The sequence below is a fragment of the Nocardia sp. NPDC056541 genome (assembly GCF_042794235.1).
Taxonomy (GTDB): Bacteria; Actinomycetota; Actinomycetes; order Mycobacteriales; family Mycobacteriaceae; genus Nocardia.
In genome coordinates this window covers 57,672-172,743 of sequence record NZ_JBHTUD010000001.1, presented here as the reverse complement: position 1 = coordinate 172,743, position 115,072 = coordinate 57,672, and the positions used below count along the sequence as shown (strand labels likewise).

The following is a 115,072-nucleotide window of genomic DNA, read 5'->3' as shown; positions in this document are numbered from 1 at the left end:
GGCCTCGGACTGGATCTTGATGACCGAGATCTGGTGAGTGAGCGAGTCGTGCAGTTCCCGTGCGATATGCAACCGCTCCTCGTCCGCGCGGCGTCGTGCGGTCTCCTCGCGGGTGCGTTCGGCTTCTTCGGCGCGCCGCTCGGCTTGGCGCAACGCCTCGCCGGCCGCGCCGGCAGCGACCAGCCAGGCCAGTTGCAGCGCATCGCGTGCATGGGTGAATGCCTCGCCCACAGCCCAGTCGGGGTGGGCGAGCAGCATTGCGAAAGGCAGCGTGAGCACGAGCAGTATCGAACCCGCCACCGCGACCAGCCGCTGCCCGGCCCGGACTGTGGCGTACACCGCGACCAGGAACCCGATCGCGGGGACATCGAAACCGGTGGCCTGATAACCCAACACAGCCGAACCCGACATCGCCAGAACGGCGACAGGAGCCTGGCGGGCCATCGCGAGCGAGAGCCCGGCGATCGTCAACAGCGCATAGCCCAGCACGTCGAGATCGGCAGGGTCACGGTGTGCACTCAGCCCGGTGCCCAGCAGCACGGCCGTGACCGCGACGGCGACCGCCCCGTCCGCGATGTCGATCCGCGCCCTGCTCATGGGTGCACCCTAGCCGCAATCGCATGGCAGCAAATCCGGCGGACAGACGATAAATCGTCTACTACGAACGCAGTAATTCCGCAGCGGCTACGGCAGCTGCGGCAGTCGGCTGCCGCACCGATGGCAGCGCGAATTGTCCACGCCTGCACGATGATCGGCGATGCGATAGGCGGACATGATGAAGCGGAATCGAGCCACCGAACGTTTGAAGGAGCACCCGATGTCCGCCCGCCATCTCCCTGCCGTCGTTGCAACAGCGCTGTTCGCAAGTATCGCGGTTGCTGCACCAGCCACAGCTTCGATCCACCACAGTGCCGCCACCACCGGACTGACCTCCGGTCGACTCGGACCCACCTCGACTGCGCTGCTAGGACTGATCGCCGTGGTATTCGGCGTCCGTGTGTTGGCTCGGGTCGGCCGAAACGGTCCCGGCAACATCCGGAACCAGGCAGTGCTGACGCTGGTCTCAGGGCTGATCAGCCTGGCTCTGGGAAGCTGGTTCGCGGCCACCGCCGAGGGCGGCCCAGGTACCGGCAACGGGATAGTCGGGGCCTGGGCCGCCATGGTGTTCGGATTGGTCGCGCTGGTCCTCGGCGCGCTGGCACTGAACCGATATCGCAGTGTCGACCGCATCGGCTGAGCTCGCGCAGTTCGAGTATTCGACTGCTATCGAGGTCGCTGGGCATCAGCGTGCGGCGGGCGAGGGAGACGAGCGCCTCGAGGACCACGACCGCGAGGCCCAGATCATCGATGCTGTTCTGGCGCCGTGGGCCTGTGCTCGGCGGGTTGGAACAACTCGATCAGATTGCCGGCGGGGTCGGCGAGCAGGATCTGGCTTCCGCCGGGACCGGTGACGGTCTCGGTGCGGAATTCGACGCCGTCGTTCCTGAGGCGGGTGATCTCGGCGTCGAGGTCTTCGACGACGAGGTGGATGCGATTGGCGCCGGGAGTGGCGATGTCGGCGGGGGTGACACGCGCACCGGAACTTGCCGGTCCGGACAGCAAGAGGCGCAATGATCCTCGGATGACGTCGGCGAAGGCGGGTGCGGCGTTGATGTGCACGGTGAAACCGAGATGACCGGTATAGAACGCGATGGCGGCTTCTACGTCATCGACGAGATAGCGGACGCCGACGAATTCGGTGGCTGAGGTCATGGCGCGCTTCCTTTCGAGGGGGTGTCGAGGGTTCCTCCAGTCAGTGGCGCTCTTCGAGCCCGACAGCTTCTCGTAGCCGATCCGCGGCCGCCCGGAGTTCGGGATCAGTGGACGCGGAGGATTCCAGGAGCGCGGCCAATGCCTCGGCGATGACATTGAGTTTCTCTTGCGCGGCCTCGCTCGCGCGGCGGCCGGCGTTTTCGAGCAGCACCACCAACAGCAGCGTGAAAACGCTCGCAACGGTGTGAATGGCAACCTGCCACGTTTTGAGGTCCGTCCACCACGGCAAGCTGATCAGCCACGCCGTGACGATTCCAGCGCAGATGAAGAAGAACGGAGCCTGACTCACGCGCAGTTCCGCCTGTTCGACGAACCGGTCGAAGGGCGAACGGCGGTCACCCCCGCCACGGCTGCGCGCGGCTTCGCTGCGGCGCTCCATCATCGAATTCTAGTCGCATCTACCCCCTGTCGCAGCCGGACTGATATCGCGGTCGGACATTCCTTTATCTGTTCACTTGGACAGATAAAGGGCGTAGTGTTCTGATAGGTGAACGGCAGCACCGTGGCAATGCATATGAGCGACGGGATCGTCGATGCGCCGACGTCGCTGATCTTCGCGGGGATCGCGGCGGTGGGGCTCGGGCTCGCGAGCTGGCGGGCGCGCGCCGAACTCGACGAGCGCGCGGCGCCGATGGCCGGGCTGGTGGCCGCGTTCATCTTCGCGGTCCAGATGGTGAACTTTCCGATCCTGCCCGGTGTGAGTGGGCACCTGCTGGGTGGGGCGCTGGCCGCGATTCTGGTCGGGCCCTACCTCGGGGCGTTGTGCGTGGCGGTGGTGCTGGTCGTGCAGGCGCTGCTGTTCGCCGACGGCGGGCTGACCGCACTCGGCACCAACATCACGAACATGGCCCTGATCGGTGTCGGCGCGGGATACCTCGTCGCTCGGGCCGGGACAGCGTTGCTGCGGCGGCGCAGCGACACGGGGGTGGGTGTCGTGGCATTCGCCGCCGCGTTCATCGGAACCCTGTGTGCCGCGATGGGTTTCGTCGTCGAGTACGCAATCGGCGGGGCCGCGGGTTCCACGGTCGGGGCGGTCGCAGGGTACATGTTCTTCACCCACGCGTTGATCGGGATCGGTGAAGGCATCATCACCGCGATCACCGTGGTGGCGGTGGTGAGCGCACGACCGGATCTGGTCTATGTTCTGCGTGCCGCTGGGCCGGTGTCCACGTCGGCGTCTCCCGTTCGTCTGCGGGTGTCCTTCACCGGTTTCCTGTGGGTGTTCGCCGCGGCCGCGGTGCTCGTCGCCGGCGGGCTGTCCTATGCCGCGAGTTCACAGCCCGACGGGCTCGACGCCACCACCCGACGCGGGTGCACCACGGTCGAGGTGAACGGGGCCGAGGAACTGCACGGTGAGTGCATCGCGCGCAGCGCCGAGGAACACCGGTTCGCCGGTTCTCCGCTGGCGGACTACGCGATCGACGGCAACAGTGATCTGGCCGGTCCGGCGGGCGTGGTCGGCGTCGGGGTCGCCTTCGCCGTGCTGTTCGCGGTGGTCCGGATCGGCCGAAGCGGATCGCGTTCTGGGGGTCGGCGCGATGACGTCGCGGCGCGGTCGGATGCGGAGCCGGAGTAGGTGAGCGCCGCGGTCCACCGGCTGTATCTGGCGGGGAATTCACCGGCGCATCGGGCGCCGACCGAGGTCAAGATCGTGTGCGCGGTGGTTGCGGTGTTCGCGGTCGTGGCGACACCACGAGAGTTGTTGTGGCCGTTCGGCTGTTATGCCTTGGGCTTGGTGGCGCTGTGGCGGTGGTGGGGAATCGGGTTGCGCTGGATCGGGCCGCGTCTGCTCATCGAGTTGCCGTTCGTCGTGTTGGCGGTCCTGCTGCCTTTCGCCGCCGGGGAACCCCGCACCGACATCTTCGGGCTGTCGCTGTCGGTGACCGGCCTCTACGCAGCGTGGGGCATCATCGCGAAAGGCACTATCGGCGTGGGCATCTCACTGACCTTGGCCGCGACGACGAGCGTGCGCTCCTTGCCCGAAGGGCTGACGCGGCTGCACGTGCCCGGCACGATCGTCATGATCGTGGTCCTGATGCTGCGCTATGTCGACGTGCTGGTCGCCGAGGCGGCGCGGATGCGGCTGGCCCGCATCTCCCGCGGCGACGACCCACACACCCTGCGCCAAGCCGGTGCGACCGCACGCGGCGCGGGCACCCTGTTCCTGCGATCCTACGAACGCGGCGAACGGGTCCACCTGGCCATGCTGTCGCGCGGATTCGACGGCACCGTGCCCGATGTCGGCACCCCGCCCGCCACCGGCAGGCAGTGGCTGCTCGGCTGCCTGCCCGCGGCCGCCGCGATCGCTGTCTGCGCGGGTGCTTGGATGGTGCGGTGACCGAACCGACGGCGCCGGCGGTGCGTGTGGTCGAGCTGACCTTCGCCTATCCCGACGGGACCGGCGCACTGAACGGGGTGAATCTGCAGATCGCGCCGGGGGAGCGGGTGGCCGTCCTCGGGCCCAACGGCGCGGGCAAATCCACCTTGATGCTGCACCTGAACGGGGTGCTCACCGCCACATCGGGGCAGGTGCACATCGGCGGTATGCGGCTGGACCGCAACAGTGTTCGCGCCATCCGGCAGCGGGTCGGGGTCGTGTTCCAGGACCCCGACGACCAACTGTTCATGCCGACCGTGGAACAGGATGTCGCGTTCGGTCCCGCCAACTTCGGTGTCCGCGGCGAAGCCCTCGCCGAACACGTCCGCGAGGCGCTCGCCGCGGTAGGGATGACCGACAGGGCCGGGCGTTCACCGGCGCACCTGTCGCTCGGGGAACGCCGCCGCGCCGCGCTGGCCACGGTGCTGTCGTGCCGACCGGAGGTCCTCGTTCTCGACGAACCGGCCGCCAACCTCGATCCGGTGGCACGTCGCGAGCTGGCCGAGATCCTGCTGTCGCTGCCCACCACCATGCTCGTGGTGACCCACGATCTGCCCTACGCGCAACGGATCTGCGAGCGGGTCGTCATCCTCGACGCCGGTGAAGTCGTCGCCGACGGCCCCACCGCCGACATCCTCGGCGATGCCGCGCTGCTCGCCGAACACCGACTCAGCTGAGCGTTCATCCGTCGGCCGGCCATCGCGTCGGAGGGTTGCCCAGGAGTAACCTGAGCGGTGGGTTCCTCCCTCGACGAACCGAGACTGCGATGCACGAAATGGCGATCACCCAGAGTGTCATCGACGCCGTGTGCGAACACGCGGCGGGAGCACGGGTGCACAGCGTGCTGCTGGAAGTGGGCGTGCTGTGCGCGGTCGTTCCGGAGGCGATGCAGTTCTGCTTCGAGCTCGCCGCCGAGGAAACCCTGGCCGAGGGCGCGAGCCTCGAGATCGACGTGGTGCCCGGCCGGGCGGGCTGTCGAAGCTGTGGCGCCGAGTTCACCGTGCTCGAGCCGATCGCCCTGTGCGAGTGCGGCAGCGCCGATGTCGAGATCAGAGCCGGGCACGAACTCCGAATCCGCTCGATGGAAGTGAGCCGAGAATGTGCGCAACCTGTGGATGTGGCGACGACGACGCCGCGGTGATCACCCTCCCGCACGAGCACGAGCACGAGCACGAGCACGGCCACGAGCACGAGCCGCACCGGCACAGTCATGGTCACGGCGATGATCACGTGCATCTGCCGGTCACCGAGACCATCACCCTCGAGCAAAAGGTTCTGGCCAAGAACGACCTGTTGGCCCAGCGAAACCGGGACTGGCTCGCCGCCCGCGACATCTTGGCGCTGAACATGACCAGCTCACCCGGCGCGGGCAAGACCACCCTGCTCGAGCGCACGATCCGCGAGTCCACCGAGATACCGATCGCGGTGATCGAGGGTGACCAGGCGACCCTGCTCGACGCCGAGCGGATCGGGGCGACGGGCTGTCGGGTCGTGCAGATCAACACCGGCGCGGGCTGTCATCTCGACGCCGACATGACCTACCGCGCGCTCGAGTCCCTCGATCCCGCCCCCGGCACCCTGCTGTTCATCGAGAACGTCGGCAACCTGGTGTGCCCGGCCCTGTTCGACCTCGGTGAACGCGGCAAAGTCGTGGTGATCTCGGTGACCGAGGGCACCGACAAGCCGCTGAAGTATCCGCACATGTTCGCCGCGGCGTCTCTGGTCCTCGTCAACAAGATCGATCTGCTGCCCTATGTGGACTTCGACCTGGACAAATGCCGGGAATACGCGGCGTCGATCAACCCGCACGCGCAGATCCTGCCCCTCTCGGTGACCAGCGGTTCCGGCATGGCGCAGTGGTACGACTGGCTCCGGCGGCAGCGGTCAGCAACTATTGAGGATCACTCACCAGCGACATAGACTTGCGTGATCAGGATCACACCGCAGGTTCCCGCGAGCCTGCGATGCCCCGCTTCAGAAAGTGGCGCAGCCCATGCCTACCCAGGAAGCAATCAAAGCAGAACAGGCCCTGATTCACGTGCTGTGGATCAACGCCGGCCTCAGTTGTGACGGTGATTCGGTCGCGCTGACCGCCGCGACGCAGCCCAGTATCGAGGAGATCGCGCTCGGCGCTCTTCCCGGGCTCCCGCAGATCGCGGTGCACTGGCCGCTGATCGATTTCGAATGCGGTCCCACCGGCGGCGCCGACGATTTCCTCGAATGGTTCTTCAAAGCCGACCGGGGTGAACTCGAACCGTTCGTGCTCGTGGTGGAAGGCTCCATCCCGAACGAACAGCTCCACGAGGAGGGCTACTGGTGCGGCTTCGGCAACGATCCCGCCACCGGACAGCCGATGACGACCAGTGAATGGCTCGATCGGCTGGCCCCGAAGGCCACCGCGGTGGTCGCGGTCGGCACCTGTGCCACCTACGGCGGCATCCACGCCATGGCGGGTAACCCCACCGGCGCGATGGGTGTGCCCGACTACCTCGGCTGGGACTGGAAATCCAAGGCCGGGATCCCGATCGTGTGCGTGCCCGGTTGCCCGGTCCATCCGGACAACATGTCCGAAACGCTGACCTACCTGCTCTACATGGCCACCGGACAGGCCCCGATGATTCCCCTCGACGAGGCGCTGCGCCCGAAATGGTTGTTCGGCGCCACCGTCCACGAAGGCTGTGATCGAGCGGGTTACTACGAGGAAGGCGACTTCGCCGACGAGTACGGCTCCCCGAAATGCATTGTGAAACTGGGATGTTGGGGCCCGGTGGTCAAATGCAACGTCCCCAAGCGGGGCTGGATCAACGGCGTCGGTGGCTGCCCGAATGTGGGCGGCATCTGCATCGGCTGCACCATGCCGGGATTCCCGGACAAATTCATGCCGTTCATGGACGAGCCGCCCGGCGGCAAGATCTCCTCGACGGCATCAGGGCTGTACGGGTCGGTGATCCGCAGTCTGCGCCATATCACCGGACGCACGGTGGACAAGGAGCCGCGATGGCGGCACAAGGGCGAGAAGCTGGAATCCGGCGCCACCCGCACCTGGTAGGAGGCGATTGGAATGACTGCCATCATCCCCGAGCCGTCACACAAGCGGATCGATCCCGACAGCCTGGTCGAAATGGCCTGGGACCCGATCACCCGCATCGTCGGCAGCCTGGGAATCTATACCAAGATCGATTTCGAGAACCGTGAAGTGGTCGAGTGTCACAGCACCTCGTCCATCTTCCGCGGCTACTCGATCTTCATGCGGGGCAAGGATCCCCGCGACGCGCATTTCATCACCAGCCGCATCTGCGGGATCTGCGGCGACAATCACGCCACCTGCTCGTGCTACACCCAGAACATGGCCTACGGGGTGAAACCGCCGCACCTGGGCGAGTGGATCGTCAATCTCGGTGAGGCCGCCGAATACATGTTCGACCACAACATCTTTCAAGAGAATCTGGTCGGTGTGGATTTCTGCGAGAAGATGGTCGCCGAGACCAACCCCGGCGTCCTCGCGCAGGCCGAGACCACGCTCGCGCCGCATTCGGACGCGCACGGCTATCGCACCATCGCCGACATCATGCGCGCGCTCAATCCGTTCACCGGCGAGTTCTACCGCGAGGCGCTGCACGTCAGCCGCTACACCCGTGAGATGTTCTGCCTGATGGAGGGCAGGCACGTGCACCCGTCGACGCTGTATCCCGGCGGTGTGGGAACCGTCGCGACGATCCAGCTGATGACCGATTACATGACGCGCCTGATGCGCTACGTCGAATTCATGAAGAAGGTCGTGCCGATGCACGACGATCTCTTCGACTTCTTCTACGAGGCGCTGCCGGGCTACGAACAGGTCGGATTGCGGCGCACCCTGCTGGGTTGCTGGGGCTCGTTCCAGGACCCCGAGGTGTGCAATTTCGAGTACAAGGACATGGAGGAGTGGGGTCGGCGGATGTTCGTCACCCCCGGCGTGGTCGTCGACGGGAAACTGGTCACGACGTCCCTGGTCGACATCAATCTCGGCATCCGAATCCTTTTGGGCAGTTCGTATTACGACGACTGGAACGACCAGGAGATGTTCGTGAAGACCGACCCGCTCGGCAATCCGGTCGACCGGCGTCACCCCTGGAACCAGCACACCAACCCCAAGCCGCAGAAGCGCGACATGGACGACAAGTACAGCTGGGTGATGTCGCCGCGCTGGTTCGACGGCACCGACCATCTGGCCCTCGACACCGGCGGCGGCCCGCTGGCCCGGCTGTGGTCGACGGCGCTGGCCGGGCTCGTCGACATCGGCTACGTGAAGTCGACCGGACACAGTGTGCAGATCAACCTGCCCAAGACCGCGTTGAAGGGCCCGGTCAGCTTCGAATGGAAGATCCCCGCGTTCGGCAGCAACACCATCGAACGCAACCGCGCCCGCACCTACTTCCAGGCCTACGCCGCGGCCAGTGCGCTGCACTTCGCGGAGCAGGCGCTCGTGGAGATCCGGGCGGGACGGACCAAGACGTGGGAGCACTTCGAGGTACCGGACGAGAGCATCGGCTGTGGGTTCACCGAGGCGGTGCGCGGGGTCCTGTCCCATCACATGGTGATCAGGGACGGCAAGATCGCGAACTACCACCCGTATCCGCCGACGCCGTGGAATGCCAACCCCCGCGACAGTTTCGGCACGCCGGGACCCTACGAGGACGCGGTGCAGGGCCAGCCGATCTTCGAGGCGAACGACCGCGAGCACTTCAAGGGCATCGACATCATGCGCACCGTGCGCAGCTTCGATCCCTGCCTGCCGTGTGGTGTGCACATGTACCTCGGCAACGGCAAGTCGCTGGAGAAACTCCACTCGCCGACCCAGACACTCACCGGGGAGTAACGGTGATGCCGGATCGTCCGGGGGAGCACGACGAGGCGGCGTTCGACCCAGACCGGTGGCGCGGCGCAGGCGACCGGATCGAGACCCTGCTGGACGCGAGTTCGGCGGGTGGCGTCGTCGCTCGCGAGCGCGCCGAGCAGCTGGTGCGTGAGGTCGCCGACCTCTACGGTGCCGGGCTGGCACGCGTGCTCGAACTGGTCGATGGTGACGTTCGTGAGCAGCTCGTCGCCGACGATCTGGTCGCGAGTCTGCTGCTGGTGCACGGCCTGCATCCGCACGACGTCGACACTCGCGTCCGCGCTGCTCTCGACAGCGTGCGCCCCTACCTGGGCTCCCATGGTGGTGACGTGGAACTGCTCGGCGTGGCCGACGGCGTTGTCCGGCTCGAACTGTCGGGAAGTTGTCGCACCTGCCCCTCGTCGTCGGTGACCCTGGAACTGGCGGTAGAGGACGCGGTACGTGCCGCCGCGCCGGAAATCGCATCGATCGAAGTGGCTGCTGCGCAACCGGAATCGGCGGATGCCTTGATCTCCGCCGATTCGTTGTTCGCCCGGGTGCACGCCGACGCCCACCCGGTCGAGGCGCAGCACGGGAGCTGGATAGCGGTTCCGGAGCTGGGGGAACTCGGTGCGGGCGAGGTCGGCGGCTTCGTCATCGGCGGGCAGACCGTGCTCGCCTGCCGGGTCGGTGATGATCTGTTCGTCTACCGCGATCACTGCCCCGCCTGCGACCACTCGCTCGCCGGCGCGGCACTGCATCGTCGGATGGGTTTCCCGGTCGGTGACGCCGTACTGCGCTGCCCGACCTGCCGGGCGCACTACGACGCCGTCCACGCCGGTGCCAGAGTCGACGGCGAAGGACACCTGGAACCACTGCCCGTGCTCGTACGCGCCGGGGAGCTCTCGGTGGCCGTGCCCGTGGGGGTGGCCGGATGAGTTCTGGGCTGGGAGTGCTGCGCCGCCTCACCGTCGACCGCAAACCCGCCGTCCCGGCGGGCGAGCGGTGTGAGATGTGCGCCGAGGCCATCGCCGAAGAGCATCAGCACGTGGTGAATGTCGAAGGGCGCCAACTGTTGTGCGTGTGCCGGGGCTGCTACCTGCTGTTCACCGACCAGAACGCGGTCCTGCGGTACCGCGCGGTGCCCGACCGCTACCTGCGCTTCCCGACCTTCACCATCGGCCACGGTGAATGGGACGCACTCGAGATCCCGGTGGGCCTGGCGTTCTTCTTCGAGAACTCGGCGCTGGGCCGCACCGTCGCGTTCTATCCGGGACCGGCGGGCGCCACCGAATCCGAGCTGCCCCTCGACCAGTGGCGCACCCTGCTCGACCGGCACCCCGAGATCGATGTCGCGGTCCCCGACGTCGAAGCACTGATGATCCGGGTCCCCGAGCGCGGCACCGCCGAGGCGGCTTGCCTGCTGCTGCCCATCGACACCTGCTACGAATTCGTCGGCCGGATGCGGATGCTGTGGCGCGGATTCGACGGCGGTCAGGATGTGCACCGGTATCTCGACGAGTTCTTCGCCACGGTCTCGGCGCGTGCGCGACCAGGTGGTGCGTGATGTGCCCGGCCTACTCGACGACTTTCGCGGTGCTCGACATCGCGCCGGAGCCCTACGCCGCCACACCGACGCTGTCGGCCCGGATCGGCATCGCGGCGCTCGGTGAGGAACCGGTGCACGCCATCGCCCTGCGCGCACAGGTGCGGATCGAACCGCACCGCCGTAGCTATACCGACGAGGAGAGCGCGGGCCTGGTCGACCTGTTCGGCCCACGCGAACGCTGGCGCGACACCCAGCGCTCCTTCCTCTGGATGCACTGCGCCACCATGGTTCCCGGCTTCCACGGCGGCGCCCAAGTGGACCTGCCGATGCCGTGCACCTACGACTTCGAGGTGAGCGGCGCCAAATACCTGCACGCCCTACGGGAGGGAACAGTGCCGCTGATCTTCCTGTTCAGCGGCACTGTCTTCATCCGGGGCGCCACGGGTTTCGCGGTGCAGCAGATTCCCTGGGACCGGGAGGACAAGTTCGCGATGCCGGTCTCGGTCTGGGACGACCTGATGGCCACGAACTTCCCGAACTCGGGCTGGGTGCGGTTGCACCGCGAGACTCTCGACGCCCTCGCCGCGTACAAATCCAGCCACGGGATGCTCGGCTTCGACGACGCGGTACTGCGCCTGCTCGACACCGCCGAGGAGGACCCATGAGCATCGAGCTGACCAGGTCGCAGGCCAGGGCTCGCGCGGTCGCCGACGCGGTGCTCTACGAGGGCTACCTGCTGTACCCCTACCGGGCGAACTCGCGAAAGAACCAGTCGCGCTGGCAGTTCGGTGTCCTCGGCCCCACCGGGGCGGCCGCGGCCGGACTCGGCGAGGAACCGCAACTGTCGGCGCAATGTCTGCTCGACGCGGGGGAGTCCGCCTCGGTCACGCTGACCGTACGGTTCCTGCAGTTGCAGCGCCGGACCGTCGAGGATGCCGGGCACACACCGGTCGCCGAGCTCGTCGCCGAAGGCCGATCGTGGATCAGCTGGGACGAGGCGGTCGAGTGCGAACAGGTGATCGGTCCGCTGCCGCTGACCGATTCGACTGCGCGGCTGACGATTCCGGCCGGCACCGACCACGAGGCGATCCCCGGCCCCGACGGTGCACCGGCCGGACGACTGGTCCGACACCGCGCGCACCTCGACGGGGAAGTCGAGTTGACCGTGGACCGTGACGAGCGCTTTCTGCGCCTGAGTGTCACCCTCCGCAACACCGGCACCCCCGCGACCGACCAGCACGACGCCATCGCCCGCTCCCTGATCGGCGCGCACGTCATCGCCGAAACCGAAGGCGCCCGGTTCGTTTCCCTGCTCGAACCGCCGCCCGACGCCGAAGCGGCCGTCGCCCGATGCTCGCAGCACCGGTGTTTCCCGGTGCTGGCCGGGCCACCCGGTGACCACAGCATCGTGCTGATCTCGCCCATCATTCTCTACGACCACCCCGAGATCGCCGAGCAGAGCGAGGGGCCACTGTTCGACTCCACCGAGATCGACGAGATCCTCACCTTGCGCGTGATGACCATGACCGACGAGGAGAAGGCCCAGGCCCGCGCGACCGACGAGCGGGCGGCGCAGATCATCGACCGCTGCGACGCGATGACACCGGAGACATTGCAGCAGCTGCACGGTGTCCTGCGGAACCCGCACGCCGAGCAGGCCGCGCTGATCCCTGAGGTACCCGACGGTGTCGACTGGTGGGACCCGTTGGCCGACAACGCTGTTCGCCCCGATGTCGACGCGATCATGGTCGGCGCGGTCCGGGTCCGCAGCGGGACAAGGGTGCGTTTGCATCCGTCTCGGCGCGCCGATGCCCACGACCTGTTCTACGACGGGCGCACCGCCAAGGTCGTCTCGGTGCACGCCGATGTCGACGGGCAATCCCACGTCGGTGTGGTCATCGAGGACGACCCCGCCGCCGACCTGCACGAATGGTACGGCCGGTACCTGTATTTCGCCCCGGAGGAGATCGAACCACTCGACAGCCCACGAGAATGAGAGAAGAGGTCGATCATGACGACGATAGGAATGTTCGCGGTGGCGGTGGCCGCCGTGGTGGCTGTGGCCGCCGCGGTGCTCGGCGTGCGTTCGATACCGGATGTCCAGCGCTATCTGAAGATCCGCCGGATGTGAGATGACGGCGCGAGTGCTCGTGGCGGGGATCGGCAACATCTTCCTCGGCGACGACGGTTTCGGACCCGAAGTGGTGCGGCGACTACCGCCGCACGGCGAGACCGTGCGCGTGGTCGACTACGGCATCCGTGGCATGCACCTGGCCTACGACCTGCTCGATCCGTGGGACGCGCTGGTGCTCGTCGACGCCGTCCCCGACCGCGGCGCACCCGGTACTCTCGCGGTCTTCCACGCCGAACCCGACCCAGCGGGCGCGGCGCAGCTCGACGCGCACGCCATGAACCCCGACGCCGTGTTCGCGAGCGTTCGCGCGCTGGGCGGAACCCTGCCACCGACCGTCGTCGTCGGCTGCCAGGTCGACTCGGTAGAGGAAGGCATCGGCCTGTCCGGCCCGGTAGGTGCCGCGGTCGATCCTGCCGTCGAGGCGGTCGCAGCGGTTCTCGCGCGATTGGTCGCCGATCCGACCGCGATGGTCGCCGACTCGCACGGGCCCGTCGCGCCGTCGAACCGATCGGAGGGGTGAACCATGTGCCTCGGCATCCCCGGACAGGTCGTGGAGATCCTCGACGGATACCACGGGCAACTCGCCCTGGTCACGGTCTCCGGCGAGAACCGCAAGGTGAACATCGGTCTGCTGGAAGAGGATCCGGTGCATCCCGGGGACTGGGTGATCATCCACATGGGTCTGGCGGTCGAGAAGACCGACCAGGCCGGCGCCGCCACCGCACTGGCCGGGCTGAATCTGCTCGGACGAGGCGAACAATTATGACCGCCGACCGGCAACGTCGGCGCCTCGTGGTTCGCGGGGTGGTGCAGGGCGTCGGTTTCCGGCCCTTCGTCTACACGACCGCCGCGGAACTGTCCCTGTCCGGGGCGGTGGCCAACGACAGCTCCGGGGTGATCATCGAGATCGAAGGCGGCCGCGCCGATCTGGACGAGTTCGCGCGACGCCTGCGCGAGCGCCCACCGCCGTTGGCCGTCGTCGAATCGGTCGACCAGACCACCGTCGAGTTGCGCGGCGGCACCGGATTCCGTATCGCCGACACCACCCGCGACGGTGGCGGCCGCACCCTGGCTTCACCCGATGTCGCGATCTGCGCGGACTGCGCCACCGAATTGGCCGATCCCACCGACCGGCGCTATCGCCACCCCTTCATCAACTGCACCAACTGCGGACCCCGATTCACCATCATCGCCGAACTGCCCTACGACCGGTCCCGCACGTCGATGGCCGACTTTCCGATGTGCGCCCACTGCGCCGCCGAATACACCGACCCCGCCGACCGCCGCTTCCACGCCCAGCCCATCGCGTGCCCGGACTGCGGCCCGCGTCTGTCCTACCTCGGTCCTTCCGGCTCATCGGCCGAGGGGCCGCTGGACTCGGCGCGAAACCTGTTGCGCGAGGGCGGGATTCTCGCGGTCAAAGGCATCGGCGGTTACCACCTCGCCTGCGATGCCACGAACGAGCGCGCCGTGGCCACCTTGCGGGGCCGAAAGCGGCGAGGCGACAAGCCTTTCGCCGTCATGGTTCCCGACCTCGGCACCGCGCGCACGATCGCGGAGGTCGACGACACCGCCGCGTTACTGCTCACGGGCCCCCAACGCCCGATCGTCCTGCTCGCCCGCAGGGCCCCCGTCCGCATCCCCGCCGAAGCGGCATCCGATGCCGACCCGCACGACATGCTCGATCGCGACACCATCGAACTGGCCCCTTCGGTCGCGCCCCGCAACCCCGACCTGGGCGTCCTGCTCGCCTATACACCGCTGCACCTGCTGCTGTTCGGCTTGTCGGGCGACCGGCCCGTCCCGCGGGTGCTCGTGATGACCTCCGGCAATCTCGGTGGCGAACCGATCTGTTTCGACGACGAGGACGCCCGCACCCGCCTGGCCGCCCTCGCTGACGGCTGGCTGTCGCACGACCGCCGCATCCTGACGCCCTGTGACGATTCGGTCGTGCGCGTGGTCGACGGTGTCGAGCTGCCGCTGCGCCGCTCCCGCGGGTATGCGCCGCTCCCGCTGACCCTGCCGGTCCCGGTGCCGCCGACGCTGGCTGTCGGCGCGGACCTCAAGAACACCTGCGCGGTCGGCGAGGGCCGCTACGCCTGGCTCAGCCAGCACATCGGCGACATGGACGACCTGGCCACCCTGCGCGCCTTCGGCTTCGCCGCCGAGCACCTCGCGGAACTGACCGGGGTGTCGCCCACCCAGCTCGTCACCGACGCGCACCCGCGCTACCGCTCCACCACCTGGGCGCGCACCCACGCCGAAGGCCGTCCGGTCCACACCGTCCAGCACCACCACGCGCACATCGCCGCGGTCATGGGCGAACACGGACTCGGCGCCTCGGACACGGTCACCGGGATCGCGTTCGACGGCACCGGATTCGGACCCGACGGCGCCATCTGGGGTGGTGAAGTCCTGGCCGCCGGCTACAAGGGCTACCGACGGCTCGCGCACCTGAAATACGTGCCGCTCGCGGGTGGGGACGTCAGCGTGCACCGGCCCTACCGGATGGCGCTTGCACATCTGTGGTCGGCCGGACTGGACTGGTCGGACACGATCGCCTCGGTCGCCGCCTGTCCCGCCGACGAACGCGCGGTGCTGGCACACCAGTTCGGCTCCGGCTTCGGGTGTACCCCGACGTCGAGCATGGGACGGCTCTTCGACGCCGTGTCCTCGCTGGCCGGGGTTCGCCACGCCGTCGACTACGAAGCCCAGGCCGCGATCGAACTGGAGGCCCTCGCGCGCGCCGCGGATCCCGGCTCGCGCACCTACCGGTTCGGCCTCGATCACACCGCGGACCCGGCGGTGATCGACCCGGCCCCGGTCGTGGCGGCAGTGGTCACCGACGCCGTTCACGGCGTCCCGGCCGCCGTGATCGCCGCGCGCTTCCATCACGCCGTGGCGGCGCTGGTCCTGGACCTGGCTCTGGATTTCGCACCCCACCCGACGACCGTCGCGCTCTCGGGTGGGGTGTTCCAGAACGCGTTGCTGCTCTCGGCAGCACGCACCGCGCTGCGCGACAACGGATTCCACGTCATCACCCATCGCCGACTGCCGCCCAACGACGGTGGTCTCGCGTTCGGACAACTACTCGCCGCCGGTGCGGGTTGAGCGAAAGGAGAGCAGCGATGTGCCTGGCAGTCCCGGGAAAGGTGCTCAGCCTGCACGAACGCGACGGCACCATGATGTCGGTCGTCGACTTCGGCGGCGTGCACAAAGACGTGTGCCTGGAATACATTCCGGACGCGGCGATCGGCGACTACGTAGTGGTCCATGTCGGTTTCGCCATCCAGCGCCTCGACGAGGAATCGGCATTGCGCACACTGGCCGAATTCGAGCACCTCGGTGTGCTCAACGAGGAGTTCGGCGACGGGTTCGCCCTCGCCGCCAGACAATCCGGGCTCCCCGATCCCACGGCAGAACCGGCAGCGACCGACTCCGGCGCCGGCGACGACACGGAGGTGACGTCATGAAGTATCTCGACGAATTCAGTGATCCCGACCTGGCGAAGAAGTTGCTCGATCAGATCCGCGGGGCCACCTCCCAGCGGTGGGCCATCATGGAAGTCTGCGGCGGACAGACTCATTCGATCATCCGCCACGGCATCGACCAACTGCTGCCCGACGAGATCGAGATGATCCACGGCCCCGGCTGCCCCGTGTGCGTCACCCCGCTCGAGGTGATCGACAAGGCGCTCGAGATCGCCGCGCAGCCCGGGGTGATCTTCTGCTCCTTCGGCGACATGCTCCGGGTGCCGGGAAGCGAACGCGATCTGTTCCGGGTCAAGAGCGAAGGCGGTGATGTGCGAGTGGTGTACTCGCCACTGGACGCGCTCACCATCGCCAGGCAGAACCCGGATCGGCAGGTGGTGTTCTTCGGCATCGGCTTCGAAACCACCGCACCGGCCAACGCGATGACCGTCTATCAGGCCAAACGGCTGGGCATCGAGAACTTCTCGCTGTTGGTCTCGCACGTGCTCGTTCCGCCCGCCATCGCCGCGATCATGGAATCGCCGAAGTGCCGGGTCCAGGGCTTCCTGGCCGCCGGACATGTCTGCAGTGTCATGGGCACCGAGGAGTACCCGCCGCTGGCCGACAAATACGGAGTGCCGATGGTGGTCACCGGCTTCGAGCCCCTCGACATCCTGGAAGGTATCCGGCGCACCGTGACCCAGCTCGAGGACGGCAGACACCAGCTCGAGAACGCCTATCCCCGTGCGGTCCGCGCCGAAGGCAATCCGGCTGCGAAGACGATGCTCACCGACGTCTTCGAAGTCACCGACCGCGCCTGGCGCGGCATCGGGGTGATCCCCGACAGCGGCTGGCGGCTCTCGGAACGCTACCGCGCCTACGACGCCGAGCACCGGTTCGCGGTCACCGACCTGCACACCGCCGAGTCCTCGATCTGCCGCTCCGGCGAGGTCCTCCAGGGACTGATCAAGCCGCACGAATGCGCCGCTTTCGGCAAACAATGCACCCCACGAAACCCCTTGGGAGCCACGATGGTCTCCTCCGAAGGTGCCTGCGCGGCCTACTACCTGTACCGACGCCTCGACCTGCCCGCGGAGGTGGCTCATGCGTGAGGACAACGCGGCGACCGGCCTCGACATGGACAGCTGGGTGTGCCCGATGCCGCTGCGCGACTCACCGACCATCGTGATGGGCCACGGTGGCGGGGGAGCGATGTCGGGCGAGCTGATCGAGCACCTGTTCCTGCCCGCGTTCGGCTCCGCCGCCGAAGCGGGCATGGGTGATTCGGCGGTGCTCACCCTCGACGGCGTGCGCTTGGCGTTCTCGACCGACTCCTTCGTCGTCAAACCGCTGGCCTTCCCCGGCGGGTCGATCGGGGACCTGGCCGTCAACGGCACCGTCAACGATCTGTCCATGGCAGGCGCGCGGCCGATGGTGCTGTCCACGGCGTTCATCCTCGAAGAAGGCACCGCACTCGCCGAGATCGCCAGGGTCGCCGAGGCTGTCGGTACTGCCGCGCTCGCGGCCGGGGTCAAGCTGGTCACCGGCGACACCAAGGTCGTCGACTCCGGCCACGGCGACGGCATCTTCATCAACACCGCGGGCATCGGCATCATCGACGCCGGCGTCGACATCCGCCCGCAGCGCGCCCGTCCCGGTGACGTCGTGATCGTCAGCGGTGACATCGGGGTGCACGGCGTCGCCGTGATGAGCTGCCGGGAGGGCCTCGAATTCGGCACCACCGTCTGTAGCGACACCGCCCCGCTCAACGGCCTGGTCGCCGCGATGCTGGCCACCGGCGCCGATGTGCACGTGCTGCGTGACCCGACCCGCGGCGGGGTCGCGGCGACGCTCAACGAGATCGCGGGTGTCGCGAAAGTCGGTGTGGCACTGGATGAACGGAAGTTGCCCGTCCCGGACGCGGTCCGGGACGCGTGTGGGCTGCTCGGGCTCGATCCGATGTATGTCGCCAACGAGGGCAAGCTGGTCGCCTTCGTCTCCTCCGAGGATGCCGACCGGGTGCTCGCGGCGATGCGCGCGCATCCGCTGGGTGCTCGTGCCGAAGCCATCGGTGTGTGCGTCGAGGACCATCCGGGCATGGTGGTCGCCCGCACCGCCCTCGGCGGTACCCGGGTGGTGGATCTGCCTGCCGGAGAACAACTGCCGCGGATCTGCTGACAGGAGGCGCGATCATCGACGGGACCGAGATGTTCGCCCGCTACGCCTACGCGCCCAACCGGCTCGGCTACTGCGGTCCCGCCGACGCGCGGGCGCTGCACAACGGCTCGGCCGCCGATATCCGCGCGCTGGCCCGCCAGTTCTCCGGAGCCTGGCCCTACCTGCGGGCGATGTCGAGACTGACCGGCATCGCCGATCCGCTCGACGCGCGCCTCGTCGAGTCCTATTGGCTCGGTGGCGGGATCGGCGCCGACCTCGACGCCGGCGCGTTCACCACCGAACTGCTCGCGATCATCGCGCCGATGGCCGGACACTACTGGTCGTATCTGAACACCGATCTCGCCGAGGAAGCCGCCGCCAACCACGGATTCCACGTGTTCGGCGTGTATCCGTGGACCCGCCTGCTGGGACGTGGCGCCGACGAGCACCCGATCCGCATCCTGGACAGTTGCCGTATCACCTGGGGCACCGTGGTGGCTCGCGAAGGCGGGGCTGCTTCCGTCCGCTGTCGGCGGTTGGTCTCGGACGGTCCGCTGCTGCGGTTGTCCGGTCCAGCGCTATGGCGCGCCGAGGTCGACGACGATCACCTCGCGACGGAGGTGGCCGTCGGTGACCAAGTCGCCGTGCATTGGGGGCGCGTGTGTGGCCGCCTCGATTCCGATCAGACGCGGGCACTGGCCACCAGTACCGCGCGGCAGCTGCGGGTGACCAATCGCCGGTTGGCCGACACCGCGCGTGCCGCTCTGCGATAGAGAGCATCGACGGGTCGAATCGCATGCGGTGGCTACCGAGCTCGGGATCAGCCGAACGACCAGCTACCGAGGATCCCTCGTCCGCCTCGGCGAGAGCTTCCTGTACGGCAGTTGGTTCGGTTGCGCTCTGGATTTCCGATATCGCCTCAGTTACGTTGCCGCATCGTTGCGACGACGGCGTTCGTCCTGGACGGTGTGTGGGGCGGCGGACCCGTAGGGTCGGTCTCGCCGAGATCGTCTGGAGCCGAGGAGGCTGGTGGGTATGCCCAAGTACTTATGGCGAGTCAGCTATCTCCAAGAGGGGGCACAAGGTCTATTGGCACAGGGCGGTAGTGCGCGCCGTGCGGCCATCACGGAGATGGTGGAGAGCGTGGGTGGTCGGGTGGAAGCTTGTTATTTCGCGTTCGGCGAGGACGACTTGTTCGTCATCGGTGATGTCCCGGACGATGTCTCAGCCGCAGCGCTCGCGATTCGAACTGCGGCCGCTGGTGCCGCCGTGTCGCACACAGTGGGTCTGCTCAGCCCCGAGCAGATCGACGAAGCGATAGCTAGGGACGTTACCTACCGGCCGCCGACGTAAGTTCCGCCGCGTGACGATCACGTTCTGCTCAGCACGACCACGATGCTCCGGGTGGTAGCGGGAAGCATGATCTGAGCGCGACGTGCCGACCAGCCTTGTGCGCGTCGATGCCGACCAAGCGGGCGCGCCCGCGTAGCAGTCCCACTGCGCGAGACTTCGAAGCTGCGTGGCTCAGTCCGCTGTTAGCGTGCGAGAGATGAAACGTGTTACTGCATCGCTCGTCGTCGGTGTCGCGGCCGCGCTCCTAGCGCCATTGCCCGCCGCGGACGCCGACACCGGTTCGTCGTCTTTGTCCGGCGGCGGTTCGTCCTCGTTGTCAGGCAATCAGTCCGAATTGCCGCCGTACGCGCAGTGGATCGGCGAGATCACCCCCGTCGTGGCCGAGGCGAAGACCTACCTCGCCGGTCGGCTGCCCGGCGCGATACGGCCCGCGATCGTCTTCGACATCGACAATACGACGCTGGAAACCTCCTACAACACCGGCCTGATCATCCCGGCGATCCAGCCGGTGCTCGGCCTGGCGACCTGGGCGAAACAGAACGGCGCCGCGATCATCTTCGTCACCGGCAGGCCTGCCCTGGTCAACGCTTACTCGCAGGCGAACCTGACCTCGGTCGGCTACCCGGTCGACGCGCTGTACGGCAGCGCGCCGACCACACTGTCGGCGGGCAATTCCGGCTTGGCCGAGTACAAGACCGCGAGCCGGGCCGACATCGAGAGCAAGGGGTACACGATCGTCGCCAATTTCGGCAACAGCCCCTCAGACCTGTCCGGCGGGCATGCCGAGCGCACCTTCAAGTTCCCGGACTACAACGGCGCACTGAACTGATCCGCCTGGGTAGTCGTAAAAGCCACAAGTGGCGCGCTCGATGGGCCGTCAGGTGCGATCCCAAATCGGAAGGACCAATGTTCTCACTCACCAGCCCTTCGTCCGAGCGCGCCTCACAGCGCTTCACCCGGCTTGCACTCGGCGGTGTCATGTCGGTTGCCGGCGTCTCGCACCTGACATTCGCGCGCAGTGATTTCCAAGCGCAGGTGCCCGACTGGTTCCCCCTCGACGCCGACCTGACGGTGCTCGGCTCCGGTGTGGCCGAGATCGGATTCGGCCTCGCGCTGTTGGGCCTGCCACGCAAGCGGCGAATAACCGGGATCGCACTTGCCGCGTTCTTTATCGCCGTCTTCCCGGGCAATATCGCCCAATACGTCGAGGGCACCACCGCGTTCGGCCTCGACACGGACGCCAAACGCCTGCTCCGCTTGTTCGGTCAGCCCGCGCTGATCGCCGCGGCGCTGTGGGCGGCCGGACTGCCGGAGCGCGCCGAGCTCAACCAGAAGTGACGGGCGCCGGACGTGGACATGATCGCCAAACGCGCAGCAGGCGGATACGGCGCGGGCGGGCCGCGGGTCGCTTTCCGGCCGTGTGCAGACCTCGAATCGCGACGCATGCAACACCAGCCCCGAATCGGCAGGTTCGTGCACGAGACCACTGCCGAGTCGGCGGTGAGGTGGGGGAAGTGGTGAAGAACGAGGCCAATGCGACCTTGCCGGTGTAGAAGGCGGTGTCCTGCCCGGTTTCGATTGTGGTGTGGACGGTTTCAGCGGCGACAATGAGGCGCCACGGCGTCGACGTGCCCGGCCGAGTCCGTGTGCTCGCGATCCGGCACGACACCGCAGACATCAACGTCGGCACGGCGGGCTGTCGCGGTGTCGTCCACGACCGGCGCCGCTGGGTGGGCTGCGTCAGCACACGCTGAATCGAGCGGTGCAGCATCGATCCCGGAAATCGTGGACGTGCCCCTACCTGCGGTGGGAAGCTCGAAGGAGCCGGATCCCGACCCGAGGGAGCAGCGACATGGTGGACCGGACAAACGCGGCGCAGCGACCGGAGAGCATCCGGAACGTAGCGTTGGTCGGCAGCAGTGGGGCGGGCAAGACGACGCTGGTGGAGGCGCTGGCGTTGGCGACCGGGACGGTGAACCGCGCAGGCCGCGTGGAGGACGGAACATCACTGTCGGACTACGACGAGGTCGAACGGCGACAGCACAGATCTGTGCAGGTGTCAGTGGTCCCGGTGACGTGGGGCGAGGTGAAGGTCAATCTGATCGATACTCCGGGATGCCCGGATTTTGTCGGCGAACTACGGGCCGGGTTGCGGGCGGCGGACGCGGCCCTCTTCCTGGTGTCGGCGGCCGACGGAGTGCAGGGTGTAGCGGGGCCTACGCGGGAACTGTGGGCCGAATGCGCGCGGGTGGGGATGCCGCGGGCGATCGTGATGACACATCTGGACACGGCGCGGGCGGAGTACGCGGAACTGGTGCAGACCTGTCAGGCACTGCTGAGCGGGGGAGCGAGCGACACAGTCCTTCCCCTGCACCTGCCGGTCTACGGGCAGAAGACTCCCGATGGGCACCGGCCCGCGATCGGACTGCTGGAACTGCTCGAGCGACGTGTTGCCGACTATCGCAGCGGGAAACGGGTGCGCACCGAACCTTCCGCGGAACAACTCGCGGTGATCGACCCGGCCCGCGATCGGTTGATCGAGGCGATCATCGCCGAGAGCGAAGACGAAAAGCTCATGGACCTCTACCTCGACGGCGAACCCGTCGAAGTCGACACCCTGATCGGCGACCTGGAACGAGCCGTGGCGCGCGGAAGCTTCCATCCGGTGCTGTTCGCGGCACCAGCAGCTGAGGAAGCGGAGCAGGGCTTGGGCGTGCTCGAACTGCTGGAACTGATCACAGCAGGGTTCCCGACACCGATCGAACACCCGCTGTCGGCCGCGCCGCGCGGCGACGGCACCGCGCCCATCGCATTGGACTGCGATCCGGCGGCCGAACTCGCCGCGGAGGTCATCCGGACCTCGTCGGACCCGTACGTGGGACGGGTATCGCTGGTGCGGGTGTTCTCCGGCACGCTGCACAGCGAGGACACCGTCCGCGTCTGCGGACCCGAGCACGATGCCGACGACCGGGTCGGCGGGGTCACCGCGCCGTTGGGGAAGCAACAGCAGACACTGACCGAGGCCGTCGCCGGCGATATCGCATTCGTGAGCAAACTCGGCCACGCGGAAACCGGCGACACCCTCTCCGGCACCGGGAAACCCCTGCTGATCGAGCCGTGGCAGCTGCCGGAACCGTTACTGCCTGTGGCTGTTCGGGCGCAGGGCAGGGCCGATGAGGACAAGCTCTCGCAGGGTCTGACCCGGCTCGTTGCCGAGGATCCGACCCTGCGGCTGGAAAACAACGAACACACCCATCAGCTGGTGCTGTGGTGTCTGGGGGAATCCCACCGGGACGTCGCTCTGGAACGGTTGCGCGGGCGGTTCGGGGTGCGAGTGGAAGTGGAACCGTATCGGGTGGCGTTACGGGAGACGCTCGCCGCGGAAGCCGAGGGGCACGGCAAATTGGTCAAGCAGTCCGGCGGGCACGGGCAGTACGCGGTGTGCCGCATCCAGGTGGAACCGCTGCCTGCGGGGGCGGGATTCGAGTTCGTCGACCGGGTGGTCGGTGGGGTAGTGCCGCGGCAGTTCATCGGGTCGGTGGAGAAAGGGGCACGGGCGCAGGCCGCGCGCGGGGTCACTCCCGGATATCCGCTGGTGGATGTGCGAGTGACACTGGTGGACGGGAAAGCACACTCGGTGGACTCCTCCGACGCCGCCTTCCAGACCTCGGGTGCGCTCGCCCTTCGTGACGCGGCGAACGCGTCCGGGACCCTGCTGCTCGAACCGGTTGCCGCGGTGCGGGTCACGGTCCCCGACGACCAGCTGGGCGCCGTCCTCGGCGACCTGTCCACCCGGCGCGGACGCATTCTCGGCACCGAGCAGGCCGATACCGGCTTCACCCATATCCGGGCCGAGGTACCCGAACTCGAACTGAGCCGGTATGTCATCGACCTGCGATCGCTCACCCACGGGGCGGGGTCGTTCGCCCGCGGGTATTTGCGGCACGAGCCGATGCCGACCGGGGTCGCCGAAAGGGCACGCAAGGAAATCGCCGAGGCGTCGGCCTGAATCGCCGGGGCGATCGTGCAGAGCGGGTGTCCTCGACGGGCGCCGCCGATTGCTAGATGCTCTCGAGTTCGGGCGATTTCGCTGGAGCCCTGAGTGCACAGGTCAGACGAGAAGAACCACCGAGCTCGGTCGGGGTTTCATCGCCGGTATCGACCTGGCGCAACGTGTGCGGCATGGTGCGGGCGGCATCAGCGATGATGTGGGCGTCACGGGCAACCCCCCGAAATCAGGGGGTTTCGATCCATGTCTAAATACTTGTGTTTCACACTAGGCTCGCTCGCATGCTCGTGAAACGCTTTACTGCCCTTGCCATCGCGGTCGCCGCGTTCGGCGCCGCCTCCACCGGACTCGCCGTCGCCGTGCCCGAAACACCGACGCAGCCCACCATCAGCCACACCGCCGCAGCCGAACCGGTCGTCCTGCAGACCGGCTCGGCCGTAATCGATCTACTCGCGTACATCGCGGCGGGCTGCATCGGCAGCTGGAGCCCGGCCCCGCCCGCGCACTGCGTCTGACATCGACCAGGCGGGCCCGTCGGACGATCCGCGGGCCCGTTCCACACTGAACGCGCGCCCATGCCGACTATGTAATGTCGGCTAGGGCCTGCTCGAGCTGAGTCCTATGGTCTGGGGATGGCCCTCGATGCTCGGTACCAAGCAGTTCCTTACGAACCGCTGCTCGAACGCGCGATGCGTGATCGTGAGGCCGCCGAGAACGCGATCCAGTTTTTCAGCAGCTTGGCTACGGCCTGAGGTCGTGACGAAAGATCAACGGCACGACATGATCTCGAAAGCCTGCATCGGTGGAACGTCTGCACTTGCCGAGTTGAGCGTGGTGTGACGGGCGGGAGGTGCGGTGCGCCGGATCGAGGCTTGGGCAAGATCTGGCCTGCGGAGCTGATCGCATCGGTGAACAGCGATTTCGTGGTGTGCTGGGGGATGGCGATGCCCGTGAAGGGATCTTCGCATACTTTGATATGCGCACCGTCGACTATATGACGGGGCGATCCTGATACCGAGCGCAAGATGGGAGAACGTATGACTGTCGAGTTCCCGCATCTCGACCTGTCCGCGGACGAGGTACTGACCACGACCCGGTCGGTGCGCAAACGTCTCGACCTGGATCGGCCGGTGCCGCTGGAGGTGGTCACCGACGCATTGGAGGTAGCGCTCCAGGCGCCGTCGGGCAGTAACCTGCAAGGCTGGCATTGGATCGTGCTGACCGATCCCGAGCCCAAGAAGATCGTGGCCGAGTACTACCGCAAGTCCTACACCGCCTACGCTGCGGCGGGCGCGGCCGTGCGGCAGGCGAAGCCGCCGAAGGACGCCGATACCGCGGAGAAGGTGGCTTCGAGTGCGACCTATCTGGCGGAGGTGATGGAGCAGGTACCGGTGCTGGTGATCGGTGCGATCCACGTTCCGGGTGGGCAGATGCCGGAGGGGAACCAGGCCGGTCTGTGGGGTTCGCTGCTCCCCGCCGCCTGGAGCTTCGCGCTCGCACTGCGTGAGCGCGGCCTCGGGTCTGCGTGGACCTCACTGCATCTGGAGTACGAACGAGAGGTCGCCGAGGCGCTGGGAGTTCCCCCGAGTATTCGGCAGGGCGTGCTCTTGCCTGTTGCCTACACGAAGGGCACCGACTTCAAGCTCGCCAAACGCGCCCCGCTCGACACGGTACTGCACGTCAACAAATGGTAGTGCTGAGCCGATTCGCCCGCAGCTTCGTCTACGCCGGCGGTCGAGAAGCTCTACTCGGCAGCGGCGGGTAGATAGGTCTGTCTTTCTGGACTGCGCAACACGTTCACTCTTGCGGTCTCGGTCCGCTGTTCTGACACTGTTCGGTGGCGTTGACCTCGACGCTGTTGACTCCGGTGGCGGGGCCGACCCAGGCTCAAAACCCGTAGGCTCGATCGGTCCACGCCCCCTCGACCTCTGCGACGCCGTGCTGTGGTCGGGTCAGTGCGTCACGGCGTCGGCGGAGCGGTCACCGAAGGGATGTCGCCAGGTGCGGCGTGCGCTCGCACTACGCGGTGTCTTCGCCAGCACGGTCCCCTTCTCCTTCGGTTCGGCCGAAGGACGGAAGGTCCGCCCGCTCGTGCCGGTGCGACGGGCGAGCCGAAGATCGGCCTTGGTCTGACGCAGGCGCTGCGACGAACGGTGCGCGCCGGCGGTGAGCAGGACCAGGCCGAGCATGCCGAGGGCTCCGAGCACGACCGCGCACAGGAACAACGTGCCCGACGTTGCGGTGATGTGGTAGCCGAGCAGGCTGAAGTCGTCGCTGAGCGTGTGGGCGGGTCCGCTGTTGCTCAGCACGCCCGCCGTGCCGATCACCACCGCGGCGATGAGCAGGACCAGGCCGAGGAAAACAATCATGAGAGTCTCCGAATCCGGTTACACCGGTATACGTGTGGTGCCGCCCGCCCGCCGGCCGCGTGCGAGTCGAGCCGATGAGCGGACCGACGATCGTGATCCACGGTGCACAGCGACCCGGCGTCACCGCCCTTCACCCCGTGGAATACCCCGATCCGAGCGGGCGACGCAGCTGCCGGGGCGCGATCGTCGAGATGTCACCGCTGGCGAGTGGAAGGCCGGTCGCCGAAAGCCTCACCGCGGCTCCGCGATTCGGGGTGGTACCGGCAGGGTGCGGTCGGCGAACCGCCGCAGCACAAGTACCGCGAAGAGCCCGTTCGGCTCGAGCCCCTCGCAGCTGATGCTCAGCTTCGCCGCGCGGCACGGCGACGACCCGCGCACGTTGCTGCTCACAGCGCCGGGCTGGGTGAAGACCGATCTGGGCGGCCCCAGTGCACGCCTGAACATCGACGAGTCCATGCCACGCCATGGGTGCGGGCTCGGATAGCGCCCCCGCCACCGATACTGTCGCTCAGTACCTGCTGGCCACCGTCGCTGTGCCGACTTGGTGGCGAACGTGGATCAACCCGACAGTACTGCTGCTGGGCATCGGTCTCGCGTACGCGTCGACGATGTTCGCCGTGCGCTGACATGGGCGGGTCTCGCCGCCCGTCACGCTCGAGGAAACGCTCTCGAACTGCAGCCCACCGAACTACCGGGGCCGACCACAGCGCACCGCAGTCGGCCCAACGTCCGGGTTATGCGCGCGTGCGGATCGGTTCGCCGAGCGCGTCGGCAAGGATGGTCGGGTTGTTCTGGAACAGCGGGCCCAGGCCGAGTCTGGTCAGCACGCGCGCGACCTGGTCGCTGTCCCAGCGGGCTGGTTCGGCGTGGTCCAGGTGTAGGTAGTAGCGCCACACGTCGTAGTCCTCGATCACGATGTCGATCATCGGTGGGGTGTGAGCGCAGTCCAGGCGCGGAACCTGCTGTCGCGGAAGCAACATCACCAGTGCCATCCCAAAGACGAGACACTGTTCGCCGGTCACCTCGGTGATCCAGTTCTTGGTGGCCAGGCTCGCTGCGCGGGCCTGCTCGGCCGGGTTGTGGCCGGTGTCGTTGCCGTACAGGTCTGCGACACGACCGTCGTCCATGAGCCACGGCCCGTTCGGTGGCACCACCAGCACTCCGTCCTGGCGTCGGCGAAAGCCCTTGATCTCGGTGGCGATACAACGTTGCGGTGTCCAGACCAGAGCGTCGACCTGACGGGAGCGGTGGCCGCGGCCGGGGACCTCGACGTTGAGCACCGCGACACCGGGCTGGTTCGGGCTGGCCTGGACCCAGTTGGCGAAACGCAGCGCGGCACCGGACAGATCCCGGCGCCTGTTGTTGACCAGCAGCAGCATGCCTCTGCACCCCCGTTCGGTTCCCGTCGGCGAGCCACTCCCGCCCGGCTACGTGGAACCTGTCGCACCAACAGTATCGGCTGAGAACGGCTGCGCTGGTGGCGATTTCGGCTACGGTGAAGCCGCAGGAGTCGAGCATCCGGGCGCCGCGAGTCGGTGGCGGTGCACGACCCCGGCTCGCTTCGTCGCTCTCGGTGAGGCGGTGGACATGCTGCGCATCGTGGAGGAGTACGACAAGGGCTACTACGCGCACTTGCGCCGATCGAGCGCAGCGACCAGGTCGGGAACCTGTGGCTCGATCTCGGCGCTGACCAACGCCAAAGATTCTCGGAGTTCGCCGCCCAGTTCGATCCGGCGACACTCGGCGCCGAGCCTGCTCGCACTGCCGGCGAGCTGTTACTGCCGGAACCCCGTATGTCTCCGGTCCAGGGAGGGATCGGGCAGGTCGACGATCTCGAGAACCTCCGGGCCGCCGAAGCGGCTGAACTGCGCTGCGCGCATGACGCACTCCTTCCTCGGAAGAAGTAGCGGATCCGTCGATACCGCGTGTGTGGGCACCCCTGTCCGGACCAATACACGTTTCGACTCCATCACCTCAACCCGCGTCATTCTCGGCCGGCGAGGCGACGCATCCGATCGTTGAGGTACCGCTGTTCAGGGACGCTGGTGGCGAGTTGAGCGGCCCTCCGATAGCTTTCGACGGCGCCGGTCCGGTCGCCGATCATTTCCAGTAGGTGTGCGCGTACCGCGTGGGTTCGGTGATGACGCCGCATCGACGGGTTGTCGAGCAGGGGAGCGATCAGGTCCAATCCCTGCTTCGGGCCAAAAACCATGCTGATGGCGATGGCCCGGTTGAGCGTCACCACCGGGCTGGGTCCCACTCGGTCGAGCATGTCGTAAAGGATGCTGATCTGCCGCCAGTCCGTGCTCTCCCACGTGGGCGACTCCGCGTGCACGGCAGCGATCGCCGCCTGCAACTGGAACCGGCCGACGTGGCCGCGGGGCAGGACCCGCTCCAGGATTGCGACACCTTCCGCAATCAGGTCCCGGTCCCACCGGGAACGATTCTGTTCCGCCAACGGGATCAGGTTGCCGTTCTCGGAGCGGGTCTCCGCTCGCGAGTGGGTGAGCAGCATCAGCGCCAGAGCGCCCGCAACCTCGTCGTGATCCGGTATCGCACAATGCAATTGACGGGTCAGCCGGATTGCTTCACCGGTCAGACTCCAATCCACCAGTGCGCCACCGGCAGAACGGGTGTGACCCTCGGTGAACAGCAGGTGGCACACATCGAGTACCGACGTGACGCGCGAGGGCAAGTCCTGTTCGCTCGGGAGCTCGAACACAGCACCGGCCGACCTCAGGATCGACCGAGCCCGGGTGAGACGTTGCGTCATGGTTCGGTGCGGAACCAGGTAAGCGGCAGCGATCTCGCGGGTTCCCAGTCCACAGATGGCGTGCAGAGTCAACGCAACCTGCGAGGAGCGGCTGAGACTCGGGTGACAGCACAGAACGAACATCTGCAGCATGTCGTCGCAGTCGCCGGCAGTCGCCTGATCCGCCGACGGCGCGATGTACGCGCCGCCGGGCTGTGCGACGGCCACCGCCTCTTCGCGCCCAGCCCGTGCGCGGTCGGCCCGCAACCGATCGATCAATCGCCGCGACGCCACGGTGATGAGCCAGCCGCGTGGATTGGCAGGCACCCCGTCGCGACACCACTGCACCGCCGCCGCCTCGGCTGCTTCCTGGGCGGCGTCCTCGCAGTCTGCGAAGTCACGATGCCTGCGCAGCAGGGCAGCGAGGACGTGCGGCGACTCGTGCCGCCACACGTCCTCCACCACCGGGTCACTCACTGGTCGTCGCCGCCCGGCCACATCGTCGGCCGCAGTTCGACGGTTTCGCCAGGGCCGGCGAATTGCGCGGCGATCTCCTCGGCGCGGGTGCGGTCTTCCACATCTATGAGGAAGAACCCCGCCAGGTGCTCTTTGGCCTCCGAATACGGCCCATCGGTTACCAGCGGTTTGCTGTCACTCCACCGATACAGCCGCGATGATTCGGGCGCCCCGAGGGCTTCGCCCGTCAGCAACTCGCCCTTCTCCTGCATCTCGCCGAGCAGCTTCTCGAAATCGGAGTTCATTTGACCCCGCTGCTCCTGCGACATCGTCTGGTACTCGGGCAGGTAGTCACCCGTCGGATGTCCCCAGGGCTGCGGATTGGAGTGAATCAGGATCACGTATTTCATCACGACTCCTTCGCGATCGCGGATGCGCCCGGATGACCCATCCTTACCTGAACGTCGGAGTCCACGCCCTGATATCGACATCCCAGTTGCGTTCGCCTACCCGCCGTGCGAGGGCGAGGTTCTGCGGCGCGGGCGGAGTACGTCTTGCTGGTCCACTGCCGCCCTCCTCGCCCCATGTCCGTGGTTGCTTGATGCCCGGAGTTGATCCCGAGCGCTGGGGGTGACCGGATCGGCGGGCCTGAAGACCGCTGGCCCTGCCCGGCGAAACGACCTACTGCTATGTGGTCGCCGAGGATGGTGCCAGGTACCGGATTCCGCGTCGAGCAGCGCACGTAGTTCAATTGCAGGTGGTGGGCCTGGCGATGATGAGCGGGCATTCGGCGCTGTGCAGTACCGCCTGGGAGACCGAGCCCAGAGTCATGCCGGCGAATCCGCGACGGCCGTGGCTGCCGACGACGACGAGTTGTGCGGCTGCGGAGGCGGTGAGGATCGCTTCGGCGGGCAGCTCCTCTGCGACGACGCGCTCGACCGACACCTCGGGGTACTTCTCGGCGTAGCCGGCCAGGCATTCCGACAACACCGCTTCGGCCTCGGTCTGCATGGTCGTGCGCGCTTCGTAGCGGTAGAACTCCGACCAGGTATGGACTGCCACCAAACCCGCACCGCGTTGTGCGGCCTCATCGAACGCGATCGCGATCGCGTCGGCGCTGCAGGGCGAACCGTCGACACCGACCACCACCGCGCCGGTGTCGGCTACCGTTTCCGGAATCACCGCGACGGGGCATTCGGCGTGGCAGGCGAGTGATGTGCTGACCGAGCCGAGCAGGGTGCGACGCACTGCGCCGAGCCCACGGCTCCCGACGACCACCAGCCGCGCCGATCTGCTGCGCTCGCGCAGCACGGAAACCGGGGAACCGGACACCGCGCCAGTGGAAATGACGGTCTGGGCGATGAGGGGGACCTTCGCGGCCGTTGCCGCAGCCGCGGCGACGATGGATTCGCCGTGGGTGCGCAGCTGTTCCGCATCGTAGAGTGGCCCGACGAGGCCCGGTCCGTAGTCGACCGGGACATCGATGGCGTAGACGAGCTGCAGCGGGGCGCGGTGCCGCGCGGCGTACTCGGCAGCCCAGCGCAGGGCGATGCGGGACTGCTGCGATCCGTCGACGCCGACGACGACCGGCCGGTTCGGATGTCCAGGAGTGAACATGATGTGGGCCTTTCTGTTTCCTCCACTGTGAGCCGGGCTTTCGCAGCGCAGCAGGGTCAGATGTCCCGTGCGGAGAGGCACTAGGTCGTCGGCGAGAACACCCCGATCGGGGACCTGCGGGGGCGAACGACCCTGGGCGGGTGACGGTGTTGCGAGCAGGGTGGAGACAGAACCGTTCACCCACTCAGCAAGGCAGGTTTGCGATGAAGACCGAGAGCCCTCTCACCGTCGATGTCCGCGAGCCCGCGTCGGTGAGCACGTTGCTGGCCGGCTACCTGCACACTCAGCGCGAGACGATCCTGGATGGTCAGATCACGGTCGAGGCGCACGACGATCCGGATTCGGTCCCCGCCATGGTGATCGCGGCGCGGCGGGCCCGTAGCGTCCTGAGCGCACACCGGCGAACCGTTCATGCCGAGCCGGAGGTGCGCAGACTGATCGAGGAACTGCGCTGGTTCGGTATCAGCGTTGGCGCGGCCCACGAGCTGCGGACACAGTCGGCGCGATTGCACGCCGCCGTTGATGTGCTGCGTCCGCGCTATGTCCGCGGACCGGTGCGCGCCAGGATCAGCGAGTACTTCGGGGAACGAACCAGACTCGCCTGGATGGCCGCCTGTGACCTGCTCGGATCGGCCCGGTTTCCCGCGATGATCGAGGACCTGATGGCCGAGGAACGATTGCTGTGCGGCGGCGTTGTCGCGGGGATCGACGATGTCGACAACACCGTGGTGCTCGGCGCGTTGCTCGATCGGGTCAGGTCGCGCATGCGTGCGGTCGACTCGGCGGGGGAGGAAGACGCCCGCGACGCGGCGATCCACGCATTGCGCAAAGCGATTCGGCGCACCCGCTACTACCTCGAGAGCGTGCGCAATCTCGCGCCGGCGCGCACCGCGCAGGCGTGCGGGGGCATGACCGCGATACAAGATCTGCTCGGCGAGCACCAGGACGCGGTGGTGGCCAAACACCACCTGATCCAGATCGCCAGGGAAGCTGAGAACGCCGACGAACCGACATTCACCTACGGGTTGCTGTTGCAGCGCGAAATCGACCGGACCGAGCAATGCTCGGCGGACTTGCCGTCGGCCTACTGGCGATCACTGCGTGATGCCCGGGTGATGGCGGACGTGCACGCGTAGAAATCAGTCCAGCGGTGCCGTCCAGCGCATGGTGGTTCCACCTTGGGGCCTCGGTGTGATGGTGAAGGTCCCGCCCATCTCCGCGGCGCGGGCCGCCAGATTGGCCAGGCCACTGCGGCGGCCGATCTCGGGGTCGATACCGGTCCCGTCATCGGTGACCTCGATCGACACCTCGTCGCGCACGGTGAGCTCCACCGCCACCGTGCTCGCCTTCGCGTGCCGCACGACATTGCTCACCGCCTCGCGCAGGACGGCTTCGACATGATCGGACAGCGGTGGCTCGAGCACGGTGACCGGCCCGGCCAGCCGGACCGTGGTGCGCAGGCCGATCTCGTCGGTCATATCGGTGATGATGTCGTGCAGGCGTTTGCGATAGGTCGAGGAGTCGGTGGTGGTGTTGCTCTGCAGGTCGAAGATCGAGAAGCGGATGTCCTGCACGATCGCCTGAATGTCGTCGATGGTCTCGTCGAGACGCCCGCGCACCTCGGTCGACCTCGCTCGCTGCATCGTGCCCTGCAGTGACAGGCCGACCGCGAAGAGGCGCTGGATGACGTGGTCGTGCAGGCCGCGGGCGATGCGGTCGCGGTCGGCATAGACGTCGAGTTCGCGCATCCGACGCTGGGTGTCGGCCAGCTGCAACGCGACCGCGGCCTGGTCGGCGTAGGTAGTCATCAGCGCCTGGTCGATCGCGCTGAGCTGCGCCGCACCGGCGGGAAACACCGAGGTCAGGACGCCGGTGACCGAGCCGTTCGCACGCAGGGGCAAGGTGAGGACCGGCCCGAAATCGTCGACCGAGTCGAAGATCGGGGTCTGGGTGGGGGAGGCGGCGGCGACGGTGCGCCCGGACCGGAACGCCTCGGCCGAGTGCGAATCCTCGAGTGGGATGTGCTTGCCGATCAGGCTGCCGGCATCGATCCCGGCGGCGGCGACCACGACCAGTTCGGTGATCTCATCGGGGGGAACATCCGGGTCTTCGGGCAGCGCGAGAAATGTGCAGGCCGAATCGGTGAGGGCGCGTCCGCGTTCGGCGACCAGGCCGAGCACGTCGGCGGACGGGCTGCCCGCCAGTAGTTCGGTCGCCACATCGCGGATGGCTTCGAGCCACTGCTGGCGGACGCGCGATTGTTCGTAGAGCCGGGCGTTCTCGATCGCGATGCCCGCGGCGGCGGCGAGCGCCTGCACCACCACCTCATCGTCTTCGGTGAATTCTTGACCGCCCGCCTTCTCGGTCAGATACAGATTGCCGAACACCTCGTCGCGCACCTTCACCGGCACGCCGAGGAACGTCCGCATAGGTGGGTGGTTGGCGGGGAAGCCGACCGAGGACGGGTGGTCGGAAAGATTGGACAGCCGAATGGGTTTCGGGTCGGCGATGAGCAGACCGAGGACGCCGTGCCCGCGGGGCAGGTCGCCGATCAGCACCCGGGTGCGATCGTCGATGCCCTCGTAGACGAACTCGGCGAGCTGATTGCTGTTCTTCTCGGTTTCCCGCACGCCCAGTGCGCCGTAGCCGGCGTCGACGAGTTCGATCGCGGTGTGCACGATGGTGCGCAGGGTGTTGTCCAGGTCGAGCCCCGCGGTGATCACGAGCATGGCTTCCATCAGCCGGTCCATCCGGTCGCGCACATCGACGATCTGGGCGATCCGGTCCTGGACTTCGGCGAGCAGTTCACGCAACCGCAGCTGGGACAGGGTCTCGGTCACCGGCGCCCGGCCACTGGCCCCTGACGTGTTGTCCATAGGGCGCATTCTTCCACGCCGGGGGTGGGTGGCGACGGCTGTTACCTGCGCTGTTCCCGATTCAGGTCGGCCGCCATGACCGCGGCCTGGGTCCGGCGCTCGACACCCAGTTTGGTCAGCAACCGGGACACATAATTCTTGACGGTTTTCTCGGCGAGGAACATGCGCGCGGCGATCTGCCGGTTCGTCAGACCCTCGCCCAGCAGCGACAGCAGCGTGCGTTCCTGTTCGGTCAGGGTCGCCAGCGGGCCGGTCTTCTCCTCCGCTTCCGAGCGCAGCTTGGCCATCAGGGCAGCCGCGGCCCGATTGTCGAGCAAGGACTTGCCTTCGCCGACCTCGCGCACGGCGCTGATCAGTTCCAGGCTTCTGATGTCCTTGACGACATAGCCGCTCGCACCGGCCAGAATGGCGTCGAGCATGGCCTGTTCGTCGGTGAACGAGGTCAGGATCAGGCAGCGCAGCTCGGGTTCGGTCGAGAGCAGTTCACGGCACAGTTCGATGCCGTTGCCGTCGGGTAATCGGACGTCGAGCACGACCACGTCGGGGCGCAGTGCCGGGATGCGGGCGAGGGCTTGCGAGCAGGATCCGGCCTCGCCGATCACCTCGAGATCGGGTTCGAGGGCGATCAGGTCGCCCACGCCGCGCCGGACGATCTCGTGGTCGTCGACCAGGAACACCGTGATCATCGCTGACTCGCTCTCGCCTCGGTCGGGCTGTTGTCTCCCATCTTCGCGCATCGTCGTCGCTCGGTTCAGCGTCGAATCGCGGAGCGGTGGGTGAGCGGTGGGGCGCCGAGGGTGGCGATCGTGACGGCCAGGACCACACACAGCGGCTGCAGCCAGCTGAATTCCCGCAAGATCAACAGCTGCAACAGGATCCAGCCGATCAGCGCGCAGGCGGCGATCATCGCCGTCTGCGCGGTGCGCTTGTCCTCGCGGGCGGCATCGAGGGTGACGACCGTCATCGGCAGACCGACCACGAGTGCCAGCAGCACCCCGGCCAGGATCGGGCTCTGCCACGGCAACCGGTCCTCGGCTGTCGGTCCGAGCGTCAGCGCCCCAGTGATCAGGGCGAGCGCCCCTGCGAGCGCCCACGTGGCCAGGAAGCCGGTGATCAGGCACAGGACGGACCGACGGGGGTCGAATCGTCGCAGGTAGGTGGACATGGGTAAAGCCTCGCGCGTTCGGGCCGGTCACCGGCAGGGCCGAAGGTCACGCGGAACAGGGACCCGGGTCCCGATCCGGTGACGTTCAGCTGTCTCGGCACCGGGTTCGGCGCACAATGCTGGGACGGTGTGGACACGTGTGCTGCCGGGTCTTCGGCAATTCCAGGGTTATCGACGGGCGTGGCTGCGTTCGGACGTGGTCGCGGGCGTGACGGTCGCCGCGTACCTGATCCCGCAGGTCATGGCCTATGCCACGGTCGCCGGACTGCCGCCGGTGGTGGGGCTGTGGGCGGCGGTGGCCCCCCTGGCGGTGTACGCGCTGCTGGCGACCTCACGACAGCTGTCGGTCGGACCCGAGTCGACCACCGCACTCCTCACCGCGGTGACCTTGGCACCGCTGGCCGCGGGCGACCCGGAACGGTATGCGGCGCTCGCCGCGGCGCTGGCGCTGCTGGTCGGGCTGATGTGCCTGCTGGGAGCACTGATGCGACTCGGGGTGCTCGCGGACCTGCTCTCGCATCCGGTGCTGGTCGGGTATCTGGCGGGGACCGCCGGGCTGATGATCGTCGGCCAGCTGGGGCAGGTCACGGGTGTGCCGGTCACCGGGACGTCGGTCACCGCGCAATTGCGCTCGTTCGTCGCCGAAATCGACCAGTGGCATCCCGCGACCGCCGCGGTGGCGGGTTCGGTGCTGGTCCTGCTCCTGGTGATGGCGAAATGGGCACCGCGCGCACCGGTCCCGCTGATCGCGGTACTGGCCGCGACCGTCGCGGTGGCGGTGATCTCGCCGCAGCGGCTCGGGATCAGCGTGATCGGCGCGGTTCCCGCCGGTCTGCCGACGCCGGCGTTTCCGGGTGTCGGTGTCGATGAGGTGTCCGCGTTGCTGCTGCCCGCCGTCGGCATCGCGGTGGTCGCCTTCTCCGACAACGCGCTGACCGGGCGGGCGTTCGCGGCGCGCCACGGCACCCATGTGCAGGCCGATACCGAGCTGGCGGCCCTGGGGGTGACGAATGTGGCCACCGCGCTGACCAACGGATTTCCGGTGAGCTGCAGCGGGAGCCGCACCACCATCGCCGACCTGCTCGGTGCGCGCACGCAGCTCTACGCGCTCGTGACTCTCGCCTCGGTGCTGGTCGTACTGTTCGGCGCGGGCGGCGTGCTGGCCGGATTCCCCTATGCCGCGCTGGGCGCGCTGGTCGTCTACGCGGCGCTTCGGCTGATCGATGTGGCCGAGTTCCGCCGGATCGCCCGCTTCCGGCGCAGCGAACTGGTGCTCGCGCTGGGAACCGTGCTCGCCGTGCTGGTGCTCGGTGTGCTCTACGGCGTTCTCGTCGCGATCGCCCTGTCGGTGTTCGACCTGCTACGCCGCCTCGCCCGCGCGCACGACGCGGTGCTCGGATTCGTTCCCGGTCTCGCGGGCATGCACGACGTGGACGACTACCCCGACGCGAAACCCGTTGCGGGACTGGTGGTCTACCGCTACGACGCGCCACTGTGCTTCGCCAACGCCGAGGATTTCCGGAAGCGGGCGCTCGCCGCCGTCGGGTGGTGGCGCGAGCGAAGCGGGGAACCGGTGCGCTGGTTCGTGCTCAGCGCCGAGGCCAATGTCGAAGTAGATCTCACCGCGCTCGACGCGGTCGAACAGGTGCGTGCCGAGCTGGTCTCGCGCGGGATCGTCTTCGCGATGGCGCGGGTCAAACAGGATCTACGCGAGGAGCTCGATGCGAGCGGGCTCACCGGACGCATCGGTCCCGATCGGCTGTTCCCCACGCTGGCAACCGCGGTGGCGGCGTTCCGATCCGATCCGGGGCCGATCGGCCCGGTCGCGCGATGACCTTGTCCCCTGATACGGCGGGCCGGACCCGACGATGCTCGATGTCGAGAGCGCGATCGTCACGCGATCGCGATGACGAGAGGAGCGATGATGAGCGACGAGCACCAAGCCGAACACCGGCCCAGGCCGGTGCTGGCGGCGGTCGACGGTTCCGCGAGCTCGTATCAGGCCGCCGCGTGGGCGGCAGCCGAAGCCGCCCTGCACCACCTGCCACTGCACATTCTCACCTCGGGCGCGGTCCAGACCGGGTTCGGGCCCGGGATGTCACTGGGTGAGGCGGACCTGGAGTGGCTGCGCGTCGACGCCGAGCGGGTCGTCGGGGAGGCCGAACGCGTCGCCCGCGCCGCGGTGCCCGACGAGGACCTCGCGATCACCACCGAGGTGAGTTTCGAGCTGGCGGCGCCGCTGCTGATCGAGCGCTCGACCTCGGCGCAGATCCTGGTGGTCGGCAGTCGCGGGCTCGGCGCGTTTCAGCGCGGTCTGCTCGGCTCGGTCAGCCGCGCCGTGGCCCAGCACGCGCATTGCCCGGTGGCGGTGATCCACGGCATGGCCGGGATCGATCCGGTGTCGGCGGCGCAGCCGGTACTGGTCGGCGTCGACGGCAGCGCCAACAGTGTGCCCGCGGTGGAACTCGCCTTCGACGAGGCGTCGCGGCGCAAGGTGGAGCTGGTCGCGTTGCACGCGTTCAGCGATTCCAGCGCGCTGGATCTGCCCGCGTTCGGGTGGGAAATGGGCAGGCAATCGGCTGAGGCCGATCTCGCCGAGGCACTGGCGGGTTACGCAGAGCAGTATCCCGACGTGCCGGTCCGCCGCATCGTGGTCGCGAACCGGCCGGTGCGCTCGCTGCTCGACGAGTCGGCTTCGGCGCAGTTGCTGGTGGTCGGCAGCCACGGTCGAGGTGGCTTCTCCAGCATGCTGCTCGGGTCGACGAGCAACGCGCTCCTGCATTCGGTGGAGATCCCGACGATCGTGGTCCGCAGCAGGCTGTGACCAGCGAACGGCTCGGCGAAATACTAAGGCGGCCAACGGAATCCGGTGGCCGCTTTCGCCTGTGTCGTCGTGGTCTGGTCATTGCACCGTGAGAATCTCGGCGAGTGACCTCCGCGGAGTGGGAGGTGGTTGCTGGTCGTCGGGAGCGGTCCCGATCCGTATGACGACCTGCGGAATGCCGGGATGGCCGATCAGGCTGCTCAGTAGCCGCCGTCCCGCGGTGAGCTCGGTGATGTGGGTGAGCGCGCAGCTCGACATCCCCGACGCGGTGCATTCGAGCAGCACCGCCGACAGCGCCTCCCCGGTGTGCAGCCACGTCGGCGGTGTCTCCTCCGTCGCTGTCAGCACGACCAGGCGGGCGTGATCGCGCAGTTCGCCGCGTCTGGCCGAGGGGCCCGGCTTCGGAAAGGCCCGGGCGACACCCACTCTGGCCTGCTCGGAGGCCGAGACCAGCGCCGAGGGCGGCACCCCCTCCGGTGTGCTGGGATGACCCGACCACCAGTGGAGTTCGCCCTGATAATCCATGTCGTAGCGGCGCAGGGCCGCGGACTGCTCGGAGGCGACCGACAGGCGCTCGCGGGCGTCCTCGTCGAGGACATCGAGGGTGACCTCGTGCGGCGAGACCAGATCGTCGAGGGCCAGCCGGACCGATCCCCACCCGATGGGTTCGGCCATCGGCAGCCGGTCGGTGTAGCGGCGGGTGATCGCGTCGGCGCGGCGGAAGACGCCCATCGGCGGGTCCGGCCACGGCTGGAACTCGAGGGTTGCCAGCAGCTCCGGCCGGGTCGGGTCGGGCAGCCGCAGGGTGTCGGTGCGCCAGCCCTTCGCGGCGAACGCGGTCCGCACGTGGTGCAGTGCCGCACCGCAGCTGATCACCGCTTGACGCGCATGCGGATCGGCGGCGGTGAGCTGACGGTCGTGGTCACGGAACAGGTGCAGCCGGGTGCCGTCGAACACCCACCGCCACGGCTGGGTGTTGTGGACCGACGGTGCGCGGCACCCGAGGCGGATCGCCGCTCGGATCATGGGATGGTCGGGGACTGCGGTGGCTCGTTCATCGCTCATACCAGCAAGTCTCGTCCTTGCCAGGTATTTGCCGAGACGGTCTTTGCGCCCGTTCGATGGGGACCTAATGCCCTCATCGCCCGGGTCGGTCGTGGTGCACGACCATGACGGGGCACTCGGCGTGCTGCACCAGCCAGTTGCTGGTCGAACCGAGCAGCAGACCACGGAACCCGCCCCGCCCTCGGCTGCCGACGACCAGGAGCTGCGCGGTTCGCGACCATTCGGCCAGCCGTTCGCGCGGTCCGTACACCTCGACCTCACGGCGCACGACGACATCGGGGAATCGCTCGGTCCAACCGGCGAGCCGTTCGGCCAGCAGTGCCGCTTCGGCGGTCTCGAAGTCGGCGATCGGCACCGATAGGTAACTGGCACCACCGAATTCGCCGCCCGAGAGATCACTCCAGCCGTGCACGGCGACCAGTTCCGCTCCGCGCAGCGACGCTTCGGCGAACGCGGCGCCGATGGCGGGCTCGCCGACATGACTGCCGTCGACACCGACCACAACCGGTCCGGTCCGGCTGTCCGGGTCGGGGCCGCGCACGATGACGACCGCGCCCTGCGCGTGGGAAGTCACCGCGAGCAGCGTCGACCCCAGGTGGGCGATCGAGCCCGCCCACGGCGCGACCCCGAGGACGACCAGATGCGCGTGCGCCGACGCCGCGATGAGCGTCCGGGCCGGATTGCCGTTGGCGAGCTCGGTGGTGACGGTGATCGCCGGGGCGATGGCGTGCGCCTGCTCGCGAGCCTCGGTCAGTACGCGTTCGGCGGCGAGCCGGATGTCTTGCATCGTGGCGTAGATGAACGCGTCGTAGGCGCTGCGCGGGGTGCGGTCGGCGATCGGCGCGGTGCAGTGCACGATGTGCAGCGCGCGTTCGCGGGCGGCGGCAGTGCGGGCTGCCCAGCGCACGGCGGCGGCGGATCCGTCCGATCCGTCGATTCCGACGACCACCGCGGCGGACGACACCAGGTGCGGGTTCTCGCTGTACTGAGTCATGGTCGGCCTTTCTGGCTGGTGGGCTGATCGCAGGCCGACGCTACGGACTCGGCGCGTGCGCCCGCGGTGTCCACGCCGGTGCGGTGTGCTGAAATCGACCGGGAAAACCGGGTGCGCCGGTCAGGCGGGCAGCACGAGTGCGGCCCGGTGCGTACCGAGCCAGGCGCCGGCGAGGTTCACGTCGAGGACGTGGCGGAACTGTGCCGGTGATTCCGACTCCACACCGCCGAAGTCGAGAATGCCCGCGTTGTTCACCAGCACCGCCAACGGCCCGAACGTCGCTTCGGCGTCGTCGAGCACGCGCCGCCACTGGTTCTCATCGGTGACGTCGAGATGGCGGAACACCGCCTGGGAGCCGAGTTCGGCCGCGGTGGACCTGCCGTCCCGGTCGAGTATGTCAGCGACGAACACCCCGGCGCCGGACTTGACGAGGGTGTGCGCGACGGCCGCGCCGATACCGCGCGCCGCACCGGTGACGACGACGCTGCGTCCATGCAGATCGAACACGATGATCGAACCTTTCCTGTGGGGGTACGGCTCCTTCTCAGCCTGCTCGCCCCGGCCACGCCCAGGAAGTGCTGCATGGCAGGCCGACGGGTGACCTGAAGTCCTTCCGAACGGGGTCGTCGTGCCCTTATCCGTGCCTCGCGCTGCTGCGATCGTGGGGAGGACGGATCGTTTCGACGAAGGACGGACACCCATGGAACGCGGACTGCCTGACGACGACACCGTGAAGGCGGCGCTGGTGCTGTCCGGGCGCGCCCCGTCCGTGCACAATGTGCAGCCCTGGCGCTGGCGCGTCGCCGACCACAGCATCCACCTCTATCTCGACACCGGCCGCGCGCTGCCCGCGACCGATCCCGACTACCGCGACATCGTGATCAGCTGCGGTGCGGCCCTGCATCACCTGTCGGTGGCGCTGACGGCGATGGGCTGGGCGCCGGTGATCCGCCGGATCCCCGACCCCGCCGCGCCCGATCACCTGGCGGCCTTGACCCTGGTACCGCACCGGCCCACCGCGCTCGACATCGAGCTGAGCAAGGCCATCACCGTCCGGCGGACCGACCGGCGCCATTTCACCTCGTGGCCGGTACCGCCCGGCTACCTCGGTCTGTTCACCGAGAGGGCCGCGGTACTGGGTGCGGTGGTACGCCGGATCGGCGACCGGGAACGGGTGAAGGCCGCTGCCCGGCAGGCGGACAGAATTCACGCCGCCGACGAGTCCTATCGGTTCGAACTCGCGATGTGGTCGGGCAGGCACAGCAGCGCCGACGGCGTCCCCGCCCGCAATGTGCCGCCCGGCGGGCCTGCCGATGACTTCCCGCCCCGGGCGTACGCCGCCGCCGAATTCACCGATCCGGCAGGCGGACCCGATCACGCCGAGTTGCTGGTGATCGGGACCGGTGCCGACGATCGGTTGTCGCGGTTGCGCGCGGGGGAGGCGATCAGCAGCGTGTTGCTGACGGCGACCGGAATCGGACTCGCTACCTGCCTGCTCACCGAACCGCTCGAGGTCGCCACCGAGCGCGCGGAGATCCGCAACGACCTGCTGTCCGACACCATCTATCCGCAGGCGTTCCTGCGCGTCGGATGGGCGCCGGACAGCGCCGACCTCCCTCCCGAAACGCCACGGCGACGGATCGAGGACCTGATGATCGGAGAGGACGAGGTATCCGATGACCAGCAGCTCCAGCCCTGACATCGACACTGTCCGTACCGTTTTCGGCCACGCCTCGCGCGCGCCGTCGCTGCACAACAGTCAACCGTGGCGCTGGCGGTGGGACGGCACCACCGCGGCGCTGTCCGTCGACCCCGAGCGGCTGCTCCCCGCGACCGACATGTTCAACCGCGAAGGCGTGCTCGGGGCCGGGGTGATGCTGAATCACGCCGAAGTCGCGTGGGGTGCGGCGGGGTGGCAGACCCGGGTGACCACGTTCCCTGACCCGGCCGTCCGCAGCCACCTCGCCTCGCTCGAACCCGTGTGCCCGCACGACCCCACCGAACCGGAACAACTACTCGGCGACGCGATCGAACGGCGCTATAGCGACCGGATGCCGATGTCGGAGCCGTCGGGTTGGCAGACCACGTCCCAGATTCTGGAGTTCATCGCCGGCCGATCCGGCACGACCACAACCTTTCTCGACCCGGCCGCGTCGGCCGCACTGCACCAGATCTCGGCGATGACCGCCGGATTCCGTCGCTACGACCCCAAGTACCAAGCAGAGCTGAGCTGGTGGACCGCGGGCCCCGACGCGGGCCGAGCCGGCCTGCCCGCCGCCGTGCTGCCGACCACCCTCGACCGATCCCGCATACCGATCGGGCGCGAATTCCCGGCCGGGACAGCGGGTCCGGCCGGAGACGGCAATGACGAGGCGATGGTCGCGGTGCTGTCCACCACCGGAGATGCGGCGACCGACCTGCTCGACTGTGGACGTGCGCTCTCGGCCGTGCTGCTCGAGTGCACGGCGCAGGGCCTCTCGACCTGCGCCATCTCCCACGTCGTGGAACTTCCGTCGGCCAGAGCCAAGGTGGCCGAACTTGTCGGACAGCGTTACCCACAGGTGCTGGTGCGAATCGGCTGTGCGCGCACGGAACCGCCACCGCGTACCCCTCGCCGGCCCCTCGACAGTTTTCTCGAGAACAGCCTCGCCGACGACACCTCAGACGCCCGCCGACCAGGCTGACCAGTTCCGATGACGGGAATAGGGCCTGATTCGAAGGGACTTTATCCTCTATTTGCCCGTCGATTGCGGATGGTGGGATCGGGGCCCGTGAAACGCTCTGCCCCAAGGATGTGAGGTTCTCAGGTGACAACTGAAGTTCTCCGATATCGCCCCCGAACTCTCATGGCGACGAGCGAGCTGTATGTCATCGCCCGGCTCGACTTCGGTGACGCCGCGGCCGATCTCTACAGCAGCGAGGTCTATTGCGACCACGCCGACGACGGCGCGATCTCCGCCCGCACCACCGCGAGCTGGTCGCGGTCCCTGCCCCTCGCGCCGAACATGCCGACCGACCTGGATGGACTCGACCGAACGCTGGCCACGGCCGGCTACTACCGCACCGGCGACTGGCGCGTGCGGGTCACGGCCAGCGGCGCCGTGCGCTACTTCGCCGACGCCACCTCCGGACATCGAGGAGCAGATGACCGGCATCTTGATCACCCGCAGCCCCGGCTCGATTTCGGCAGGCCGGTGCGGTAGAACTGCACGCCCGTGATCAGCGCTCGCACCAGCCCGGCATCGCGAGCGGTCGCTGAAGTAGCGGTACACCGTGCCGATGCTGACGCCGGCCGCCACCGCGATCCGGTTGGTCGAGGTCTCGGTGATCCCGCGCTCCCCGAACAGCTCCGGCGCGGCGTCGAGAATCTGGTTCCGGGTCGCCTTGGCTCGATCCTGCGTGGGCTGACGGCGAGGACGAGGAGGCACGCGGTACTCCTTACCGTTCACGACACTCCAGCCGCAGCACAGCGTATGTGACGGGCCGCAGGGCAGAGTCGTTCGGCAGTCGGTGATGGACCATCTGCTCTTACCGTCCCCGACCGCCCGGCGTGAGGATTGATGTAGGTCCCCGCCGCGGTGACCGGCCCACCCAATCGTCTACTTCGAGGTCGATCTGATGACTGAGCTGCATCCTCTGGATTCGGGGTTCATGGAGTTGGAGGACACCGACCGGCACATCAGCCTCGGCATCGGTGCCGTCGCGATTATGGCGGGACCGGTGCCGACCCGCGCGGAGTTCGACGCCATCCTCACCGACGCGCTCGACCGCAACGAACGTCTCCGGCAGCGAGTCCGCACTTCGCCGCTGGAGCTGAAGGCCGCGGTGTGGGAGGACGACCCCGATTTCGCACTGGCTCACCACCGCCGGTGGACGGCCCTGCCTCAACCGTGTGACGAACCGATGCTGCGCGAGCTCGTCGCCACCGAACTGGCGGAGCGGTTCGACCGCGATCATCCGCTGTGGCAATGCGTGGTCATCGAGCATGTGGCCGGCGGACGCTGGGCCTTGCTGCTCAAAGCCCACCACAGCATGGTCGACGGCGTTTCGGGGATCGCGTTGTTCGAACGGCTCTGTGATCCGCCGCCGGGTGGTGACCGGAAACCTGTGACGGCACAGCGCAGTTCGCGAACCGGCCGCGTGGCCGGCACTCTCCGGTTGCCGTTGACGGTGCCTCGGCTCGCCTTCTCGATGGTGCGCGGTCTGGTCCCGGTCGTCACCGCGGCGCTCACCCCGACGGCATCGTCGTCGCTGAACGGTCCCATCGGCAGGCAGCGGCGATTCGCGGTCGCCAGGGCGTCGCTGACCGAAGCTCGCGAGATCGGCGGGGTCTTCGGCGTCACGGTCAACGATGTGGTGCTGGCCGCCATCGCGTCGGCCTATCGGGCGGTGCTGTCCCGGCGCGGTGAGGAGCCGACGGCCGGAAAGTTGCGGGTGCTGGTTCCGGTGTCCGTCCGGCCGCCCGGCGACGAAGACATCGCCGACAACCGTGTCTCGGTGATGATCCCCTTCCTGCCGATCGAGCTCACCGATCCCGTCGAACGGCTCGCCACCGTGCACGAACGCGTCGCTCGGCACCGCGCGAAAGGCGAGGCCGAGGCGGAGAAATCGGTGCTGGCGATGGCTGAATGGCTACCCCACGCGGTCGTGGCACGAGCTTTCCAGCTGGCCGGGCACTTCCCGCAGCGCAGCGTCGCCGCCCTGGCGACCAATGTCGTCGGCCCGCGCCGGGTGCTGTCGTTGCGGGGACGCGAGGTGCTGGAAATCCTGCCCTGCATCCCCATCGCGATGCGCCTGCGCACAACGATCGCCATCCTCAGCTATCACGATCAGCTCGTCTTCGGGATCACCGGCGACTACGACACCACCCCCGATATCGACGCGATCAGCGCGGGCATCGAGCAGGCGATAGCCGAATTGCTGGCCCGGGCAAGGGAGTGATCGCGATGACGTCGTCGACATTCCGGACCGACGCGGTGTTCTCGCGCGTGGCGCGCTGGTGGCGGTGCCGCCCGTGGAACACCAACTCGCTGATGCGATGGCCGGATCGGCTGGGCGCCGCGGTGCGGTTGCTCGCCGTCGTCGTCGTGCTGGCCGCGGTGCCGGTGGCCGGTGCGGTCGGCAGCGTCGCCTACTCCGACGACGCCGCGCGGATCCGCGTCGAGCACGCGCAAACGACTGCCGTCGAGGCACTGGTGCTGGACCGGCCCGAATACACTTCACTACATATCCGGCAGGCCGAGGTGACCTGGACCGGTGCCTCAGGGCCGGTCGTGGCCACCGTGCCGGTCAGTCGCACGGTCGACAAGGGTGATCGAATCTCGGTGTGGCTGAACCGATCCGGCGACCCGGTGGACGCACCGAGGCCACCGATCGCCGCGGTCATGAACGCGATCGGTGTCACCGTGCTGATCATGGCCGGTGCCGGGCTGGCTGCGTGGTGCTCGATCACCTGCGCGGAATGGTTCGCGACCCGGCGTCATTTCGCGGCTTTGGACCGCCAGATGCCGCAACTGGACCGGTGAACGAGCACCCTTGCGGCACAGTCGATCCCAGAGCTCAGCGGGCGCTTCAACCTGCGTGCGAACGCACCGCCACGCTCGGCGAGCGCCCAGGGATTCCCGGACTCGACCACCGGCCTTCGCTCAGGGCGACGACGTGGTCAGCGGCCATGATCGTGTGCAGACGATGCGTCGCGACGATAACGGTCCGCTGACCGGCATATGTTCGATCATGGCGGCGGCTTGTTGTTGAACTTCCACGAACCGTAGCTCGACAAGCAGAGGGTGGTCTCCTTGTGAGTGTTGAGGTAGGACGTTGTGTGGCGCGGGCAGCTGTCGTCACTGTGGTAGCCAGGGTTGATCTGAAGGACCCTGTCGACCAAGTCGTCATCCGGCTGCGAATCGCACGGCACAACCTTGTAACTCTCCTCGTAGGCACCGGATTCGCGGAAGACGCAGTCCCCGACTTTCGCGTTCTCGATGGCGTCAGCAGGATAGCTGGTAGGAGCGCAGGCCACGGTCATCACTGTCAGTGCGATCCCCATGACACCCCAGAGCCGTGTCATCAATGTGTGAATTCCCCTCATCACTCGGCAAGGATGGAATCGTATGTCGCGCATCGCCAGCCTGGTCCACGATCGGATCGACCAGCGCACGAACAAGCGCACTGCGGCGAACCCGAAGGCCCACTGACTGTTCCCGGGCCCGCGCGCAGGCCAACCGCTCCGGCCCGGAACGTTCGGCCGGCAATCTTCCATCGGCCGGCGTCCCTGCCATCCCGGCCGCGTCTCGGCCCTGCGGCAATTCCTCCTGCAAGCACCGGCACCGGGCGTCGCCGACACTCTCGGACTCCACTACACCACCCCGCTCACCGCCACCGCGAACACGCCGTCGACTCCTGGAAGGCGCCACGGACCGAACACCGATGGAAAGCGCTGGTGGACTCGAGCTATGCGCTGCGCGCTGTGGGTGCGTCGAGCTAGCCGTTCAGCTCGAGACGAGCGTCCTGCCCTACCTGGATCGAGCGCGCAGACCGGGCCACCGCGAAGGCCTCGTGGCGACGGTGTAGGCCAAACAGGTCGTACGCGGGCTTATCGCAGACCTCGGTGGGATCGAGACTGCCCGGGCCGCCCGTCTGGTCATCACCACGGGTAAGCAGAAGAGCCGCCACCCCTCACCGGCCACGGTTCTGCGGATCCCGCGAGACCGCGACCAGAAGGCCGCGGTGGCCGCCGGATCCGAGGCGGGCGGCGCGGGCTGACTGCCGCGATCCTGGGTGAGCCGCCGGCCGGTCGACGCTACGGGCGAAACAGGTCGGTGGGCCGATCGTGCTGCCGGACGATCAGACCGGAGATCGCGACTGCGGCGGTTCGGCGCACGACATCGATGAAGTTCACCCGCATCGCCGCCAGCGCGGGATCGGAAGCGTAAGCGGCGGTCATCGCGTCGGAAGGGTGACTGCACGGCCAGGCGGCCATGGCCATCAGCAGAGTCGTCTCGATCAGCGTGCCCGCCCCGGTATCGCCAAGCTCGGGCACCTGCCTGCAGATCAGGGCTCGGAGCGCGCTCAGCGATCGCTGGGCGGCATGTTTGTGGCCGATGGCCAGGTCGGTGGAGATGTTGCGTTCGAGAACGGCGCCCTGGGCGCTGAGCAGATCGCACAGCACCGGCCGGGCGGCCAGCGACGTGGCGAGCAGCGTGGCGAGCTCGTCGCCACGCTCGGTCACCGACCCGGTACCCGAACCCACCGTGCGATCGAGTTCGCCGATCCACTCCTGTAATTCGGTGTCGAGCAGTTCGAGCAGGATGGCTTCGCGGGACTCGAAGTAGCGCAGCACGTTGACCTTGGCCAGGCAGGTGCGGCGGCTCAGTTCGTTGAGGCTGAGCTTGGCCACCGGTGTCTCGCGCAGCATCGCGGCCGCGGTGTCCAGGATCTGGCGCCGGCGCTGGGTGCGCTGTTCGTCGGTGCGGGCTCGCTGGAAAGTCACCACCCAAGACTAAAGTACCGCCGGTTCGTTGACAACAAACCGGTGGTACTTTACCGTGGGCCCCACACAAGATACCGGCAGTACTTAAAGGAGTTCACGATGTATCAGGTCCCCGACCAGCACGGAAAGCTCGCCGTCGTCACCGGCGCGAACAGCGGCACCGGCAAAGAAGCCGCCAAACGTCTCGCCGGAGCCGGTGCCGAGGTCATCCTGGCGGTGCGCACTCCCGCCAAGGGCCATCAGGCCGCCGCCGAGATCCGGGCCGCTCACCCCGATGCCCAAGTCCAGGTTCACCGGCTGGACCTGGCCGACCTGTCGTCGGTGCGGTCGTTCACCGCCGCGCTGAGCGCCGACGGCCGCCCCCTGGATCTGCTGCTCAACAACGCCGGGGTGATGAACGTGCCCCAGCGCACCGAAACCGCGGACGGCTTCGAGCTCCAGCTGGGCAGCAACTTCCTCGGTCCGTTCGCCGTGACCACCGGCCTGCTGCCGCTGCTGCTCGACGCACCCGCACCCCGGGTCGCCACGATGAGCAGCGGAACCGCCAACCGCGCGAAGATCGATTTCGAGGACTTGCAGTCGGTGCGCGACTACAGCCCGACCCGCGCCTATGCCCAGTCCAAGCTGGCGGACATGCTGATGATGGTGCACCTGGCCGAACTCGCCGAACAACGCGGCTGGAACCTGGTCTCGGCCGGCGCGCACCCCGGCTACACCCGCACCAACCTGATGACCTCCGGTCCCACCCTCAACGGCGGCCGCCCCGGCCTGCTCGAGACGATCGCCTACAAGATCGTGCCCTCCCAGGCCCCGGAACAGGGCGCCGAGCCGCTGCTCTACGCCGCGACGAGCCCCGACGCGGTCTCCGGCGGCTACTACGGACCCCGATGGGCGATGGTCGGCCCGACCAAGCCCGTCGCGCTGCCGCGACCCGGCCGCGACCGAGCGACCGCTGCCCGGCTGTGGGCCGAAGCCGAAAATCTCACCGGTGCGGCGATTCCCGGCCCTCGCTGACATCCACGCACGATCCCGACACACTCGAGGAGTCAGAACATGAAAGTGGCGATCTTCGGCGCGAGCGGCCTGATCGGCGACGGGTTCCTCCAGGAAAGCCTGCGCGCCCACGACGTCACCGAGGTCCTCACGATCGGGCGCACCCCATCGGGGCTCACACACCCGAAACTGCGCCACCTCACCCACAGCGACTTCACCGACTTCACCGGCCTCGGCAACGAACTCGCCGACATCGACGCCTGCTTCTGGGCCCTGGGCGTCTCCGCGAGCCTGGTCGACGCCGCAGAGTACGAACGAATCACCTACGGCTACACCAGCATCGCAGCCCAGTACATCGCTGCCACCCGCCCCGAGGCCACCTTCGTCTACGTCTCCGGCGGTGGGACCGACAGCACAGAACAGGGCCGGAGCCGGTGGGCCCGGGTCAAAGGCCGCACCGAGAACCTGATCATCACGACCTTCCCCAAGGGATACGCTCTACGGCCAGGATTCGTCCTGCCCGCACACCACAAGCGCTCCAACACCACGGCCTACCGCTGGGGCGCGACCGCCATCACCCCGCTGATCCCGTTGCTACGGCGACTCGGGCCGGCACCGGCCCTGATCACCGACACCGGACAGCTCGGCCGAACCGCGCTCCACCTCGCCCGCCACGGCTGGCCCGACCACGTCCTGGAAAACCGGGCCATCACCGCAGCCGCAGCACCACACCCATGACCGGACCGTTCAGCACCTGCTCACCGAAGGAATCCGGGACAGCTGAACACGACTTCGAGCACCATTGAAACGACTTCGAACATCGACAGTCGACGCCACTTATCGCTCGGGTCACACCGCCAATGCCACTGTCGCGCTGGGTGTTCGGAAACGGTCGTTTTCCGAACACCGCCAGGCGTCGTTCAGAGCACAGTCCTACCTAGCAGCACGCCGTAATTTGTCGGGCGTCCGGCGAGTGGAGCGGCGAATCAGTCGGCGCGTTCACGCCTGCCCGACCTCGAATCGGCTGATCGGGCCGTCCTGGGTGGTGAAGCGCCAGGCAGTGCGCATCGCTCCCCAGCGGTCGTTGGTGTAGTCGGCGACGAATTCGGCCGGGCTGGCGACCGATTCGACCTGCATCCGGCCGTTGGTGGAGAAGACCTCCGAATCCGTCCACTGGGTGAGGTCCCGGTCGTTGCCGTCGTCGCTCATCGTTGCGTCGGCGGTCAACAGCCCGAAGCAGGCGTACGAGTGTCGGCGCTTTCGAACTGAGAGGCATGACACAACCTCGAATTCCCTTTTCCGGCAGCATCAAATAGGCGAGTGGTCCGCTCGACTCCACGGTCGGCGAGGCCGTGGAGCTACCAGGCGCAAAACGGCCATGCCAGTTGCCACGGCGTTTCCGGCCAACGACTCGCGGGACTGCCGCTTCGGCTGATTGGCTGCGCTATGCCGGGGTATGCCGCGATCGGACGAGCGCACCGGATGCTCGTCAGCACATTCGGACGATGGGAGCAGGCCATGCTCGGTCTAGGTATTCTCGGATGGATCATCATCGGCGGACTCGCCGGATGGATCGCCAGCAAGATCATGAAAACCGATGCCCAGCAAGGAATCCTGCTCAACATCGTCGTCGGTGTCATCGGCGGTCTGCTCGGGGGATTCCTGCTCGAACTGCTCGGGGTGGACGTCGAAGGTGGCGGACTGTGGTTCAGCTTCTTCACCTGCATCGCCGGCGCGGTCGTTCTGTTGTTCCTCGTCAAGCTGGTCACCGGCCGCCGTGGAGCCTCGCGATAGCCCTGCCCGGCTCCGATATCGGACGCGCGGCCCGAAGCCTTTGGCTTCGGGCCGTTTTCGGATGTCGTGGGGCGCGCATTCGACCTGAACGATCGGCGTCGCGGTCTCGAGGCGCACGCGGTGGCGGGAGGGTCAGTGGCTAGAACGCGCCCAGCTCAGGGTCGCGACACTCCGGGCTGATCAACCAACCGTTCGGGTGTGGGCACTCAGGCCGGGCAAGACCAGCATGAGCCAGCGTTCGCGCGCGGCGGGGGACCGGTCGATCGGAGCAGTGGAGAACAGCAGGTAGATGTCGGCGACGGTGACATCGGGGTGGACATTGCCGTCGACTTGCCCGGCGCGGATGAGCGTGGCCAGTGCGGCGCCGGCGCGCTGTTCGTCGGTCTGTACCCGGAGATCGGCGCCGAGGGTCTGTGCCGCTGCTTTGGCAGCGTGATTGATGGCCGAGACCTCCACGACCCGTCGCAAGAACGCCGTGATCTCGTGCGTGGCGTCCGCGCCGCCCGCGACACGATCGCGCGCCGCTTCGGCGTCATCGGCGACCTGGGCCACATATTCGGCCACGATGGCGGTGACCAGGTCTGCCTTGGTCGGGAAATGACGGTAGAGGGTGCCGACGGCAACCCCGGCCGCAGTCGCGATCTCGTTCATCCCCACGTCGGGTCCGTGCGTGGTGATCTGTTCACGGGCGGCGGACACGATCTTGCCGCGGTTGCGGATCGCGTCGGCGCGCTGCGGTCTGGCCTCGGTCATGAACTTCTCCCACAGGGTCCTTGCGTGAAGATGAATACTCGTTCACGATAGAACATGAATTGTTGTTCACCTTACCGACAGGAGACGACATGACCGACAAGATCGCCCTCGTCACCGGAGCCTCCTCCGGTATCGGCGAAGCTACTGCCCGCAAACTCGCCACCCTCGGCTACACCGTCTACGGCGCCGCCCGCCGCACCGACCGGCTACAGAAACTGGCCGCCGACGGGATCCGCCCGCTGGCCATGGACGTCACCGACGACGCCTCCGTGCGCGCCGGTATCGAACTCGTCGTGGCCGAGACCGGGCGCATCGACGTGCTGGTCAACAACGCCGGATACGGCTCCTACGGTGCGGTCGAGGACGTGCCACTCGACGAGGCCCGCTACCAGTTCGAGGTCAACGTCTTCGGCGCCGCGCGCCTGGCCCAGTTGGCCCTGCCGCACATGCGTGAACAGCGCAGCGGCACCATCGTCAACATCACCTCCATGGGTGGCAAGATCTACACCCCGCTCGGCGGCTGGTACCACGGCACCAAATTCGCTCTCGAAGGGCTCAGCGACTGCCTGCGGCTCGAGGCCAAGCCCTTCGGCGTCGACGTGGTCGTCATCGAACCCGGCGGTATCCGTACCGAGTGGGGCGGCATCGCCGCCGACCACTTGCGCAAGGTCTCCGGCGACGGCCCCTACTCGGCCCAGGCTGAAGCGGTGGCCGCCTCATTGGGCCCGCAGGCCACCGTCGCCCGCCTTGGTTCCCCGCCGGAGGTGATCGCGGACGCGATCGGCAAGGCCGTCACCGCCCGCCGACCCAAGACCCGCTACCAGGTCGGGTTCGGTTCCCGACCACTGATCTTCCTGAAATGGTTGCTGCCCGACCGTGCCTTCGACGCACTTATCAAGCGCGCCACCGGTATCCGACACTGAATGCGAGCCGTCGCGCCGACGGGTATCGACTAGGAATCGGCGGCTGTGTGGCTGTTCGTATCGGGGCGGGTGGTTTCACCCGCGAGTCCGTGATAGACGATCTCCCGCACGGTTCGGGTGAGCCGTTCGAAGGCCTCGGGAGCGGGGTCGCGGAGTTGGTACATCGCCGCAGCGAGCAGCATGCCGTTGACCGCGCGGGCAGCGGCTTCGACATCGAGATCGGCGCGGAAGTAACCCGCGTCGACGCCGTGCGGCAAGTAGGCGCTCTGGAGCAGGGCGGCGGTGTCGTAGAAATCCAGGACACGTTCGGCCATCTCGTCGTCGATGGCTGCCGCTTGTAACAGCAGGAACCGCGCCGCGCGACTCTTCCCAGCAGTCAGCCGTTCTGCGTGGGCGTTCAGCCACGGCACCGACGGGGATGCCGCGGGGCCCCGCACAGGCGAGTTCGAACCCGATCCTGGCTGAGTAGTGGGAAGAATGCGAGGTGGACGGTGGGAACCGCAACCGGCGAACTGCACGAACAAGATCGCTGCACCGATTCGGCCTCGAAGCGACCTGTCTTTCGACGAGGGCCAGCCAGGTTCTCGACCGAATTCGAATTCGAAGCCGGCTACCCGGATCTCGGCGTGCGTGATGGGCAAGGTTGCCGGGTAGGTTGTCGGTGGGGGTGGTTCAGGGTGGGGATCGTTATGTCGGTCGATGATGTCGCGCGATCGCGGTATCCGTTGTTGGCGGTGCCGCATTTCGGGTGGTTTTGATTCGCCGAGTGTGTCGATCAGTGACAGGCGGGCGGTCGGATGAGTCAGTACTACGAGATGGACGGGACCACACTGTGGAATCCCTCGAACGGCGTTTCGCGGCTGTTCTTGAACCATGTGGGATTCTTCGAGGAGGAACTCGGTGTTCCCTCGGGGATCGGCCCGATGGAATCGGACGTGTGTGAGGTCACTCCTGTTGTACTGGAGGTGTTTTTGGCGACCGTCCTAGCCTGGCGTGGCCGTACCGACCACGCTGTTGTGCAGGCGCTGTCTGACGGCTTTCTCGCCACATTGTTGATCATATCCGAGCGGGCCGGCATCACCACGTCTTGGGATGCTCTGGGCGCCTGTGGAACGGGTGGAATGCATGACGTGCAGGTACGTTCGAGCCCACTGGCCAGCCACGGCGGCGGGTTCGAATGGAGCGTCACTGTTCTTGAGCGTGCACGTCAGCTCGACAGCTTCATGGGCAGCTAGCGCGTCTGGCCGCACGGTAGTCGGCAGAAGCGGATGTTCGTGACCGTGCGATAAGCGGCATGAGGGGGCGTTTGGCAGCGCACACGGCTCGACGAGTTCGCCCGGCTGGCCGGCGAAGGCGTCCTGGCCGTATCGGTCGCCCGCACCTACACTCTCGACCAGTTCCACAAGACTGCCAAGCTCAGCCAGTCCCGTCGGTCCGGCGGCAAGCTCACGCTCGTCCTGTGACCGCCTTGCCTCCTGGCCAGGCAATCCCTCCGCCGCGATCGCGGCGACAGATTGCCGTCGTGCTCCAGATCTCCACATCGGCAGCATCGCACGGACGGTTGCTCCCCACCGGCAACGCTCGGCCCGACCACTGTCGCCTTCACCGCGGTGTGAGCGGACGTTCCTTCCGATGACGTCCTGACACCGGAGCGGTTGCACGCCAGGACTAATCGCCCCATGATTCCCCCCGCCGAGTCGCCGTCACCGACCACACGAACCCGAACCGCATTACTCACCCATTCCGTCGCGGTCGCGTCTCACCGTAGTGGCCGGGTCCTATCCGGCCAGGCCCCGGAGCAGACCTTCCAGGTCGCGCTCGCCCGCGCGGGTCTGGGCGCCGTTCGCCATTCCGCCGCGGATCAATCGCTCGGCCGCGGGACGAGCGAACGTGCCCGCCCAGGCGAGGTGCTCGCGCAGCAGGCCCTCGCCGAGGTCCTCGGGGGCGACGGCACGCTTGGCCGCCGCGATCACCCCCTCGGGCAGGGCCGCGATGTTGCGGGCGAGGCGGTCGACGAGGTCGTCGAGCTCATCGGCGGGAACAGCCCGGTTGACCCAGCCGTAGCGCTGTGCGTTCTCGGCGTCGAACAGCTCGGCACCCAGCACCGCCTCCAGCGCGCGGTGCCGCCCAACTCGGGCGGCCAGGTACTGGGTGCCACCACCACCAGGGACGATGCCCATGAGCGCTTCGATCTGACCGATCCCTGCGCGACCGATCGCCGCGAACGACATATCCGCGGCCGCAACGAATTCCGCTCCGCCGCCGCGCGCGATCCCGGCGAGTTTGACAATGGTCACCTGGGGTTGGTGCCGGAGCAATTCACCGAGGGCTTGGAAGACGTTGACGCCGTCAGGCAAATCGGCCGCGATTTCCGCGAAAGCGTTGGGTGTGTCGACCAGCGACATGTCGACGTGCGCGATGAAGAACTCCGGGTCGGCGCTGTCGAACACGATCACCCGAATCGAATCGTCGTCCCGGACTGCGGCCAGCAGGTTCCGCAGGTCGCTCATCAGGGCTACGTTCAGCACGTTGACCGGCGGGTTGTCGAGCGTGACGTAGGCGATGCCTGCCGCACGGCGCACTCGCAGGGTCGTGTAGGTGTCATGGTTCATGGAGATCTCCGATTCGTACCCGATAGGCATCTAGGTTCCTGATGCATACTTACCCTGCGGCGACGGGAGACCGGCGTCAATAACGCACTTTCAGCATCGTAAGGATTGCGGAGGATACCGATATGACCAGCTCCGACCCCGGGGTCGTCTTCCGATCCGACTGCCCGAGCCGCCCGATCCTCGATCAGATCGCCGACAAGTGGTCGATGATGGTGATGGCGATCCTTGACGAGCCCCGTCGGTTCAACGAGATCAAGCGCCGCCTCGACGGTGTGACCCAGCGGGTCCTGACCCAGACCCTGCGGCGGCTGGAACGCAACGGGATGATCGTTCGCCGCGTGCTGGCGACGTCCCCGGTCGGGGTCGAGTACTCGCGCACCCCGCTCGGCGAATCCCTGCGGGAACCGTTCGACCGGCTGTACGCCTGGACGGTGGCCAATGCCGACGAAATCCAAGCGCGCCAAATCGATTACGACCGAAGGGAACCCGCGCAGTACCTGTGATAAGAAACCATCCGAAATTCGAAAGACCTGGTGCGCGTTACGTTTTAGTCACCGCACGGCAGTGCCGATGTGGTCGAACATCACCGGACGGCAAAGTTGCGACTGACAGGCTCAGCCGAAGGGTATGCAGCGGCTGCTGAACACATACCTGGTCCGGCGACCGTGGGCCTGGTCTCAGGTCCACGAGCACGGTAACGGGGTCGGCGGATTCGACCTCGATGTCGGTGTCGGGCATGGCCGCCAGGCCGACGGCATCGACTGCTCACATCGCGTAAACGGCAGGCCCGCTGAGGATCGGGACCCGGTGTCGGGTCGGCGTGCCCAAGAACGGATAGGCCGACGCAACCTCGCTATCGCCGTCGAGGCGAACAACATCGGACTCGTGCAACCGTCGCGTCGCCGCGGCGAGTGAAATATCGTGCCCGGCAAGAACTTCTGCTGGTTCTGGCACCGTGGGTGGGCGTCCTCGTTCGGTGAATCCTCGAGGGGTAGAGCTGACACGCCAGACTGGGCACTGATCCGGCCGTCGCGAAGGGGTCGCGGCCGTCGATCAGCAGGGTCGGTGAGTCGGTCATCCCGGCCGATACGGCGTGTTCGGCGTCGCGCACGATGTGGTGCACGATCCCGACTTCGACCGGCCACTGCTCAGCAATGCGGTTCTCGAGCACCGGCACATTCGGGCAGTCGGGGACCTGGACGGTGTCGATGATCTGCGTGATCTGCTGGCGTGCGTTCTCTCCGTCCACGACCCGGCGCGTCTGGATGCGGTCGCTACACAGCTCAACGGGCGACCACGCAAAACGCTCGGCTGGGAAACCCCAGCCGAGCGTTTGCATAAACTGCTCGCGGCCTGAACAACTGACCATGTGTTGCGACGACCCCTAGAAATCGCCGATCGACCTGCGGTCGAATTGGGGCAACCTGGCAGATCGGGGCTGGGATGGCGCAAACCCGTCGCCGTTCTGCTGCTCGAACACCGAGGTTGCGGCAGCGTCACCCGCTACACCACCTAGTGCTCCGCTGTCGCGGCAGTGAGCGCGCCGTTGGGCGATGTCGACCATGATGGGCTGACAGCTCAACGGATCTACCCGCAGGCTTCGGACCGCGGGCACTCCGTACGCCATTAGGTGAACAGAAAATCCGTCACCGGATGGGCGGTGCCCGCCACACGCCGCTCGCGATACTGCCCGACCAACCCGTCGAGCCGCTCCAGGTGCGCACGCGTTGCGGCCTGCCACTCGAGTAGGTAGTACCCGCATTTCAAGGGAGTGGTCGAGGTCGTTGTGCAGGCTCACCTGCCATGCTCCCGCACCGGCTTGCGGTGGCTGGTTCGCCCTGAACCCGGGTCCGAAACGGCGACTTGGATGTGGTTTCTCGATCGGGAAGCCGCGTTCCCGGTGTTGCTCGGGGATGCCTCGAAAGTGAATACAGAATCCATGATGTTGCCTGTCGGGAGCGCCTCCGGTGGTGGCGCTCGCGCCGATATGTGGCGAGCCCGCAGCTACCGTGGAGGCTATGCCAACTGCTGTGCACCCCGCAGATCTCGTCATCACCCGGGCCACGCCGGACGAGTGGGCCACCGTCGTCGAGTGGGCCGCGGCCGAAGGATGGAATCCGGGGGAGGCTGATCGCGGCGCGTTCTTCGCCCAGGATCCGCACGGATTCTTCCTCGGGCGGGTCGACGGGGAACCCGCCACGGCGATCTCGGTGGTGAACTACGGCGACACCTATGCCTTCCTCGGCTTCTACCTGGTCCGACCCGATCTGCGCGGACGTGGCTTCGGGATTGCCACGTGGCGAAAGGGGCTCACCCACGCGGGTGCCCGTGTGGTCGGGCTCGACGGGGTCGTGGACCAGCAGAACAACTATCGCCGCAGCGGATTCGAACTCGCCTATCGTAGTGCGCGTTTCGGCGGTGTCGCGACCATGCCCGCACCGGACGGGACCGTTCGCGTCCTGCTGCCCGATGAGGTGGGTGATGTGCTCGCCTACGATGCGCGTTGCGTTCCCGCGGCCCGGCCGATGTTTCTGGCGCGTTGGCTGACCGAGCCGACGCACCGCACCTTCCTGCGGATCGTCGACGCGACCCTCACTGGATTCTGTACTGTCCGCCCCGCCCGCGACGGTTGGCGGGTCGGCCCGCTGTTCGCCGACACGGTCGACGACGCGCGCCAATTGCTCGCTGCGTGCGCGCGAGCCTCGGACGGCGCGTCACTGGCGGTTGATGTGCCACTGGGTAACGAACCGGCGGTGCTACTGGCCGAGACGGCAGGCCTCACACCCACGTTCGAGACCGCGCGCATGTACACCGGTGGCGTCCGAAACCATCTCCAGGACAGAGTTTTCGGTGTCACTTCCCTCGAACTCGGGTGAGGCCACAGGACACATCCTGATCTACGCGAGGCCGTCCGCGCGCCTGTGTGGCGCGCCGCAACGGCGATTTCTAGGGGTCGTCGCAACACGTGGTCAGTTGTTCAGGCCGCGAGTAGTTTATGCAAACGCTCGGCTGGGGTTTCCCAGTCGTGCGTTTTGTGTGGTCGCCCGTTGAGCTGGCGCCTCCAAGCACGCGGTCATCGGGTTCACTGAGTCGGTACGTGACGAACTCACGAGCACCGGTGTGACCGTGACCGCGGTCCTGCCGTCGGTCGTGCGCACCGATCTGGTCGCCGGTGTGCAGCTCGACGGGGTGCTGCCAACCGTACGCCCGAACGCGTCGCCGAAGCCATGGTCGCGTCTTGTCGCCACGGGCGCACCCTGGTCGCGGTGCTGGGTTGGATGCGCGTCTACGAATTGGCCGCCGCGGTCCTGCCCGACCGGGTTACGGCGGTCGTGCGCGGTCACTTCACCCGCGACCGGGTGCTGCACAGCCTCGGCCTCGGCGCCCGTGCCGACTACGACGCCCGCGTACGCCGCGACGCCGACACCGCTCTCTGACCTGACAAGGAAGTCAGCAATGACGCTGCGACACACACTCTTCGGCGCGCTGAGCACCGCCCTGACCGTCTGCCCTGGCCTGCTAACCGTGCTCCCCGCGCGAGCGGGGATGAGCCCGTCGACCGGACGTTCAGCGGCTGCCTCCACAGAAACCCCACAGTTTTGACCGGAATCAATGGGAATTCATGCGATTCGTTGAGAAGAGTCGTTTCTCGGAAACCCTTGGTACTGAGCACTATTGGGAACTGATGAGTAGGTTCTGGACAACTGGAACCCGTGCCAGGTGGTCGCAGGTTCAAATCCTGTGGGTCTGGTAGGCCAGCACTTCTGTCTGGGTCCGGGCTGTTGTCCAGTTCTGCAACGCTGCTGATCGCCATCAGTTCGAACCTGCTGGTGTGAGGTCGGCGATGCCTCGCGCGGGTGGGCGACGAAGATCTGTGCGGTTGCGGGCAGTGCATCGGCGCCCGGAAGCGGGGGACTTGTCGGCTGGAGCCCGAGCGGTCCGGTCGTTGTCGGCGGTCGGCTGGTCGGGCGTCTCGCTCAACCGAGATCCGGGCGGCCTCTCGCTGATACATTTTTCAGACGAAGAAGGCCCCGATCAAATGATCGAGGCCTTCTTTGCGTGTCCGGAGGGCGATTCGACCACTACGCACACCAACTATCCCAGCAGACGTCGTTGGTGGTGGGCTGACGCATGCGGTGGGGAGGCCTTAGACGGTTGGTTCCCATGACGGTGGCCGTGCCGATACGCTGTGAACGCCAACCATTAGCTTGTATCAAGCCTGTGCGCGGCCGATTACCCAATCACGAACGCCCCGCACTCGTCACCGCCGATTTCAGCCGGTCAATGCGCCGCGCATTCCCTGAATCGTCGTTACCGAGCGTCCAAGTCGTCATGCCTTGGTAGCCGGCGGCACAAGCCGCTGGTTGTAGCGGTACATGGATGTCGCGGCAGCCAAGGGTTGGGACGGGCGCACTAGCTTGAAGGAGTCGTGGCATTCGGCACGCTCGATGTCGGCACAGGGAGACCGCCCGGCCTTGGTAGCGAAGGTCGGTCTGGTTTTCGTACGGTCTTCAGTGGCGTGCGGCGCCGATGATCAGCCCGCCGAGCAGGGCGCGCGCCAGCTCTGCCGCTCGCGCGCGACTGAGGGTGAGATCGGCGGATTCGGCGATCGTGAGCGACATTTCGGTGAGGGCGCCGTAGAAGGCGCTGGCAAGCAGTTCGGGCGGGTGCGGGTGGATATGGCCGGCATCGAGCAGGCGTTGGGCGCCTTCGATGACGAGCCCGATGAGGTGGCGCTGGTCGACTTCACGCCAGCGTCGCCAGCCCAGCGCGATGGGGCCCTGCAGCAGCACGATGTGGCGATACGCGGGTTCGGTGCAGATATCGAGGAAGGTTTCCATCGCGCGCTCGATGCGTTCCACTGGATCGGTCGAGGAGTCCAATGCGGCTCGGATACGTTGTGCCGCTTGTTGTTCCAGGTCATCGACGACCGCCTCGAACAGCCCCTTCTTGCCATCGAAGTGGTGATAGAGCGCGCCGCGGGTGAGGCCGGCGGCCCGCACCAGCTCCTCTGCCGACAGATCGGTGTACTCCCGTTCGGCGAACAGGCGAGCCCCGGTCTCGAGCAGCGTCTGCCGAGTGTTCTCGACGTGCTTGTCACGCAAAGACTCCATGCGCTATGTTTAGCACATACAGTGTGTATGTCAGATTCGCTGTGAATCGAGGATGTGGCCAGTATGGACAAGTCGGTGGACGTCGTGATCGTCGGCGCCGGAGCTGCGGGCTTGGTCGCCGCCCGTGACCTGGTGGGCAGTGGATCTGAGGTGCTGGTGCTTGAGGCGCGGGACCGGGTGGGTGGCCGTCTGCTCAACGCCGAGCTGCCCGGTGGCTCGCCGATCGAGGTCGGTGGGCAGTGGGTCGGTCCGACCCAGCATCACGTGATGGCGCTGATCGGGGAGCTGGGCCTGCGGACCTACCCCACCCACACCGTCGGGCGTCACATCGCCGAGCTGGGTCGATCCCGTTCCGAGTACACCGGCCGTATCCCGCGGGTGAACCCGCTGGCGCTTCTCGACATCGCCCAGACGCAGCTGCGGCTGGACCGGTTGGCGCGCAAGGTCGCCCGCGCCGCGCCGTGGGGGTATGAGCTGGCAGAGTCCCTGGACGCGCAGACCTTCGACACCTGGCTGCGTAACCACGCCCACACCGCCGACGGGCGAGCCTTCTTCCGATTGATCACCGAGGCCGTGTTCTCCGCGGGCCCGGAGGACATGTCGGCGCTGTGGGCGAACTTCTACATCGGCGCCGCGGGCGGACTCGACGCGCTGATCAACGTCGCCCAGGGCGCCCAGCAGGACCGGATCGTGGGCGGTACCCAGACCATCGCGCTGGCCATGGCCCAGGAACTCGGGGACCGGATCGTCCTCAACAGTCCGGTGACCGAAATCGATTGGGACGACACCGGAGTGCGAGTCCGCGCCGACGGCGTGACGGTGCGTGCGCGCCGTGCCGTGATCGCGGTGCCGCCGCCACTGGCCGCCCGGATCCGGTTCGCCCCGGGTCTGCCCGGTGATCGGGACCAGCTCGTGCAGCGGATGCCGATGGGCCGGGTGATCAAGGTCAATGTCGCCTACGACGAGCCGTTCTGGCGGGCCGAGGGCTGGTCCGGCCAGGCCAACAGCGACCGGCGAGCCCTGGGCACCGTCTTCGACAACACCCCCTTCGGCGGTGGCCTCGGCGTTCTCGTCGGATTCCTCGAGGGCCGCCACGCCGACACCAGCGCCCGGCTGGCCTCGGCCGACCGCCGCGCGCTGGTGCTCGAGGATCTGGCCGGGTACTTCGGCCCGCGGGCGCGTAAACCCATCGACTACATCGAAAAGGACTGGGCCGAAGAGGAATACAGCCGCGGCTGCTACGGCGCGTTCACCACGCCCGGCACGCTGACCCGCTTCGGACCCGCACTGCGCCGCCCGATCGGCCCGCTGCACTGGGCAGGCACCGAAACCGCCACGCGCTGGCCCGGTTACATCGACGGTGCCACCGAGTCCGGCCACCGCGTCGCCGAAGAGATCCGCAGCGCCTGACCGTCGCTGCGGCGAACAAATGACAGCCATCGCCGATTGTTGCTCGCGCACACAGGCCATTACGGCACAGGTGCACTGCGATTGATTCAGTTGTTGACAGGGCGGTCTCGTCCGCCCGGAAAGGCAGACATGATGCACGAGGACTCCACGCGTACTGAGGGCCCCTCCGGTTCGGCTCAGACCACAACGGTGGCTGTGGTCGGGGCAGGGTTGGCGGGACTGACAGCGGCGCGCGCTCTGCACCGGGCAGGTGTCGATGTGCTCGTGCTCGAGGCCGCCGACCGGTTGGGCGGGCGGGCGATGAGCGAAACCACCGCGCTGGGGTCACGCGTGGATCTGGGCGGGCAATGGATCGGCCACCACCATCACCGCATCGCCGCGCTGGCCCGCGAGCTCGGTGCCACCCAGTTCCGCATGCACACCACGCCGCTGCCGACCATCCTCGACGGTGCTCGCCGTGTACCGCTGGGCGCGCCGTCGATGCTGGCGACCGTAGGCCTTCTTCTCGGCCTGGAAGCGTTGTCGCACATCCATCCGCCCCAGCGGTGGGACACCACGACGGTCGCGGACTGGTTGGCCAAGGTGCCCGGGCGCACGCCACGACGACTCCTGGAACTGGCCGCCCTGACCTCGTGGACCGCGGACCTCGACCGGTTGTCGGTGCAGGCGATGATGACGTTGATCCGCCTGCAGGGCGGACTGCGGACCATGCTGTCGACCACCGGTGGCGCGCAGGAGGATCTGCTGGTCGAAGGTGTCGGTACCCTCGTCGATCGCCTTGCCGACGACCTGAGCTCCCGTGTTCGTCTCGGGCACCGGGTCGCCTCGATCGTGGCGGGCGCCGACGGCGTCACCCTCGCTACTACCGAGGGGACGATCCACGCCACCAAAATCGTGGTGACAATTCCGCCACCGTTGCTGGACCGCATCAGGTTCCAGCCGTCCCTGCCGCCCGATCGGGTCGCCGTTGCTACCCGCACCTACATGGGATCGGTCTACAAAGCGATCGCGGTCTTCGACCGGCCGTTCTGGCGAGACCGAGGCACGAATGCGCAGATCATGGTCCTCGGTGCTCCCGGGATCGCGGTGTTCGACACCAGCCCACCCGACGGTCCCGGCCACCTGTGCATGCTGGTAGCCGGCCCGCACGCACGCGCACTCGACCAGCTCGGCGCCGCCTCTCGGCGCGAAACCCTCCTCGGTCCCCTGATTTCCCAGCTCGGCACCGAGGTCCTCGATCCGGTGAGCTGGCACGAGAAGGCATGGCATCTCGACGACAACGTCGGCGGCGGCTACACCGCACTTCCCGAACCGGGCACCGATGCGCTCATGCCACTGCCGTTCACGCCGGTGGGCGACATCCATTGGGCCGGTACCGAAACCGCAGTCGATCACCCGGGCTACCTCGACGGTGCCATCGAATCCGGCACCCGCGTAGCCCACGAAGTCCTCGACGCCCTCGCGCAGCGAGACCAGCTCACGCCGCGATAGCGAAACCGACGGCAAGCATCCTTCCTCAGCGAGACGACTGAGTGGCGAGTCGGGAGTGGCCGTCGCAAGGATGAATCGGCGATTGTCGAGGTGCTGGGACTCGATGATCAGTCGAGCGCACTTGGAAGGCGTAGTAGGGGAGTGCCTGCCGTGTGGATCAGCCAAGCTCGCGAATTCGGCAACGCGAATCGGGTGTGGCGAGCGACCACGGTGTTGCGGGATCCACCGAAGAACAACGTGACCCGTCGTGGGTTCGGCAGAGTCGTCGCCGACATGAGCCGGCCTCGTCGACATGGCCGCAGTGTCGGTCGTGCGGCACCACCATCTTCAACGAGCTGCTAGCGAGTCAAAACCGGAACCTGCTGTGGCGCATCAGCTTCGGCGAAACATGGACGCGATACGCACCCGCATCGTCCACACCACCGCAGCGATCCGGGCGTTCATCACCGGGTTCGCTGATGCGATACGGAGCCAGGACCCGCACGCGAACCGTCCTGGCCACCGGGTGAATGTCAGCGATGCGGCGCATCGGCAACGCAGGCAGATATGCGATGTGCGCTCGATCTGTACAGGATTCGTTCTGCCGTTTCTTCCTGAAGCCCATTCCCAGAACGAATGGTGATCGAGGCGATCGTCGCGACAGTCGCGGCACACACATGTGGCGGCTACGACGTGGCTGTCGACGGGGTTGTGGTCCTCAGCGGAGGCCAGGGAGAGCCCATGTGTTCCGGGCGTCGCCGGCACGACAGGCAAGGCGACGCGGGTCGAGTGGGGGCCTCGGCGCGTGGTTCAGCGTCGGCGGTATCCGCGAATGGCGAGCGTGCCGAAAACCACGGTCAGCGCCACTGTCCACGCCAGCGCGCGCCACATGGGCGCGGCGACCGGTCCGGATGCCGCCAGCCCGCGCATCGCCTCGACCACCGACGACACCGGATTAGCGGCGGCGACGGGCTGAATCCACGAGGGCAGATCCTGGCGGGGGACGAATCCGGTCGACAGGAACGAAGCCACCAGCAGGATCGCGTTGAGTGCTGAACCCACCGCCTCCCCGGATTTGGCGTGGACGGCGATCGCCACCATCATCCAGGCGACCCCGGTACCGAAGATCAGCGGCAGCACGAGGAAGCCGATGACGCCGAGCGTGCCGCCGGTGAAACGGAATCCGAGGAGATAGCCGACTCCGATCACCGCGAGCAGGGTGATCAGGTTGCGCACCGCATCCCCGGCGATGCGCCCGATCAGCGGGGCCGCTCGAGCGATCGGCATCGCCCGTAGCCTGCGGTCGAATCCTGATTGCAGATCGTCGTACGTCGTCATGGCGGTGCCGAGCCCGGCGAACGCGATACCCATCACGGCGAACAGCGGCAGGCTGAAGTTGACGTAGTCGGCCCGGCTTCCGCCGGGAACGACCAGCGAGCCGAACGACACCGTCATCAGCACCAGCAGGATCAAGGGAAAGAATGTCGCCATCATCAGCAGGACGGGGTTGCGCAGCGTCACCCGGATAGCCCGGATGGTGAGTGCCCACCCGTCGATGAGCACATGCGGGCGGGGTCCCGTCGGCGTGCGGGTTTTGTTCACAATGACCTCCGATATGCCCTGGCCGCGAGCGCGACACACACGACGAACCCGCCGCTCAACCACAGCAGAGCGGTCGTGACGGGCCCGGCGAGGGCTGCCTGCGGGTCGGCCAGCGCCCGCAGCGCGTCTGCGGTGCAACTGAGCGGCTGATTGGCGACGAACGGCTGCAACCAGTCCGGGAACGCCTCGGTCGGTGTGAAGGCGTTCGACACGAGCAGGAACGGGAAGAAGATGACATTGGTGATGACCTGGACCGAGTCCACCTTGCCTGCCGCGAAACCGATCGCGATGAACCCGGTGCACACCACCGCAGCGAAAAACAGTGCGACGAGCACGAATCCGATCGATGCGAGTACACCACCACCGAGGTGGAAGCCCATGACGGCACCGGCGGGCAGCAGGACCGCGATCGTCAGCAGCGCACGGGTCAGCTCCGCGCCGACAAGTCCCAGTACCGGGGCGATCGGTGAGACCGCCATGGAGCGGAGCCTGCGGATCATGCCGCCGGTCACGTCCTCGACCGACAGAATGGCCGCCGACATGGCCGTGAACAGCATCGCCTGCAGAATAACCGCGGGCAGCATGTACTGGCCGTAATCACTGCCGATCCGGCGCTCGACCACGGTGCCGAACACGACGTAGAACATCGTGGCGAAGACCAACGGCAGCACCACGGCGCCGATGACAGAGGCGGGGCGTCTGCTCATCAGCCGCAGGTGGCGACCGGCCAGGATCGCGGTGTCGGCTGGCATCGACGGATATGGACGGGTCACCGTGGCAACGGTTTTCGATGTGGCGGTGGTCGTCACGGGGTCTCCTCGGGCTCGCCCGAGACGCTGGGGTGACCGGTCAGGCGGAAGAACACGTCATCGAGAGTGGGGCGGCGCAGGGCGATGTCGTCGACGGCGATCTCGGCCGCATCAAGCTTGCGCACGACATCGACCAGCGTCGCGGCACCCGACGCGGCGACTGCGACGCCGTCGCTCAGCTCGGCGAGCCCGGTCATGTCCGCCAGCGCGGCAGCGATCCGGGGGCGGTCGCCCTCGGCCGCCGTGACGTGGCAGACCGAACCTCCGGCTTGGTCCTTGAGCTCGTCGGCGGTGCCGTCCGCGATGACACGGCCGTGGTCGACCACCACGATCCGGTCGGCCAGTTCGTCTGCCTCGTCCAGGTATTGGGTGGTGAGCAGGATGGTCATGCCGTCGTCGCGCAGGTCCCGGACCACGTCCCACAGCACCGCGCGGCTGCGCGGGTCGAGACCGGTGGTCGGTTCGTCGAGGAAGAGTACTTCCGGTTGGCCGATCAACGATGCCGCGAGGTCGAGCCGTCGCCGCATGCCGCCGGAGAAGGTACCGCTGCGCCGATCGGCGGCCTCGGTGAGATCGAAGCGGACCAGTAGTTCCTCTGCGCGCTCGGCAGCCCGCCGGCGTCCCAGTTTCAGCAGGCGCCCGAACAGGACCAGGTTCTCGCGCGCGGTCAGGTTCTCGTCCAGGGCGACGAACTGCCCGGTCAGGCCGATCACCGACCGGACCGCGCCCGCGTCGGCCACCACATCGTGACCGGCGACTCGCGCGTGACCCGCGTCGGGAACCAGCAGGGTGGTGAGTACATCGATTGTTGTCGTTTTTCCCGCCCCGTTCGGTCCGAGCACCCCAGCGATCGTGCCCCGTTCCACCGCGAAACCGAGCCCATCCAGCGCGGTCACCCCGCCGAACCGTTTGACGAGGCCCTCCGCCTCGACCGCATAGTCAACCATGGGAGTTAACTTAACCTAACCTAACTAGAAATAGGTAGGCTGCACCGGTATACGGCAATCGGACCAACGAGGTGGGGTGGCGGTGGTTACGTCGGCGAGCCAATCGCCTTGCGCAGACTCGTCAGCGCCTGTGTCTGTGCGTGCATGCGACTGGCTGACCCACGGTTGACGTGGTCGACGGCGGCATACAGCAGTGCCCACATCATGTTCAGGATCCACGAGGCGTCGAGCGCCGCGTCGATCGAGCGGTCGTCGCGCCCCCGTTCTATCGCCGCGATCGCGTCGTCGTCGGACAGGCACGACGTGGTCTCGTCGTACACGCCGGATGTGAAGAAGATGACCGTGAGGACATCGCTGAGTTCGAAGTACGCCTGGCACAGCCGCAGGACGGCGTCGAGCCCTGTCCCGTCTGCCAGGCGCGCACGCTTCGCAGCGTCGGCCACGGCCTGCTCGGTGAGCCGCCCGACGGCGGTGATCAGGTCGGATCGTTCGGGAAAGTAGCGGTGCAGCGTCGTACGCCCGACGCGCGCCTTCTCGGCGACTTCCGTCAGCGACGCGTTGGGCGATTTCGCGAACGTCGCCACTGCCGCGTCGAGAATCGCGCGACGGGTGCGTTCGCGGGCACTGGTCTCTTCGACATCCACGGGTGCAGCATAAGCGAGATCCATCCTGGATATTTGCTTTACTAAAATGGAACAATGCTGTTCCATTGAGGGGGTGACGACGATTGCACCTCCGACTGATACCGCTCCAGCGATGACCATGTCGAACCTGGGTGTCCTGATCGGCTATGCCCGACCGCATACACGCACCCTGCTGATCGGACTCGTCCTCGCCCTCGGCAGTTCTGCGACGGTGATGGCGACGCCGATGGTGACCAAGTCGATCCTCGACGCACTCGGCACGGGCGCGTCGATCATGGGCCCGACCGGTGCTCTGTTGGTGCTGCTCGTCATCGGCGCCGCACTCGGGTGGGGTTACTGGATTCTGCTCGGGACCGTCGCCGAGAACATCGTCTTCGACGCACGCACGATGCTCGTAGGACGACTGCTCGGGGCGACGGTTCCGTCGGTGCAGGCGCGTCCCACAGGCGAGTTGGTCACGCGCGTCACGGCCGACACCCTGCTGCTGAAAGAGGCCGCGTCGTCGGCGGTGATCGGCATCATCAACGCCACCTTCCTGACGGTGGGCACCGTGATCCTCATGGGTGTGCTCGACCTGATGCTGCTCGGCGTCACCATGCTGGCCATCATCGTCGTCGGCATTCTGTTCGGGACGCTCATGCCGCGAATTGCCAAGGCGGACGCGCAGACTCAGGAATCGCTGGGCCGCCTCGGTGGAGTGCTGGAAGGCAGCCTGCGTTCGGTGCGCACGGTCAAGGCGGCACGTGCCGAGCATCGCATCGCCACCTTGATCGGCGCCGACGCGAGCAACGCGCGGACCCACGCGATCGAGTCGGTGCGCGTCTCGGCCACGGCGTGGACCGTCGCGTGGACCGGCGTGCAGGGCGCCATCATCGCGATCCTGGCCATCGGCGCCTGGCGCGTCGACAACGGTTCGCTGACCGTCTCGACGCTGATCGCGTTCCTGCTGTACGCGTTCACGTTGATGGGACCGATCCAGGAGCTGACCACACACATCACGGCGATGCAGTCGGGGATCGCGGCCGCCATGCGTATCCGGGAGATGGAGACGCTGCACTCCGAAGCGGACGTGGCCCACGAGCCCGCGCCGGCGACGGCCGCCGAGCCCGACGCCGCTGTGCGCTTCGACGCCGTCACGGTCCGCTACGCACCTGACGCGCCGCACGCATTGAAGGAATTGACGCTGCGGATTCCCGCGACCGGCCATACCGCCATCGTGGGACCGTCCGGCGCGGGCAAGACCACGGTGTTCTCGACGATCCTGCGATTCGTCGAACCCGACACCGGGACGATCTCGGTGGGCGGCGTGGCCTACCGGAACCTGACGATGCGGGAAGTTCGCGCGCGGATCGCCTACGTCGAGCAGGAATCCCCTTTGGTGCCGGGCACATTGCGCGACAACCTGCTGTTCCTGCGGAACAGTGCCACCGGCGACGAGGTGGCCGAGGTGCTTCGCCTGCTCCGGCTCGACTCGGTCGTCGCGGCTCAGCCGAAAGGCCTGGACACCCACGTTCGCGACACTGACCTTTCGGGTGGGCAGCGGCAACGGATCGCGATGGCACGCGCGCTGCTCGGTGACGCCGACGTGCTGCTGCTCGACGAAGCGACATCGCAGATCGACACCCTGACCGAGGCATCGATCGTCGAAGCGATCGCCGTGCGGGCGCGCACCCACGCCGTCGTCACGATCGCCCACCGGTTGTCGACCGTGCGGCACGCCGATCGGATCGTCGTGATGGACGACGGCAGCGTACGGGCGGTCGGAACGCACGACGAGTTGATGCGCGCCGACGACCTCTACGCGCGGATGGTCCGCGCCGGTGGATTCGCTTAGGCGCACAGTCTTCCGCGGCGGCGTCGACCACGGCCCGGCCTCCTGCGCCTAGCGGACCTCGGACGGGTCGGCGACCGGGGTCGGGAGCAGACCCGCGGTGATGAAACCGTCGACGTAGCGCTGGAGGACAGCGGCATCGATGGCCGGGCAACGCACACCCGATTGCGCGAGTACCGCTCGGGTGCCGGTGTCGTCGACGATCAGGGCGTCGCCGCCACCGTTGAGGTAGTTGTCGGCGACGAGCGCGGCGCGCATGAGGTCGGCGTGCTGCGTGATCTGGCCGGCCAATCGCTCGGCGGCATCGGCCACCGACACGGTGTCGACCGGAAAACCGCTGCGGCGCAGGGTGTTCAGGATGTCTCCGACATTGGTGGGCGCGCTGTTGACCAGATGGTAGATCTCGGTGTTCGGCTGCCGGCCGGTGGCGAGAGTGACCAGCGCCCGTGCCACGTAGTCGACCGGGGCCAAGGTGACGTCGGCGGATTCGATGTCGGGTGCGACCCCGAGGTGAGCGGCTGACCGGATGAGCGTCCAGAACGCGTCATCTGCACTGTTCGCGCCGCTGCTGATCGATCCGGCGACCAGACCGGGCCGGTGCACCGCGACCGGCAACCCACGTTCGGCTGCCGCGAGGACCAGCTGCTCGGCCACCCATTTGGTGGCCAGGTACCCATTGCGCGGCACCTGGTCGGCGGTGATCGCGGTGCTCTCGGTGACGATTCCGGTGTGCCCGACACCGACCGCGGCCGACACGGTGGACACGAAATGCAGGGCCTTCACCCGGGTGTCGACCGCCAGCCGCAGGATCTCGACGGTTCCGGCGATATTGGCCGGGCGCAGGGCGGCATAGGATTCCAGATGATTCACGCGGGCGCCGTTGTGGTAGATCACCTCGATCCGCGCGGCCAGCTCGGCCCAGATATCGGCGGCGAGCCCGAAGCGCGGCGCGGCGAGGTCGCCCGGCAGCGGCACGACCCGGTCCGCGAGCCACTCGGTCCCGAGTCCGTATCGCTGAAGCGTCGTTGCGAGGCGGCGGAGCACGTCGTCGGCGTCCTGGGCGCGGACCAGGCACCAGACGCGCGAGTCGGTGCGGTCGAGCAGTTCGCGCAACAGATGGATACCGACGAAACCGGTGGCACCGGTCAGAAGCACATCGTCGGCCGAGATCGGTGGCGCCGCAAACGCTTCCGGCACTGTGATCGTGGGGTCGAGGCGCGCGTCGTCGATCAGCATGTCGGTCCAGTGCCCGGCGCCCGCCGCACCGGACTCCGCTGTCACGGCCGCCGTCACCGCCCGCGGCGTCGGCGCTTCGAACAGCATGCGGGGGTCGGCGTCGATGCCGAGGCGGTTCCGCAGCTCCGATCGGAGGGTGAAGACCAGCAGTGAGGTGCCGCCGAGATCGAAGAAGCTGTCATCGATCGCGACCGAATCTCGTTCCAGCACATCGGCGAACACCTGGGCCACGGCGAGCTCGCGCACGGTCGCCGGCTCACCGCCACCGGCCGCGGCAGCGTCGCTGTCCCGCTCCGGACGCTCGGGCAGAGCGAGCCCGGCCGCGACGGAGCCGGACAACTGCGCGACAGTCGCGTCGGGATGTGCGGCGATCGCTGTCAGGATCTCGAGGAACCGCGCCGCGAACCCGGCCACCGTCGCCGCGTCGTAGAGACCGGTGGCGTAGCGCAGGCTCGCCGTCAGTCCGCCCGTGCCCGACTGTTCACGCAGCGTCAAGGCCAGGTCGAAATGCGTTGTTTCCCAGGGGATATCGAGGGCGTTCACGGTCAGCCCGCCGAGATCGAGCGTGGGCGAAGGGGGCAGGTTCTCGTAGGAGAACACGGCCTCGAACAGCGGGTGTCTGGTGCTGTCGCGCGGCGGATTCACCGCTTCGACGATGTGATCGAAGGGAACGTCGGCGTTGTCGAGCCCGGCGAGCGCGACCTCCCTGGCGCGCGCTAGCAGCATGGTGAAATGCTCTCGCGGATCGAGGGTCAGGCGCAGTGGCAGGGTGTTCACGAACATGCCGACCAAGCGGTCGAGGGCAGGGTGGCCACGGCCCGCGACGGGGGTCCCGACCGTCACGTCCGCGATCCCGGCCAGGTCACCGAGCAGCACGGCGAACGCCGCGTAACCGGCCATGAAGGGCGTCGCGTTGTGCCGGTGAGCCAGCTCGGTCAGTGCCGCGCCGATGTCGGCGCCGATCTCGAAGTCGATCACCGCGCCGGTGCCGCCCGGCCTGCCGGAGCCGGGAACACGGACTCGATCGGTCGGTAGCGGCAGCCGATCGGGCGCGCCGTCCAGCGCCTGCACCCAGTGGGCGAGCTGACGAGCGGCGGTGGACCGCGGATCGTGTCGATCACCGAGGCGTCGATGCTGCCACAGCGTGTAATCGGCGTACTGCAGCGGCAGCGGCTCCCACTGCGGTGGCCGTCCGGCCGCCCGCGCGGTGTACGCCACGGACAGGTCGGCCACGAGCGGACCGTGCGACCAGCCGTCGGCGGCGATGTGATGGGCGACCAGCGCCAGCACGTGGTCGTCGGGACCGAGATTCCACAGCGCCAGCCGGATCGGCGCGTCGGTGGTGACGTCGAAGGGCGCGGCGACCGCCACCGCGAGTTCGGCGTCCAGCCCGGCCCGGTCGAGTGCGTCCGCGATCAGCGGTGCATCGCCCAGCGCCGCGTCTACGGTGAGGATGCGCACCTGCGGCCCGGCGCTGCCGGCGGGATACACCGTGCGCAGCACCTCGTGCCGGTCCACCACATCTCGCACAGCGGCATCGAGCGCCGCCACATCGAGAGATCCCGTCAGGCGCAACGCGATCGGCAAGTGGTACGCCGAGGAATCCCGGTAGAGCTGATTGAGCAGCCACATCCGCAGCTGTGCCGGGGCAGGCGCCAGGTGTTCGGGCCGGGGCACCGGCAGCGGTGCGTCCTCGGCCTGGTCCTCGGCATCCTCGACCCGCAGCGCCAGCGCCGCGACGGTCGGTGCGTCGAAGACGGTGCGGACACCGATGCCGAGGCGCGCCGCGAGTGTGGTCGCGGTGAGCGAGGTCCCGCCGAGTTCGAAGAAGTCGCTCTCGGCCCCGGCGACCTCGACCGCGAGTACCTCGGCGAAAGCCGCCGCCACCGTCCGCTCGGTATCCGTCGAGACGGGCCGGGAACCGTCGTGACCGAACACAGGCGCGGGCAGGCGACGGGTGTCGAGTTTGCCGTTGGGGGTCAGCGGCATGGTGTCGAGTACCAGGTAGGCGCTCGGCCGCAGATACGCGGGCAGCCGCTCGGCGATCTGGAGCCGCACCCGCTCCACCTCGAGTGGGCCGTCCGGCACCAGGTAGGCCACCAGATGGGTGCCCCGGGAGTCCTGATGTGCGGTGACGGCGGCCCGGCCGACACCGGGGAGGCCGGTGAGCGTGGTCTCGATCTCGCCCGGCTCGATGCGGTGACCGCGCACCTTGATCTGGAAGTCGCTGCGGCCGTGGTAGATCAGTTCCGGCTCGGCATCGGCGGTGAGCGTCACCAGGTCACCGGTGCGGTACACCCGTCCGCCGGGCGGGCCGAACGGATCGGCGACGAATCGGGCCGCGGTCAACGAGTGCCGTCCGTGGTAGCCGCGGGCCAGGGCCGGGCCGCCGAGATAGAGCTCGCCGATGACGCCGGGTGGCACCGGACGCAACCGGGCATCCAGCACCAGCGCGTGAAATCCGCGCAGGGGCGCGCCGATCGTCACCGGTCGGTCCGGCGTCAGCTCCGCGATGGTCGCGATATCGGTGGCCTCGGTGGGGCCGTACCCGTTGCGCATCAACCGGGTTCGCGACCAGGCCGAGACCAGATCGGGTCTGATCGCCTCCCCGCCCACGCCGAGGACACGCAGGTCGGGCAGGGTTTCGGGGTCGAGGGTGGCCAGCACCGCCGGGGTGATGATGGCGTTGGTCACCCGCTCGCGCCGCATGAGTTCGGCCAGGTCCGGTCCGGCCATCACATAGCGCGGGGCCACCACCAGCGTCGCCGCACCGGCCAGTCCGCACAGGATCTCGCCGACCGCCATGTCGAAACCGGGGGAGGCGTGGTGCAGGGTGCGGGCTCCGGGGCGCAACGCATACCGGTCGCGGCGCTCGGCGGCCAGGTTCGCGAGTCCACCGTGGGTCACCAGCACGCCCTTGGGGACACCGGTGGAACCGGAGGTGTAAATGAGGTAGGCGGGGTGCGCGGGCCGGGCGGAGACGGGCTGCCGCAGCTCCGCATCCGGCGCCGCGTCAGGGTCGGCGATCGTCCAGTGCACCGAGTCGGGCAGATCGGTCGGGTGCTCGATGCCGGTGACGCCGAGGGTGGCGCCACAGTCGCCGAGGATGTGGGCGATGCGCTCGGCCGGGTATCCCAGGTCGATCGGCACGAAGCCCGCCCCGGTCTTCGCGATCGCCCAGATCGCGCCGACCGAGGCGGCGCACCGTTCCATGACCATCGCGACCAAGGTCTCGGGGCCGGCGCCCGCGGCCTGCAGCGCACCGGCGAGGCGGTCGGTCCACGCGTCGAATTCCCGGTAGGTCCAGCGCTTCTCGCCGTAGACGACGGCGATGCCGTCCGGGTTCGCCGCGACGGCGGCGGCGATCAGCTCACCCAGTGTGGCCGGTGCACCCGCCGTCGGCCCGCACCAGGGGACGAGCAGGTTCGCCTCGGCGGCGGTGAGGACCGGCAACCGGTCGATCGGAACATCGTCGTCAGCGGCGGCGAACGCCGTCAGGAAGCTGACGAACCGGTCCAGCTGCGTGGTGACCTCGGCCTCGGTGTAGCGGTGACGGTTGGCTTCGAACTCGATCCGCGAGCCGGAACCGGTCACCGGATACACGTTGAGCGCGAGATCCTCGACCGGCCCGGTGGACAGCAGTTCGATGACCCCGCGCGCCGGACCGAGCATCAGCTCGGTGTGGAAGTTCATGATGTTGACCGCCGGTCCGAAACTCAGCGACTCGGCTCGGCGCCCACTGTCGCGGACCATCTCGGCACCGCGATAGCGCTGGTGGCGCAGTGCCCCGCTCAGCTCGGCACGCGCGCCAGCGATGGCGGTGCCGACAGTGTCGCCCGAGCAGCTCAGCGGCACGATATTCGATGTCATGGCGCCGCACGCACGCAACGCGGCGGTGGTGCGCGCAGTGACCGGCAGGCTCAGCGACACCGAGTCGGTGTCGGTCAGCCTGCCGAGGAACGCGGCGAACGCCGCCACCAGCACGGGCGCGATGCCGGGGAAGTCGGCTCGCGTCCGCAGTCGCTCGACCAGCGATGCCGGCAGCTCGGCGCGGGCGTGGATCGGCAGCGGATCGGGAGAACCGGGTCGCGTCGCGAGGGTGACGGGGGCAGGCAGCCCGGCGAGCTGCTCGCGCCAGTATTCGCGGTCGGTTCCGTAGCGCCGCGAGCCCAGGTAGCTCTCCTCCGCGGCGGTGAGCACAGCCGTCGAATCGACTGCGGCCGAGGGTAGTTCGGTTCCCTCCAGCAGGGCCGTGTAGTGACCGCTCAGCAGGTGCTGCATGCGGACGGCGCCGAACCCGTCGAGCGCCAGGTGATGGGCACGGGTGCAGAGCAGGTGACGCTGCGAGCTCAGTCGTAGGACCGTGGTCACGATAGGTGGATCGGCGATCAGATCGAACGGCGCGCACTGATCGGCCCGCATCCAGGCTCGGGCGGCGGCCTCCGGGTCGGATTCCTCGCTGCAGTCGACCACGGCGATGTGATCGTCGATGCCGTCGTCGTGCACCTGTCCCGGTTGCCCGTCGACGATGGTGAAGCGCACATAGGCGCCCAGATCGCGCGCGGCCAGGTGGGCCGCGCGGCGGTATGCCGCGAGGTCGAGCGGTCCGCGCAGGTCGACGTACTGGGCGATGGTGAGCGGCACCGGTCCGAGCAATTGCTGAGCGAACCACACCTCGCGTTGTGCGGCGGTGAGCGGGCGGACAGCAGGGATCGAACCGTGGGGAATCATGGTGCCTCAGAAGCTGGGAGAGAAGGTGGAAGACAGCGCCCGTGCCGTCGGCCGGGCGCTGCGGAACCGGGAACTCAGGCGGGGGTGTCGGTGAGATAGCCACCGCGAGCGAAGAATTCGGCACCGTCGTGTTCGGTGCCGGCCGCGCTACGGACGCGGGTGATCACCAGCGCGTGGTTGTCACCCCGGTGTGGCTGGGCACCGCACACGACCGCGCCGCCACCTTCCTGGACGATCACTCGGCCCGCGGTGCCGCCGTAGCGTGCCTCGGAGATCACCGCGTCGAGAATCTCGATGCGTTCACCGCGGTAGTACGAGTAGGCGCGCGGATACGGCGCGGAGAGCGCCCGCACGAACCGCTCCGAATCGGCCGCGTCCAGCGACCAGTCGACCCGGCTGTCACGATCGGACCGCTTGTGGAAGTAGGTGCGCTCGGCCTTGTTCTGCGGCGTCCACACCGCGGTGCCCTTCTCGAGCGCCACGAGTGCCTCGTGCACCGCCCCGGGAATCAACTCCATGCCGGCGAGAACGAGCTCGGTGCCGGTGGCGCCGGGCGGGATCGGCAGCCGCTTCTGGACCAGGATGTCGCCGGTGTCGAGTTGGGCGTCCATGCGGTGCACCGTGAGGCCGAATTCCTCGGCGCCGCTGATCAGGGCCCACAGCACCGGCGAGAACCCGGTGAATTTCGGCAGCAGCGAATCGTGCAGGTTCAAGGTGCCGTGGGGCGGCATGTCGTACAGCTCCGCGGGCATCCAGGTGTACCAGCTGTTGACAACGATCACATCGGGTTCGGCCTGCTTGACCAGCGCGATGGTCTCGGCGTCGGCACGTTCGGTGAGGTGCACCGGAATGCCGTGTTCCCTGGCCAGTTCCTCGACCGAATCGTTCCAGATCGCCTTGTAGGCGGATTCCGCGGCCGGGTGGGTGACCGCGAGGACCACCTCGTGCTCCGAGTCGATCAGAGCCTGCAGGGTCTTGCGACCCCAGGTTTGGAAACCGAACGACACGATGCGCATGGAACTACCTACCTTCGTCTATGTGTAGGCTTACCTTACATAGATCAGGGTATGTTTGTGTGCGCGGCCGCGACGGCTCTTCCCTGGTGTATCAAGCCTGTGCCTGCACTTGTCTTTGCTCGACGTGCTGGACCTCGATGGACCTGGGTCTGGTGAAGTGCTCAGCAGTGACTCGGCGGCAGGAGGAGAACCGCGCCGCCGTGCGTAGCGAAGGCATCGAGATCGCCACCTAGATGGCGCTACGTCTGATCAGCGAGGGCGCGCCCTGTCTGCACTTCATCACGCTGAACTTCGCCAAGGCGACCAGCGAGGTGCTCACGAACCTCGGCTACGGCGTGACGGCGGCCCCGGTCGGCGCCTAGCCCATTGTGCGGACGGTCGTTTCCCGGCCGAGCGACGATCCACCGAGCCGATCCTGCACCGGCGTCGTCGTGAGTTCGAGGCCGCGCAGAAGTAGTGCTGCCGAGTCCTTGAAAAGTATTTCGTAGCAGCACTTTTCGTTTGAGGCCCCGCGTCGGAGACATCCGACGCGGGGCCTCTGCCGTTCACCGGAGATCACCTCGGATACCGGCTCGTCACCCTCAAAAACGGTCACAGGCGGAACGTGCGGACATCCTCCACAGAAGCCGACTACCTGCGGATTCGCATCCCTCGTTTGGAGGCTGACCTTGCAGCGATGCGTTGTGCTCTCGTGTTCGCCCGGTGTCGTCTGCGGGACAGTTCCACAGACTTCCCGATACCCGGGCGAGCGGGTGTAGGTGCTCGCCTGAAGTCGCCCAGCCTCGGCGTGTCGGAGTGCGACACGCAGGGGAATGTCAGCGTTCAGCAGTCTGACAGCTAACTGGGTTTGCCGCATCTGCGTCCTCGCTCAATTGCTGTGCAGCGTTGCTTGCCGACCAGATAGGGCATGCTCGGTCGAGCGCGTTTTCCTCGGCAAATCGGAGTCATCGCGAGATGTCGGAGCGATCCTGACTATAAGTGCGCCAGGGCACAAGCTGGAGCTTAAGGCAGCATGAACTAGTACGCCAAACTGCTACAACCCAGGAGGGTGCTGGTCATCGGCAAATAGCGGTGCGGTCGGTGTAGCGGATGCCCGAAGCGCCGTAGCCGCGGGCGGTGTTGCCCTACCATTGCGATGTTTGGGGTTTCGGCGGCGATTGCGCAGCCGAGGGAATGCGCGGGAGCCGTCGTTGCGATGTAGTCTCTCGCTCAGGCCACCGTGGCATTCGCGATCGCCGCGTTCAGTCGGAAAGTATGCCCTGTTCAACATTGTCTTTAGGTCAGAGCACGTTATTCGGGCATTGAAGCCATTGGTTGACACGGGGGTCATCGTGCTCGAAAGCGGTGGGCGAGACATACGGTGGGCGTCGATCGAGCGCGTCGCGTCGGCACTTGCACCATGGCGACGACCTGACCTCCCCGGCAGCAGCGATCTCGCTGGCAACGAACTGGGCTCGCACGATTGGCTGGCAGACTGCTGACGAACCGACCGCTCGCTTCAACGGTCGGACTCGTGCAGGTAGGCTGCAAGTTCGGTGCGCGAGCGGGTTCCGAGCTTGGCGTAGACGCGGGTCAGATGATATTGGATTGTCTTGACCGACAGAAACAACTCCTCGGCGGCTTGTCGATTTGTTCGTCCCGCCGAGACCAGAGTCGCGACCGCGCGTTCCTGCTCGGTGAGTTCGAAGAACGGGTCGCGGCTACGCGTTGTATTGACGCCGGCCGCCTTGAGTTCGCGGTCGCAGCGTTGCACCAGAACCTGCGCGCCCAGGGTGGCGAACAGCTCACGGGCCGAACGCATCACGGTGTCGGCGTCACGACGTTTGCCGGCGCGTCGGAGTACCTGTCCGTAGGCGAACTCGATCCGGGCGCGCTCGAACGGCAGTGGGAGGTCCTCCACAGCTTGCAGTGCCGATTCGAAAGCGGGGCGTGCCGCGTCGATGCCGTCGGTAGCAGCGATGATGCGCCCGCGGACCGCGCCGAACCGCGCGAGCGAAGAGCGGTGGTCGATCACGGCGGCGCTGTGCTCGTAGCCGGCGAGGAAAGTGTCCGCCTCGCCGACGCGGCCGGTCAGAACCAACCCGGTGGCGTAGAGATCTGCCCACGGCCACAGCCCGGCCAGATCGCTGTCGGGCGCGATTCGCGCCACACCGCCGAGGGCACGGACGACGCCCTGGTAGTCAGCGCGTGATTCGGCGTATTGAGCTTGCGCTAGGCCGGCGGGAATTCGCATCGCCATGTACTCGGGTGAGTCGGCGCGCCCGAGACGAAGATGCACGTGCGCGCTGTCGTCTTCGCCTCGCAGAGAACAGATCTGGGCTCCGGTCCAGTGGATCAACGGACGGATCAGGTCGATGCCGGACTCCTCGGCGTCGAGGGCGGCATGCTCGACAGTACGCAGCGCCTCGTCCCACTCGCCGACCGCGAATTGGGCGCGCGCCAGCCATGCTTGGGCCCAGAGGGAAATGCGAGTCGAACCGAAGCGGAATGCGGTGGGCACCGCGTTGGCCAGCAGCAGGCGGGCGTCGTCGTAGTCGTCCATTGCCAGTGCCAGCCAGCCTTTGGCCATTCTGAAACGCTGGGACTGGGCACCGGAGACCGACTCGACCAGATCGGTGTCGTAGGTGCGCAAGGCCGTGGCGATGTCCCCGGTCATAGCGTGGCCCAGCCCGTTGATGGCGGCCGCTTCGATAGCTTCGGGCATGCTCCCGGTGGTGATCCGGGCTACTTGGCCCGCCCAGTGCAGAAGGCGTTGACCGTCCCAGCGAGCGAGGGCGTCGAGCACATGTCGCTGACCGATCGAGGCAGCGACCGGGCCCGCCGGGTCGTCGCCGAGTTCGCGCCAGCCGCGGGTCAGCAACAATTGCGCTTCGGCGGCGCGGCCGCGCATCACAGCCAGATGCCCGAGGACCGAATCGCGAAGGGCGCCGTCACCGAAGCTTTCGATCTCGGGAACGAGCGCTTCGGCGCGCGGGATCGACCCGGCGCCGATCAGCGCGTCGACACCGCGGATCAATCGGTTCTCCCGCTCCCGCGGGGTCGAGGAAATGTGGCTGGCAGCGATGAGGGCGTCCGCGCACGCCCCCCATTCGCCGTTGTTGGCACGGGTGGCCGCGTAGATGTCGAGTCGAGTGGCCAGGGCAGGGTTGGCCGTGGGTTCGGCGGCGACCAGGTGCGCGAGGCGTACGCCTTCATCGTCAGCCGACGCGGCCGCGCGCCGGTGCAATTCCCGCAGTCGCAGGGCTGGAAGGCAATTCAGTACGGCCGCGCGAACCACGGGGTCCGGGAAGGCGACCACGGACAGCGGGCGGGTCTGATCGAGACGGATCAACCCGGTCGCACGGGCGGCGTCGAGAGCGGCGACCGGGTCGGTGACAGCGGCCAGCGCGGCGGCTTCACCGAGTCCGCTGCTGGTGGACAGTACTGCCGCGGCTTCGAGTAGCCGGCGTCCGGAGTCGGTTGCCGAACCCAGTGCTGCGGCCGCGGCGGCGTATTCGGCTCTGGGAACAGGGAGTAAGGGTGTCCAGCGACTCCATATCTGTGGATCGCTCTCGCGCAGTAGGCGCACCAGGTGGGCCGGATTACCGCCGGTGTGTGCGGCCAGGCGCGCGGTCGACACGGCACCGAGTCGAACGCCGGCGACCTCGACGGCGAGGACAGCGACATGGGCTGGTGTCAGTGGCCTGAGCCAGATCCGTTCGCGACGGCAGTCGTCGAGCAGTGCGAGCGTTTCGGCGTCACCTGGCTCGGCGGTGTCGGGATCGACGGCGAGGACCACGAGCATGCCTTCGACGGCGCGGTCGAGTGCCCCGGTGAGTGCCCGCATCGACTCACGGTCGATGTTGTGTGCGTCGTCCACGAGCACCAGAACCGGACCCCCGGTGATCGCGGCGTCGGAAACTCGGTCGAGCACCGTTTGCCAGCCAGGTTCGGCGACGTCCGCTTTGGTCAGCTGTTCCACCACCGCGTGGGGTGTGTTCCGTTCCCAATGATGGGCCCGCGCGCACAGGGCAGGCAGGCCGATGTGCTCGGCCCGGAACTGTTCGAGCAGCGCGGTCTTGCCCAATCCCCGGTTGCCGTCGACGACCAGCGACAGCGCGGCGCCGGCCTGTGCCCGCGCCACCGCGTCCCGAAGTGCGATGAACGCGCGGTCGCGTCCGAGCAGGGTCGTCATGGGTTCACGCTAGTCCGAGCACGGCTCGAGAAGCCCGCGCGCGCAAGGCAGTGGTCGATGGCGTGGAGAACGCCAGGAGGAGGAGTCGTGCATCGGTTACCGCCAAGCTCGAAGGGGTGAAACGGAGGAGGAAGACGGTCAGCCGAGGTCGCCACCGGCGACAGGAAGGATGGTCCCGGTGATGTAACCGGCTTCGTCGGAGGCCAGGAAACAGATCGCGGCGGCCTGCTCGTCGAGCGTGCCGTAGCGGTGAAGCAGGCTCGACGAGGTGGTCTGGGAGACCACCTCGTCGTACCAGCCCGCTTCACGGTCGTCTGCTGGAGCGGGGCCGCGGGCGATACGCCGGGGTGGTGCCTCGGTGCCGCCAGGAGCGGTGGCGGCCACTCGAATCCCATACTGTGCGACTTCCATGGCCAGCGCCGTGGTGATCGCACTGACCCCGCCTTTGGCCGCCGCGTAGGGCACGCGGTTGATTCCGCGGGTCGCCACCGAGGAGACGTTCACGATCACCCCGGAACGCTGTTCGATCAGATGCGGCAGTACCGCGTGGCACATCCACAGCGTCGGGAACAGCGAGCGCCGGATCTCGGCCTCGATGCGGTCGGCGGTGTAGTGCTGGAACGGCCGCGCCCAGATGGTGCCGCCCACGTTGTTGATCAGGACATCGATGCGCCCGAACCGATCCAGGGCGGCCGACACCGCGGCCGCGGCGCCTTCGGCCGTCTCGAGGTCGGTGAGTACAGCCAGCGCGCGGCCGCCGCCGGTCTCGATCTCGGCTGCTTCGTCGCGAGCGAGCGGGGAGCGGTCCACGAGCACGACCGCACCGCCCTCCGCCGCGACGCGCCGCGCGACAGTCCGGCCGATGCCCTGGGCAGATCCGGTGACCATCACGATCCGGTCGGCGAATCGGCCGGCGGTCAGCATGCTCACGAGGCGACTCCGGCCAGCGCGGGATTCAGGGCGCCCGAGGTCGCGAACTTCTCGAAGAAGAAGTTGGCCGGGGTGATTGCGTGGTCGGTGAGCCAGGTTCGCGCCGATTCGACCATCGGTGGGGGTCCGCACAGATAGATATCGACTTCGCCCGCGTGCAGGTGCTCGTCGGTGATCAGGTCGGTGACGTGGCCGCGTCGCCGCGCGCTCGTCCCGGTGCCGGAAACGCATACCTCGTAGCCGAAGTCGGATAATTCGGCGGCGAATCCGTCGAGTCGGTCGAGCTCGATGAGGTCAGCGTCATTGCTCACCCCATAGAGCAGCCGGACCGGATACACGACACCGTCGGCGCGCATCTGCTCCAGGATCGACAGGATCGGGGCCAGTCCGGTACCTCCTGCGACCAGCAGCACCGGGCGGGTGACCGCACGCAGGAAGAAGCTGCCACGCGGGCCGGTGAAGGTGAGCTCGTCGCCCGGGCGGGCCCGCTCGCGCAGGTAGTCGGTCATGGCACCGGCGTCGAGGAGCCGCACCAAGAACGACAGCGTCGTCGCCTCGGGAGCGTTGCTGAACGAATACGAACGGGTGGCATCGGTGCCCGGCACGGTGAGGTTGACATATTGGCCGGGCAGGAAGATCAGATCCGCGCGGTTGCCGACCTCGATGGTGAGACCCGCTGTGGTGCCGGAGAACCGCTGGATATCCACCACCTTTCCGGTGAACGTCGCGGCGGCGGTCTTGGCGAGGTCTGAGGTGCCCGCGATCTGCAGCACCAGGTCTGATCGCGGGGTCATCTGACAGGGCAGACAGAAGCCGGCATCGGCCTCGTCGTCGGTGAGGGCTTCCTCGATGTAGTCGCCGCCGTCGTAGCGGCCGGAGTCGCAGAACGCTTTGCACGTCCCGCAGGCGCCGTCACGGCAATCCAGGGGGATGTTCACCCGCGCGCGATAGGCCGCGTCGGCGACGGACTCGTCGGCGGCACAGGTGACGAAGCGGGTGATCCCGTCCTCGAAACTCAGGGCAACGCGATAATTCATCCGTGCCTCCTCACACGTGATAGATGTCGACGACGTGGTGGATGTAGTCGTTCTTGAGCACCACTTTCTTGCGCCGGATCAGCGGCTGCGGACCGGCGAAATCGACGGTGTAGTAGGAGGTTCCGAAGTAGGTGTCGAGGTTGGTGTAGCGGAAGTAGAGGGTGAACCAGTTGAAGCGCACATCGATCTCGGCGTCGCGGCGTTCCAGCAATTCCACGTTGGTGATGTTGTGTCCGGTGCGCGGCTCGGGCAGGCTGGTGGCGCTGGATCGGTCGGTTTTGATCCGGAACACCCGATCCTCGATGCCGCCGCGATTGGGGTAGTAGATCAGCGAGATCTCGGTCATCGGATCAGCGGTGAGGTCACCGTCATCGGCCCAGGCCGGCATCCAGAATTCGGCGTCGGGGTGATAGCACTGAATCCACTCGTCGAAAGCGCGGTCGTCGAGCAGACGAGCCTCTCGGAAAAGGAACTGCTCCACTGCTTCTCGGGTGATGGTGGTCGGAATAACGGCAGTCATCGAGTGAGCTCCTGACCGCGGGCGCCGGTGGTGGTCCCGGCTGAGCCGCCGATTCCGCAATCCAGCGCGCGACGCAGGGCGCGGACCCAATAGCCGTGCTGGATCGGATACAACCCTTCGTCTTCGACCTTGACGCCGCTCGAAACCGGGTTGATCCCGATGCGGCGGGCGTCTTCGTCGGGGCCATCGAGCTGATGGGTGACGCCGCGGCTGAGGTCGTTGTACGGAGCGCTGCGAGCGAGGTAGGTCTTCTGGCACGACCGGAACTCCTCGAGGTCGTCCGGGGTGGCCATGCCGGTGGCGTTGAAGAAGTCCTCGTACTGCCGGATGCGATGCGCGCGTGCCGTCGCGCTCTCGCCCTTGGGCGCGATACAGTAGATGGTGACTTCGGTCTTGTCCACCGAGACCGGCCGGAAATGCCTGATCTGAGAACCGAACTGATCCATGAGGTAGACGTTCGGGTAGAGGCACAAGTTGCGGGAGACCCCGATCATCCAATCGGCGCGGTCTTGGCCGAACTGGTCGATCAGCTCGTCGCGCCGCTCGGACAGTGGCCGGTTGGCCGGATCGGCCCACTTGGTCCACAGGAGCAGGTGGCCGTGGTCGAACGAGTAGTAGCCACCCTTCTGTTTGGACCATGTGCCCGCGTCCATCGCCTTGGTCGTGTTCGTGGACTCGCCACTGGTCCGCCTCGCCGTGGTGGCGGCGTAGTTCCAATGGGTGGCCGAGACGTGGTAGCCGTCGGCGCCGTTCTCTGCCTGCAGCTTCCAGTTGCCGTCGTAGGTGTAGGTGGACGCACCGCGGAGCACTTCGAGACCGTCGGGGGATTGGTCGACGATCATGTCGATGATGGCCGTCGTCTCCCCGAGATGCTCGGTGAGCGGTACGACGTCGGGGTTGAGGCTGCCGAACAGGAAACCGCGGTAGTTTTCGAAATGAGCCACCCGGGTCAGATCGTGCGAGCCGTCGGTGTTGAACTGCTCGGGATACCCGGCCTCGCGAGGATCCTTGACCTTCAACAGTTTTCCGTTGTTGCTGAAGGTCCATCCGTGAAACGGGCAGGTGAACGTGGTTCGGTTGTCGGTCTTGCGGCGGCACAGCATCGCGCCCCGATGGCTGCACGCGTTGATCAGCGCGTGCAGCTCGCCGGTCTTGTCGCGCGAGATCACCACCGGCTGGCGGCCGATGTAGGTGGTGAAATAGTCGCCCACGTTCGGGATCTGCGATTCGTGGGCCAGATAGACCCAGTTGCCTTCGAAGAGGACGGCCATCTCCAGCTCGAAGAGCTCGGGGTCGGTGAACACCTCACGTCGCATCTGGTAGCGGCCGGTGGCCGGGTCCTCGATGAGCGCGCCGTCGAGCTTGCCGCGCAATCTGTCGGCAAGACTGTCGGCGCGTGGGGGCCGGTCGAGTATCTCGGTCATGAATCCTCCGGTGGCGTGCGTGTTCTACCGCATTACGATGGCAGTTTGTGTCCACCGTCACACCGGGGTAATGCCTAGTGCTGACCTAGGCCCCCACGTCAGATGTTCGGGCTGTGACCGAGCTCGGTGCTGAGCCGATCGGCGTGCGCGCACAGCGTGGGCGCGACCTCGGCCCGGAATCGTGCCGGAGTGGAACGCCCCGTGGATGTGGAGGAGGCCAGCACGCCGACAACGGCCCCGGAGTTGTCGCGAACTGGTGCGGCCATGGAGATGAGGCCGTCCTCGAGTTCGCCGTAGGCGAGGGCGAATCCCTGCTCGCGCACGGTGGCCAGTTCGGTCCGCAGCGCGGCCGGATCGGTCATGGTCCGGGGGGTGAGTGGAGTCAGGGGGGCGGTGTCGAGTGCCTCGGCGATGGTCGATTCGGGCTGCCAGGCCAGCAGCGCGCGCCCCATCGACGTGGCGTAGGCCGGAACTCGGGTCCCTACCGCGACATTGATGCTCATGATCCTGCGCACGGGAACTCGCGCGGCGTAGATGACCCACCCGTCGTCGAGGACGCCCAACGATGCCGACTCCCTGGTGCGTTCGGCGATCCGAACAAGGTGCGGCATCGCCGCCTGGACCAGCGATGTTGCGGCGGAGTAGTGCTCGCCGAGCGTGAGCACCCGAGCTGTGAGGCACCAGCGGCCTGCAGCGTCGGTGACGAAGCCCAGTTCGCGCAGCGTGAGAAGAATGCGTCGCACAGCGGGACGGGAGAGTTCGGTGGCGTCGGCCAGCTGGGCCAGGGTCGGATTCGGCCGGTCGGCGTCGAAGGCGCGAAGGACCGCGAAGGCGCGGTCGATGCTGCGGACGTAGTCGCGCTCGTTGATGTTCATGCACCCACCTGGGTCGAGACTGGGCATTTCGCCGGGTCGAGGTGATTGACAATGGTTTGTGACGCCCCGCACAGTTGTCTTTGTACGCAGAGCGAGCGGTTTGTACGCATAGCGTACACAGGCTTCGCGGCATGCGCGGAACTCCCAGCCCCAATTCCCTTCAGGAGAACCCACTATGACCACTGTCGAGCAGCCCACCGCTGCCGGTTCCGGCGCTGCTGCTACCGCGAATTTCTCCGGCACCCGCGTCAGCGCCGACACCTCCCCGCAGCGCCTGGCCGCCATCGCCGCCGATGTCTTGCGGTCCTTCGCCCGAATCATCGACGAACACGCGATCACCTACGCCGAGTATCGCGTGCTCAAACAGTGGCTCATCGACGTCGGTCAGTACGGCGAATGGCCGCTGTGGCTCGACGTCTTCGTCGAGCACGACATCGAAGAAGTCGCCTACCGTGGGCAGAGCGGCACCAAGGGCAGTATCGAGGGCCCGTACTACGTCCCCGACACCACGCGTCTGCCTGCCACCTGCACCTTGCCGATGCGCGAGGACGAGGAAGGTTCGCCGCTCGTCTTCGCCGGCCAGGTCCGGGATCTCGAGGGCACACCGCTGCCGGGCGCCACCATCGAGATCTGGCACGCCGACGCGCAGGGGTACTACTCGCACTTCGCCAGCAACACCCCCGACGGCATTCTGCGTGGCACGGTCGAGGTCGACGCCGAGGGGCACTTCGTGGTCACCACGGTGCGCCCGGCGCCCTACCAGATCCCGACCGACGGCCCCACCGGGTGGTTCATCGAGAAGGCGGGGTGGCACCCGTGGCGTCCGGCTCACCTGCACCTGATGGTCAAGGCGCCCGGCAAGCGCACCATCACCACCCAGCTCTACTTCGACGGCGGTAGTTGGATCGGCGACGACGTCGCCACCGCTGTCAAGCCCGAGCTGATCCTGCGCCCGCGCGCCGACGCCGAGGGCATCGATCACGTCGAGTACGACTTCGTCCTCGATCCCGCCTGATCAACTCCGAAAGGTATCCGGTGCACGACCTGACGATCGACTCGTTGCGCACGACCGTTCTCGACGTTCCGCTGGTTCGCCCGCATAAATTCGCGACCACGTCGATGAGCGCCCAGCCATTGCTGCTGGTCGAGATCCGCACCGCGGGTGGCGCGGTGGGATACGGCGAAGGAGTCGTCCCCGGCGGCCCGTGGTGGGGCGGTGAATCGGTCGAGACCATGCAGGCGATCATCGAGCGCTACATTGCGCCGGTCGTCGTCGGGCGACGTGCCGACGAGATCACCCGAATCATGCTGGACATCGAACGTGTCGTCGCCGCAGCACATTTCGCGAAAGCGGCAGTCGACGTCGCGCTCCACGACACCTGGGCGCGGGCGCTCGGCGTACCGATGCATGTGCTGCTCGGCGGCGCCTTCCGCGACAGTGTGGAGGTCACCTGGGCGTTGGGGGCCGCGCCGGTCGAGGCCATCGTGGCCGAGGCGGAGGACAGGCTGGAGCGCAAGCTCCACCACAGCTTCAAACTCAAGATGGGTGCGTTGGATCCGGCCGAAGACACCGAACGGGTGCTCGCGGTGACCCGTGCACTGGAAGGCAGGGCCGGTGTCCGGGTCGACATCAACGCCCGCTGGGACCGCTTGACAGCATTGCGGTACCTGCCCGCGTTGGCGGCCGGCGGAGTCGAACTCATCGAACAGCCCACTCCGGGTGAGCAGTTGGAGGTACTCGCGGAGCTCAATGCCGCGCTACCGGTGCCGATCATGGCAGACGAGAGCGTTCGCACCCCCCACGATGCGCTCACCGTCGCCCGGTTGCGGGCCGCGGATGTCATCGCGGTCAAGACCACCAAATGCGGCGGCCTCGCTCGGAGCCGGGAGGTGGTCGCGGTGGCACGCGCCGCGGGCCTGGCCTGCCACGGCGCCACCTCCATCGAAGGCCCGATCGGCACCGCTGCGTCGATCCATTTCGCTTGCAGCCAACCAGGTATCGACTTCGGCACCGAGCTTTTCGGCCCCCTGCTGTTCGCCGAGGAACTGCTCACCGAACCGCTGCGCTACGGCGACGGGGGAGTCGCGCTGCCGACCGGCCCCGGCCTCGGTGTCGAACTCGATCCCGCCGCGGTCGCGGCATTCACCCGTCCCTGACAGGAGTCGAAACCCTATGGCGCTCTACCACGTTCGCATGGACGTCAAAATTCCCGACGATCTCGATCCCGACCGGCGCACCGAGATCGTGACCCGCGAGAAGGAATACAGCCAGTTCCTCCAGCGGCACGGGACCTGGCGGCATCTGTGGCGGATTGTCGGTCAGTACAGCAACATCAGCGTCTTCGACGTCGAGTCCGCCGAGGAACTGCACGAGATCCTGTGGAACCTGCCGCTGTTCCCCTACATGCAGCTCGAAATTCTTCCGCTGACCCGTCACAGCTCGGCGGTAGCCGACGACACCGGACGCCGGATCGTCGAATCCGCCCCCCACTGACTGTCCCAGAGCAAGCGAGGAACATGCCGTGGCGACGAAGCCCGACATCGTCGACGACCAGATCATCGGCGCGCGATGAGCGCGGCGGTGCCGGTCCATGTTGTTGTCGACGGACCATCCGACGCGCCCGCGGTGGTGCTGAGCGGTTCCCTCGGCAGTGATTCGAGGATGTGGTCGCCCCAAGTCGAGCCCCTCGTAGCAGCTGGATTCCGCGTGGTGTGCTACGACCACCGCGGTCACGGGCGGTCGCCCGTACCGGCGGGTCCCTACACCGTCGGTGAGCTGGGTACGGACGTGGTCGATCTCCTCGATCGGCTGGGACTCGCGCGAGTGCATTTCGTGGGACTGTCACTGGGCGGCATGGTCGGGATGTGGCTCGGGCGGCACCAGCCCGAGCGGTTGATGTCGCTGACCCTCTGCTGTACATCTGTCGCACTGGGCGGCACAGGGAACTACGAGCTGCGAGCGGGTCAGGTGCGCGACCGCGGCACCGCCATTGTCGCCGAGGCTGTGGTCGATCGCTGGTTCACCCCCGCTTGGCGCGATGCCCATCCAGACCGGGTGCGGGGCTATCGGTCGATGGTGAGCACGACAGCTGCCGAAGGCTATGCCGGATGTTGCCAAGCCATCGAGTCTTTCGACCTTTTCCCCGAGTTGCCGGCCATCGAGACGCCGACGTTGGTCCTCAGCGGTTCCGACGACACCGCTACACCGCCTGAGCACGGCTTCGCTGTCGCCGCGGCGATGCCACATGGACAGCATGTCGTCGTCGCCTCGGCCGCACACCTGGCCAATGTCGAGCAGCCGACGCGCGTGAGCGAGGAAATCATCGAACACGTCAGGGCGCACACGACACCCCCGCAGTGAAAGGCAGACCACTATGGAAAAGATCGAGCGAACAGCGCGGGACCGATGGCTCGTCGTCCCGACCTCGGAGCCGGATCCTCAGGTCGTCCACCGATGCACCGAGGCGGTTGTCGCAGCCGCGCTGGCCGAGGTCTCCGATGCCTCGGTGGTATCTGTCGCGATCAACCGGACCGGACAGCTGAACGTCCCCGCCAGCGCCATCGGGATGCCGGCCTTCATCGAGCAGGACCTGCCCGGCTATTGCGAGGTCGTGGTGCACCAGCAGGATCCCGGTGGGCACACGGTCGAAATTCGTGTTTGGGTGCCGCTGACCTGGAACGGGCGATTCCTGGGCACTGCGGGAGGAGGAAACCGGACCACGGCGGGCCTCATGTCGGGTGATGAGTTCCGCGGCGCCACACTCGCCAACGCGGTGCGCAACGGCTTCGCTGCGGCGAGCACTGACAGTGGGGTCGGCCGGGACCCCCGGATATCGGATTGGCAGCTCGACGAGAGCACCGGTGAACTCGACGACAACCTCATCGAGAACTGGGTTCACCGCAGCACGCACGACATGACCGTGATAGGCAAGGCGGTCACTACCGCGATCCACGGGGCCACACCCCGCTTCTCCTATTTCCAGGGCACGTCGGGCGGTGGGCGGCAAGCGATCGCCCAGGCCCGGCTCCATCCCGCCGACTACGACGGCGTGTGGTCGTCGGATCCGGCGATGAATTGGACCCGGCTCATCCCGGCCGAGTTGTGGCCGGCACTGGTGATGAAGGAGCTGGACAATGCGCTCGCACCCGAGAAGTTCGAAGCCTTCCGGCAGGCCGTCGTCGACGATTTCGCGCTGCGCACCGGCTCGCCCGAATCGTTCACCACCAGCGACGAACCCCCGGCATTCGACCCGTATCGCCTCGTCGGCCAGGCAACAACGGCCGGCCCGATTGTCGAGGCCGACGCTCAGGTCATGAAGATGATCTGGGACGGCCCCCGGACCGCGACCGGCGAGCAATTGTGGTTCGGGCTACGCCCCGGCGCCGAATCGTGGGGTGCCCTGGGACCCCACGGGCTGTGCATCACCAAGGAAGAGCCCGATGGACGCCGCACGCCGGACCCGTGGGCCATCGCGCTGTCATGGTTCGCGACCTGGTTGCAGCGTGATCCCGAATGGGACTGGCGGACTCTGACCTTCGACGAATACGAACGACTCTTCCTGAAGGGCATCGAGGAATTCGCGTACCTGTCCGTCGAGGACCCCGATCTGTCCGAGCTGCGTGACGGCGGCCGAAAACTCCTCCTCACGCACGGCACCGATGATCAGGTGATCTTCTCGCAAGGATCACGGCATTACTTCGACAATGTGATCGAGCACATGGGCGGCCGCCCTGCGACCGACGAGTTCGCACGCTTCTTCCTGTGCGCCGGTGACGGGCACAGCTTCCGAATCCCGTCGGGCTTCGGCATCGACCTGGCCACCGGCATGATCGCATTGATGAATTGGGTGGAGAACGGCATCGCCCCCGATTCGCTCGAAACCTTGCACTTCGCTGATGACGGGATCTCGGTGGCAGAGGTTCGATCGATCGCCGCCTACGGCACCGCATCGGTACTCGATCAGCAGGTGACTTACAGATCGCCGCGGCACCCGTCCGCTGTGGTCTTCGAAAGGAAATAGAAATGGTTCAGACAATCACAGCCGAGACGCTGGAATCGGGTCCTGGAGTGGGCTATCGGCTGGCCTGGAAACTGCGCGGCGGGACGCCCGTCAAGAACCGATACGAACGCACGCGGGATCTTCGCGTGCCGCTTCGAGACGGCACGGTGGTCATGGCGGATCTCTATCGTCCCGGAGGGGCGCGCCGGCGGCCGACGCTCTTGGTCAGAACGCCGTACGGTCGCTCCAAAGGCGGTCTGGAATTCGCCTATTACGCGGCCCGCGGTTACACCGTCCTGGTCACCGCCAGCCGTGGCACCGACGGGAGCGAGGGTGTCTTCGAGCCCATGATCCACGAGGCCGATGACGGTCACGACGTCGTCGAATGGATGCGGGAGCAGCCATGGTTCGACGGTCGCTTCGTGACATACGGGACGAGCTACCTGGCGTTTACCCAGTTTGCTCTCGCCGAGAACGACTATCCGGAATGGAAGGGCATGATCGCGGCCATCGGGCCCCACGACTTCGGCGAAATCATGCACGGCCGTGGTGCCTTCGATCTGCTCAACTTCCACGGTTGGTCGGACTTGATGTCGCACCGTAATAATTCCTCCTCGTCCATTTTCGCGGAGACGCTCGCCATGTTCAGATCCCTGGCCAGGGGGAAGGAAATGCTCGCCACCACGCCGCTGGAGAAGTCGTCGACCGCGCAGATGCGAGCGCTCGCGCCATGGTTCGCCGACTGGGTCACCCACCGCGACTTGTCGGACCCGTACTGGGCTTCCTACAGTCACACTTCGGTGCTCGAACGAATCGAGCGACCCGTTCTGCTGAACGGAGCGTGGAACGACTTGTTCGCGAAGCAGACGTTGACTCAATGGCGCGTTCTCCAGGCCCGTGGCGTCGACCTCGAGGTGCACATGACGCGGGGTGGCCACGCTGAACCCGCGGCGGCATTGCTGAACCTGGACTTCGCGAACCGATCGCTGGATTGGCTCGACGCACTGCTCGACGGGACACCCGATCGGGTGGTGTCGATCGGGCATCGGGTGGCCATCGGCGGGACGAAGCGACAAACGGTCCTCGAATCCTGGCCACCCGCGGCGGCGCCCCGAGAGTTGTGTGGTGCGCACGGCGGACGGTTGCGGCATGAACCTGCCGAGCCCGACGGCCAGTGGACGACGCTGGTCTATGACACGGCCGATCCCACACCGTCCTATGGCGGCAACATCATGGGTATGGGTGCGGGCTATGTGAACAACGGCAAGCTCGAGGCTCGCGGCGATGTGGTCGTCTACACCAGCGCGCCCCTGGCCGAGGATGTGCTGGTCGCCGGTGTGCCACGCGTCGCGCTGACCGTGGAAGCATCCTCAGGATTCGATGTCTTCGTTCGCCTGTGCGACGTTCACAAGAAGTCGATCAACGTCTGTGACGAGATCACCCGGTTTCCCGAAGGCGGTGAGCATTCCATCGATCTCGAGCTCGACGGCACCGTGCACCTGTTCAAGCGTGGCCACCGCATCCGATTGCTGATCGCTGCGGGGGCGTTCCCTCGGTTCGATCTGAATCCGGCTCTGCTGCCCATCGATCGAGCGCCCGGGAGTACGACGGCCCGATTGACGTTGGCGATTTCCGATAGCAGCGTGAAATTGACTCTGCCGGAAAGGAATTCGGGCTAGTTCGCGATCCGTGCCGAGCGTGCGGTACACGCACGGATGGCGGTCCGGCCGCGGACGCCCGAACTCACTTCACTTGACGAATCGGGCGTCGCGGTCGGAGGGATCAGCTGCCGTGGCCGGTGTGAGCGGCCACGGTGTCACTGTGACAGTGGGCGGAGGTCTTCGGCGTTTCTCAATAACTCACAGTGGCCATCCGTGCGACTTCTGGATTCGGCAGACCGTGGTCCAACGCGGAAATACGAGATCACGCAAGACGGCATGGGGCCAAGTGGACAACCATTGTGGCAACGTCCCCGCATACTCGCCAGTTCCACGCGCCATCGCCGATTCGGCTTCAACCGATTCGATGTCAAAATTTGAATCGGATCGGGAACAATCACATTCGGCGACCTGTTCAGTGTTCCGGCCGCCTCCATGCGGCCGGAACACTGTCAGATGTCAGCGAAGCTCGGCGATACTTGTGACGTAGCGTCGGGCGTCTTCGAGGCCGATCTGGGCCGCGCGGGGACGTAGCCGGGTGTCGAGGAGTTCGGTGCCGACTTCGGCGAAATCCGGTCCCTCGGTGATCTTCACGACGCGCACGCCTTGCCGGGAAACAGCTTCGAGTTCTGCTTCCTCGGCGGTGTTGGCCAATGCGCCTCCCGAGGGGCCGATGAACACGATCGCGTCGAGGTTCTTTTCGGCGGTGAGTGCGGCGACGGTGGAGGTGCGCCGGGTGTCACAGTAGTGGCTGCCGCCGAAGGCGACCGGGGGGAACAGTCCGGGTACCGCGCACGAGGAGGCGATAGCGCGGGTCAGGTCGATGCCATCGGCGCGTTTCCAGAGCACGGTGTCGCCGGTTTCGCAGTTGACGGAGCTCACCCGCAGGTCCGTGTCCGGCCAATCGGCGACGGAGTCCGGCAGCAGGGAGGCGATGATCTGGGCGAATACGGTGTCGTCGTTCGCCGGGGTCGAGGTGAGGATGAGCTTGCCTATCGCACGCGCCCGTTCTTGGATGGATCCCTCCGTCGACACGAGCAGGTGCAGCATTTCCGGCGGTATCGCGGCAGTCCCCGCACTCACTTGGTCGTCGTCCGCCTCGTGCTGGGTCAACTGCCAAGATGTCGCGTAGGCGCCGCGTTGTTCGCCCCGGGCACGTTCGGCCAAGTCGGCTCCGCTGGTGGCGATTGCGCCGACGATCGAGCCCGCGGAGGTACCTACGGTGACCGCGCAGTCGGTGACGCTGAATCCTGCGTGCTCGGCCAGACCTGCGAGAACGCCGGTCTCCCAGGCGACTCCGACCTCCCCACCGCCGCCGAGAATCAGACCTATCTTCATGTTCGTCTCCCCACATTCGAATCGGTCGCTTCCGCGCGGCCTATCTACGATTTTGCCGCGAGCCGAGGGTGTGCAGCAGCCCGCCATATGGCGGTAAAAGGGGGTAGTTCGACCGCCAATTGCGCACGGCTATCTCGCCGCTAATCGCACTGCCGGTGTTCTGTACGGTGCAATGTTGCGAAACTATTGATTTTCTATACGCTGGCAGGACAACCCGGAGGGGGATCTCCGAGGTTGATCACAGCGGCAAAAGTGTTGCCGCGCTTCGGTTGTCGTGGGCAATGAAACCGCTGGGGACGCTCGGTGGTGGGTCTTCGAAACGAGCCTCGCCGGTGTCGCACTGTCGCGACCGAGACATCAGGACGACGATGTCCGCTAATCCTGTCCGAAGGCCCTCGTCGAGCGCGCCCGGCCGGATCCGTGCATGCGCTGGGGGCGGCGCGCACAGATCCCCCCACCTGCCCCGCCGTCACGGGTGATAGCTGCTCGTGACATGTAAGTCATTGCGTAACAGGAGGTTTCGAAGATGGCTACTCATGCTGAGCTTCGCTCATACCTGACGAAGGCCGCGAGCGAGCTACAGGGGACGCGCAAGAAGCTCGCGGCGCTCGCGTCGCGGCGTACCGAGCCGATTGCCGTAGTCGCCATGGCGTGCCGTTATCCGGGCGGTATCACCTCGCCCACCGAACTCTGGGACCTGGTGAGCACCGGGCGCAGCGCCGCCGCGCCACTGCCACTCGATCGCGGCTGGGATATGTCCGTGCTGACCGCTCCGGACCAGGACGGTCCTGGTGCGACCTACGTGCGCGAGGGAAACTTCCTCGATGCCGCAGGCGATTTCGATGCTGCGTTCTTCGGCGTCAGCCCTCGCGAGGCGCTCGCGATGGACCCACAGCAGCGGTTGCTGCTGGAGGTTTCGTGGGAGGCCATCGAACGCGCGGGGATCGACCCGCAAGCCCTTTCGGGATCCGATACGGGCGTGTTCATGGGCGTCACGGCGCAGGAGTACGGCGCGCGAGCCTATCGCGACCACGAGGGCCTGGCCGGATACCTGACTACCGGTACCGCCATCAGCGTCGCCTCGGGCCGGCTGTCGTATGCGCTCGGACTGAACGGTCCGGCCATGACCGTGGACACCGCCTGCTCGTCCTCGTTGGTTGCCATCCACCTGGCGATGCGCGCGTTGCGCGCGAGGGAGTGCGGGCTGGCGCTGGCCGGAGGTGCGACCGTGGTGTGCTCGCCCAGCATCTTGGTCGGCTTCTCCCGACTCGGCGCGCTGGCCCCGGACGGGCGTTGCAAGCCGTTCTCCGCCACGGCGGACGGTTTCGGAGTTTCCGAAGGGGTGGGTGTGCTCGTGCTGGAGAGACTTTCCGACGCCCGTCGCAACGGGCATCCGATTCTGGCAGTACTGCGCGGCTCTGCGATCAACCAGGATGGGGCGACGAACGGTCTGTCCGCGCCCAATGGCGCGGCGCAGCGCCGGGTTGTTCGGGCGGCCTTGGCCGATGGCGAACTGACCGCCGGAGACGTCGATGTGGTGGAGGCGCACGGCACTGGAACCACGCTCGGCGATCCGATCGAGGCGGCCGCGTTGCTGGCCACCTATGGTGCTGCTCGCACCGCCGCGCGGCCGTTGCTCCTTGGCTCGATGAAGTCCAATATCGGCCACTCCCAGGCTGCCGCCGGGGTGGCGGGTGTGATCAAGATGGTCGAAGCCATACGCCGGGGCACAGTGCCCATGACCATCAATGTCGCTGCCCCCACTCCGGCGGTGGACTGGTCCAGCGGCACGGTCGAGGTGGTCACCGAATCGGTGCCGTGGCAGACGATGGCGGGAAGGCCTCGCCGCGCCGGGGTTTCGGCGTTCGGCATCAGCGGCACCAACGCCCATGTCGTGCTCGAGGAGGCACCAGCGGTCACCGCGCCCCAGCGGGGGCGCGTCGCGCCCGCGATCGTGCCGCTGGTGCTGTCCGCCAAGACCGCGCCCGCGCTCGCGGAGCAGGCGGCGCGGATGCTCGCGGTACTGCGCGCCGGAGCAGAGCCGATGGACCTGGGTTTCGCGCTGGCGGAGGGACGCACGGCCTTCGCCGAACGCGCCGTGGTGATCGGTGCCGATACGGACGAACTCGCCGAGGGCCTGGCAGTGATCGCCCAGGGTCGCGTCGGATCCGGCGTGGTCGTTGGCCGAACCGTCGTCGCGGGCGGCACCGTTTTCGTCTTCCCCGGACAGGGTTCGCAATGGGCCGGGATGGCGGTCGAATTGCTCGATACCGCGCCGGTTTTCGCCGAGCACATCGCGGCCGTGGCTGCCGCCTTCGCCGAGTTCACCGACTGGTCGCTCATCGACGTGCTGCGTGGGACGCCGGGCGCGGCCGATGGGAACCGGGTCGATGTCCTACAGCCCGCGTTGTTCGCGGTCATGACCTCGTTGGCCAAGCTGTGGCAGTCGCTCGGAATCACGCCGGACGCGGTGATCGGCCATTCGCAGGGTGAGATCGCCGCCGCCTATATCGCTGGTGCGTTGTCGCTGCGCGACGCGGCCCGCGTGGTGACGCTGCGCAGCAAGGCGATTGTGGAACTGGCAGGGCAGGGCGGGATGATCTCGATCGCCCTGCCGCAGGCCGAGGCGACCGCGCTGATCGCGCGCTGGGCGGGCGCGCTCGGGATCGCGGCGGTCAACGGCGCGCGTTCGACCGTCGTTTCCGGCGCCGCGACAGCGTGCGACGAGCTGATCGCGCACTGCGAGGCAGAACAGATCCGCGCGCGCCGTATCCCGGTCGACTACGCTTCGCATTCCCCGCAGGTCGACCGGATCCGCACCGCGCTCGTGACGGCGCTGGACGGAATCGCGCCGCTACGATCGGAGATCTCCTTCGTCTCCACGGTGACCGGTGAGCGCATCGACACGACAACCCTGGATGCGGACTACTGGTACCGGAACCTGCGCCAGACCGTGCGCCTCCACGACGCGGTGCTCACCGCGCACCGCCTCGGCTATCGGGGCTTCGTCGAATCGAGCCCGCATCCGGTGCTGACAGTCGGCATTCAGGAGACCATCGAGACCACCGACGCGGAGAATTCGGTCGTTGTTGGTTCGCTGCGCCGCGACGAGGGCGGGCTGCGACGTTTCTTGACCTCGGCCGCGACCGCGTACATCGGTGGGCTGCAACCCGATTGGGGTGGCTACCTGGGCGGGTTCGGGGCGCGCCCGATCGATCTGCCCACCTATCCGTTCCAGCACCGGCGGTTCTGGATCGACGCCGAGGCCGGCGGTTCGGGTGATGTCACCGCGCTGGGTTTGGCGCCGGCCGCGCACCCGCTGCTGGGCGCGGTCATCGCCGACGCCGAATCGGACAGCCTGGCATTCTCCGGGCAGTTGTCGCTGGCGGCCCAACCCTGGCTGGCGGACCACGCGGTGCAGGGTTCGGTGCTGGTACCCGGTGCGGTCCTGACCGAACTAGCCCTGTTCGCCGGCGAACGCGGGGGCGCTGCGCGCATCTCGGAAATCGTGCTGCAGGCGCCGCTGATCATCCCCGAGAGCGGTGCGGTCGCTGTCCGGGTCGTCGTCGATGCGCCGCAGCACAACGGTGAACGCACTGTCCGCATCTTCTCTCGACCCAGCAGCGACGACACCGCCGCCTGGACGCAGCACGCCGAGGGCACGCTGGCTCCGGAAACCACCACCCCCATCGCGCTTTCCGGAGTCTGGCCCCCGGCCGGCGCGGAAGCGGTCGACATCGACGGCACCTACGATCGACTGGCCGCGGCGGGCTACCAGTACGGCCCGGTGTTCCAGGGCCTGCGCGCCGTGTGGCGGCACGGCAGCGACATTCTCGCCGAGGTCACACTGCCCGACCAGGCCGGTGCCGAGGCCAAGCGTTTCGGCCTGCACCCGGCGCTGCTGGACGCGGCGCTGCACGGGCTCGATATCGGAGGGTTCCTGACCGACGCGGATCCGAGCCGGATTCGACTGCCCTTCGCCTGGGAGGGGGTGTCACTGCGCGCCGTCGGTGCAACCAGTCTGCGGGTGCGCATCACTGCGCACAGCTCCGAGCGGGTGGCGGTGACCATGACCGATCCGGTGGGTTCACCGGTCGCCTCCATCGACGCGCTCACCGTGCGACCGATCTCGCGGGCACAGCTCGCCGCGAGCCAGGACGCGACCGCCGACGGGCTTTTCGGCGTCGAATGGATTCCGGCACAGCTGCCCGAGATACCGATCGCGGCGGCCTGGGCGGAGCTGCCGGTGGCGGCGGACGCCCCGGCCGGGACAGCGGGCGTACTGCGCCGGTGCGGTGGAACTGGTTCGGAAAGCTTTGCCGCGGAGGCGGTCCACGACAGGCTGATCGAGCTGCTCGCGCAGGTTCGTGAGTGGCTGACCGATGCCCGGTTCACCGGCGCGCCGCTGGTCGTGGTGACCACCCGGGCAGTCGCGGTAGCCACTGGTGAGGACGTTCCGGATCTGGTCGACGCACCGGTCTGGGGTCTGCTGCGCTCGGCGCAGACCGAGAACCCCGGCCGAATTCTCCTGCTGGATATCGACAATCGTGCGGAATGGCGCGAGGCGGTCACGACCGCGCTGATGCTGGCCGAACCACAGGTGGCCTGGCGGCGCGGCGCGGTGTACGTGCCCCGGCTGCTTCGGGCACAGACCGACATGGTGGGCAATGCCGCACTGGCCACTGGGCAGAGCTGGCAGTTGCGCATGCAAGGGCGCGGCACCTTGGACAGTGAGAACCTGGCACTTCTCGACTATCCGCTGATCGAGCGCCCGCTCGACAACGGTGAGGTGCGCGTTGCGGCCCGCGCCACCGGCGTGAACTTCCGCGACATCATGATCGCGCTCGGCGTGTATGCGGATCCGCACGCAAGTATCGGCGGGGAGGGCGCAGGCGTGGTACTCGAGGTGGGACCAGGCGTCACCACCGTCGCGGTGGGGGACCGGGTGTTCGGTGTGATGGATGGCGTCGGCCCGGTGACCATCACCGATCACCGCCACATCACCCACATACCAGTGGGCTGGAGTTTCGCACAGGCCGCCTCGACCTGCGCGGTGTTCGCGACCGCCTACTACGGACTGCGCGACCTCGGCGATCTCGGCCCCGGCGACCGGCTCCTAGTGCACGCCGCGACCGGCGGCGTCGGCCTGGCCGCCATTCAGCTGGCCCGGATGTGGGGCGCGGAATGCTATGTGACCGCGAGCCCGGCCAAGCAATACCTGCTGCGCGAGCTCGGTTTCGATGACGCGCACATCGGCAACACCCGGACCCTGGAATTCGAGCGGCAGTTCCTCGACGCCACGGGTGGCGAGGGATTCGATGTGGTGCTCGAAGCCCTCGGCGCCGAATACGTCGATGCGTCACTACGTCTCATGCCGCGCGGCGGGCGCTTCCTGTCCATGGGCAAGACCAATATCCGGGAACCCGAACAGATCGCCGCGCAGCATCCGGGCGTCCGGTACCGGGCGTTCGACCTCTACGAAGCGGGCGCGGATCGCATTCAGGAGATGCTCGTGGAACTGGTGCGTCTGTTCGGCACCGGCGTCCTGCGGCCACTACCTGTCTCGATCTGGGACGTGCGCCGAGCCCCGGAGGCACTGCGCTACCTCAGCCAGGCCCGGCACATCGGCAAACTGGTCCTGCAGCAACCCGCACCGCCGCAGATCCCCGGTACCGCGCTGATCACCGGTGGTACCGGGGTGCTGGGCATGGGTTTCGCCCGGCATCTGATCACCGCCCACGGGTATCGGCACCTGATCCTCACCAGCCGGCGCGGCCCCGAGGCTCCCGGCGCGGCCGAACTCGCCGCGGACCTGTCCGAACTCGGGGCCACGGTCGATGTGGTGGCTTGTGACGTCTCGGACCGAACGGCGCTGGAGACGCTGCTGGCGCAGATCCCGGTCGAGGCGCCGCTGACCGCGGTCCTGCACGCCGCAGGTGTGCTCGACGACAGCGTCTTCACCGCGATGACCCCCGAGCAGCTGGTCGGGGTGCTGCGGCCCAAGGTCGACGCGGCATGGAATCTACACGCGGCCACCGAACATCTGAACCTGTCGATGTTCGTGCTGTTCTCCTCTGTCGCAGGCACTTTGGGTGCACAGGGCCAAGCCAACTACGCCGCCGCCAACGCGTTCCTGGATGCGCTAGCCCAGTACCGGCGTCAGCGCTCGCTGACCGCGGTCTCGCTGGGCTGGGGCTGGTGGGCCGATGCCACCGGGATGACCGGGCATCTCGACGAACGCGACCACGCGCGGATGAGCCGCAGCGGACTCGTTCCGATGACCACCGAAGACGGTCTCGCGCTGTTCGACGCCGCCCTGTCACTCGGGCGCGCCGTCGTGATCCCGGGACGGTTCGACACCGCCGCACTGAGCTCCGGGCGGGCAGACGAGGTGCCCGCGGTCTTCCGGGGCCTGGTACGCGCGCCGCGTCGCCGCGATGTCGCGGGATCCGCTCCCGAAGTCGGCGGGCTCGCCCAGCAACTGGTCGGGCTGACCGCCACCGAGCAACATCAGCGTGTGCTGTCGCTGGTGCGCTCGGTCGCCGCCGCGGTGCTCGGGCACGAAAGCCCCGGAGCGATCACTCCCACAGCGCAATTCAAGGATCTGGGGTTCGACTCGCTCGGCGCGGTCGAATTCCGCAACCAGCTCAAGGTGGCGACCGGAATGCAGCTGGCGACCACTGTCGTGTTCGACCATCCCTCCTCGATAGCGCTGGCCACCCACATCTGTGCCGAAATCGCCCCGCCCGCTGCTGATCCCGCAGATCTGCTGCGTATCCAGCTGGACGCGCTGAGCGGCACACTGGCCGAGACCTCGCCCGAGGACTCCGATCGGACCGGACTCACCGCGGCCATCCGGCGGCCCGATATCGCCGACTCGATGCGCAACCTGGTCGATACCGTTCGTGCGCTGGCGCCCGATCTCGTCGGGACGGACGGCACCTCGTTCGCCGAGGTCACCGACGCCGAACTCTTCGCGCTGATCAGCGGGTCCGACGCCGAGCCTGCAACGAACATCGACGCACCGTCCGATCGGTTCACCGATTCTGCCCACGTCGGTGACGGGACGGAACATCCGGCCGCACCGGAACCCGGTCACCCGCTCACTCGCTATCAGCAGGACATCGTCGCTGTCAGCGCCCGCTATCCGGATCTGCCCCTGACTCAGGTCGGCGGATACCTCCGGATCAACGGCACGCCCGATGTCGAGCGCCTGCGCGAGGCCGTGCGGCGCACCCAGCTGCGCAACGACGCGCTCCGTATCCGGCTCGATCACACCGAACTGGTGCAGCGCATCGATCCACACGGCGCCACGGTCGAAATTGTCGACCACACCGGCGCCCCCGATCCGCAGGCCGCGGCACTGGAGTGGATGCGCGTGCGTACCGATACCGTCATGCCCCTGGACGGCCCGCTCGCGGAGACCGCCATCGTGCTGGACAGCGCCGATTCATTTCTCATCTACTCTCGATTCCATCACGCGGTCGCCGACGGCTGGTCCGAGACTCTGGTACTGCGCCAACTGTTCGCGGACTACAACTCCGGCGACCTCGGCACCGAGCACGCACCGAGCTACCTCGATGTCGTCGAAGCCGAAGCGCACTACCGGGATTCGGCCGCCTGGCAGGCCGACCGCACCGCGTTGATCGACATGGTGGGTGCGCTCGACCCGGCGTTGTTCGCCCGCAATGCCACCGTGCGCACTCACCATCGCCACCAGCGCACCCTGCACCTGGACCGGGCCACGATCGACCCGATCCGGGCCAGCGGGCGCAGCGTCTTCGCGTTCACTGCCGCCGCGCTCGCAACTTACCTGCGGCGCGTGCACCGCGAGGGCGACATCGTGCTCGGTGTGCCCATGCTGAACCGGCAAACTCCCGAGGAGCTCGCGACCGTCGGCAACATGGTCAATATTCTGCCGCTGCACATTCCTGTCGATACAGGACTGTCGCTGTCGGCCCTGGCCGCGCGCACGGCCACCGCCGTCTGGGATCTACAGGGGCGCCAGCGCTTCGCGCTCGGTGATCTGCAGAACGCATTGCGGGAGAACGGAAGTCCAGCCGCCGGGTCCGCACTGTTCGACGTCACCTACTCCTATGTTCCGATGCCGGCCGTCGAGCTGCCCGAATCCGTCACCGAGATATCGCTGCTGTCGTCGGGATACTCACTGGACGCGCTGAACATCGTGGTGCGCGACAACGAGAGTGACGGTTCGCTCGACATCGACTTCTTCTACGCCGACGATGTCTTCGACGCGGACTTCTCCTTCGACAGCGCACTGCGCCAGGTGTTCGCGCTGATCGCGGCCGGACTCGAGGCCCCGGATCGTCCGGTCGCCGAGCTGGCGATGTTCTCGACCGCCGAGCGGGAGCGGATCACCGAGTTCGAAGGTCCGGCACTCGTGCCGTTCCCGGACACCACACTGGACCGGATACTGGCGGAACAGATCGCGGCGGGGCCGGATCGAACCGCGCTGAGCTGGGGGAGCGATACGGTATCCGAGCTCTGCTACGGAGAGTTCGGCGCTCGGGTCGAGGCGATCGCGGCGGCGTTGCGCGCCGGTGGCCTTCGTCCCGAGGAGTGCGTGCCGGTGGTGCTGCATCGCTCGCCCGAGCTGGTCGTCGCCATCCACGCGGTACTGGCGGCGGGCGGGGCCTATGTGCCGATCGACCCGGGCTACCCGGCGGCACGGATACGGACCATCATCGCTGATTGTGGTGCCGAGGTGATTCTCGCGGACGAGGAATTCGAGGCTCTCGCCACCGAATCGGGCGTGCGGCGACTGTCGCCCGAGCAGGACGCCGTGATGGGGCAGGCCGTGGTGGGTCGGACCCGCCCGGCCGATCTCGCCTATCTGATCTACACCTCGGGCTCGACCGGAACTCCCAAAGGTGTGATGATCGAGCACGCCGCGGTCGTCAATCGCCTGGCCTGGATGCAGCACCGTTACCCGCTGACCGAGACGGACGTGATCCTGCAGAAGACGCCGGCGACGTTCGACGTCTCGGTGTGGGAGCTCATGTGGTGGACCCTCGCCGGTGCGCGGGTGGCCTTGCTGCCCGTCGGCGGCGAGCGCGATCCGCGCACGATCTTGGACACGATCGCTCGGCACCGGGCGAGCGTGCTGCACTTCGTGCCGTCCATGCTCGCGCCGTTCCTGGACGAAATCCTCAGTCGAGCACCGGGACCGGGATCCCTGGCCTCCGTGCGCCTGGTCTTCACCAGCGGTGAGGCCCTGACACCCACCCTGGCCAACCGGTTCCGCCGCGTGTTCGCGGACCTCGGTCTGCCCGGAGTTCGCTTGGTCAACCTGTACGGGCCGACGGAGGCCACCGTGGATGTGTCGTACTTCGACATCGACGCGGGAACCACGCCGGTGCAACGGATTCCCATCGGCAAGCCGATCGACAACATCGCGCTGATGGTGCTGGACCCGAACGGTGATCGCTGCCCCGTCGGCGTTCCGGGTGAGCTGTACATCGCGGGAGTGGGTGTCGGGCGTGGATATCGCGGGCGACCCGATCTGACTCTCGAAACATTCGTCACCGATCCGCGCGTTGTGGGCGGACGCCGCTATCGCACCGGCGATCTGGTGCGCTGGTGCGCCGACGGCGATCTCGAATACCTCGGTCGGCTCGACGACCAGGTCAAGGTGCGCGGCAACCGGGTGACCCTGGGGGAGATCGGAAATCACCTCGCCGCCTGCCCTGGCATCACCGCAGGCGTGGTCGTGGACGAACAGCATCCCGGTGCCCCCACCACCCTGGCCGCCTACTATGTCGGCACCGCACGCGCCGACGACATCGCGGTCTTTCTGACCGACCGGCTCCCGGGATACATGATTCCGACCCGATTCGTCGAACTCGAAGCCGTGCCGCTCACTGCGAGCGGCAAACTCGACCGCAAGGCACTGCCGACAGCGGCCGATCGACCGAGCGGCTCGCAACCGCCGCGCACCGAACTCGAAGCCGAATACGCCGCACTGTGGGCGGAGGTGCTGGGTTGTGAGGTCTCGAGCATCGGTGTGTTCGATGATTTCTTCACCATCGGCGGTGATTCGATCATCGTGCTCCGGCTGCGTACCGCGGCCGAGCGCCGCGGCATCGACTTCGACGTCGAAGCCTTCTTCGCTCGGCCGACGATCGCCGAATCGGCCGCGGCTGCAACGATATACACCGACGATGGCCAGAGCAGTGGCGTCGACTCGGCTTTCGAGCTGATCCCGCTCATCGACCGGGCCGCCCTCACCGAGGTCGAGGATGCTTTTCCGGCCAGCGCCCTGCAACTGGGCATGCTGTATCACAGCATGCAGCGCACCGATTCCACCCTGTATCAGGATGTGTTCCGGTATCGGCTGCGTATGCCGTTCCACGAGGAGAGCTTCCGTGTCGCCTACGACAGCCTGCTGCGCAGGCATCCGGCGCTGCGGTCGGGGTTCGATCTGACCGGGCATTCGCTGCCGATTCAGGTCGTGCGCAGTATCGAATTCATGCGCCACAGCGCACCGAACACGCTCACCATCGATGTCGAGAATCCGCTCGATTTCGACAATCACGCCTTCGACGCCGCGCCCCTGCACCGCATGCAAGTGATCCCCGAAAGCGGCGGTTTCGAACTGGTTCTGCACTTCCACCACGCCATTCTCGACGGTTGGAGCGTCGCGAACCTGATTCGGGAATTGCTGCAGGACTACGCGCACCTGTGTGGACTCGATGTCGATGCGGTCGACCCGGCACCGCATTCGACCACTCTGCTCGCCGAATTCGTGCGCGCCGAACACGCTGCGCAGTCAGACCCGGCGGCGCGCGACTATTGGGCACAGGTGCTCGACGGTTCGACCGCCACGACCATCGACTCGGCCCGCCACTACGAACAGCCCGGATCGGAGGGCCCGCGGGAAGCGCAGGCGACGCTGCCGGACTGGCTGGGGGACCGGGTGCGCGCCTTCGCCGCGGCACACCAGCTGCCGGTCAAATCGGTGATGACCGCGGCACACTGTCTGGTACTGCGAGCGATGTCGGGGTCCGAGGACGTGACCACCGGCGTGGTCACCCACGCTCGGCCCGCGCGGGCCGGCGCGGAGGCCGCGGCGGGCCTGTTCCTGAACACCATTCCGGTGCGGCTGGACGCGAGCGCGCACAGCTGGCTCGACGCGGTACGTCAGGTCGCGCGCCACAACCGGCTGTCTCATCCGTTCCGTCGGTATCCGTTGCGGTCGTTGATCGCCGACCGGCACGGGGATCCGATCTTCGACACGGCATTCAACTACGTGAACTATCACGTTTTCGAACCACTGCTCGGGACGAGCACGGTGACGCTCACCGACTTCCGGGCACGCGAGGAAACCAATTTCGCGCTGCTGGTGACGGCGGCCGTCGACCCGCGCACCCACGACGTGGTGCTGCGCGTCAACGCCGGGCACGATGCTCTCACCAGTGCCCAGTGTCAGGAGTACGCCCGCCTGTTCCTCGGGGCGCTCGCATCCATCGTGCGCACCCCGACCCGCGCGATCGATCTGGAGGCGGCCCGCGCGGCGGATGTGGTGCATCTGTTCGAAGCGACCGCGAGCCTGCACTTCGAGGCGATCGCGATCACCGACGGCCGGATCGAGTGGCGTTACCGCACACTCGCGGCCGCCGCGGAGCGTATCGCGCATCGCCTTCGCGCCGACGGAATCAGCTCGGGAGTGCGGGTCGCGGTGCTGCTGGAGCGTTCGCCGGAACAGATCGCGGTGGTGCTGGGCATCCTGCGGGCCGGGGCGGCGGTAGTTCCGCTCGATCCGAGCTATCCAGAGGCCCGGCGCGCGGCGATGATCGCGCGCGCACAGCCGGTGCGGATCATCACCGACATCGGCGACCTGCTCGACGGGCCCGCTCCCGAGACGGGAGTACTGCCCGCGATTCATCCGGAACAGACCGCGTACGTGCTGTTCACCTCCGGCTCCACCGGCGAGCCCAAGGGCGTCAGCATGCCGCACCGGGCGCTGGCGAACCTGATCGCCTGGCAGAACCGCACGAGCAGCGCGGCGCGCGGGCAGACCACGTTGCAATTGGCCCCCGCCGGATTCGACGTGTACTTCCAGGAGATCTTCTCCACGCTGTGCGGCGGCGGCACCCTGCGGGTGATTTCCGAACAGCAGCGCCTGGACTCGACCTGGCTGGCCGAACTGCTCGCCGAAGGCAGCGTGCAACGGATCTACCTACCCTACGTCGGCCTGCAGGCGTTGGCTGAGGCTGCGCAGGTCACCGGGCGCTACCCGACGGGACTGAGCACACTGGTGTCCTCCGGCGAACAACTGCGGATCACCCAGGAGATCAGGGGACTGTGGGCCCACAACCCCGGCCTGGTCGTGGAGAACCAGTACGGTCCCACCGAAACGCATGTGGCCCTGGCTTTCCCGATGAGCGGACCGGCCGAGACCGCACCACAGCTGCCGCCGATCGGCACCGTCATCGACGGAGCCTCGACCCAACTGCTCGACGCGCGCCTGCGGCCGGTAGCGCCCGGTGTCAAGGGTGAGATCTATCTGGGCGGCAGCGCGGTGGCCCACGGGTACGAAGGACAGCCGGGTCTGACCGCAACCCGGTTCGTCGCTGCCCCGGGTGGGCAAACCCGCTATCGCACCGGCGATCTCGGGCTGGAACTGTCGACTGGCGACCTGGTCTGCCTCGGCCGGACCGATACCCAGGTCAAGGTGCGCGGCTATCGCGTCGAATGCGCGGAAGTGGAGTTGGCGCTGCTGAGGCTGCCGGGAATCGAACAGGCCGCCGTGGTCGCGCACGAACTCGGAGGCAACGACACTGTGCTGGCGGCGTTGCTTGTCGGTGCCGCCGGAACCGACACCGTGACAGTCGGTGCGCGACTGAGGGAAATGCTGCCCGCGCATATGATTCCGGCCAGATACCAGTGGCTCGACGCCTTCCCGCTCACCCCGAGCGGCAAACGCGACGACGCCGCACTGCGCCACGTGGTCGAACAGACAGTCGCTCCGGTGATCGGTGCCCGCGAACCCGAGGATGCCCTGGAAGTCGCGATGGTCGCCATCCTCGCCGAATTCGCCGGTGTGCCCTCGCTGTTCGCCGACTCGGACTTCTTCGATGCCGGTGGCACCTCGATCGGTGCGATGCGGGTGGCGATGACGGTGTCCAATCGATGGTCGGTGCAGGTCCCGCTGGAAGCCTTCGTTGCCGCGCCGACTGCGGCCGGACTCGCGGCGGTCGTGCGTTCCGGCGGCGCTGCCCGTGTCTTCGATCCCGTCGTTCCACTGCGCCCTCGCGGCGCCGGTGCGGATCAGGTGCCACTGTTCCTGGTACATCCGATCGGCGGAAACGTGCTCTGCTACCTGGAACTGGCCAAGCAGCTGCCTGGCGGCCGGCCGGTGTACGCGTTGCAGGCCGCGGGCGTGGAGCCGGGAACCGAACCACTCACCACCATGGCCGAGCTCGCCCGGAGCTATCTCGACGCGATCCGACGGATCCACCCGCACGGGCCGTACCACATCGCGGGCTGGTCGTTCGGTGGCTACGTGGCTCTCGAGATGGCACGCCAGCTTCCCGAACGTGATCTGGCACAGCTGATCCTGCTGGACACCATCGCCATCGGTGATCAGCCGGATCCCATCTCGGAGCCGGACCTGATCGTCTGGTTCTTCGTGGAACTGCTCTGGTACGCCGAGGGCGACAGGGCCGCGCAGGCCGGATTCGACACCTCCGGCTCCTGCGACACCGATGTGGACCTGCTGTTCGATTCGGTGCTGGGCCAGGCGGTGGCCAAGGGCATCGTGCCGCGGGACAGCTCCCCGCAGCTGATTCGACGGCTGTACTCGGTGTTCCGAGCGAATTACCAAGCGATGGTGGACTACACGATGACCCAGCTGGACCGGGATCTGGTGTTGCTGAAGGCCAGGGAGGCACTGCCGGAGCTCATCGGAGGTGCGCACCGGCGGGTCGGCAGCTGGTTCGAGAGCGCGAACAACGGCTGGGCCCGGTGGGCCACCCGGGATCTCGAGATCATCGAGGTCCCTGGTGACCACTTGACGATGATGACCGGCGCGAATGTCGCGGCTGTGGCGAGCGCGCTCGGCGCGGCGCTCGCCACCGAACGATCCGACCTGACAGATCTGGGGAAGCGATGAGCATACGAACCGGCACCGGCACGGCGGCGACCAGCTCTAACGACAGGCAGGTGCGCCGGGCACTGAGTCCGGTGGAGCGCTGGTACTGGATGTGCGACCAGATCTCCCCGCTGAATGTCGTTGCGCGCGTGCGCGTGCGTGGCCACTTGCCCGCACCCGTGCTCGCGGCCGCAGCCGCGGCGCTGACCGCCGAGCATCCGCTGCTGCGGGTGAGCATCGACTCGGCGGTCGATGGGACATCCCCCCATTTCGTCGCTCCGGTGGACCCGCTGGTCCCGATCCGCACCGTCGTACTCGAACAGGAAGATCCGGATGCCTGGCAGCGGGAGATCGACACCGTCGAACTTCCTACTCGATTGGATTGGCGCAGGCGACCGTTGCTTCGGCTCGTCGATATCGCGCAAGCTGGTGCGACCCCGGACGAGACCCACGATGTGGTGCTGACCGTCGCCCACACCGTCGCCGATGGCACCACTGCGCTGAGCCTGCTGCGCCGATTGGTGGAACTGGCCGACCGACTGCGTGATCCGGCGGTCACCGTCGCCGAGATCATCGACGCGCGCGATCCGCTGCCCGCGCCGGAGCAGCTGCTACCCAAGCGGTTTCGGGGTGCGCGCGGTGTCGGCTACGCGGTGGCCGCGGGTATCGGTGATCAGGTCGTGTCGGCCACCGCCCGTGCCTGCCATCTGGAACCGGAAGTCCCTGTCGCACCGGCCGATCGGCGCAGCCGCTTGCTGCACCGCGAGCTCGACGCCACGCGGCTCGCGGCACTGATCGAACGCTGCCGTGCTGAAGGGGTCACCGTGCATTCGGCGCTGGCCGCGGCGCTGGCCGCGGCTATCGGTGCGGAGATCGCACCGGGGCGCGACGGGCGTATCGGGGTCGGCTCACCGATCGACTTTCGAGCTGAGCTCGATCCGATCGTCCCGCAACAGGATGCGGGCGCGTACGTCGCGACCGTGCCCGTCGGCGTGCACTTCGGACCGTCGCTGGGAATGTGGCAGTCCGCGCGCCGGCTGCATCGGGGACTGTTGCGGCGCAGACGCTGTCAGCAGCATCTGGCGCTGCTGGTGACGCTGCGATTCCTGTGTCCGAAATCGGTGGCGACCTCCGCGCGCGCGATCGCCATGGTGGAAGCCACAGGGCCCGGCAATGTGTGCCTGTCCAATATCGGGCACTACGAATTCGCGGACCGGGTGGGGAACTGGACGTTGGCGGGCGCGCAGTTCATCGCCGGCGTCTCGGTGAGCGGGTTCTTCGTCGGAACCGTGAACACCACGCACGCGACATTGCACTGGAACTTCACCTATATCGAAACCGTCGTCTCCGCCGCCCGCGCGGCGCGGATCGCCGACGCCGCCATCCGCATCCTGCTCGCGGAGTCGACACCGCGCAGCAGCAGCACAGAAGGATCGAACGCATGAGTGAAGACCTTGGAGTCATCGTTGTCACCGGAGCATCCTCGGGCCTGGGTAAACAGACCGCACTCGACTTGGCGGGCAGGGGGTTCGTCGTTTACGCCGGTGTGCGCACGGAGGACAGCGCGGAACGACTGTGGGCAGAGGCGGGCACCAGACGGCTGCGCCCGGTCATGCTGGACGTGACCTCGGACCTCTCGATCGCGAACGCGCACAAACTGATCAGCGGCGAACTCGGACCGTCCGGCCTGCACGGGCTGGTCAACAATGCAGGCATCTGCGTGTCCGCGCCGCTGGAATGTGTGAGCAGCGACCGGCTCCGGGAAGAGCTGGAGGTCAACGTGGTCGGCACACTCGCGGTGTCCCGGCAGTTCCTGCCGCTGCTGCGCACTCGTGCCGCCGGTACGCCTGGGTTCGCAGGCCGCATCGTGAATGTGAGTTCGGGGGTGGGCAAGGTGGCCACGCCGTACCTGGGAGCGTATGCGGCCGCGCAGTTCGGCAAGGAGGGCCTGTCCGGGGCGCTGCGCCGCGAGCTCGCACCACTGGGGGTCGCGGTGTCCATCGTCGCGCCCGGCGCGATCGCCACACCGATCTGGGACAAGATGACCGATACCGCCGATCGCATCATGAACGACACGCCCGCCGAGATCGCCGAGCTGTACAGCAGGCGATTTCGCGGCTTCATCGATCAGAACACCGCACGTGCCGCCGCCAGCCGCACGCGCCCCGAGCAGGTCGCCGCGGCTGTCGCGCACGCCATGACCGCGCGCCGCCCGCGCACCCGCTATCGGGTCGGTCTGGATTCGGTGATGGTGGAGGCGGCTTCACGCCTGCTTCCGGACCGGGTACTGGATTTCGCTCTTGCTCGCGGCCTGTCGGTCGCGGACTGAGGACAGGGGACCTACACCGTGAAGGTGATCATCATCGGAGCCGGGATCGGTGGCCTGACCGCGGCCGTCGCGCTGCTCCGGCAAGGCATCGAGGTCGAGGTGTTCGAGGCCGCGCCCGAATGGCGCGACACCGGCACCGGACTGGGGCTGGCCAGCAATGCCACCAAGGTGCTCCACGCACTGGACGTCGACCTGAGCGCCGGCAGTTCGCTCGAGCACTTCAGCATTCGCACCACGACCGGAAAACAGCTGCGCGAGCTGCCGATCGGCGCGGTCACCAGGGAGCTGGGTTCACCGGTTGTCAATATCCACCGCAACGATCTGATCGCCACCCTTCGAAAATCGGCGGCGGACACACCGATCCATCTGGGCGCACAGCTGCGCAGCTACAGCGCAACCGGTACCGGGGTGAGCGCGATATTCGAGGACGGTCGCACCGCGCATGGTGAGCTGCTCATCGGCGCCGACGGGATCGGATCCCAGGTACGCGCGCAGTTGGCGGGTCACGCGCCGGTCACCGAGCACGGCTACGTTTGCTGGCTCGCCACCGTCCCGTTCCGCGATCCGCGGCTGCCCCCCGGCCACGCCTATCACTACTGGGGTCGCGGCCTGCGCTTCGGGCTCCTGGATATCGGTGGCGGGCAGGCCTACTGGTGGGGCACCAGGAACCTGCCGACCGCGCTGGCTCGCGAGTGGAACGGTGGCAAGGCCGAGATCGCCGCGGCCTTCGCCGGCTGGGCCCCGGAGGTGGGCGAGGTCATCGAACGCACACCCGAGGGGGCCATCGTCAGCGTCCCGGCCCAGGACCGACCTTTTCTCGATGTATGGGGTGACGGACCTGTCACGCTGCTGGGCGATGCCGCTCATCCGATGCTGACGAGCCTGAGTCAGGGCGGCTCGTCCTCGGTCGAGGACGGCTTCGTACTGGCCCATCACCTCTCGACCGAATCGGACCCGGTCGGCGCCTTGCGGAACTATGAGAACGCACGCCGCGACCGCACACGCATGCTGGTCACCGAATCACGCAGACTGTCCAAGCTCGAGCAAATCGAGAATCCCCTGGTTGTTCGAATCCGTGATGCCGCCGTCCGCGCCGCGCCGCTGGCGGTGCTGCGCAGGCAGAATTCGGCCCCGATGCGGTTCGAGCTGCCGGTCGAACGACCTGTAGGCCCCTGAGCGCAAGTTGTGAAAAGCCCACTTCCAGAATCTTGTTCGGAGCGGAATTCGGCCGACGAGAGATGAGATTGTCTACCATCTCTGGTCGCAATCCGAGGAGGATCGACCGGCGCTGACCTACTGCACACTCCCGGTGCGACGAGGCAGAGATTGCGGCGCAGGCCACGGCTGGGCGGTGCTGGCGAGTTCGCCGCCTTCTTGCCCTCGATCGTGCGGCGGGTGACTGCTCGTCGGTTTCGCTGTGCGGCCGGGTTCAGGGGCGCAGCCGCAGTTGCGACGCCGAGTCAGGCCTCCGCCGCCGATGAGATGCGGGTAAGCCGCCAATTGCGTCGGATTCGGCGCGAAAATACCGCCAACTGGCGGATGCGCGGACAAATACTTTCGTCGAGAATTTAGTAGCCGACCGCAGGGGTGGCTCACCTCACAAGGAACAAGAATGAGCTGTGCGAGCGCATCGGAGTTGGTGCCAGCTGTCACCGAAACCGCTGACAATCGATTTCACGAGCGGGGACGTGGCACAACAGGCTGCGGGGGCTTATCCATGCGGAAACTGCTTGGGGGTCGGCGTGTTTATAACGGCATATCCAGGGGCTGAAGAACAACGCAGGGGAGACGAAAGGCAGTGAATGAACGGCAAATGGAAGATCACCGCGGCACTATTGGTGTCCACAGCGGCTCTATTAATGGGAGTGGGCCCGGCAGGTGCCGGACCTGACGATGGCTTCTACACAGCACCGAACCCGCTGCCGACCAAAGCCAACGGTGCGCTGATCCGGTCGCAGCAGGTCGAACTGTTCGCGGGATTGGGTAGCGCACTGCCGGTGCGCGCGACCCGAATTCTGTTTCAGAGCGCTGATGCCCGCGGCGTCCCGGTCGCTACCAGCGGAATCGTTCTCGATCCCACCACCCCGTGGGCCGGACCGGGGCAGCGGCCGCTGATCAGCTATGCCATCGGTACCCACGGCACCGGTGACGTCTGCGCCCCATCCAAACTGCTGACCGATGGGGTGCAGGTGGACGGTGCGGGGAATCCGGCTGCCGAACTTCAAACGGACCTGGCCCAGCTGGTTGCGACGGGATACGCGGTGGTCGTGACCGACTACCAAGGTCTGGGTACCGAAGGCGGGACCACGTATGTGCAACCTCTGCCGGAGGCTCACGCGGTGCTGGACGCCGCCCGCGCGGCGATCGGGCTCGGCGTCGTCCCACCGAGCGCACCCATCGGGATCTGGGGATTTTCTCAGGGGGGCGGTTCTGCCGCGGCGGCAGCGGAACAGGCCGCAGGTTACGCACCCGAGCTCGACGTCAAAGGCACCGTCGCCGCGGCAACGCCGGCGGACCCGAGTGTCGCCTTGACGGGTGCGGAGAACGGCCGGGGCCTGACCGGCGTGATCGGGTACTTCATCAACGGACTGCTGACCAGTCACCCCGAGCTCACCTCGACGGTCACCGCGATGCTCAGTCCGGCGGGCATCGACTTTCTGCACTCCACCGCCAACGAATGTGTTTCTGGAACCGTGGCGCGCTGGGCGTTCCGCGATACCAGGGACTTCACGGTCACCGGCCAGCCGATCATGACCTCGCTGCGAGCAGATCCCGCCGTTCGAGCGGTGATCGATAGCTTCGCCCTCGGCACCATCGCGCCCGCCGATCCTGTCATGCTCCTGCAGAACATCAACGACGATGCGGTGCCGGCCGGGCCGGCCCGTCAGCTTTCCGTCGACTGGTGCGCGAAGGGCGCCGACGTGATCTACCACGAGCTCGACTATCCACCTCTGCTGCCCGAGATCGGTTTGTTCGGTCACAGCGCGACGATCCTGGGCGCCGACGTCGCGATGGCATGGCTCGCCGACCGCCTCGCCGGGGTACCGGCACAAGCAAGCTGCCGGTAATGAACTCGGCGGTCGACGTGCACTCAGGTATCTGCGTAATTCGCGCGTTCCACGAATCGGCGTAACTGGCCTTGCAGGTCCCCGACGGCGATGCTCGGTCCGGCGGTGATCTGCTCCCAGTGCGCTGCGACTCCTTCGACGGTCTGTTCGTCGGTGCGCAGCAGAACCCCGGTGGTTTCCTGCATTTCGGCCGTCGCGTAGACACCGGCTCCGGCAGCGAGGATGGTCTTGGTCGGCGCGGCGCGGGAGACCAGAAAGAGTGCCCCGGCGGTGCTCGCCTCGGGGCGCATCAACTCTGATGTGTCGGTGTCGAAGAGGGACGCGGTCATCTGTGTGGTGGCCAGCGGGGCGATCGCGTTGACACGGATCCCCTTGGGGTGTCCCTCGATGGCCAGGACATTCATCAACCCGACGAGTGCGGATTTGGCCGCCGCGTAGTTGGCCTGGCCGAAGTTTCCGTAGATCCCCGACCCGGAGGTGGTCATCAGGATTCGGCCATATTCTTGGTCGATCATGGTGTCCCACACTGCCTTCGTCGTGTGTACGGCTCCGGTGAGGTGTACGTCGATGACTCGGCGGAAGTCGCCGAGGTCGGCATTTCGGAAGCTGGCGTCACGCAGGATTCCGGCGTTGTTGATCAGTACGTCGACGCGTCCCCACCTGCGCAGGGTTCGGTCGACCATGGCGACCACCTGCGCGTAGTCGGTGATGTCGGCGTGGTCGGCCACCGCCGAACCAGCGGCGGCCGTGATCTCGGCGACCACCTGCTCCGCGGGTGACACGGCGGCGCCCGGCACCGGTAGGTCGTTGACGACGACATGGGCGCCGCGGGCAGCGAGTTCGAGGGCGTGGGATCGGCCCAACCCGCGGCCACCGCCGGTGACGATGGCGACCTGGTCACGAAAGTCGATGGTCAAGGTGTGTCATCTTTCTGGTGTACGTAGGTTCGGTGTGATGGGCGATCAGCGTGCCGCGCCGCTCAGCCGAACCGCCCGGCGAGCCACGCACCGATCTCGGCCGCCGCCAAGCTGGCGCCGGTCGGCGCGCCCTCGGTGATCGGGCCACCGAAATGGGTACCGGGAACACTGGTGTGGCTCTTGTCGGTCGAACCCAGGGCCTCGACCATCCTCGTCGCGTCCTCGGGGAAGCAGGCCTGATCGCCGGTGAGTTCGACGAATATCGACGGAACCGTCACGCCGGGGGCGCATCGGACGAAGTCGGCATTGGTGCTCAGCGCCGACCAGGTCGACAGCCAGGCATCCGCGGTGGTGAAGCGGCCGAATCCGACCAGGCCGTAGTTGGTGAGGTCAGCTCTGCGACTGAACAGCGAACCGTAAGGGCGTTCGTTCGGGCTCAGCGACAGGTCGGTGAACCGCAGGTCCGCGTCGGTGCGATAGACGGTCAGAATCCGGGGCGCCAGGGCGGTGCGCTGATCCACGGGATCCGCGGACTTCGCGAAGCGTCGCCGTGCTTGCGATGCCGCGGCGACGTGTTCTCGGGCTACCTCGTCGATCCGCTCGATGCGCCGGCGTTGCGCCGCGCGGTAGGACTCGACGAACTCGGGGGAGTAGGTGGAACTGTGCGGTGGCTTCGCGAATCCGTTGGCCGGATCGAACGGGTTCAACGCGGGATCGACGCTGAGCGGGTCTGATTCCACCAGTACGGAAGGGTCGATCAACCGCAGCAGCAACGCGCCCTGACCCGGATGTGGCGCCATGAAGATCGCGCCGTCCGGCATCGGCATCTCGGCTCCGGTGAGATCGATTCGGCGCCCGGCGGGTGTGGTGGCCAGCCGCTGTCCGGATGGTGCGCCGGCTTGCTGGTGGTAGAAGGCGAACAGTGTCCCGCCACCCGAATGTCCTAGGGTGACAACGTGATCGAAATCCTGGTCGCGCAGGAACACCTGGCCTGCGGCCACGTCCAGCAATGCCTGTTCGTGGACGAGCGCGATGTCGTTGTTCGGTGACCGGGTGCCCTGCGTCCACACGGCGTATCCGCGTTCCAGGAGTTCGGGCACCAGCACGTGATGGGTGAGGTCTTGGCGGGGGTGCATGATCGCGACGACGGTGCGCGCCCCGGGCACCGTGCGCAGCACGCCTGCGACTTTCGCGCCGTCGTGGGTGCGCAGTTCGTGCACCGAGGTCACGGTCGAGGTCGGGGCAGCGGCGGATTCGATGTAGCGTCCGGCGCCCAGCCGTTCGGCGGATCGGGTCATCGCGGTTCGACTTTCATCGCGTCTTTGTCCCATTGCACGATCACCGAGTCGGTCAGTCCGGCGACACTGCTGTACCAGACCGCGTGGCGGCACCCGGTCGCCCGGCGATCGATGACGATCGTGCCCTCGGAGGTGAGTTTGAAGTACGGCCCGACGCGTTCGATGCCGACCTCGGGATCGCGCCCGGCGACTTCGGCGACGGGCTTGTTCTCGGGAACGTCGAGGATGAACAGTGTCGTCATTTCGCCACCGCCTCGGCGTCGAGCCGACGCTTGTCTTCGGCATCCTGCCATGCCGCGGCGCGTTCGACGATGAGCTCGGCCTTGCGGGTGAGCAGCGCGGCCATGCTCGGATTCGGTTGTGAGACAACGTCGACCAGGGCGTCGATCGTCAGGTTCGCGTCCAGATCTTCCTGAGGCGTGACCGGCCGCAGCGCGCGGGTGATCTCGATCATGTAGCCGTTGGGGTCGTGGGTGTAGATCGAGTCGATCGTCTCGTGCTGCACGCGCATCTCGACCGGCCACCGGCTGTCGTCGAGGCGGCGACGATACTCGAGCAGTTCGTCCTCGCTGTCGACGTGGATGGCCAGATGCCGGGACCGGATGAACCAGACGGGGACCTCGGCACCGAACCGGGAGTACGCGTCGCCCTGTGGGCCGCCGTCCTCGAACGGTTCCAGGCCGAAGTAGTAGAAGAAGGCCAAGCGGTCGTCGTTGCCGATGTCGAAGAAGAAGTGGATGAAGTCGGGGTGCTTGTCGGGCCCCCAGCCTGCCGCGCAGATCGAATGCACGACCGGGAAGCCGAGCACATCACGGTAGAAGGTGACCGTGGCCGCCGGATCGAAGGTCGGGTAGGCGACGTGGTCGACGCCCCGAACGGTGTGTGCGAGGTCGCTCATGATGACTCCTCTGGGTGAAGTGGACGAATAGGGGCGGTCAGTGCGGTGCGACCGCGACGTCGGCGCGCAGGAGACTGCCGGCCCGCGGGATCGCGACCGGCAGGTCGAGGCTGCGCAGAATGCTGTACGCACCCGCGGTCGCGGCGGACAGGACCGGAATGCCGAACTCTTGCTCAGCGGCGTCGACGAGGGGCAGCGACGGCATCTGCACGCAGCAGGAGATGACGAGTGCGTCGACGCCCGCCAGGTTCAGCGAGCGAGCCGCGTCCATGACTCGATCGCCCG

Annotated in this window: 98 protein-coding genes and 5 pseudogenes (2 of these 103 only partly in view); 62 read left to right on the top strand and 41 right to left on the bottom strand. The window is 67.3% G+C overall.

The window, feature by feature from the left end; genetic code table 11:
• A protein-coding gene (locus ACFQ9R_RS00755; protein ID WP_378987342.1) for a sensor histidine kinase crosses the window boundary here: on the bottom strand, positions 1–597 show its 5' portion. Its footprint begins 519 nt before the window's first position; only the first 597 of its 1,116 coding nucleotides appear in the window; it begins with the start codon at positions 595–597; the stop codon falls past the left edge of the window.
• 220 nt (positions 598–817) lie between these two features.
• Between ACFQ9R_RS00755 and ACFQ9R_RS00750 the strand changes: the two genes are divergently transcribed.
• The gene (locus ACFQ9R_RS00750; protein WP_378987340.1) at positions 818–1,237 is read left to right on the top strand and encodes a DUF6223 family protein; all 420 of its coding nucleotides are present in this window, start codon (positions 818–820) and stop codon (positions 1,235–1,237) included.
• Between the two features lie 104 nt (positions 1,238–1,341).
• Here ACFQ9R_RS00750 and ACFQ9R_RS00745 read toward each other — a convergent pair whose 3' ends face one another.
• Together ACFQ9R_RS00745 and ACFQ9R_RS00740 are read right to left on the bottom strand one after the other, a co-directional pair.
• A complete protein-coding gene (locus tag ACFQ9R_RS00745) occupies positions 1,342–1,752 on the bottom strand; it encodes a VOC family protein (protein ID WP_378987337.1) in 411 nt (136 codons plus the stop codon).
• Between the two features lie 40 nt (positions 1,753–1,792).
• The gene (locus ACFQ9R_RS00740; protein WP_378987334.1) at positions 1,793–2,191 is read right to left on the bottom strand and encodes a low affinity iron permease family protein; all 399 of its coding nucleotides are present in this window, start codon (positions 2,189–2,191) and stop codon (positions 1,793–1,795) included.
• A 129-nt stretch (positions 2,192–2,320) separates the two neighbouring features.
• Between ACFQ9R_RS00740 and ACFQ9R_RS00735 the strand changes: the two are divergent.
• The 26 genes and pseudogenes from ACFQ9R_RS00735 to ACFQ9R_RS00610 all read left to right on the top strand — a co-directional run.
• Positions 2,321–2,965 (top strand): annotated as a pseudogene (locus tag ACFQ9R_RS00735) (energy-coupling factor ABC transporter permease); the annotation flags it as partial.
• 9 nt (positions 2,966–2,974) lie between these two features.
• The gene (locus tag ACFQ9R_RS00730; RefSeq protein ID WP_378988446.1) at positions 2,975–3,388 is read left to right on the top strand and encodes a PDGLE domain-containing protein; all 414 of its coding nucleotides are present in this window, start codon (positions 2,975–2,977) and stop codon (positions 3,386–3,388) included.
• Entirely contained in the window at positions 3,389–4,150 is a 762-nt protein-coding gene (gene cbiQ / locus ACFQ9R_RS00725; RefSeq protein WP_378987331.1) for a cobalt ECF transporter T component CbiQ, read from the top strand.
• Positions 4,147–4,866 carry an energy-coupling factor ABC transporter ATP-binding protein gene (locus ACFQ9R_RS00720; protein ID WP_378987328.1) on the top strand — a complete coding sequence of 240 codons (720 nt, stop codon included), beginning with the start codon at positions 4,147–4,149 and terminating at the stop codon, positions 4,864–4,866. The genes cbiQ and ACFQ9R_RS00720 overlap by 4 nt, the downstream gene beginning before the upstream one ends.
• A gap of 89 nt (positions 4,867–4,955) precedes the next feature.
• Positions 4,956–5,330: a hydrogenase maturation nickel metallochaperone HypA gene (locus ACFQ9R_RS00715; RefSeq protein WP_378987325.1), complete on the top strand. Its 375-nt coding sequence runs from the start codon at positions 4,956–4,958 to the stop codon at positions 5,328–5,330.
• On the top strand, positions 5,288–6,109 hold the full coding sequence (hypB, locus tag ACFQ9R_RS00710; protein WP_378987322.1) for a hydrogenase nickel incorporation protein HypB: 822 nt from the start codon (positions 5,288–5,290) through the stop codon (positions 6,107–6,109). The genes ACFQ9R_RS00715 and hypB overlap by 43 nt, the downstream gene beginning before the upstream one ends.
• 73 nt (positions 6,110–6,182) lie before the next feature.
• Positions 6,183–7,238 carry a hydrogenase expression protein HypE gene (locus ACFQ9R_RS00705; protein ID WP_301907654.1) on the top strand — a complete coding sequence of 352 codons (1,056 nt, stop codon included), beginning with the start codon at positions 6,183–6,185 and terminating at the stop codon, positions 7,236–7,238.
• Positions 7,239–7,250: 12 nt separating this feature from the next.
• A complete protein-coding gene (locus tag ACFQ9R_RS00700) occupies positions 7,251–9,047 on the top strand; it encodes a nickel-dependent hydrogenase large subunit (RefSeq protein WP_378987319.1) in 1,797 nt (598 codons plus the stop codon).
• 5 nt (positions 9,048–9,052) lie between these two features.
• Positions 9,053–9,982, top strand: a complete 930-nt coding sequence (locus ACFQ9R_RS00695) for a NifU family protein (RefSeq protein ID WP_378987316.1) — start codon at positions 9,053–9,055, stop codon at positions 9,980–9,982.
• Positions 9,979–10,611 carry a DUF5947 family protein gene (locus ACFQ9R_RS00690; RefSeq protein ID WP_378987313.1) on the top strand — a complete coding sequence of 211 codons (633 nt, stop codon included), beginning with the start codon at positions 9,979–9,981 and terminating at the stop codon, positions 10,609–10,611. Before ACFQ9R_RS00695 ends, ACFQ9R_RS00690 begins: the two co-directional genes overlap by 4 nt.
• Positions 10,611–11,258, top strand: a complete 648-nt coding sequence (locus ACFQ9R_RS00685; protein ID WP_378987310.1) for a DUF6084 family protein — start codon at positions 10,611–10,613, stop codon at positions 11,256–11,258. Before ACFQ9R_RS00690 ends, ACFQ9R_RS00685 begins: the two co-directional genes overlap by 1 nt.
• Positions 11,255–12,589, top strand: coding sequence for a hypothetical protein (locus tag ACFQ9R_RS00680; RefSeq protein ID WP_378987307.1), 1,335 nt, complete (start codon positions 11,255–11,257; stop codon positions 12,587–12,589). The genes ACFQ9R_RS00685 and ACFQ9R_RS00680 overlap by 4 nt, the downstream gene beginning before the upstream one ends.
• A 15-nt stretch (positions 12,590–12,604) precedes the next feature.
• On the top strand, positions 12,605–12,724 hold the full coding sequence (locus tag ACFQ9R_RS00675) for a DUF6893 family small protein (protein ID WP_378987304.1): 120 nt from the start codon (positions 12,605–12,607) through the stop codon (positions 12,722–12,724).
• Between the two features lies 1 nt (position 12,725).
• Positions 12,726–13,247, top strand: a complete 522-nt coding sequence (locus ACFQ9R_RS00670; RefSeq protein ID WP_378987301.1) for a hydrogenase maturation protease — start codon at positions 12,726–12,728, stop codon at positions 13,245–13,247.
• Between the two features lie 3 nt (positions 13,248–13,250).
• On the top strand, positions 13,251–13,493 hold the full coding sequence (locus ACFQ9R_RS00665) for a HypC/HybG/HupF family hydrogenase formation chaperone (RefSeq protein ID WP_378987298.1): 243 nt from the start codon (positions 13,251–13,253) through the stop codon (positions 13,491–13,493).
• Positions 13,490–15,838 carry a carbamoyltransferase HypF gene (gene hypF, locus ACFQ9R_RS00660; RefSeq protein ID WP_378987295.1) on the top strand — a complete coding sequence of 783 codons (2,349 nt, stop codon included), beginning with the start codon at positions 13,490–13,492 and terminating at the stop codon, positions 15,836–15,838. Before ACFQ9R_RS00665 ends, hypF begins: the two co-directional genes overlap by 4 nt.
• 17 nt (positions 15,839–15,855) lie before the next feature.
• Complete coding sequence (locus tag ACFQ9R_RS00655) at positions 15,856–16,200, top strand: HypC/HybG/HupF family hydrogenase formation chaperone (protein WP_378987292.1); 345 nt, start codon at positions 15,856–15,858, stop codon at positions 16,198–16,200.
• A complete protein-coding gene (hypD, locus tag ACFQ9R_RS00650; protein ID WP_378987289.1) occupies positions 16,197–17,309 on the top strand; it encodes a hydrogenase formation protein HypD in 1,113 nt (370 codons plus the stop codon). Before ACFQ9R_RS00655 ends, hypD begins: the two co-directional genes overlap by 4 nt.
• Complete coding sequence (gene hypE / locus ACFQ9R_RS00645) at positions 17,302–18,375, top strand: hydrogenase expression/formation protein HypE (protein WP_378987286.1); 1,074 nt, start codon at positions 17,302–17,304, stop codon at positions 18,373–18,375. The genes hypD and hypE overlap by 8 nt, the downstream gene beginning before the upstream one ends.
• 29 nt (positions 18,376–18,404) lie before the next feature.
• Positions 18,405–19,127, top strand: a complete 723-nt coding sequence (locus ACFQ9R_RS00640) for a DUF6390 family protein (RefSeq protein WP_378987283.1) — start codon at positions 18,405–18,407, stop codon at positions 19,125–19,127.
• 262 nt (positions 19,128–19,389) lie between these two features.
• On the top strand, positions 19,390–19,707 hold the full coding sequence (locus tag ACFQ9R_RS00635) for a GYD domain-containing protein (RefSeq protein ID WP_378627985.1): 318 nt from the start codon (positions 19,390–19,392) through the stop codon (positions 19,705–19,707).
• A 196-nt stretch (positions 19,708–19,903) separates the two neighbouring features.
• Entirely contained in the window at positions 19,904–20,536 is a 633-nt protein-coding gene (locus tag ACFQ9R_RS00630) for an HAD family acid phosphatase (protein WP_378987280.1), read from the top strand.
• 77 nt (positions 20,537–20,613) lie between these two features.
• Entirely contained in the window at positions 20,614–21,045 is a 432-nt protein-coding gene (locus ACFQ9R_RS00625; protein ID WP_378987277.1) for a hypothetical protein, read from the top strand.
• Positions 21,046–21,559: 514 nt separating this feature from the next.
• On the top strand, positions 21,560–23,716 hold the full coding sequence (locus tag ACFQ9R_RS00620) for an elongation factor G-like protein EF-G2 (RefSeq protein ID WP_378987274.1): 2,157 nt from the start codon (positions 21,560–21,562) through the stop codon (positions 23,714–23,716).
• A 281-nt stretch (positions 23,717–23,997) separates the two neighbouring features.
• Positions 23,998–24,231 (top strand): hypothetical protein, encoded by a 234-nt coding sequence (locus ACFQ9R_RS00615; protein ID WP_378987271.1) that lies wholly within the window; start codon positions 23,998–24,000, stop codon positions 24,229–24,231.
• 522 nt (positions 24,232–24,753) lie between these two features.
• On the top strand, positions 24,754–25,410 hold the full coding sequence (locus ACFQ9R_RS00610) for a nitroreductase family protein (RefSeq protein ID WP_056817616.1): 657 nt from the start codon (positions 24,754–24,756) through the stop codon (positions 25,408–25,410).
• Positions 25,411–25,668: 258 nt separating this feature from the next.
• Here the strand turns inward: ACFQ9R_RS00610 and ACFQ9R_RS00605 are convergent, their stop codons facing one another.
• Positions 25,669–26,085 (bottom strand): hypothetical protein, encoded by a 417-nt coding sequence (locus tag ACFQ9R_RS00605; RefSeq protein WP_378987268.1) that lies wholly within the window; start codon positions 26,083–26,085, stop codon positions 25,669–25,671.
• A 337-nt stretch (positions 26,086–26,422) separates the two neighbouring features.
• Here ACFQ9R_RS00605 and ACFQ9R_RS00600 point away from each other — a divergent pair, with 337 nt between their 5' ends.
• Together ACFQ9R_RS00600 and ACFQ9R_RS00595 are read left to right on the top strand one after the other, a co-directional pair.
• Positions 26,423–26,569, top strand: coding sequence for a hypothetical protein (locus ACFQ9R_RS00600; protein WP_378987265.1), 147 nt, complete (start codon positions 26,423–26,425; stop codon positions 26,567–26,569).
• Entirely contained in the window at positions 26,550–26,711 is a 162-nt protein-coding gene (locus ACFQ9R_RS00595; RefSeq protein ID WP_378987262.1) for a hypothetical protein, read from the top strand. The genes ACFQ9R_RS00600 and ACFQ9R_RS00595 overlap by 20 nt, the downstream gene beginning before the upstream one ends.
• A 108-nt stretch (positions 26,712–26,819) precedes the next feature.
• On the opposite strand, the gene ACFQ9R_RS00590 is transcribed toward ACFQ9R_RS00595, so the two are convergent.
• From ACFQ9R_RS00590 to ACFQ9R_RS00575, 4 genes are all read right to left on the bottom strand, one after another.
• Positions 26,820–27,464, bottom strand: a complete 645-nt coding sequence (locus ACFQ9R_RS00590; RefSeq protein ID WP_378987259.1) for an NERD domain-containing protein — start codon at positions 27,462–27,464, stop codon at positions 26,820–26,822.
• Between the two features lie 605 nt (positions 27,465–28,069).
• Positions 28,070–29,314, bottom strand: a complete 1,245-nt coding sequence (locus ACFQ9R_RS00585; protein WP_378987256.1) for an RNA polymerase sigma factor — start codon at positions 29,312–29,314, stop codon at positions 28,070–28,072.
• On the bottom strand, positions 29,311–29,703 hold the full coding sequence (locus ACFQ9R_RS00580; protein WP_378987253.1) for a YciI family protein: 393 nt from the start codon (positions 29,701–29,703) through the stop codon (positions 29,311–29,313). Before ACFQ9R_RS00580 ends, ACFQ9R_RS00585 begins: the two co-directional genes overlap by 4 nt.
• A 337-nt stretch (positions 29,704–30,040) precedes the next feature.
• Positions 30,041–30,910, bottom strand: a complete 870-nt coding sequence (locus ACFQ9R_RS00575; RefSeq protein WP_378987250.1) for a universal stress protein — start codon at positions 30,908–30,910, stop codon at positions 30,041–30,043.
• Positions 30,911–31,113: 203 nt separating this feature from the next.
• On the opposite strand from ACFQ9R_RS00575, the gene ACFQ9R_RS00570 reads away from it, so the two are divergent.
• Positions 31,114–32,046, top strand: a complete 933-nt coding sequence (locus ACFQ9R_RS00570; protein WP_378987247.1) for a CHAD domain-containing protein — start codon at positions 31,114–31,116, stop codon at positions 32,044–32,046.
• A gap of 3 nt (positions 32,047–32,049) precedes the next feature.
• Here the strand turns inward: ACFQ9R_RS00570 and ACFQ9R_RS00565 are convergent, their stop codons facing one another.
• The 3 genes from ACFQ9R_RS00565 to ACFQ9R_RS00555 all read right to left on the bottom strand — a co-directional run bounded on the left by ACFQ9R_RS00565 (position 32,050) and on the right by ACFQ9R_RS00555 (position 34,951).
• Positions 32,050–33,786, bottom strand: coding sequence for a GAF domain-containing protein (locus ACFQ9R_RS00565; RefSeq protein WP_378987244.1), 1,737 nt, complete (start codon positions 33,784–33,786; stop codon positions 32,050–32,052).
• Between the two features lie 41 nt (positions 33,787–33,827).
• The gene (locus tag ACFQ9R_RS00560) at positions 33,828–34,472 is read right to left on the bottom strand and encodes a response regulator (protein ID WP_378987241.1); all 645 of its coding nucleotides are present in this window, start codon (positions 34,470–34,472) and stop codon (positions 33,828–33,830) included.
• A 65-nt stretch (positions 34,473–34,537) separates the two neighbouring features.
• A complete protein-coding gene (locus ACFQ9R_RS00555; protein ID WP_378987238.1) occupies positions 34,538–34,951 on the bottom strand; it encodes a hypothetical protein in 414 nt (137 codons plus the stop codon).
• A gap of 127 nt (positions 34,952–35,078) precedes the next feature.
• Between ACFQ9R_RS00555 and ACFQ9R_RS00550 the strand changes: the two genes are divergently transcribed.
• Together ACFQ9R_RS00550 and ACFQ9R_RS00545 are read left to right on the top strand one after the other, a co-directional pair.
• Positions 35,079–36,785: a SulP family inorganic anion transporter gene (locus ACFQ9R_RS00550; RefSeq protein ID WP_378987235.1), complete on the top strand. Its 1,707-nt coding sequence runs from the start codon at positions 35,079–35,081 to the stop codon at positions 36,783–36,785.
• A 90-nt stretch (positions 36,786–36,875) separates the two neighbouring features.
• Complete coding sequence (locus ACFQ9R_RS00545; RefSeq protein WP_378987232.1) at positions 36,876–37,775, top strand: universal stress protein; 900 nt, start codon at positions 36,876–36,878, stop codon at positions 37,773–37,775.
• Between the two features lie 78 nt (positions 37,776–37,853).
• Here the strand turns inward: ACFQ9R_RS00545 and ACFQ9R_RS00540 are convergent, their stop codons facing one another.
• The 3 genes from ACFQ9R_RS00540 to ACFQ9R_RS00530 form a co-directional block, all read right to left on the bottom strand.
• A complete protein-coding gene (locus ACFQ9R_RS00540) occupies positions 37,854–38,840 on the bottom strand; it encodes an Acg family FMN-binding oxidoreductase (protein ID WP_378987229.1) in 987 nt (328 codons plus the stop codon).
• A 73-nt stretch (positions 38,841–38,913) separates the two neighbouring features.
• Complete coding sequence (locus ACFQ9R_RS00535) at positions 38,914–39,834, bottom strand: universal stress protein (RefSeq protein WP_378987226.1); 921 nt, start codon at positions 39,832–39,834, stop codon at positions 38,914–38,916.
• A 120-nt stretch (positions 39,835–39,954) separates the two neighbouring features.
• On the bottom strand, positions 39,955–40,341 hold the full coding sequence (locus ACFQ9R_RS00530) for an SDR family NAD(P)-dependent oxidoreductase (RefSeq protein WP_378987223.1): 387 nt from the start codon (positions 40,339–40,341) through the stop codon (positions 39,955–39,957).
• 193 nt (positions 40,342–40,534) lie between these two features.
• Between ACFQ9R_RS00530 and ACFQ9R_RS00525 the strand changes: the two genes are divergently transcribed.
• On the top strand, positions 40,535–41,533 hold the full coding sequence (locus tag ACFQ9R_RS00525; RefSeq protein WP_378987220.1) for an Acg family FMN-binding oxidoreductase: 999 nt from the start codon (positions 40,535–40,537) through the stop codon (positions 41,531–41,533).
• Entirely contained in the window at positions 41,511–42,518 is a 1,008-nt protein-coding gene (locus ACFQ9R_RS00520) for an Acg family FMN-binding oxidoreductase (protein ID WP_378987217.1), read from the top strand. The genes ACFQ9R_RS00525 and ACFQ9R_RS00520 overlap by 23 nt, the downstream gene beginning before the upstream one ends.
• A 48-nt stretch (positions 42,519–42,566) precedes the next feature.
• Here ACFQ9R_RS00520 and ACFQ9R_RS00515 read toward each other — a convergent pair whose 3' ends face one another.
• Entirely contained in the window at positions 42,567–43,163 is a 597-nt protein-coding gene (locus ACFQ9R_RS00515; protein WP_378988444.1) for a TetR family transcriptional regulator, read from the bottom strand.
• Between ACFQ9R_RS00515 and ACFQ9R_RS00510 the strand changes: the two genes are divergently transcribed.
• From ACFQ9R_RS00510 to ACFQ9R_RS00500, 3 genes are all read left to right on the top strand, one after another.
• On the top strand, positions 43,114–43,242 hold the full coding sequence (locus ACFQ9R_RS00510) for a hypothetical protein (RefSeq protein ID WP_378988479.1): 129 nt from the start codon (positions 43,114–43,116) through the stop codon (positions 43,240–43,242). The two genes, ACFQ9R_RS00515 and ACFQ9R_RS00510, sit on opposite strands and share 50 nt — an antisense overlap.
• Before the next feature lie 210 nt (positions 43,243–43,452).
• Positions 43,453–44,775, top strand: a complete 1,323-nt coding sequence (locus ACFQ9R_RS00505) for a wax ester/triacylglycerol synthase family O-acyltransferase (RefSeq protein ID WP_378987214.1) — start codon at positions 43,453–43,455, stop codon at positions 44,773–44,775.
• Positions 44,776–44,780: 5 nt separating this feature from the next.
• A complete protein-coding gene (locus ACFQ9R_RS00500; protein ID WP_378987211.1) occupies positions 44,781–45,359 on the top strand; it encodes a hypothetical protein in 579 nt (192 codons plus the stop codon).
• A 206-nt stretch (positions 45,360–45,565) separates the two neighbouring features.
• Here the strand turns inward: ACFQ9R_RS00500 and ACFQ9R_RS00495 are convergent, their stop codons facing one another.
• Both ACFQ9R_RS00495 and ACFQ9R_RS00490 read right to left on the bottom strand, forming a co-directional pair.
• Positions 45,566–45,880 carry a hypothetical protein gene (locus ACFQ9R_RS00495; RefSeq protein WP_378987208.1) on the bottom strand — a complete coding sequence of 105 codons (315 nt, stop codon included), beginning with the start codon at positions 45,878–45,880 and terminating at the stop codon, positions 45,566–45,568.
• 753 nt (positions 45,881–46,633) lie between these two features.
• Positions 46,634–47,323, bottom strand: coding sequence for a TetR/AcrR family transcriptional regulator (locus ACFQ9R_RS00490; protein WP_378987205.1), 690 nt, complete (start codon positions 47,321–47,323; stop codon positions 46,634–46,636).
• A gap of 99 nt (positions 47,324–47,422) precedes the next feature.
• On the opposite strand from ACFQ9R_RS00490, the gene ACFQ9R_RS00485 reads away from it, so the two are divergent.
• Both ACFQ9R_RS00485 and ACFQ9R_RS00480 read left to right on the top strand, forming a co-directional pair.
• Entirely contained in the window at positions 47,423–48,337 is a 915-nt protein-coding gene (locus ACFQ9R_RS00485; protein ID WP_378987201.1) for an SDR family oxidoreductase, read from the top strand.
• A 39-nt stretch (positions 48,338–48,376) separates the two neighbouring features.
• On the top strand, positions 48,377–49,054 hold the full coding sequence (locus ACFQ9R_RS00480; protein WP_378987198.1) for an epimerase: 678 nt from the start codon (positions 48,377–48,379) through the stop codon (positions 49,052–49,054).
• Between the two features lie 261 nt (positions 49,055–49,315).
• On the opposite strand, the gene ACFQ9R_RS00475 is transcribed toward ACFQ9R_RS00480, so the two are convergent.
• Positions 49,316–49,543 carry a nuclear transport factor 2 family protein gene (locus tag ACFQ9R_RS00475; RefSeq protein ID WP_378987195.1) on the bottom strand — a complete coding sequence of 76 codons (228 nt, stop codon included), beginning with the start codon at positions 49,541–49,543 and terminating at the stop codon, positions 49,316–49,318.
• A gap of 291 nt (positions 49,544–49,834) precedes the next feature.
• On the opposite strand from ACFQ9R_RS00475, the gene ACFQ9R_RS00470 reads away from it, so the two are divergent.
• Complete coding sequence (locus tag ACFQ9R_RS00470; protein ID WP_378988442.1) at positions 49,835–50,110, top strand: GlsB/YeaQ/YmgE family stress response membrane protein; 276 nt, start codon at positions 49,835–49,837, stop codon at positions 50,108–50,110.
• Between the two features lie 180 nt (positions 50,111–50,290).
• Here ACFQ9R_RS00470 and ACFQ9R_RS00465 read toward each other — a convergent pair whose 3' ends face one another.
• Positions 50,291–50,863, bottom strand: coding sequence for a TetR/AcrR family transcriptional regulator (locus ACFQ9R_RS00465; protein WP_378987192.1), 573 nt, complete (start codon positions 50,861–50,863; stop codon positions 50,291–50,293).
• Positions 50,864–50,952: 89 nt separating this feature from the next.
• Here ACFQ9R_RS00465 and ACFQ9R_RS00460 point away from each other — a divergent pair, with 89 nt between their 5' ends.
• Positions 50,953–51,786: an oxidoreductase gene (locus ACFQ9R_RS00460; RefSeq protein WP_378987189.1), complete on the top strand. Its 834-nt coding sequence runs from the start codon at positions 50,953–50,955 to the stop codon at positions 51,784–51,786.
• Between the two features lie 29 nt (positions 51,787–51,815).
• Here ACFQ9R_RS00460 and ACFQ9R_RS00455 read toward each other — a convergent pair whose 3' ends face one another.
• Entirely contained in the window at positions 51,816–52,100 is a 285-nt protein-coding gene (locus tag ACFQ9R_RS00455) for a hypothetical protein (RefSeq protein ID WP_378987186.1), read from the bottom strand.
• A gap of 483 nt (positions 52,101–52,583) precedes the next feature.
• Here ACFQ9R_RS00455 and ACFQ9R_RS00450 point away from each other — a divergent pair, with 483 nt between their 5' ends.
• Positions 52,584–53,021: a DUF6086 family protein gene (locus tag ACFQ9R_RS00450; protein WP_378987183.1), complete on the top strand. Its 438-nt coding sequence runs from the start codon at positions 52,584–52,586 to the stop codon at positions 53,019–53,021.
• Between the two features lie 543 nt (positions 53,022–53,564).
• On the opposite strand, the gene ACFQ9R_RS00445 is transcribed toward ACFQ9R_RS00450, so the two are convergent.
• Positions 53,565–54,428 carry an enoyl-CoA hydratase/isomerase family protein gene (locus tag ACFQ9R_RS00445; RefSeq protein ID WP_378987180.1) on the bottom strand — a complete coding sequence of 288 codons (864 nt, stop codon included), beginning with the start codon at positions 54,426–54,428 and terminating at the stop codon, positions 53,565–53,567.
• A 92-nt stretch (positions 54,429–54,520) separates the two neighbouring features.
• Between ACFQ9R_RS00445 and ACFQ9R_RS00440 the strand changes: the two genes are divergently transcribed.
• The 5 genes and pseudogenes from ACFQ9R_RS00440 (at position 54,521) to ACFQ9R_RS00420 (ending at position 57,835) form a co-directional block, all read left to right on the top strand.
• Complete coding sequence (locus ACFQ9R_RS00440; protein WP_378987178.1) at positions 54,521–54,901, top strand: winged helix-turn-helix transcriptional regulator; 381 nt, start codon at positions 54,521–54,523, stop codon at positions 54,899–54,901.
• 734 nt (positions 54,902–55,635) lie between these two features.
• Positions 55,636–55,755: pseudogene (locus tag ACFQ9R_RS00435) on the top strand (IS30 family transposase); the annotation flags it as partial.
• Positions 55,756–56,416: 661 nt separating this feature from the next.
• Positions 56,417–57,274 carry a GNAT family N-acetyltransferase gene (locus ACFQ9R_RS00430; RefSeq protein WP_378987175.1) on the top strand — a complete coding sequence of 286 codons (858 nt, stop codon included), beginning with the start codon at positions 56,417–56,419 and terminating at the stop codon, positions 57,272–57,274.
• Positions 57,275–57,464: 190 nt separating this feature from the next.
• A pseudogene (locus ACFQ9R_RS00425) lies at positions 57,465–57,560 on the top strand (short-chain dehydrogenase); the annotation flags it as partial.
• 65 nt (positions 57,561–57,625) lie between these two features.
• A complete protein-coding gene (locus ACFQ9R_RS00420) occupies positions 57,626–57,835 on the top strand; it encodes a hypothetical protein (RefSeq protein ID WP_378987172.1) in 210 nt (69 codons plus the stop codon).
• 1,074 nt (positions 57,836–58,909) lie between these two features.
• Here ACFQ9R_RS00420 and ACFQ9R_RS00415 read toward each other — a convergent pair.
• Positions 58,910–59,512, bottom strand: a complete 603-nt coding sequence (locus ACFQ9R_RS00415) for a TetR/AcrR family transcriptional regulator (protein WP_378987169.1) — start codon at positions 59,510–59,512, stop codon at positions 58,910–58,912.
• A gap of 63 nt (positions 59,513–59,575) precedes the next feature.
• Here ACFQ9R_RS00415 and ACFQ9R_RS00410 point away from each other — a divergent pair, with 63 nt between their 5' ends.
• Together ACFQ9R_RS00410 and ACFQ9R_RS00405 are read left to right on the top strand one after the other, a co-directional pair.
• The gene (locus tag ACFQ9R_RS00410) at positions 59,576–60,922 is read left to right on the top strand and encodes a flavin monoamine oxidase family protein (protein WP_378987166.1); all 1,347 of its coding nucleotides are present in this window, start codon (positions 59,576–59,578) and stop codon (positions 60,920–60,922) included.
• Positions 60,923–61,054: 132 nt separating this feature from the next.
• A complete protein-coding gene (locus ACFQ9R_RS00405) occupies positions 61,055–62,413 on the top strand; it encodes a flavin monoamine oxidase family protein (RefSeq protein ID WP_378988440.1) in 1,359 nt (452 codons plus the stop codon).
• 346 nt (positions 62,414–62,759) lie between these two features.
• Here the strand turns inward: ACFQ9R_RS00405 and ACFQ9R_RS00400 are convergent, their stop codons facing one another.
• From ACFQ9R_RS00400 to ACFQ9R_RS00380, 5 genes are all read right to left on the bottom strand, one after another.
• Entirely contained in the window at positions 62,760–63,017 is a 258-nt protein-coding gene (locus ACFQ9R_RS00400; RefSeq protein ID WP_378987163.1) for a hypothetical protein, read from the bottom strand.
• Positions 63,018–63,202: 185 nt separating this feature from the next.
• Positions 63,203–63,994: an ABC transporter permease gene (locus ACFQ9R_RS00395; protein WP_378987159.1), complete on the bottom strand. Its 792-nt coding sequence runs from the start codon at positions 63,992–63,994 to the stop codon at positions 63,203–63,205.
• Positions 63,991–64,803: an ABC transporter permease gene (locus tag ACFQ9R_RS00390; RefSeq protein ID WP_378987156.1), complete on the bottom strand. Its 813-nt coding sequence runs from the start codon at positions 64,801–64,803 to the stop codon at positions 63,991–63,993. The genes ACFQ9R_RS00395 and ACFQ9R_RS00390 overlap by 4 nt, the downstream gene beginning before the upstream one ends.
• Positions 64,800–65,750 (bottom strand): ATP-binding cassette domain-containing protein, encoded by a 951-nt coding sequence (locus ACFQ9R_RS00385; RefSeq protein ID WP_378987153.1) that lies wholly within the window; start codon positions 65,748–65,750, stop codon positions 64,800–64,802. Before ACFQ9R_RS00385 ends, ACFQ9R_RS00390 begins: the two co-directional genes overlap by 4 nt.
• An 86-nt stretch (positions 65,751–65,836) precedes the next feature.
• Positions 65,837–66,394 carry a TetR/AcrR family transcriptional regulator gene (locus ACFQ9R_RS00380; protein WP_378987150.1) on the bottom strand — a complete coding sequence of 186 codons (558 nt, stop codon included), beginning with the start codon at positions 66,392–66,394 and terminating at the stop codon, positions 65,837–65,839.
• 112 nt (positions 66,395–66,506) lie between these two features.
• Here ACFQ9R_RS00380 and ACFQ9R_RS00375 point away from each other — a divergent pair, with 112 nt between their 5' ends.
• On the top strand, positions 66,507–68,228 hold the full coding sequence (locus tag ACFQ9R_RS00375) for an ABC transporter ATP-binding protein (protein ID WP_378987147.1): 1,722 nt from the start codon (positions 66,507–66,509) through the stop codon (positions 68,226–68,228).
• 48 nt (positions 68,229–68,276) lie between these two features.
• Here the strand turns inward: ACFQ9R_RS00375 and ACFQ9R_RS00370 are convergent, their stop codons facing one another.
• Positions 68,277–74,192 (bottom strand): amino acid adenylation domain-containing protein, encoded by a 5,916-nt coding sequence (locus tag ACFQ9R_RS00370; RefSeq protein WP_378987144.1) that lies wholly within the window; start codon positions 74,190–74,192, stop codon positions 68,277–68,279.
• Positions 74,193–74,266: 74 nt separating this feature from the next.
• Positions 74,267–75,208, bottom strand: a complete 942-nt coding sequence (locus ACFQ9R_RS00365; protein ID WP_378987141.1) for a methionyl-tRNA formyltransferase — start codon at positions 75,206–75,208, stop codon at positions 74,267–74,269.
• Positions 75,209–75,390: 182 nt separating this feature from the next.
• Between ACFQ9R_RS00365 and ACFQ9R_RS00360 the strand changes: the two are divergent.
• Positions 75,391–75,570 (top strand): annotated as a pseudogene (locus tag ACFQ9R_RS00360) (methylenetetrahydrofolate reductase); the annotation flags it as partial.
• A gap of 1,136 nt (positions 75,571–76,706) precedes the next feature.
• Here the strand turns inward: ACFQ9R_RS00360 and ACFQ9R_RS00355 are convergent.
• The 6 genes and pseudogenes from ACFQ9R_RS00355 to ACFQ9R_RS00330 all read right to left on the bottom strand — a co-directional run bounded on the left by ACFQ9R_RS00355 (position 76,707) and on the right by ACFQ9R_RS00330 (position 84,168).
• Entirely contained in the window at positions 76,707–79,382 is a 2,676-nt protein-coding gene (locus tag ACFQ9R_RS00355) for a LuxR C-terminal-related transcriptional regulator (RefSeq protein WP_378987138.1), read from the bottom strand.
• Between the two features lie 138 nt (positions 79,383–79,520).
• Complete coding sequence (locus ACFQ9R_RS00350) at positions 79,521–80,306, bottom strand: 1,6-dihydroxycyclohexa-2,4-diene-1-carboxylate dehydrogenase (protein WP_378988438.1); 786 nt, start codon at positions 80,304–80,306, stop codon at positions 79,521–79,523.
• Positions 80,307–80,356: 50 nt separating this feature from the next.
• A pseudogene (benC, locus tag ACFQ9R_RS00345) lies at positions 80,357–81,349 on the bottom strand (benzoate 1,2-dioxygenase electron transfer component BenC); the annotation flags it as partial.
• Between the two features lie 10 nt (positions 81,350–81,359).
• Complete coding sequence (gene benB / locus ACFQ9R_RS00340; protein WP_378987135.1) at positions 81,360–81,869, bottom strand: benzoate 1,2-dioxygenase small subunit; 510 nt, start codon at positions 81,867–81,869, stop codon at positions 81,360–81,362.
• Positions 81,866–83,293, bottom strand: a complete 1,428-nt coding sequence (gene benA, locus ACFQ9R_RS00335; RefSeq protein WP_378987132.1) for a benzoate 1,2-dioxygenase large subunit — start codon at positions 83,291–83,293, stop codon at positions 81,866–81,868. The genes benB and benA overlap by 4 nt, the downstream gene beginning before the upstream one ends.
• A gap of 98 nt (positions 83,294–83,391) precedes the next feature.
• The gene (locus ACFQ9R_RS00330) at positions 83,392–84,168 is read right to left on the bottom strand and encodes an IclR family transcriptional regulator C-terminal domain-containing protein (RefSeq protein WP_378987129.1); all 777 of its coding nucleotides are present in this window, start codon (positions 84,166–84,168) and stop codon (positions 83,392–83,394) included.
• 175 nt (positions 84,169–84,343) lie between these two features.
• Here ACFQ9R_RS00330 and catA point away from each other — a divergent pair, with 175 nt between their 5' ends.
• The 6 genes from catA (at position 84,344) to ACFQ9R_RS00300 (ending at position 90,847) form a co-directional block, all read left to right on the top strand.
• Positions 84,344–85,183: a catechol 1,2-dioxygenase gene (gene catA, locus ACFQ9R_RS00325; protein WP_378925721.1), complete on the top strand. Its 840-nt coding sequence runs from the start codon at positions 84,344–84,346 to the stop codon at positions 85,181–85,183.
• A 20-nt stretch (positions 85,184–85,203) separates the two neighbouring features.
• Positions 85,204–86,325 (top strand): muconate/chloromuconate family cycloisomerase, encoded by a 1,122-nt coding sequence (locus ACFQ9R_RS00320; RefSeq protein ID WP_378987126.1) that lies wholly within the window; start codon positions 85,204–85,206, stop codon positions 86,323–86,325.
• A 16-nt stretch (positions 86,326–86,341) separates the two neighbouring features.
• The gene (gene catC, locus ACFQ9R_RS00315) at positions 86,342–86,662 is read left to right on the top strand and encodes a muconolactone Delta-isomerase (protein WP_378987123.1); all 321 of its coding nucleotides are present in this window, start codon (positions 86,342–86,344) and stop codon (positions 86,660–86,662) included.
• 75 nt (positions 86,663–86,737) lie between these two features.
• On the top strand, positions 86,738–87,529 hold the full coding sequence (gene pcaD, locus ACFQ9R_RS00310) for a 3-oxoadipate enol-lactonase (RefSeq protein WP_378987121.1): 792 nt from the start codon (positions 86,738–86,740) through the stop codon (positions 87,527–87,529).
• A gap of 13 nt (positions 87,530–87,542) precedes the next feature.
• Positions 87,543–89,189, top strand: coding sequence for a tannase/feruloyl esterase family alpha/beta hydrolase (locus ACFQ9R_RS00305; RefSeq protein WP_378987118.1), 1,647 nt, complete (start codon positions 87,543–87,545; stop codon positions 89,187–89,189).
• Between the two features lie 2 nt (positions 89,190–89,191).
• Positions 89,192–90,847 carry a CocE/NonD family hydrolase gene (locus ACFQ9R_RS00300; RefSeq protein ID WP_378987115.1) on the top strand — a complete coding sequence of 552 codons (1,656 nt, stop codon included), beginning with the start codon at positions 89,192–89,194 and terminating at the stop codon, positions 90,845–90,847.
• 438 nt (positions 90,848–91,285) lie between these two features.
• Here ACFQ9R_RS00300 and ACFQ9R_RS00295 read toward each other — a convergent pair whose 3' ends face one another.
• Positions 91,286–92,164 carry a patatin-like phospholipase family protein gene (locus ACFQ9R_RS00295; protein WP_378925708.1) on the bottom strand — a complete coding sequence of 293 codons (879 nt, stop codon included), beginning with the start codon at positions 92,162–92,164 and terminating at the stop codon, positions 91,286–91,288.
• Between the two features lie 526 nt (positions 92,165–92,690).
• Here ACFQ9R_RS00295 and ACFQ9R_RS00290 point away from each other — a divergent pair.
• The 5 genes from ACFQ9R_RS00290 to ACFQ9R_RS00270 all read left to right on the top strand — a co-directional run bounded on the left by ACFQ9R_RS00290 (position 92,691) and on the right by ACFQ9R_RS00270 (position 111,674).
• Entirely contained in the window at positions 92,691–106,298 is a 13,608-nt protein-coding gene (locus tag ACFQ9R_RS00290) for an amino acid adenylation domain-containing protein (protein ID WP_378987112.1), read from the top strand.
• The gene (locus ACFQ9R_RS00285) at positions 106,295–107,722 is read left to right on the top strand and encodes a hypothetical protein (protein WP_378987109.1); all 1,428 of its coding nucleotides are present in this window, start codon (positions 106,295–106,297) and stop codon (positions 107,720–107,722) included. The genes ACFQ9R_RS00290 and ACFQ9R_RS00285 overlap by 4 nt, the downstream gene beginning before the upstream one ends.
• Positions 107,719–108,606 carry an SDR family NAD(P)-dependent oxidoreductase gene (locus ACFQ9R_RS00280; RefSeq protein WP_378987106.1) on the top strand — a complete coding sequence of 296 codons (888 nt, stop codon included), beginning with the start codon at positions 107,719–107,721 and terminating at the stop codon, positions 108,604–108,606. Before ACFQ9R_RS00285 ends, ACFQ9R_RS00280 begins: the two co-directional genes overlap by 4 nt.
• Positions 108,607–108,630: 24 nt before the next feature.
• Complete coding sequence (locus ACFQ9R_RS00275) at positions 108,631–109,782, top strand: FAD-dependent monooxygenase (protein ID WP_378987103.1); 1,152 nt, start codon at positions 108,631–108,633, stop codon at positions 109,780–109,782.
• 626 nt (positions 109,783–110,408) lie between these two features.
• Complete coding sequence (locus ACFQ9R_RS00270) at positions 110,409–111,674, top strand: lipase family protein (RefSeq protein ID WP_378987100.1); 1,266 nt, start codon at positions 110,409–110,411, stop codon at positions 111,672–111,674.
• A gap of 23 nt (positions 111,675–111,697) precedes the next feature.
• Here ACFQ9R_RS00270 and ACFQ9R_RS00265 read toward each other — a convergent pair whose 3' ends face one another.
• The 5 genes from ACFQ9R_RS00265 to ACFQ9R_RS00245 form a co-directional block, all read right to left on the bottom strand.
• A complete protein-coding gene (locus tag ACFQ9R_RS00265; RefSeq protein ID WP_378987097.1) occupies positions 111,698–112,591 on the bottom strand; it encodes an SDR family NAD(P)-dependent oxidoreductase in 894 nt (297 codons plus the stop codon).
• Positions 112,592–112,653: 62 nt separating this feature from the next.
• On the bottom strand, positions 112,654–113,889 hold the full coding sequence (locus ACFQ9R_RS00260; RefSeq protein ID WP_378987094.1) for an alpha/beta hydrolase: 1,236 nt from the start codon (positions 113,887–113,889) through the stop codon (positions 112,654–112,656).
• A complete protein-coding gene (locus ACFQ9R_RS00255) occupies positions 113,886–114,131 on the bottom strand; it encodes a hypothetical protein (protein ID WP_378925693.1) in 246 nt (81 codons plus the stop codon). Before ACFQ9R_RS00255 ends, ACFQ9R_RS00260 begins: the two co-directional genes overlap by 4 nt.
• Positions 114,128–114,787, bottom strand: coding sequence for a VOC family protein (locus tag ACFQ9R_RS00250; protein WP_378987091.1), 660 nt, complete (start codon positions 114,785–114,787; stop codon positions 114,128–114,130). The genes ACFQ9R_RS00255 and ACFQ9R_RS00250 overlap by 4 nt, the downstream gene beginning before the upstream one ends.
• A gap of 37 nt (positions 114,788–114,824) precedes the next feature.
• Positions 114,825–115,072: the end of a maleate cis-trans isomerase gene (locus ACFQ9R_RS00245; RefSeq protein WP_378987089.1), read on the bottom strand. 508 nt of this gene lie beyond the right edge of the window; only the last 248 of its 756 coding nucleotides appear in the window; its start codon lies off the right edge, out of view — the gene reads right to left on this strand; its stop codon occupies positions 114,825–114,827.

Coding starts and splice junctions, on each gene's coding strand:
- ACFQ9R_RS00750 (WP_378987340.1), top strand. CDS start 818: ATGTCCGCCCGCCATCTCCCTGCCGTCGTTGCAACAGCGCTGTTCGCA.
- ACFQ9R_RS00745 (WP_378987337.1), bottom strand. CDS start 1,752: ATGACCTCAGCCACCGAATTCGTCGGCGTCCGCTATCTCGTCGATGAC.
- ACFQ9R_RS00740 (WP_378987334.1), bottom strand. CDS start 2,191: ATGGAGCGCCGCAGCGAAGCCGCGCGCAGCCGTGGCGGGGGTGACCGC.
- ACFQ9R_RS00715 (WP_378987325.1), top strand. CDS start 4,956: ATGCACGAAATGGCGATCACCCAGAGTGTCATCGACGCCGTGTGCGAA.
- hypB (WP_378987322.1), top strand. CDS start 5,288: ATGTGCGCAACCTGTGGATGTGGCGACGACGACGCCGCGGTGATCACC.
- ACFQ9R_RS00705 (WP_301907654.1), top strand. CDS start 6,183: ATGCCTACCCAGGAAGCAATCAAAGCAGAACAGGCCCTGATTCACGTG.
- ACFQ9R_RS00700 (WP_378987319.1), top strand. CDS start 7,251: ATGACTGCCATCATCCCCGAGCCGTCACACAAGCGGATCGATCCCGAC.
- ACFQ9R_RS00695 (WP_378987316.1), top strand. CDS start 9,053: ATGCCGGATCGTCCGGGGGAGCACGACGAGGCGGCGTTCGACCCAGAC.
- ACFQ9R_RS00690 (WP_378987313.1), top strand. CDS start 9,979: ATGAGTTCTGGGCTGGGAGTGCTGCGCCGCCTCACCGTCGACCGCAAA.
- ACFQ9R_RS00685 (WP_378987310.1), top strand. CDS start 10,611: ATGTGCCCGGCCTACTCGACGACTTTCGCGGTGCTCGACATCGCGCCG.
- ACFQ9R_RS00680 (WP_378987307.1), top strand. CDS start 11,255: ATGAGCATCGAGCTGACCAGGTCGCAGGCCAGGGCTCGCGCGGTCGCC.
- ACFQ9R_RS00675 (WP_378987304.1), top strand. CDS start 12,605: ATGACGACGATAGGAATGTTCGCGGTGGCGGTGGCCGCCGTGGTGGCT.
- ACFQ9R_RS00670 (WP_378987301.1), top strand. CDS start 12,726: ATGACGGCGCGAGTGCTCGTGGCGGGGATCGGCAACATCTTCCTCGGC.
- ACFQ9R_RS00665 (WP_378987298.1), top strand. CDS start 13,251: ATGTGCCTCGGCATCCCCGGACAGGTCGTGGAGATCCTCGACGGATAC.
- hypF (WP_378987295.1), top strand. CDS start 13,490: ATGACCGCCGACCGGCAACGTCGGCGCCTCGTGGTTCGCGGGGTGGTG.
- ACFQ9R_RS00655 (WP_378987292.1), top strand. CDS start 15,856: ATGTGCCTGGCAGTCCCGGGAAAGGTGCTCAGCCTGCACGAACGCGAC.
- hypD (WP_378987289.1), top strand. CDS start 16,197: ATGAAGTATCTCGACGAATTCAGTGATCCCGACCTGGCGAAGAAGTTG.
- hypE (WP_378987286.1), top strand. CDS start 17,302: ATGCGTGAGGACAACGCGGCGACCGGCCTCGACATGGACAGCTGGGTG.
- ACFQ9R_RS00640 (WP_378987283.1), top strand. CDS start 18,405: ATGTTCGCCCGCTACGCCTACGCGCCCAACCGGCTCGGCTACTGCGGT.
- ACFQ9R_RS00635 (WP_378627985.1), top strand. CDS start 19,390: ATGCCCAAGTACTTATGGCGAGTCAGCTATCTCCAAGAGGGGGCACAA.
- ACFQ9R_RS00630 (WP_378987280.1), top strand. CDS start 19,904: ATGAAACGTGTTACTGCATCGCTCGTCGTCGGTGTCGCGGCCGCGCTC.
- ACFQ9R_RS00625 (WP_378987277.1), top strand. CDS start 20,614: ATGTTCTCACTCACCAGCCCTTCGTCCGAGCGCGCCTCACAGCGCTTC.
- ACFQ9R_RS00620 (WP_378987274.1), top strand. CDS start 21,560: ATGGTGGACCGGACAAACGCGGCGCAGCGACCGGAGAGCATCCGGAAC.
- ACFQ9R_RS00615 (WP_378987271.1), top strand. CDS start 23,998: ATGCTCGTGAAACGCTTTACTGCCCTTGCCATCGCGGTCGCCGCGTTC.
- ACFQ9R_RS00610 (WP_056817616.1), top strand. CDS start 24,754: ATGACTGTCGAGTTCCCGCATCTCGACCTGTCCGCGGACGAGGTACTG.
- ACFQ9R_RS00605 (WP_378987268.1), bottom strand. CDS start 26,085: ATGATTGTTTTCCTCGGCCTGGTCCTGCTCATCGCCGCGGTGGTGATC.
- ACFQ9R_RS00600 (WP_378987265.1), top strand. CDS start 26,423: ATGCTCAGCTTCGCCGCGCGGCACGGCGACGACCCGCGCACGTTGCTG.
- ACFQ9R_RS00595 (WP_378987262.1), top strand. CDS start 26,550: ATGGGTGCGGGCTCGGATAGCGCCCCCGCCACCGATACTGTCGCTCAG.
- ACFQ9R_RS00590 (WP_378987259.1), bottom strand. CDS start 27,464: ATGCTGCTGCTGGTCAACAACAGGCGCCGGGATCTGTCCGGTGCCGCG.
- ACFQ9R_RS00580 (WP_378987253.1), bottom strand. CDS start 29,703: ATGAAATACGTGATCCTGATTCACTCCAATCCGCAGCCCTGGGGACAT.
- ACFQ9R_RS00575 (WP_378987250.1), bottom strand. CDS start 30,910: ATGTTCACTCCTGGACATCCGAACCGGCCGGTCGTCGTCGGCGTCGAC.
- ACFQ9R_RS00570 (WP_378987247.1), top strand. CDS start 31,114: ATGAAGACCGAGAGCCCTCTCACCGTCGATGTCCGCGAGCCCGCGTCG.
- ACFQ9R_RS00565 (WP_378987244.1), bottom strand. CDS start 33,786: ATGGACAACACGTCAGGGGCCAGTGGCCGGGCGCCGGTGACCGAGACC.
- ACFQ9R_RS00560 (WP_378987241.1), bottom strand. CDS start 34,472: ATGATCACGGTGTTCCTGGTCGACGACCACGAGATCGTCCGGCGCGGC.
- ACFQ9R_RS00555 (WP_378987238.1), bottom strand. CDS start 34,951: ATGTCCACCTACCTGCGACGATTCGACCCCCGTCGGTCCGTCCTGTGC.
- ACFQ9R_RS00545 (WP_378987232.1), top strand. CDS start 36,876: ATGAGCGACGAGCACCAAGCCGAACACCGGCCCAGGCCGGTGCTGGCG.
- ACFQ9R_RS00540 (WP_378987229.1), bottom strand. CDS start 38,840: ATGAGCGATGAACGAGCCACCGCAGTCCCCGACCATCCCATGATCCGA.
- ACFQ9R_RS00535 (WP_378987226.1), bottom strand. CDS start 39,834: ATGACTCAGTACAGCGAGAACCCGCACCTGGTGTCGTCCGCCGCGGTG.
- ACFQ9R_RS00525 (WP_378987220.1), top strand. CDS start 40,535: ATGGAACGCGGACTGCCTGACGACGACACCGTGAAGGCGGCGCTGGTG.
- ACFQ9R_RS00520 (WP_378987217.1), top strand. CDS start 41,511: ATGACCAGCAGCTCCAGCCCTGACATCGACACTGTCCGTACCGTTTTC.
- ACFQ9R_RS00510 (WP_378988479.1), top strand. CDS start 43,114: ATGCTGACGCCGGCCGCCACCGCGATCCGGTTGGTCGAGGTCTCGGTG.
- ACFQ9R_RS00505 (WP_378987214.1), top strand. CDS start 43,453: ATGACTGAGCTGCATCCTCTGGATTCGGGGTTCATGGAGTTGGAGGAC.
- ACFQ9R_RS00500 (WP_378987211.1), top strand. CDS start 44,781: ATGACGTCGTCGACATTCCGGACCGACGCGGTGTTCTCGCGCGTGGCG.
- ACFQ9R_RS00495 (WP_378987208.1), bottom strand. CDS start 45,880: ATGGGGATCGCACTGACAGTGATGACCGTGGCCTGCGCTCCTACCAGC.
- ACFQ9R_RS00485 (WP_378987201.1), top strand. CDS start 47,423: ATGTATCAGGTCCCCGACCAGCACGGAAAGCTCGCCGTCGTCACCGGC.
- ACFQ9R_RS00480 (WP_378987198.1), top strand. CDS start 48,377: ATGAAAGTGGCGATCTTCGGCGCGAGCGGCCTGATCGGCGACGGGTTC.
- ACFQ9R_RS00470 (WP_378988442.1), top strand. CDS start 49,835: ATGCTCGGTCTAGGTATTCTCGGATGGATCATCATCGGCGGACTCGCC.
- ACFQ9R_RS00465 (WP_378987192.1), bottom strand. CDS start 50,863: ATGACCGAGGCCAGACCGCAGCGCGCCGACGCGATCCGCAACCGCGGC.
- ACFQ9R_RS00460 (WP_378987189.1), top strand. CDS start 50,953: ATGACCGACAAGATCGCCCTCGTCACCGGAGCCTCCTCCGGTATCGGC.
- ACFQ9R_RS00455 (WP_378987186.1), bottom strand. CDS start 52,100: ATGGCCGAACGTGTCCTGGATTTCTACGACACCGCCGCCCTGCTCCAG.
- ACFQ9R_RS00450 (WP_378987183.1), top strand. CDS start 52,584: ATGAGTCAGTACTACGAGATGGACGGGACCACACTGTGGAATCCCTCG.
- ACFQ9R_RS00445 (WP_378987180.1), bottom strand. CDS start 54,428: ATGCCTATCGGGTACGAATCGGAGATCTCCATGAACCATGACACCTAC.
- ACFQ9R_RS00440 (WP_378987178.1), top strand. CDS start 54,521: ATGACCAGCTCCGACCCCGGGGTCGTCTTCCGATCCGACTGCCCGAGC.
- ACFQ9R_RS00430 (WP_378987175.1), top strand. CDS start 56,417: ATGCCAACTGCTGTGCACCCCGCAGATCTCGTCATCACCCGGGCCACG.
- ACFQ9R_RS00420 (WP_378987172.1), top strand. CDS start 57,626: ATGGTCGCGTCTTGTCGCCACGGGCGCACCCTGGTCGCGGTGCTGGGT.
- ACFQ9R_RS00415 (WP_378987169.1), bottom strand. CDS start 59,512: ATGGAGTCTTTGCGTGACAAGCACGTCGAGAACACTCGGCAGACGCTG.
- ACFQ9R_RS00410 (WP_378987166.1), top strand. CDS start 59,576: ATGGACAAGTCGGTGGACGTCGTGATCGTCGGCGCCGGAGCTGCGGGC.
- ACFQ9R_RS00405 (WP_378988440.1), top strand. CDS start 61,055: ATGCACGAGGACTCCACGCGTACTGAGGGCCCCTCCGGTTCGGCTCAG.
- ACFQ9R_RS00400 (WP_378987163.1), bottom strand. CDS start 63,017: ATGGGCTTCAGGAAGAAACGGCAGAACGAATCCTGTACAGATCGAGCG.
- ACFQ9R_RS00385 (WP_378987153.1), bottom strand. CDS start 65,750: ATGGTTGACTATGCGGTCGAGGCGGAGGGCCTCGTCAAACGGTTCGGC.
- ACFQ9R_RS00375 (WP_378987147.1), top strand. CDS start 66,507: ATGACCATGTCGAACCTGGGTGTCCTGATCGGCTATGCCCGACCGCAT.
- ACFQ9R_RS00370 (WP_378987144.1), bottom strand. CDS start 74,192: ATGATTCCCCACGGTTCGATCCCTGCTGTCCGCCCGCTCACCGCCGCA.
- ACFQ9R_RS00365 (WP_378987141.1), bottom strand. CDS start 75,208: ATGCGCATCGTGTCGTTCGGTTTCCAAACCTGGGGTCGCAAGACCCTG.
- ACFQ9R_RS00355 (WP_378987138.1), bottom strand. CDS start 79,382: ATGACGACCCTGCTCGGACGCGACCGCGCGTTCATCGCACTTCGGGAC.
- ACFQ9R_RS00350 (WP_378988438.1), bottom strand. CDS start 80,306: ATGCTGACCGCCGGCCGATTCGCCGACCGGATCGTGATGGTCACCGGA.
- benB (WP_378987135.1), bottom strand. CDS start 81,869: ATGACTGCCGTTATTCCGACCACCATCACCCGAGAAGCAGTGGAGCAG.
- benA (WP_378987132.1), bottom strand. CDS start 83,293: ATGACCGAGATACTCGACCGGCCCCCACGCGCCGACAGTCTTGCCGAC.
- ACFQ9R_RS00330 (WP_378987129.1), bottom strand. CDS start 84,168: ATGAACATCAACGAGCGCGACTACGTCCGCAGCATCGACCGCGCCTTC.
- catA (WP_378925721.1), top strand. CDS start 84,344: ATGACCACTGTCGAGCAGCCCACCGCTGCCGGTTCCGGCGCTGCTGCT.
- catC (WP_378987123.1), top strand. CDS start 86,342: ATGGCGCTCTACCACGTTCGCATGGACGTCAAAATTCCCGACGATCTC.
- pcaD (WP_378987121.1), top strand. CDS start 86,738: ATGAGCGCGGCGGTGCCGGTCCATGTTGTTGTCGACGGACCATCCGAC.
- ACFQ9R_RS00305 (WP_378987118.1), top strand. CDS start 87,543: ATGGAAAAGATCGAGCGAACAGCGCGGGACCGATGGCTCGTCGTCCCG.
- ACFQ9R_RS00300 (WP_378987115.1), top strand. CDS start 89,192: ATGGTTCAGACAATCACAGCCGAGACGCTGGAATCGGGTCCTGGAGTG.
- ACFQ9R_RS00295 (WP_378925708.1), bottom strand. CDS start 92,164: ATGAAGATAGGTCTGATTCTCGGCGGCGGTGGGGAGGTCGGAGTCGCC.
- ACFQ9R_RS00290 (WP_378987112.1), top strand. CDS start 92,691: ATGGCTACTCATGCTGAGCTTCGCTCATACCTGACGAAGGCCGCGAGC.
- ACFQ9R_RS00285 (WP_378987109.1), top strand. CDS start 106,295: ATGAGCATACGAACCGGCACCGGCACGGCGGCGACCAGCTCTAACGAC.
- ACFQ9R_RS00280 (WP_378987106.1), top strand. CDS start 107,719: ATGAGTGAAGACCTTGGAGTCATCGTTGTCACCGGAGCATCCTCGGGC.
- ACFQ9R_RS00270 (WP_378987100.1), top strand. CDS start 110,409: ATGAACGGCAAATGGAAGATCACCGCGGCACTATTGGTGTCCACAGCG.
- ACFQ9R_RS00260 (WP_378987094.1), bottom strand. CDS start 113,889: ATGACCCGATCCGCCGAACGGCTGGGCGCCGGACGCTACATCGAATCC.
- ACFQ9R_RS00255 (WP_378925693.1), bottom strand. CDS start 114,131: ATGACGACACTGTTCATCCTCGACGTTCCCGAGAACAAGCCCGTCGCC.
- ACFQ9R_RS00250 (WP_378987091.1), bottom strand. CDS start 114,787: ATGAGCGACCTCGCACACACCGTTCGGGGCGTCGACCACGTCGCCTAC.